Genomic DNA, 115,343 nt, shown 5'->3' with positions numbered 1-115,343 from the left:
TATTTAACAATTTTTAATAAACGAAAACAAATAATTTTTCACTTAAGATAGAAATAAATCAAAATATAAGATCTTTTAACAAAAAAACCAGCGGTACATTGGCAGCTGGTTTTTGTTGTTAATAGTGTGACGATCCCTTATAATTTCACACTGATCTCCTGCACTTCCTCTGCAGAAAGCCCATAAATTTGAGGTGTTTTTACATCCAGAAGGTTCAGGTAGATGTATAGTTCTGCCCTGTGGTGGATTTCATGTTCTATCATGGCGCGAAGCCATTTCCATACGGAAATTTCACTATTGGCAGGAGTAAGACATTTCCTGGTAAGATCTTCGTCTGATAATCCTTCAATGATTTCAAGAGTCTGCCTGTGCATTTCATTGAAAAACTGAACTGTATTTTCATGGCCGTCAGCAGGGTCTTTACCACATCCAGGATAAGCACTTCTCCTTCCTGCAATGGTCTCTCCATACATATACCGTTCAATGGCAGCAATGTGCCTTATCTGATCACCAATAGTAAATTTCCCTGGTTTGTAGGAAAAATCAATATGCTCAGGAGGAACAACTTCAATAATACGGTTTGTTCTTTCTCTTATTTTCCTGTAATACTCAAGGAATGACTGCACAGTTTTTATTTCCATATCTTTTGCTTTTTCCGTACAGTGAATATAAGAAATCTAATGATATTGAGGTTAAGGTTTTGTTGTAAATCATTCATAAGATTAAAAAAATCCCCAATAAGTGAGTCCAAAATTTGGAAGCTCAATAAATAACCAATATTTTAGTTAAAAAATAACCATGATGAAAAGAGGAATTTGCCTGTGTATTATTCTATTAAGCTTTAAAAATCTTACTGCCCAGTCTGCAAAAATTGATACTGAAAAACTTCTTGAGTATTATGAAACACAACGTTATGCTGATGCAGCTAATTATCTTCAGAGCATATATCCCGGAGATACACAGGATATAAAAGCCCTTTCACAAATTGCTTACTGTAATATGATGGCTGGAAAACTGCCTGATGCAGAGAAAAGTTATCTGAAAATCAACACTATTCAACCCAACAACCTGCCTACTCTATTCAGTTTAGCAAGTATTAACTCCAGACGTGGAAATGTTTCTAATGCCAAAACCTTTCTTCAACAGATCATTCAGCTTGACAGTCTTAATTTCAGTGCTTATAAACAACTTGCTGCTTATGCAGAAACACCGGAATCCAGACTTAATTATCTTAAAAAAGCCAATACACTGAATGCTACCGATCCTGATGTGGCTTATGATCTTTCGATAACTTATAACGGTCTCAAACAATATCAACCCGCTTATGATGTATTGAAAACAGCGATCGCGGCTGATACTGAAAACTTTACTTTACAACAAGCTCTATTGCCGGTTGCCAATCAGCTCACCAAATATCCGGAAGTGATTGAAACTGGTGAAAAACTTCTGAAAAACCATGCTGATGTCAATGTAATGAACGATGTGGGGCAGGCTTATTTTTATGTAAAGGATTATCAAAAATGCATTATGCTTTACAAAATGCTGGAAGACATGGGAGTACAAAATGAAGGCACATTATATTTTATGGCACTGAGCTATCGTGAACTGAAAGATTATAACAACGCTGCCCTCTATGCTCAAAAGACTATTGATGAAGCTATTTCAGATCACACCAACCTTTATTATGCTGCACTGGCAGGCATTTATGAAGCTCAAAATCAGTATAACGAGGCGGTGACCGCTTACAAAAGAGGATTGACTTTTGGGACCAGCAATATTATTTATTACCGTTTGGGACTTCTTTATGATCTCAATCTGAAGCAGCCTAAGAATGCAGTAACCTACTATCAGCTGTATCTTAAAAACAATCCTGATCAGAACAAAGAAAAAGAACAGATTGCCTATGCAAAAGGAAGAATTCCTGTTTTAAAATAAGTTCAAAAAGAGATAAAAGTATTTTGTGATTATAGTCACAAGGGAATGGTCAGTGAACCTTTAATTTTGTATTCAACAATAAAAACAATCTATATGAGTAATACCATTCAAAACGTTGCAGAACAGTTTATCCACTATTTAAATGAAGAAAATTTTGACAAGGCGGAAAGCTGTCTCGATCCTGATTTTAAATTTATAGGGGTAATGGGAAAGAGAGAAGGCGCATCTGTGTACATCAAGGATATGAAGCAGATGAAGTTTAAGTATGAAATTCTTAAGACTTTTACTTCCAGTGAAGATGTTTGTTTCTGGTACAATATTGATATGGGAGAAAAAACAATAGAATCTTCGGGATGGTATCACATAAAGGATGGAAAGATCCGTAGTTTAAAAGTTCTGTTTGATCCGAGACCTTTATTAAAAGAGTCTTAAATCCATCCTGCTTTTTTCCTCCAGATGGTATATTCAGCGTCTTTGCTATCAATTTCCGGAATGTCTTCGGCATCCGGAATTTTATTGATATCTGATTCGGAAAGAGCCCGCAGATTTACCTTTTCGCGTTCTGTATTTAGGTTTTCTTTATTTTCTACGGGATAAATTACTCCTTCAGGGGTCAACTGTGTCCCATACTTTTGAGGTTTACTCTGAAAAACCTGAATCCGGTCGTATAAATAGGCTTTATGCAAAGGGTTAATATCATTGGAATGTTCTTCCATCATAGCATAACATGTTTTCATAAATTCAGGTTCCCCGATGGCATGCTGGATAATCAGCCAGCTTGCATCATTAGCTTTCCCGCCGACTTTTGAGATTGTGGGATAGCCTATTTCTGCTATAATTTCCCGCAGCCGTTTGGCATTGGCTCTATGAATATTTTTCATTTCAGGATGATAACCTCCGGATAATTCTCCAGCCAGCAATAGTTTTTCTCTGACGGACAGATCCTGGTCAGCCATTTCGATCAGTTCTTTTTCAAAAGGAAAATGGTTCATAATTGATGAGTGATAATTGATGAGTGATGAAATTCCTTATATGAGCCTATCAAGGATAAAACGGGCTCTGTTTTCTACTGAAATTTTCGGGACTTCTATGATATTGTAACCATATTCCTGATAAATTTCGTTCATACATTCAAAGGTAAGCATAGATTTCTCAAAGGTTTGTTTTCTTTCAGGGTCATTTTCGTAAATATCTTTCCATGGCGGCAGAATGAAAACATTGTTATGATAAATCATTTCTCTTGCTTTAACCTCCATAGATTCCGGAACAGGAATATTTTCAAGTTTCATATAACCAAGTGTATCCAGTATTCCACGGTCAAAGAAAACAGGTTCTGCAGAAGTTGTCTGACTTATTCTCAGGTAGGTTTTTACAGATTCTTCGAACATCATCTCTGCAAAAAGTTCTTTGTTAAGCCATGGAAGCCCTTCACCACCGGAATCCATCTGTTCTTTAATGATTCTTCTTCCTTCTTCAGATACAGTTATCAGTTCATGACGGCTTAATTCATCCAGCAACGTTGTTTTTCCTGCTCCCGGGCCTCCTGTAATGATATATAATGTTGATATATTCTGTTTCATGGATTTGAATTATAATATAAATAAAGCTCCATAGCACAACAGAAATTTGATACTGTGGAGTTTATCTATTATTTTTAATGATACTTTTATAAGTGTTTATACGATCTTCTTCCCGGTACATATTACACAGGATCAGAAGATCATCTGTATGGTACTTTTGGGAAATCTCATCTAATCTCTGATCTACAGATTGCGGGGTTTCTATAATAATTCTGTTTAATGTAGTAAAGAATTCTTCTTCCTCCTTTGTTCCCAAAATTTTCTGTTCTACTGCTTCCGGAGAAAAAACCGCATTGGGACTTGCCAATTGTCTGGATTGCAAAAACTGATAGGCCATTCCATAAGCATTGCGTCTGGCATCTTCAATTTTGTCCGCTACTGATACTGCCACAGCAACCTGTAATGAAGGCCGGGGAAAATATTGTGTGCTATCAAATTCTTTGAGGTAAGTATCTGTATTTTCCTTTCCATTTTCACTATTCATAAAAGCGGCGAACGAATATCCGACTCCGTGTCTGGCTGCTTCTCTGGCAGAAGTCATTCCTGAACCCAGCCACATAATTTCCGGAATATGCTGTACATGAGTCGGCTGTGCTATAAGTCCATCATATATCCCTTCTTTATCTTTTATGAATTGAATAATCTCTTCCAGTTTGGTTTCCATATTGGATAAAATAACTGGTTTATGATTGTTCAGTGCCATGACAGCATCTTTTAATCCTCCGGGAGCTTTTCCCAGACCGAGAATAAAACGCTCAGGATATAAGGTTGACAACATTTTGGTCCATTCTGCAATCTTATAGGCAGAATAGTTTCTCATCATGATTCCTGCAGTTCCTATTTTGATCCGGTTTGTTTTACTGAGAACAATAGCAGCTAAAAGCTCAGGGCTGGAACTGGCATACGCTTCTACACCATGATGTTCGGAATACATGATACTGTGAAACCCTGTTTCTTCAGCCATTAAAGCAAGATTAAGACTGTTTTTCAATGCAGATGCCGCACTGCCGCCCATGGTGGCGGGTGACTGATCTAATATCCCTAATTTCAGCTTCATGCTATAGAATCAATTTTATGGTGAAGGTATGAAAAAAGCGTTATGTAATAGGAAATATAACCTTATTATTCTTTGGGAGGGAAAACAATTCCTTCACCTTTCATGAAGTCATAGCCCAATGTCATAATGATTTCAATAACCGGGATCGATTTCTTTCCTTTTTCTGTAAGACTATACTCCACTTTCGGTGGAACTACAGGGAAAACTTCTCTGTGAATCATCTCTTTGGCTTCCAGTTCACGCAACTGGCTCGTCAACATCTTATCTGTAATATGAGGAATATCCTTTTTAAGCTCACTAAAGCGAAGAGGTTTCTCCTGTAACCTCCACAAAATAGGCATTTTCCAGGTTCCTCCAATATGACTTAACGCAAATTCAATAGGAGTATAATACAGTCTTTTATCATGGAAAAATTCAGGCATAATAACGTTTTTTAGATTATCACTTTCAAAAAGGTAAGTATAGAACTATAAGGTAAGTATATAGTTTTCTGATAGTCTATTCTGCAAATTTGCAAAAAAATAATGAATATGAACAGAAATCTTTATGTACTGGCGCTAGGTGTTTTCGGAATTACAACCACAGAATTCGGAGTGATTGGCGTATTGCCGGAAATTGCTTCTACATTCCGGATCTCCATTGAAAAAGCAGGATGGTTACTCAGTATATTTGCAATGATTGTAGCTGTCTTTGGTCCTTTCATGCTTCTCTTATTATCTTCATTCAAAAGAAAAAATCTATTGGTATTTTCCTTGCTTATTTTTGTTGCCACCAATATTCTGTCAGCCTATATCTCAAATTTCCATTTGCTTCTTATTATCAGAATGCTTCCTGCGTTTTTCCATCCTGTGTACTGGTCTATTGCCTTATCTGTTGCCGGTCAAACCTCAGATCCTAAAGAAAAGTCAAAGGCTGTGAGCATTATTTTTTCAGGGCTTACATTGGCAACTGTTTTAGGAGTTCCGTTGGCAACTTTTATGTCTGACCTTTTCTCTTGGCAGGCTTCTTTTTTACTTACTGCTTTTATTAACGGAGTCGCTCTGTTAGCTGTATGGATCTATTTACCATCGATTCAAAATACAGGAATATCATCAAATAAATTCTCCATGGAAATATTTCGGAATAAACATTTGTGGATCGGAATTTTCCTTGCATTTTTTATCATTACAGCCATGTATTCAACTTATGGTTATATGGCCGAATTTTTAAGGAGTGTTACCCGAATGAACGGCCTACAAATCAGCATCATGCTCCTCCTGTTTGGAACAGTAGGAATTGCAGGAAATAAAATTGCGGGACGATATATGAGCCAATTTCCGTTTCAAACGACTCTGGTGTTTTTAATCTTATTATCAGGCATTCATCTCCTGATTGGATATTATGGAAGTTATTTTAAACCCATGATCTGGATAATAGGATGCTGGGGATTAGTTCATTCCGGAGGATTTCTAATCAGTAATGTGAATGTGACCTCATCTGTTTCCGATTCTTCAGAGTTCATCAACAGTATTTTTACTTCCTGTGGAAACTTTGCCGTTACAGCCGGAACTCTGCTTGGAGGGAGCTGGATTGCCCATTATGGTATTGAAAATATAATATGGTCGAGCATTATAGGCTTTATCCTTGCACTTATTATGCTAATCATTAATGGCAAAAAACAGTAAAACACCTGTAGCACAGACTGTTAAATAATAATAATTTTTCGATTTTATTTTAAATGTAAAATAAAGAATCTCCCCTTACTTGTGCAAGAGGAGATTCTTTATAACTGTAATATTTTAGTGCCGGATGCTATTCGTGCATGATCTTTTGAACTTCATTGAATTCGCTTTCAATGACAGGATCAGGCTTATATGTTGATAATGAAACAATCACGTTAGTCAACAGGGAAAGCGTAAACCCAGGAATGATTTCGTACCAGTCTTTCAGCGGATGTTGTAGATAAACCCAGGCTAAAACTGTGATTCCCCCTACTATCATCCCGGCAAAGCCTCCCTGCCATGTTGCCTTTTTCCATAAAAGCGACAGCAGGATCAGGGGCCCGAATGCAGAACCAAAACCTGCCCATGCATTTCCCACCAGATTGAGAATACTATCCTTTGGATCCAGGGATAAAAGTACCGCAATGACAGCTACCAGTAAAACAGAAAGTCTGCTTGCTATTAATAATTGCTTAGAAGTTGCTTTTTTATTCAGAAAAGCTTTGTAAATATCTTCTGTTAATGAACTAGAAGTCACCAATAACTGAGAGGAAATCGTACTCATTACCGCTGCCAGAATAGCTGTAAGTAAAAATCCTGCAATGAACGGATGGAATAATATACGGGAGAAATAAATGAAAATAGTTTCTGCTTCCGTCTTTGATCCGTCAAACTTCATCATGGTATTCATATCGAACTTTTGCAGATAAGCGATTCCTACCAATCCTATGGCCAGAGCTCCGGCAACAGTAAAGATCATCCATGTAATCCCGATGCGTCTCGCTTTGATCAGATCTTTAGGTTTGTCAATGGCCATAAAACGTACCAGAATATGAGGCTGACCGCAATATCCTAATCCCCATGCCAGTAAAGAAACAATACTTACAGTCGTTGTTCCTCTGAACAGATCCAGATATTTTGGATTTTTTGCTTCAATCAGAGAAAACGTCTCTCCCACACTTCCGATTTGGGAAATCGCTACAATCGGAACAATCACCAATGCTAATACCATGATGGTGCCCTGTACAAAATCAGTAAGACTTACAGCCAGAAAACCACCTAAAAATGTATACAGCACTACCACCAGACTTGTCAGGAGTAAGCCAGCAGTATAATCCATTCCGAAAGCTGATTCGAATAATTTTCCTCCGGACACCATTCCTGCAGAAGTGTACAGGGTAAAAAATACCAGAATGAAAATAGACGACGTGATCTTCAGAAGCTGATTTTTATTTTTGAACCTGTTTTCAAAAAATACAGGTAACGTAATGGCATTCTGTGCCACTTCTGTATAAATTCTGAGCCTTGGGGCTACAATAATATAATTGAGATAAGCACCAATGGTTAATCCTATGGCAATCCAGGAGCTTGAAATTCCGGAAAGATACATTGCTCCCGGAACCCCCATCAAAAGCCATCCGCTCATATCGGCTGCTCCTGCAGACAATGCTGTTACGGCAGCTCCCATTTTCCGGCCGCCAATTAAAAATTCTTCTGAATTACTTGTTGATTTTCTATAAGAATATATGCCTATACCTATCATTAATAACAGGTACAACCCCACAGAAATCCCTTCATATACTTGCATATCATTATTTTTACGAAGCCGAATATAATGATTTTCTAATGAATGGAATTACGCAAAGCAAACTAAGCTTTTACTATTGCAGCTTTTTTCGAACTCTGCCAAACAACAAGTGATAATATAAAACCGAGCCCCATAAACAGAACAGGAATATATTTACCCCAAACTTTCTGTAATACTGAAAGATCCAATAACAATCAAAAAGCAAACTATTGAAACTGTATATAAAAGCTGGTTATCAATCGTTTGTAATCAAACTATTTTTCCCTCGTTTTAAATTTTATAACCAAGTTTTCATCTTTCAGAGGGTACCCTTCTTTAGACCTGAAACTTTTATTGGTAAGTATAAATTCATACTCTTTGCCGGGCTTTACATCTACTCCCAAGACCAACGTTTTATCATTATTTTCCATTCCTTTCACTTTGGTCATCGGCATATATTCTTTTCCTTTATCAGAAAGATTGAAAGAATAGTAGCCGGGAACCATTTCCTGTGAAAAAGTAATTCTGAGCTCTTTGGTATCGGCATTTACATCTACAGAACCATTGACTGGTTCTATTTTCACTACATACGGTAATTGATTTTGATATTCTTTAACAAGCATACTGGCTTTTTCTTTGAAAAACTTTGATTTGTCCAAAAAGTCTTCCACTGCTTTATTATCACTATAGTTCAGTTCAATAATATCTTTTATAGCCTGTTTTTTATCTTTGGCATTCTGGTAATACATTTTACTGATCACATAGCCTACATAATATCCTAAATCCGCACCCTGTCCTTTTTGTCTTCCATTATAAAACCATTCAGCAAGATTACCGGTAAACATTTCTTTTTTAAACCTGGCTTTAATTTCAGCTTCATGAACCATTCCGTAAGAAATATATTTTCTTTGCGGAGATTCATTCATCACAAGTCCGGCAATCAGATCGCATGATCCTTCCTTTATGGCCTGATTTAAAACCCTGTTTTGATACCCGGTCTGCTGGGTATGGATATACTCGTGAATATTCAGGGAAACGATATTATCCAGAGACTGATTGGCAAACATACCCTTCAACCATTCATCTTTAAATTCTGAAACATCTGTAGACCCAATTCCGGTGGCAAGTTCTGCTCCTACCAATACCATATTTCCGCTCACAGTTCCTCCGGCGTTAAGCCCACCGATGGTAAAATACATTTCAGCGTCTTTAAGTTCAGGATACAATTGCTTCAGCCTGACAACACCAGCTTCCAGCTCTTTGGTCTTGGTTTTTATCGTTAAGGTATTTGGCCTTACTGAATTCCAGAATTTAGGGTATTTTTCTATGACTTTTACATATACACTATCGTTATAATCTCTGGCATTCATAAAAGCTTTTAAGCCTTTTGTTGCTTTATCACTATATAGTCTTTTGATGAGATTCAGCTTTCCGGAATAATCACTTGTTTTTTGAATGCTGTCATATGCCACCCAAAAGTTATCAATATCTGAAGTGAAAATTCTGGTTGATTTCTGTGAAAAAGCAGTGGCAAATACAAGTGAAAAAATAAGAGTAGTAAAACGTTTCATGGTCATTTTTAATACGGCAATTATACATACAATTATTGTATTTCACAACTATCTTTTACCGTATAAACACTATAAATTTTAAAAGAACAGCAGGTAACATCATATTATAATAACTCCAAAAAAAAAAAAAAAAAGCAAAGCAAAAACAGCTCCTTTATTATTTATTTATATTAATTCCAAATAATTTTAATTCTTTCCATTTTATTGTCACAAATATTTAATACTTTAGCTTAATAATTTGAACAAATGGGAATAATCCTTAAACCAATTGATATTGTAGATGACATTTCACAGGAAGATTTCCGTGAAAAATATCTAAAGCCATGTAAGCCAGTGGTAATCAGAAATATGGCAAGAAAGTGGCCCGCCTATCAAAAATGGACGATGGATTACATGAAGGAAGTAGTAGGCGACGTTGAAGTTCCCCTTTATGACAGTTCCAAAGCAGATCCTGCCGCTCCTATCAATACACCGACTACGAAAATGCCTTTTCGTGATTATGTGGACCTTATTCAGAGAGAGCCTACAGATCTGAGAATTTTCTTCTTTGACCCTATAAAATTTGCGCCCAAACTGTTGGACGACTATGTTCCGCCAAAGAATCTTATGGGTGGATTTTTAGATAAATATCCAAGTATGTTTTTCGGAGGTAAAGGTTCTGTGACTTTCCTTCATTATGATATCGACATGCCGCATATTTTCCATACTCACTTCAATGGAAGAAAACATGTCCTTCTGTTTGAATACAAATGGAAAACACGTCTGTATAAGCTTCCTTATGCTACCTATGCACTGGAAGATTATGATATTGCCAATCCTGATTTTGAAAAATTTCCGGCTTTGGATGGTATTGAAGGAATTGAGTGTTTCCTGGAACATGGAGATACATTATTTATGCCTACAGGTTGGTGGCACTGGATGAAATATCTGGACGGATCTTTCTCTATTTCACTGCGTGCATGGGATAAAAGCTGGGCTGTAAAAGCACATTCCCTATGGAATCTTGCTGTGCAGCGTAATTTTGATAATTTCATGAAAGGCCGATACAAAAAAAGGTATATGGACTGGAAAGAAAGAAAAGCAGTAGAAAAAGCCCATATCGCTTTGAAAAAAGGGCTGCCAAAATAAAAACCTTTTAGATAAAAAAGTGGATGATTCGCTCAGAATCATCCACTTTTTTTATTCACTTTTGAGATGTATTGCAAAAAATAATTAAATTGCAAACGTTCCCTAAATACAAAAATACACATACATGTTTGAAAAATTAATCGATAGCTTTGAAAAGCTGTGCCTGCAGATTATTATTGAAATTTTACTGGTTCCTGTAACGATCTTCAAATTGTTTCAGGATCCGCGACGCTGTTATGATCTGTCTGTTCATGAAATGGAGAAAGAAGAGGCTGAACGTTTTCACGACTACCTATCTCCTATCAAACTATCTGTATATACCTCCGTGATTGTCTCTGTAATTTTAATGGATTATGGTGGTGAGCATAATATTATTTCAAAGATCAAAGGGCTCAGTATGGTAGAAAAAGCGCTCTTTATATTTTTGATGAATAATATTACTGCGGTAGTATTCACCGTTGCGATATTATGGTACAAAAAAGAAAAAGTGAATACCGTCACCTTCCGGACCTTATTATTTTCTTTTATTTATACAACCGTATACACCTCTACTCCTTTTTTTATATTAATCAGCTCGGCTATGTTTCTTGGAGAAACTTTGAATGTAGATGCTTATATAGAAAGCCTGGGAAAGATAAGCAACTATGGTACAAGAGAATACCTGTTCTTTCTGGTCTTTCTGGTTTTTATTATCATTGGAATTATCGGAATTTTCAAGCTTTTCAAAGCGTTGCATTATATTCTGAAGAATAACTTCACTTATCATCCTTATATCGTATGGTTTTTTACCTTACTTTTCTTTGTTATTCAGCTATATTATACAAAAGGATTTATTTAAAAACCAACACCTACCAGTCTGTTCATATTTTATTTACATTTGTAAAAATTTTACATTATGCCCAAACCTCGCGAAAGAATAATAAGCACTGCAATGGTTCTCTTCCATCGGCAAGGTTACAACAATACGGGCATCAATCAAATCATTGATGAAGCTAATGTATCTAAAGCAAGCTTTTACCAGCATTTTAAGTCTAAAGATGATCTTTGCATAGAATTTCTTAATAAAAGATATGATTACTGGGTGTCTGAACTTGAAAAATTCACAGCAGAAGCAGAAACACTACAAGAAAAGTTCCGGAAATCCTTCGATTTCCTGATCGACATGAATGAAAGAGAAGATTTCAGAGGATGCAGTTTTTTGAATATTCTGTCGGAAATTCCTGCAGATAAGGAAGAAATTCATAAAGTAATCCGTGATCATAAAATAAAGTTGAGAGAATCCTTCAATGAAGATATTCAAAACGATATGATTTCAGCCCATATCTATCTTCTTTTTGAAAGTTCAATACTGACCAGCCAGCTTTACAGATCCAATGAACTGATTGAAAAATCTAAAGTGATCGTACAGGATATACTGAACGCCTCCCATTAATCCTTCAGATATGCACATTCCTGATCTTCATTCTTTTTTGAAAACAGACCTTCATTTATCAACTGAAATTACTTATCCTGCTAAAACTATCCTGCTTGAGGAAGGAAAGATTTCAGATAAGATGTTCCTTGTAAAAAAAGGAGCCTTAAGAATATTCTTCTATCAGGACGGAAAAGAACTTACCCTGGAGTTTATAACAGAAAATCAGGCAGTTTCATCTTTTGACAGCTTCCTGAATGGCAATCCCAGCGATTTTGTTATTGAAACTCTGGAATCAACTACCGTTTATGAATTACAGGCTGAAACTTTTCACAGGCTCATGGAAAATGAGGAATTCCAGCATATTTTCCTGCCACTTTTTTACAAACGTTTCAGTGAAATTAATAAACGGCTGATTTCTTTTATCAGAGATTCACCTCAGGAAAGGTATTAGCAGCTTCTCAAAAACAGACCTGAACTTCTTCTGCGCTTTCCGCAGCATTATATTGCCTCTTATCTTGGGATTACCAGTGTTTCGTTAAGCAGAATACGCAGCCGAAGGTAATTTCTTTACAATTGTTATCGTCCGGTCAATAAGCTGGCGAGTAATTTTGCTTCAAAATAATAAAGTTATGAAGCATTTTATCCGGCAGGTATTCAACGATATACTGGAAAATACGGCATTTGACGAATTATTAATTGAGAAATATTTTTCAAAAGAATACATTCAGATTGTAGATCATTCTCAGCTTACTTATGATGAATTTGTTCTTCACATCAGAAAACTGAAAGAAAAAGTGGCTGAACAAAAGCTTGACATCATCAGTTACGCTGAAAATGGTAATATCATATTTACCCACCACATAGTAAAATCCACCCTAAAAGATGGAAGTAAGGTGGTACATAAAGTATTGGCAGAATTTACCATCCAGAATCATCAGATTATACGATGTAATGAATTGACTTTGCTTCTAGAGGGGAATACTGTTGAAAAGAATTTAGGATCTGAAAGGTAGACAATCACTGCGTATTTCCTTTCAACAAACAGTTTCTATATTAACAATTCTTAAGAAAACCTTAATTTTCTCTTCAACTCCTTTGCCAAACAGACGTTTAATTTTGCTGTTATTTTTATCTAAAATATTAAAAGTGAACAAAATTTTTACGTCTGTTTTATTTTGTGCCTCTATTTTTTTCTATGCACAAACCGGTTCTTTGTCCGGAAATATCAATGATGATTCAAAAATAGCCCTGCCTGGAGCCAAGATCTCTTTAAGCCCGGGAAATATATATACCACTTCGGATGAGCACGGAAACTTTGTATTTCTGAATGTTCCTCCGGGAAGCTATACCATGAAAATTGACTACCTCGGTTATGGTGTGCATGAGTATACTGTAACGGTAGAACCTGAAAAAAATACCCGTCAGAATATTATTTTCGACAAGAAAGAGACATCCATTGCAGCCATTGTAGTTTCGGGAGCGACTCTGAAAAATCAGGCAAGAGCCTTGAATAAACAAAGAAATAACGCCAATATTACCAATGTGATTTCTTCTGATCAGATCGGACGTTTTCCGGATGCCAATATCGGAGATGCTTTGAAACGTGTTCCGGGAATTACGATACAAAATGACCAAGGTGAAGCCAGAAACCTTATCATCAGAGGGCTTGCTCCCAATCTGAACTCCGTTACGCTGAATGGCGACCGGATTCCGTCTGCTGAAGGAGATAACCGTAATGTACAGATGGACCTGATCCCTTCCGATATGATTTCTACTATAGAAGTTAATAAAACCCTCACTCCGGATATGGACGCCGATGCCATCGGAGGTTCCGTAAACCTTATTACCAGGGCTTCCCCGAACGGACAGAGGATTTCCGCAACCGTTGCCGGAGGATACAATCCCATCCGTGAAAAAGGAAATTACACTGCCGGATTTGTGTACGGAAACCGTTTTCTGGATAAAAAATTAGGCGCGGTATTCAGTTTTTCCTATAACAACAACAATTTTGGTTCGGACAATATAGAACCCGTATGGAGCCAGGCCAATGATCTTGCCCAAACGGTTTATGTAAGCAAAATGGGAGTTCGCTATTATAATGAACACCGTATCAGACATAGTTTTGATCTCAACATGGATTATGAGTTCAATTCCAAAAATAAGATCTATGCTTCTGCGATGTACAACTTCAGGAATGATAAGGAAACCAGATTTGCTTTAGGATATAAAATAAAACCTGTTTATAATGCTGATGAAACTGAGATTACGGACTGGAAAGGAAGTATCACAAGACAAAATAAAGGAGGTGATGCCGATAATGACAATACCCGTCTGGAAAAACAAAAAGTTCAGAACTATGCTTTACGAGGAGAACATTTATTAGGTTCTAAAGTTGACCTCGACTGGGCTGTCAATTACGCCATCGCAAGTGAAGATAAGCCTCATCAGCGTTATATAGAGTTTGAAAACAGCAAAATGAACTTCGCTCCTGACCTTAGCAATCCTGAAAAACCAATGTTCAATCTTCTCGCAGCAGACAATCTGGGAAGCTATAAACTGAGTGATCTTTCGGATGCCAATAACTTTACTCAGGAAAAAGAATTAGGCGCAAAAGTAAATGTACGTTTTCCGTTTTCCGTGATTGATGGTCAGAAAGGAAGACTTCGTACCGGTTTCCGGATGCGTTTGAAGAAAAAGGAAAGAGAGAATGATTTCTACGCTTTTACACCTGTTAACAATATGGGAAGTCTTTTATCGGTGCCAACCATACACCTTAATGGTGAAAACTTCCAGCCGGGAAATTATGTTCCGGGAACATTTGTTGATCCTTCTTTCCTTGGCGGATTGGATTTATTCAATCCAACTTTATTTAACGGTAAGCTGAAACCTGAAAAGTATCTTTCCAGCAATTACAATGCAAAAGAGCAGATCTATGCAGGTTATATCCGCTGGGATCAGGATTTTAATGATAAACTATCGATGATCGTTGGAGCCCGTATTGAAACAACCCAGATTGATTACACCGGAAATTATGTCATGAATGAGAAGGATTTGGTAGGGCAAATCAATAATACCAATACATATACCAATGTCCTTCCGAATATTTCCTTCAAATATGTTCCGGTGCAAGATCTTGTACTTCGTGCAGCATTTACTACCGCTCTTGCCCGCCCTAACTATTATTCTTTAGTTCCTTATCTGAATGTTATTTCAGAAGATGAAATTGTTGCAGCAGGAAATCCGAATCTGAAGGCAACCTATGCCTACAATTTTGATTTCATGGCAGAGAAATATTTCAAGTCTGTAGGGATTCTTTCCGGAGGTGTTTTCTATAAAAATCTTAACGATTTCATTTATACGTATTCCAAAAGAAATTATACCGCGAACGACTTTGCCAATGATTTTGCGGGACAAACCAACCCAATTCCGGCCGGAGAAAGCAACTGGAAATTTACCCAGCAGCGTAATGGTGACAATGTAGATATTTATGGGTTTGAAGTTGCTTTGCAAAGACAGCTTGATTTCATTCCCGGAGCTTTCTGGAAAGGACTTGGAGTGTATGTCAACTATACTTATACTAAATCCAAAGCAAAAGGAATTACCAATGAAGAAGGCATTGAAAGAACAGATGTAGGGTTTCCGGGAGCTGCTCCTCATATGTTCAACGGATCTCTTTCATGGGAAAACAAACGTTTTTCAGCAAGAGTTTCCATGAACTATGCTTCTCATTATATTGATGAGCTTGGTGGCAAGGCATTTGATGACCGTTATTACGACAAACAGTTTTTCCTTGATGCTAATGCTTCCTACAAGATTACGACTCAGCTCAGAGTTTTTGCAGAAGCCAATAATCTGACGAACCAGCCGTTAAGATACTACCAGGGAATCCCAAGCAGAACCGCACAGGCTGAATATTACAGACCAAGGTTTACAATGGGAGTGAAATTTGATTTTTAAAATAAACATGAAAAACCTACATTATATACTGGCTCTTTCAGTTCTTCCTTTTGTGGTCAGCTGTACAGGACAGAAAGAAGTTATAGAAAAATTAAAACCTACCGTTATTACAGAAACAGTGGTTCATGATACAGATGATCCTGCCATATGGATCAATTCTCAGGATCCTTCAAAAAGTATTATCATCGGAACAGATAAAGATACGGATGGAGGTTTGTACGCCTTTGATCTTAACGGAAAAATCATCCATAAAGTATTAGGATTGAAGCGCCCCAACAATGTTGATCTTGAATATGGTTTTATTTTAAATGGAAAGAAAACAGACATCGCTGCCGTAACGGAAAGGGAAACGAACAAAGTAAAATTATATTCGCTTCCTGAACTGAAAGAAGTGGGAGAAATCTCAGTATTTGAAGGAGAAACAGAACGTGGTCCGATGGGAGTTTCCATGTATAAAAATCCGCAGACAGAAGAAATATTTGTCATTGTAGGAAGAAAATCTGGTCCTGCTGACGGCTACCTATGGCAATATAAGCTTACGGAGAAAAATGGCTCTATCACCGGAGAAGTTGTCCGTAAATTCGGAAAATACAGTGGCCTGAAAGAGATTGAAAGCATTGCTGTAGATGACGAAATGGGCTATATCTACTATTCTGATGAGCAGTTTGGAGTTCATAAATACTATGCTGATCCGGAAAAAGGTAATGAGGAATTAGCTGTTTTCGGAAAAGGTGATTTTAAATCTGATGTGGAAGGAATTTCCATCTATCCTACTGATAAAGGGAAAGGTTATATTCTGGTTTCGAATCAGCAGAATGATACCTTCAATGTCTACTTAAGAGAAGACCAATCAAAGGGGAGAATTGCAGAAATTCCGGTTTCTACATTAGAAAGTGATGGTTCTGAAGTGACCCATGTTAACTTGGGTCCAAAATTCCCGAAAGGCGTTTTTGTTGCGATGAGCAATGGCAGAGTATTTCATTATTATGACTGGAGAGTGATTGAAAAAGCCATTAAATCTGCGGTAAAGGCTGGAAAATAAAAGAATCTTGAACCATTAAGGCTGATAAGGTTTTAGGAGCATTAAGTTGAACTATACTGTCATTGCGAACCATAGGTGAAGCAATCTCATGGTTAAGTTCAACTTAATGCTTTTCTTTTGTTTTTATTGGATATGTTTTCTCAAAAACTCTGCAGTGAATGATTTTTTATTTTTCAAAATATCCACCGGAGTTCCTTCAAACAATACTTCACCTCCAAATTTCCCTGCGCCCGGTCCCATATCAATAATCCAGTCTGCCTGTGAAATAATATCAAGATTGTGTTCGATAACAATCAGCGTATTATTCTGATCTGCAAGTCCATTAAAAAACGTAAGCAGTTTTTGGGTATCACTTGGATGCAGTCCTGTGCTCGGTTCATCAAGAATAATGATCTGATTGGTATTTTTCAGTTCTCTTGTCAGCTTAAGGCGTTGTCTTTCACCTCCGGAAAAGCTGTCCAGTCTTTGCCCTAATGTCAGATAATCAAGACCTAATTGTATCAGGAGGTCAAAATTTCTGAGCACCAATTCTTCCTTAAAAAAATCAGAGGCCTCAGAAACCGTCATGCTCATGACTTCTGCAATTGTTTTTCCGCTGTAGGTATATTGCAGTACATCAGGATCAAATCCTGAACCTCCGCAAACCTCGCATGGCTGCTCAATATCATCCATAAAAGCCAGGTCAATCTTTTCTATTCCCAAACCTTTACAGTTTTTGCAGGCTCCGTCACTGTTTCTGCTGAAGAGTTTATCTGAAACATGGTTAGATTGTGCAAAAAGCTTACGTACAATATCTGATATTCCGAGATAAGTAAGCAAATTGGAGCGGGCACTTGCAGCAAACAAAGATTGATCAATAATAGTTACATCCGGATAGAGTTCCGGGAGAATACGATTTATCAGGGTACTTTTGCCGGATCCTGCAACACCGGTTACGACTGTAATTACTCCTGTCGGAATATTTACCGTCACATTTTTAAGATTATATCTGTTGGCATTTTTAATTTCCAGATAGCCATCAGGTTTTCTGAATTCTTGTTTGATGGAAGGTTTTGTTGCGAAATAAGAACCTGTTTTACCTGCCGATTTTTTTAAATCTTTAAACGCCCCGTCATAGATCACTTCTCCTCCGTTTCTTCCTGAACCGGGGCCAATATCAATTACCCTGTCCGCCATTTTGATCAGATCCGGATCATGCTCAACGATTAAAACAGAGTTTCCTTTGTCTCTGATCTGCTGAATAATAGTGATGATATTCTGCAGATCCTTCGGATGAAGTCCAATACTGGGTTCATCAAAAATATACAACAGATCTACCAGGCTGTTTCCCAAACTCCTCACCATTTTTATACGCTGAGATTCTCCTCCGGAAAGCGTGTTGGTACTTCTGTCAAGAGTCAGATACTGCAATCCTATCGTAATGATATTCTGCAGCTTTGCGGAAAGCTCTTTGATGAGGACTTCATATGCTTTTGAATCCAGTGAGGTAATAAACTCAAGCAGTTCATCCACTGAAAGGGCCATACAATCTGCAATACTTTTACCTTCGATTTTACAGGACAGTATTTTTTCGTTCAGACGTTTTCCCTGGCAAGACGGGCAGGTTTTGGTAATCACAATATTCTTCAGAGCGTCTTTTCTTGTGATGTTTTCTTTTGAATCTTTTTTCAGAAATGCTTTTTCAATCCTTGGAACAATTCCTTCATATTTTACCGTTTTTCCCCATTCTTTATCAGGATGTTTCGGTTTGTGTTCCTGTGCATACAACAGGGTTTCCCATTCTTTATCGGTGAAATCCTTCAACTTTTTATCATTATCGAAATAACCGGACAAAGTATATCTTGTTAAACGCCATCCTCCAGGCTGAAATGTAGGGAAGCGAATGGCTCCTTCATGTAAGGATTTTTCACGATCAATCAAGGTATTCACATTCAAAGTTTGTACAAATCCTAATCCCTCACATTCAGGACACATTCCCTGAGGGTGATTAAATGAAAATACATTGGAATATCCTACAAACGGCTCTCCCATTCTCGAAAACAACAGTCTCAGAGAAGCAGACACGTCCGCTGCCGTTCCCACTGTAGATCTGGCATTTCCACCCAACCGTTTTTGATTGATAATGATTGGAACATTAAGGTTTTCAATTTTATCTACATCCGGAAGGCCATAATGCTGCAGGCGGTTTCTGATAAAACTGTTCTGGGTTTCATTAATCTGTCTTTGTGCTTCTGCTCCAATGGTTTCAAAAACCAAAGATGATTTTCCGGATCCCGATACTCCCGTAAAAACCACGATCCTGTACTTTGGAATTTTTATGGAAATATTTTTGAGATTATTCTGACGAGCGTTCGTAATTTCTATATTTTCCATGATAAAAATGCTTAACTTTGTTAATATTTAACTAAGTTAAGCATTTTTGTAATGGAACTCATTGAAAAAGAATTTTTTAACACATTTACTGATTTCCAATGTCTTATTCTGGCTCACATGAACCGGGGTGACATTAACGGAGTAACTGCTGCTCATTATAATATTATTGAATTTATTATGAGGAAAGGAACAGCAACAGGAAGGGAAATATCACTGGCTTTCAACATTAGCCAGGCAGCCATTTCAAAACAGCTGAAATTTCTGATCGGTCAAGATTTGATTGTCCGGGAACAAGAGAAAGTGGACCACAGGAAATTCAATCTTTCAGTAACGGATAAAGGAAGGTTTATTGTAGATAATTCTGAAACTTTCCGTAAGGCTATCACTCATCAGACGGCTTCCATACTTACCTCTGAAGAATTAAAAAACTTTAATTATCTGCTGGGTAAAGTTTTGAATAATATAAAACTGTAGTACCCATAGTTACTTATACGTCCTGAATAACCTGTCCCAGATTGAAGTATAAAATCCAAAGTTTTTACTTTCATCCAAATGGTGCTGGTTATGAAACCTGGTTGTTCCCACAAAAAAGCGGTCAAAAGAGGATGGAAAAAACTCTCTGTTCAAGTGTCCTATCGTTCCCCAGATAAGATTAAGCAAAAGATATATTGAAATCGAAATCACAGAAAAATCATGGCCTACAAGTAAAACCAGCATCATCAGTCCGAACCCTATGGTTTCCAAAGGATGCAGAACAAAAAGACTTAAAAAGTTGGTACTGATATGTTCATGGTGTTTTCCGTGTAGAACTTTATAGACCAAAGGTAAATGTGCTGCAAAATGAAATAAATACATCAGAAAATCCATTAAGAGGAGTAAAACAGCTACTTCCGCTATTATTCCAATTACTGATTCTGTCTGCCCCGGCACAATCCATCCTTTTTTCCATAAAAAAGCCCCCAAAAGCATAACAAAACTGTTACATCCTATGGTAAGCAGACTAAGATAAAAGTCAGATCGGGTAACAGGATGATTCTTCTCCTGCAGCTGACTTTTACGACAAGTCTTCTCGATAAAAATATACAACCCTATCGAAAACAGATATAGGAAAATATTAACGATCAGACTGAATATCAACCATTGCGGCCAAGAAAACTGCCAAAATACCTGTAAATAACCGGAAAGTTCTGCCTGAGTAAAATTCATAAGTCTTTCATCCTTCTGCTTGATGTCATAAAGGTATGAATTTCACCGTAAAACCAACCGATAAAGTACATTCCGGGCTTTATTTCTGTCTTGCCTTTCTTCTGAGCTCCCTCAGTCTTGATGTGAGCTTTTTTCTCAAATCGTTATGATAGGCCCGGTAGTTTTTGATGCTGTTTTCCAGATTTTTCTTATTAAGCAGATACTCTTCGTACAGATGTCCCAGTTCTGAAATCTGGGTCATCACCTCCGAAGGCTGGCTTTCAGGATCTTCCGCAGCTTCTATCAGCAGACGGTAATATTCAATTCGGCTGGTCAGGTTCATGTGAAGTTTTGGTTCTATTCCCTGCATGATTTTATCATTTTAGTTATTTTGTGAATGGGTAAAGGATAAAGATATTTTTTATATTATTTTTTGTTTTTTGAATCCAGCTTATTTCTCCATCATAACCGGAGGCACATCACTCTGAAATAAAATTTTGATATTTCCATTCTTTTCGTGGTCTGCTGATTTGAAATAACCTCCGTTAAGTGCAGAAGAAATAAGGGTTTCATTGGGATCTCCCAAAGGTAATAATGGCAGTCCGGTAAATTCATTGACATTGCTCTGCGGGGAAATTCCACTACTGTATTCTCCGGCTCCGCTGGCATTAAAGACTTTATAAATCACCGGATGAATCTGCCAGGAAATTTTTCTGGGTTTACGTTTGTCTTCCACAACAAATCCTGCCATATCTTTCCCCAGCGTAGTATCTCCTATTTGAATCACCTGCATATAAGGTTTCAGGTTATTCACCACAATTTCAGCCGCAGATGCTGTACTGTTCGATGTGAGGATAAAAACTTTCTGCAATCCCAAAGCATTCGCACGCAAAGTTGTAAAGTCCAAAGCTTTGGGATCGTAAGCAATCTGTTGGGCAAATGTTCTTTTTACTTCCCCTCCGTTTTTATTTCCTTTAAAAATGATGAACGGTGAACCGGATGATAATCCTGAAGGAATCAGGGAGCAAAGAGCTGCTGCAGATGACACCGAACCTCCATAATTGTATCGAAGATCCAGAATTAATTCCTTTACTCCGGCGGCCTTCAATTCCCCAAACTTTTGATATAGCGTTTGAGTCATTCCGTCAGGGAAATCATAGATGTACATATAACCTACTTTTTTACCATTTTTTTCAAAAACTTTGGATAAAACAGGCTGTTCAAAAGAGAAACCATAGTAAACGGTGATGTTTTTTTCATCCTTAACGCTTCCGTTTTGCCATTTTCCAACGGTAAGCTCTACAACCGTCTGGTCTTTAATGGATGAAGCCATTGCTTCGGCATTCGCGGCTGTCATTACTTTTCCATTGACTTTGGTAATGATCATTCCTCTCTCCAGTCCTGCATTGAAAGCCGGGGAGTTTTGCAGCACCAGCTTCACTACAGTAACCACTTCATTATTAGCAAGCTGAACAATGGTATAGTCAAAACCGTACATATTCCTTATAGAACGTGGATACGAAGAGGAATCTTCCGTATTCACCATAAAAGAAAACCGATCTTTGGGAGACAGCAGACTTTTGAAAAAATCTTTTACAGGAAGCTGATAATCCGGTTTTGCAGGCATCTCATCTGCCCAGTAATAATACCGTTTCATACTGTCCTGAACCCATAGATTCACAAATTCTGTACTTCCCTCCGGAAAAACGGGTGCACTTTCGTCATTATTATTGGTACACGAAATGAGAAAAACTGCGATGGCAATATATTGAAGTTTTAAAAAGTTTTTCATATATAATTACAGATATTCTGCTACGTCAATATCTCCTTTTACCACCCATTCTCCATTTTCCATTTTTTCCTGAAGTACAATCATATTGGCGCCCGTGTGTTGTTTTAATTTCACCTGAATCATTTTAGATCCCGCATAAGGCTCTGTAGTTCCCGGTTTGTATAATTCAAGATATATGGGAGCTGTCGAGCTGAAGAAGCTATAAATTTTCACTGCGGTAAAGTTGTCTTTTCCTATATTATCAAACTCGGCAAGTACTACTCCGTTTTCTCTTTTCAAAATGCCTTTCACTTCTTTGAGAGAGCTTCCGGAAAATTCTCCCAGATTGGGAAAAATAAATTCAAAACCTACTTTCCCGAGGTTCACCTGAGGTTTTACCGCATAGGTCTGCAGATAAATTCCGGGAAGATTAAAAAAGTAGAGGTTTTTATAATCATTTATATTGTCATATGTAATATTGTATTTTGCAATTTCAGCGCCTGTTTCATTATTGTAGACAGACAATTTATTAGTTTCTCCCTGATCCAGAACAAACTGAAGCTGGGTTTCAATTTTATTGGTATAGGACGTTTTTCCTTCAATGGATACAGGCTGTCCGTTCAACCTCAGCTGAAGGACATCAGGTTTGGAAAATCCTTTGATATTAACGTCTCCGGGTTTCTGCACTTTATCATACAGCTCCATGGTATTATTGTCTGTACATGAAAACAGTACAGTGAATAACAGTAGTAATGCGAAGATTTTGTTCATCTTTCTTCAATTATTTCTTGTAAAACTTAAAAATATTGTCCGGCCCATGCCATGGGCCGGGCAATATAATTATAAAAAAACTAGTTGGATATATTCTGGATAACCTTTTTGCGAAGGCTACCCATTCTTTTATATTAAAATTTCATGGTGTTTCTAAAAATCAGATTCTAAGGGGGCGGAATGATTATTTTTTAATAAACTTCAGCCTTTCCGTAATCTTTCCATCCGTAATTTCTGCGATATACGCTCCGGATGTAAGCCCTGCTGTGTTGATCGCTTTAGCATATGGAGTGGTTAAGACTTTTTGTCCTGCTGCATTGTAAATATTGACTACAGTTGTATTTTCTTTCAATGCTGGGTTAAGATGCAGCTGTAAAGATTCTCTTACCGGATTTTCTGCTATTTGTGTTACAATTTTGTTTCCTTTTACATCCTTAGTTCCCAAAAATGAAGTAGCATAAATTCCTATTTCATCAATATTGATGTTCTGGACATTGTTTCCGCTTGTTTTTCTGTTTGACCACATTCCGATATAGATCTTTTTTCCCGCAAAAGCAGAAAGATCTACAAGAGATTCTACAAACTGGGTAAGATCTGCCGGAAAAGGATTGGCTGAGTCACCTACCTGTATTTTATACATACTCTGAACATCATTTCCGTTTGCATCTACAGTCATCGCCTGGAAGTCCGATAATGTAGGAACCTCTTTCTGCGGTGTGCTTACATAGATAAAAAGTTCTCTGGCAACAATTGTATGAGTAGATCTCTGTCTCCCGATATAGGCGGCCAGTGTAATGGTTCCTGCAGTATTGGTAAGGTCAATCTGAGGAGAAATAATCCAGTCATTTTCTGCGGTAAATCCGTTAGCATTTCCAGTTGGAACCAAATTGATAGAATGGCGGAGAACACCTGCAGTTCCATAGGCCAAGGTAGTTCCGTTGTGATAAATGTTTTCTCCCTGTACCCATCCGTTTCCATTGCTATTGAGGTCATGAAAGGTCCATCCCTGAAGGTCAGCAGGAGTATCAAAAGAATTTCCCCATACCAGAGACTGTGCTGCAGCCAGGTGGGATAAAAACAGAGCAGATGATAAAATTATTTTTTTCATAATGCTGATGATTAAAATTTTTGAAGTAAAAGCAAGGAATCAGCATGTGCTGTTCCCTGCTTTTTAAAGTTTTTATTATTCTACAATGGAGAAATTGTATTTTGTCCAAAGTCCCTGGAAGTTTCCACAGTTTCTTGGAGATACATTCCAACCACCTTCGTTGAAGAAAGGCTGGCTCATACCCCATAGAGTTGCAGGAGTACCAGTCGCCAGGTTAGCTGCAGGGATTCCTGCTGTACCTGTACCTGTAACTGAAGTAGTAAATCCGTGAACCTGGATGGTGCTGTATGCTGAAGCTGAAGAAAGCTCAGAACCTGTACCTTCTACTTTGATACCCACAGGATAACCTGTAACGACAGCGTTATTTAATGTTAATCTTCCGTGTCTTCTGATGTGGATACCGTTTTCATATAAAGCACCTTTAGTAGAGTTCTTAGAACCAACGATAGTAAGGTTGTTGATCACCGGATGAGTCAACAATGTTGTAGAAGAACCTTCTGCGTTGTTATCAAGCTCGATACCGTTAGAATCCGGGCTTGATCCGCTAAGACTGTGTGTAGAGTTGTAATCTGCCAAAGCTAATGCACAAGTGATTGTTCCTGTATATCCGTTATCGAAGTCGAAGTTATCATCATCAGCTGCAAAAGAAACAAGGTTTGAAGCGTTTACAGTACCACCGAAGAATTCGAAAGAGTCATCTTTCCCGAAAGAAACCTGAATATGATCCAAAGTAGTTCCGTTTCCAACCCCTCCTAAAGTAAGACCGTTGATTTCGTTTCCTGAGTTTGGCGCTAAAAGATCATATCCTGCAAATTCGATACGAACATATTTTAATGTTCCTCCGTTATGGGAAGCATTGGTACCTCCATAATAGAAATCAGGACCGGATAATCCTTCAATTGTTTTTGTGAAAGGCGTGTTGGTAGGAGCATCTCCTAAGATAATAACCCCTCCGAAGTCACCAGGAGCAGCAGTTGTATCTTCGTTTCCATCTAACAATTTGTAGCTTGTAAAAATGATTGGCTGAGCTTCTGTACCTGCTGCATTGATTTTTCCTGTTTTAGAAATTACCAAAACTCCTGTAGCTGTATTGTTTGTGTTTGGCTTAGCTTTAATAAATGTACCCGGCTGGATTGTTAATGTAGCCCCATTTTTTACCGTTACAATTCCATTTAGTTCAACTACTCCACTCCATGTAGTATTTGAAGTAATATCACCACTTACACTGGTTACCGGAAGCGCAGAAGCTGTAAGGTACTCAGCAGAAGTAGATTTCATTTCGAATGGAGAAGATGAATCTGCCAGTTGATCATTTTGACAAGCTGTAAGAGATAATGCTGCCACTGCAATTAGAGTTAGTCTTTTCATTGTTATAATTTTTAATAAATCCGGTCGTGTTATTTTTATACCAGATCAGTTTTTTAATATTCAGGAATATCTTCCTCTCTATTCCTTCGATTTGTTTTTTGGTGTTCATCCCATCGCTGCAGGAGGAGCTGCATTGCGGGCGTTCCCATGAAAATCGTTAATGCCTGGGAAAAGCTGTTAACGTCCGGTTTTTTCAGAACTGTACTGCTGTGCGCATCATCAGTATTATTTCAGTTTTTGATCAGGTTCCCGAAACCTGTACGCTGCTATAATTAAGATATCTTTTTAATCTAAGTGCCTATTTTCTTACTCATAGATTTCGTCTCCTTATTCTAAAATGGAGAAATTATACTTAGTCCAAAGTCCTTGAAAATTGCCACAATTCCTTGGTGAGATATTCCATCCTCCTTCGTTAAAATATGGCTGATTCATTCCCCAAACGGAAGCAGAAAGTCCAGTAGATAAGTTCAACATAGGAATTCCCGCTGTTCCGGCACCTATTACAGAAGTTATAAATCCGTGGACCTGAATGGTATTATAGTTAGACCCCGAAGAAAGCACTGAGCCTGTACCTTCTACCTTAATTCCTATAGGGTATCCGGTAACAACAGCATTATTTAATGTTAGCCTTCCATTTCTTCTAACATAAATTCCATTTCCATACTTTTCTCCCATTGTAGATTTCCATACTCCAATTATTGTAAGATTGTTAATTACAGGATGTGTTACTAATGCTGTGGATGTTCCATCAATATTATTATCGAGTTCAATACCATGAGAGTCATTGACTGTCCCACTGAGACTATGAGTAGAATTATAATCTGCTAAAGCCAGTGCACAGGTGATAGTTCCTGTATACCCGTTATTAAAATCAAAATTATCATCATCGGGTGCAAAAGAAATAAGGTTGGATGCATTTACATTTCCTCCATAAAATTCAAAGGAATCATCTTTACCATAAGATACCTGAATATGGTCGATAGTTGTACCACTCCCCACTCCGGCTAATGTAAGACCGTTTATTTCATGAATGGTATTTGGATAGATCTCTGCTCCTCCAAATTCAATGCGAACATACTTCAATATTCCCGCGTTATGATTTTGGTTAGTCCCACCATAATAATAATCTGGTCCGAAAAGTCCCTCAATGGTTGTTGTAGAAGGCGTGTTTGTTAAAGCATCACCCAATATAATCAATCCGCCAAAGTCACCAGCAGCTCCAATAGTATCTTCACTTCCATCTAATAATTTATAGCTTGTAAAAATAATAGGTTGGTTTTCTGTTCCTACGGCATTAATTTTTCCTGTTTTATTAATGATCAGCATTCCTGATGGCTCTGCTATTCCTTTGGGTTTTGCCTTAATATAAGTTCCGGGAAGGATTGTCAGTGTTGCTCCATCTTTTACCGTTACTATACCATCAATTTCAATAACTCCACTCCAGGTTGTATTCGTGGTAATGTTACCACTTACAGTAACTACTGGAAGTGCAGAAGCAGTAAGATATTCTGAGGAAGTTGCCTTCAGTTCGAACGAAGATTGCTTATCTTCAAGCCTCTCCTGCTGACAAGCTGTAAGGAAGGATAATATTATAATTGGAATTAACTTTTTCATTGTACCGTCTTAATTATTATGTTATATTTTTCTATTTTTATTAAACCATGTATGTCTTAAGTTTTGTTTTTAAAACATATAATTCACACTTAGGCTGAACATTCTTCCGCTGTAGGCCCGAAACATAATCTTATCAATGTTCTTATCATATCTGTCTGTTGCACCAGGTAAAAGTCCCCACGCTTCCCGCTCAGTTCCAATGGCACTCCCCAATCCTAGAGGGATCACATAGGAATTATAATTATTATAGTATTCCTTTACCCTGTTGAATAAGTTTCTGGCATTTAATTTTAATTCAAGGTTTTTATTCCGAAGAAATTTATAGGAGATCTGTGCGTCTGCCACAGCATAAGGGCGCTGTATTTCTTCTCCTTTGTAAGCATACCCAACAGTGATATACTGATCTCCTTTAGCATTGTATAAAAAACTCAGTCCCAAACGATCACCATCATACGTCAATCCAAGATTGTAAGCATAAGGAGTCTGTCCGTAAAGCGGGCGTTTCACTTCATAGGTTTCATCATTATCACCTGTTTTGTACAGATCTTTAAAAGCCACTACTTTGGTATGGTTATACGTAAAATTTCCGCTTATGAAAAGCTTTTCCAGAAAGGTTCCGTCTGCAATAAATCCTAAATTCTTTCTTACTTCAGCTTCCACTCCCAATAATTTTGCATTTTTCGAATTACCATTATAGAGATATAAATTTCCTTCGCTGGAAATATGTCCCTCACGTTCTATGGGTCTGTCTATATTTTTATAATACAGTCCTGCAGAAAATATTTCTCCCAACCCGGGAAACCATTCAAATTTGAAATCATAATTATTAATGACAGAGGATGTCATTTCTGTATTATAAATTAAACCATTAGCTATCGGATCGAAATATGGAAGTCCTGTTCTTTCATTGAACTGAGGACGGATCACAGATCTGTTGTAAGCAAGCCTTAGATTAATTTTATTGGTAGGACTGTAGGTAAAGTTCGCTGAGGGCATCCATTGCCACGGTTTATCTTCAACGGCTGCTCTTTCCACATTCTTTGTATCATTTGGATCTAATTGTTGTGAGATAAGATCATATTTAAAGTACTCTGCACGAAGGCCCCAGACTAACCTTAATTTCTTCCAACGGTTATCAAACATGACAAAAACCGCATGTTGATTAACCTCTCCTTCATACTTGTCATTTTTATACAATGCTTTGGTTTCCCAGCCAATACCACCCGGAACATAATGGGAGCCATTGAACCAATCCGCAAGGGTACCATACATCGTCAGGTAATTTTTTTCGCTATTCGGAACATCCCGGTTCTCATCGACCCTTAAGAAGAATTTCTGCTGTTGGTTGGTGTTATTCTTTAATGTTCCTGCATATCCTGTCATCACCGTATTTTTAAAATTTCCTGTATCCAGATCCCATTTTACTGAAGCTCCGTAATTGTAATCGGTTTCTTTGTTGGCGATATATCCTCTGTAGAAATTTCCGCCGGTATTATAAATTTTATGATAGGTCAGAATTTCACTTCCAATAAAATCATAGAGGGTCAGATATTGGGTATAATCTTTCGTATCAGACGTTATGCCGGTTCTTGCTGCAAACCAGCTGACTTCAGTGTTTCCTATTTTGTGATTCCCTTCCAGTTTATTCTGCAAAAGGGTCTGAAAAATGGGATAGTTGGTATTATCAGTATAAGGTCTGTCTAAGTTTTTGATCTGAGCCGGATCATTATTGGGGATGACACCGTTGTAAAAATAATTATAGGCTAATTCTGCATTGGATGCCATGGCACTACCAGTGGTATATTCATTCCAACCTGTAACTCTTGTTAATGTATTATCAAAAATATGAGTGTATGAATTACGGAATGAAATTCTGTTTTTTCCCAGCTGAAGTCCAAAATTGAGCATCCCTGCCAACGTAGAGTTATAATTATAGGAAGCCCCTTTGTTTTTGAAATTATAAAATGGTATTGGAGCAACTCCCTTTGTTTCCCAATCGGCAACATAAGGTCCGGTGGTATCCAGCCAGTTTCCTCTTCCCGTATGGTCAATATCCAGTTTATTCTGTTCATTTCTGATGACAAATGCTCCGGCAAATCCCCATTTATTATTGTTTTTAAGAGCATATGTTCTTCCTAATGCCAGCTGTATATTAGATCCCATATCACCTCTGGTTTTATAGGTGCTGAAATTGTCATTGGTAAACTGCCTGGACTGTTCAAAAAACCTTGGATCTGTCCAGTTCATCGGCTCCAGTCCTTTGGGAAAATCTCTTGTACCGTCATCATACCCGAAATAGTCGTACTTTCCTCGCTTGCGGGTCAGAAATTCTTTGAAAGCCGACTGGTCATTATACGAAGTTCCTAACGTAACGGTTGTAAAGTTTTCATTGGGAATATCCTTGGTTCTCACTTCTACGTAACCTCCTGCAAAGCTGGCATTCATATCAGGAGTGGCAGATTTGCTTACCACCACACTTTCTACCATTGCCGTAGGAATAATGTCAAATGAAAAGTTCTGATTATACGCTTCCGTGCTTGGCAGGTTGATTCCGTCCATGGCCGCGGTGTTCCAACGTTCTCCCATGGATCTTACCACTACATATTTATTATCAATGGTGGTAATTCCTGTTACCCTTTTCAAAGTTCCTCCTACATCGCTATCCGGCGTTTTGGAAATCTGTTCCGCTGAAATACCATCACTCATCTGGGCTGCTTTCTTCTGCTGGGCAAGAAGTCCCGCCTGAGTATCTGCTTTACGAGATGCAGTAATTACTACTTCTTTGATGTCTGTAATTTTATCTGAGGCCTTGTTTAAAGCAAATGAAACAGCATTCGTTTCTTTGTTCGTAACAGACAGTTTTTCAACTCTCAGCGTATTATATTTAGGTGCTTTTATCGTCAGATTATAAGTTCCCGAGGGAAGATCTATGGTAAAGTCACCGTTATTATCAGTGACCACTGTTTTCTGAGCTACAGTGACTTCTGCTCCGGTAATGGGATTTCCTACTTCATCCACTATTTTACCGGAAATTCGTCCGTTTCCCAATGCGGAAATATTTGAACTTTCATATTTTATCGAAATAAGATCACCATGCAGTCGGTAAATAATAGGAAGTCCGTTGGTAATATCCTTCAGACAGTTGTTGACAGAAGTATTTTCACATTTCACTCCTTTTACCTTCAGCTCTTTAATGTCTACCTTGGAATATGCCAGTCTCATTCCCGTTTTTCCGGCAAATTCTTCCAAAACTTCAATCAACGGTCTGTTGGCAGGTACAGAAAATGTTACTTTCTGCACCAGCTCCTGAGCTTCTGCGGCTACAGTAAAAAATAAGGCTGCTATGGTAATCCCACATTTCAAACTTTTCATACTTAATAGTGTTCTCTTGATTATGATTATTTATTTTTTATAATGATTTATTTCTTAAGGATATAGGTATTTTCTTTTTTCTGTACTTCCAGTCCCAGGATGAAAGCCAGTGATTCAATATTTTCTCCGACCGTTCCTCCCGTAAAATCAGCAGTAATTTTTTTATCTTCAGCTTCCTTAGGATATTGAACCTTTGTATGATAATTGCTTTCCAGGACTACTACTACTTCTTTTAAAGGAACATCGTTAAAACTCAGAGACAATATTGCAGCAATTCTGTCTGCTGAATTTTTTACAGGTTTCAGTGAAATAACTGCCGTAGTATGAGCAATTCCGAAGTTGGTCCACTTCTGATTAGGCTTAAGGAAAGAAACAGGAACCCCGGGAGTGGATACAGCCACCTTTCCTTCATAAAGATCAACCGCTTTTCTCTTCCCGGACTGTGAGATTTTAAATACCGTTCCTAATACTTTGGTACTGAAACCATCAGCACGAACGATGAATGGATGTGTTTTAGATTTTGCCACAGAGAAGATTGCATCTCCTTTTAAATCCACGACTCTGGTGGACGCAGGAAAAGATTTCTCTACAGTCATTACAGCGCCTTGTAAAAGAGTAACCACAGATCCGTCTTCAAGACGAACAATACGATTTCCGGATTTTGCAATATATACGTCAGGCTTAATGAACATGGTGTAGGTAAATATTCCGCCCAATGATAAAAGCAGAATAATAACTGCAGCCATTTTATAGAGATGTGTTGTAAAGCTTTTTACAGATGAAATAGAAATACTATCTGTTTGAGGAAAATAATACTCCAGTCCGGATAATACTCTTTCTTTGGATTCTTTCATATGAATAGCATCCAGATTTTTTTCTGTCTGAGTTCTCCATAGTCTTAAAAGTTTATTTTCTTTTTCAGAGATTGAGTCTTCCGAAACTTCCCGTTCCCAAAGTTTGAAAACAAAGGCTTCAATATTTTTATATGGTAAAAGTTTTTTCATAAGGTCTTTCATGTATTCACAGATACTTCTATCTATAAGACAGAGAAAATGAAAAACTTCCCCAGGGTATTCTTAACGTTATATTCACATTACAACCAAATTGTTAATAATTTTCATCCTTTTTCACATTTACTCAACATTAACGTCATATTTGAGTCCTGTTTTTCAGAAATATTTAATCTTATCACACCCAAAGTTCACAAAAAGTTAATTTTCCTTTAGGTAATTTTGTATCACAATATGAGCCCAACAGACTATATATTATTAAAGAAAATAAAATCAGGCGACCGTCCTGCATTTATGCTGCTGTATGACCGATACTGGGATAGTCTATATCGCTTTGTTTTTGTACGGACACGGGATAAAGAAGTCTCTGAAGAAATTCTTCAGAATCTATGGATGAAGATTCTTGAAAATACAGATGTGATACAAACCGATGAAACAGAAAGTGCCAAAGGCTACCTTCTCCGTCATCTTCATTACCGGATTATTGATTTTTATAACAGCTACAAAAAAGCTCCTCCTACTCTGAGTATTGACGAGTTTGATATTCCGAATGAAATTGAAATGGCAGATTCAGATTATTTTGAAATTCTTGAGGAAAATGAAATTTCTGCTTTGTTATCCATGATTGATGAGGTGGTTTCTCAGCTTCCCTCAACAGAGCAACAGGTCTACGATATGAGAATCAGGAAAAATATGTCGGTCAATGAAACAGCAGAAGCACTGGGAATCAGCAACAAGACCGTGAGCAATAAGCTAAGCAAAGCTTTGGGAGAAATCCGTGAACAACTGAATCCGGAGTATAAGTCTTCTAAAAAGCTGGTTTCTATTTTGTTATTGATGGAGGTGTTGACGAAGTATTGATTTTGGGGTTCGGGATGCGAGATGCGAGGATATGTCAATAGTCAATTTGCTGTGCAGTCAATAGTCAATTTTTATAACACCTGTTAAAATTCACAGCGAAGCGGATTGACTATTCACTATTCACCAAATACCGGCAGAAAAATGGTATTAAAATCCATGATTTTAAAATCGGCAAGATTTGAATCTAAATTTTCGTCATTATTGGTGAAAATGATAGTCTGCATTCCTGCTTCTTTTGCTGCCTTAAGCCCTGACTGACTATCTTCAATAGCAATACAGTGTTCCGGAGAAACTCCCAAATTTTTTGCAGAAGTAAGATATACGGCAGGATGAGGTTTTCCCTGATTTTCAAACTCTGATGAGTGAATGGTATCAAACAGGTCATGAATCTGAAGCTTTTCAAGCACCGCATGTGCTACACGTAAAGGAGCATTGGTAGCCAGCCCTATTTTGTAGTCCTTGTTCTTAAGATTTTTAATAAACTTCTCTACACCAGACATGGTACAGTTTTCGGTCTGTATCATTTCGATTACTCTTGTAACCACTTTATTTTCCAGATCAGAGGCATCAAAATTTTCCCAGGGAAATCTTTTATACCAGAATTCGGTAACTTCCTGAGTGGTCATATACTTTGTTTGTGCCGCAAGATCATCCGTAACCTGCACTCCATAAGATGAAAATACATCCAGTTCTGCCTGGGTCCAGAATTTTTCTGAGTCTACCAGAACACCATCCATGTCAAATATTACTGCTTTTACAACCATTTTTTTAATGATAAATGATAAGTTATTGGCTGATTTTATACACGCAGCGCTGTCCACCGGAAATAATGTGATCTACTCTTTCCACTTTATACTCCTTCCCTATCAAAGATTGGAAATTGGATAATTCTGCCCGACAGAAGCCCTGACATTCGGTTGCAGCCGCACATATCGGACAATGGTTTTCAATCAGAAAATAGTCTGTGCCTTCTTTTTTCCATTCTGCCATATAGCCTTCATCACTACGGACTTTTGCAAGAGATTCAAGACGCTGCTCCAGAGATTTTGTCTTGGAAAGTACTTTTTCATACCGTTTATGGGTGTTTTTTTCCCGGTCACTGATCAATAATTCCAAAGCATTTTCCCCTAAAAGATTTTTCACTGATTTCAAAATCTGAACGGTAACATCTGCGTGCGTATCCGGGAATTGAGACAGTCCTTTCTCTGTAAGCGTATAATAAGTAGAAGGACGGCCAACTCCTTCACTCTTCACCGAAGACCGGATCAATCCTTCCTGAGCAAGGTTGAGCAAGTGTTTTCTTGCGCCTTCTTTAGTGATTGACAATTCTTCAGCAATAAGAAGGGAGGTAGCTTCACCCCTCATCTTTAAAAACATCAGAATACGATCTGCTGCCGGCTTCTTCATTTGACAATATTTAGGTTGTTTTATTTTTCAACAACAAATATAGTCATTTTCTATAATTTCAAAAAACAAAGCTAAAATAAAGATTTACAATACCTTATTGATTCAAATCACAAAAGCAATAAAACAACCTAAAAGTTGTTTTATTAAAATATATTTCTACCTTTGTGGCACAATAATCAAAAAAATAAATACGATGAACCCATTTACATTACCACAATTGCCTTATGCTTATGATGCTCTGGCTCCTTTTATAGATAAAGAGACAATGACGATTCACCATCAGAAACATCATCAGGCTTATGTAGATAATCTGAATGCAGCACTGGCACAAACCAACGAAACGAATCCTGATCTGGATTCCTTATTGCAAAGAATCAGCGAATACAGCCCTGCTGTAAGAAATAATGGTGGCGGCCACTATAACCATTCTTTATTCTGGGAAATTCTTTCCCCTCAACCTAAGCTTATTCCTCAAGGGATGCTTCATGATGATATTACAGCCACTTTCGGAAGTCTTGACAATCTAAAAGCAGAAATGAAAAAAACAGGTTTGTCGCAGTTCGGTTCGGGATGGGTATGGTTATTTGTAAAATTCAACGGATCACTGGCCATCAGCTCTACTCCTAATCAGGATAATCCGATGATGGATATTCTTCCCACAAACAGAGGTTTTCCGATTCTGGGAATAGATGTCTGGGAGCATGCCTATTACTTGAATTATCAGAATAAACGTGCAGATTACCTTGATGCTTTCTGGTCTGTACTAGATTGGTCTGCTGTAGAAAGAAAATATGAAGAAGCTTTATCAAAAGTGAGATAAGTAACACTAAAAGTAAACTAACTATGACTGAGGAAAATTTTATCAATAAAGCAAAGGCTTCAGGCATTATTGCCCTTGACCTTTCAGAATACAAACCCACTACGGAAATTGTAGAACTGGATATCAAAGATCATCTTTTCATGGGAATGATTGTCAAGGAGAAAGAATTTAAGGAATCAATTGCTGTGGTGGATTTTTCTATATACAACGAAAAAGCAGTAGGAATTATCTGTTCTACGGATGCCATTATTCCTCCCTGGGCTTATATGCTGATTATGGAAAAATTATTTCCTTATGCTTCTTATGTAGATTTAAATAACGCAGAAACAATACTGCTCGATCTCTGGAAACGACGTCTCATTTATGCTGATCTTAAACGGTATAAAAATCAGAAAGTGGTGGTCCGGGCAAGTACCAGTCATGATCCTGCTTTGTATTTATTAGCAGCAGGATTATTAAAACCTCTGGTAAAAACATTGATGTACGGCGAGATAGGGTTACCTAAAGTAATTTTTAAACAATAAAAAAATGAAAGCTATCATATTCAACGGATCACTGGAAAGAAGAACTTTATCTACTTCCGGACTGATTTCAGATTATTTTTCAGAACGTCTGAAAATGCTGGGAATTCACACGAATATTTTTACCCTTGCTGATTCTGGAATCCCTTTATTCGATGTTACTCTCAACAAAACTCCTTTGGCTGTAGAACGTATGACTCAGATGTTCACTGATGCTGATTTGCATATCTGGCTGGCTCCTCTTTACCACGGAAGTATTCCTGGAGTGATGAAAAACTGTCTGGACTGGCTTGAAGTAACTGCCAACAGATACGAACCTTATCTTACGGATAAAACTGTGGGGCTGGTATGCTGGGCAGATGGTCTGCAGGCCATGCAGGGAATCAATGCCATGGATTCTATTGCCAAATCATTGCGTGCATGGCCATTGCCATTTAGCGTTCCCATTGTCAGGTCATCATTATTTACGGATGAGCAATCCACTCAAATTTCGGATCTGTATTCCGATAAGTTTGACAAACTTATCAGCATTGCAGCTTCTAAAAAAATTGCCATTATTGACTAAGTACCGGCAGAAATTGCTGCATATTAATGATTTAAATAAAAAATAGCACACTTTATGCTGCTTATTTTCAAAGAACAGTGTTAAACTGCTGTCATTTAAGTTTAGCAGGGATTTCAGAATCGTTCAACGTTGACGGAATCCCTTTTTTAAACCCTTTAAATTCAAACAATATGGCTATAAAAATAACAGATGCCTGTATCAACTGTGGAGCCTGTGAACCTGAATGCCCCAACTCAGCCATTTACGAAGGTGCTATCGACTGGCGCTGGAAAGACAAAACCAAGCTTTCAGGATATATTACATTCCCCGACGGCACAAAAGATGATGCTGACGCTTACCATCCTGCTGTCTCAGATGAAGTGTACTATATCGTATCCGGAAAATGTACGGAATGTAAAGGCTTTCACGAAGAGCCTCAATGTAAGGCTGTATGCCCTGTAGACTGCTGTGTGGATGATCCTGATCACAGGGAAACGGAAGAAGTACTATTGGACAGACAAAAATTCATGCACAGTGCTTAATCAGCTTCTATCTTTTATATTTAATTTCAATAAAGGCGGGTTTTTAACCCGCCTTCTTTATCATTTTTTTATCTGGTATTAGCACAAAGTTATTTTGCTTTAATCTCGGTATAAATTTTTTGAGTAAAAGGAGTTTCTACCTCTGTTTCAGTACCATATTTCAATACAGCACCTGCAAACAATTCCAGTTCGTTATCCTTCTTTCCTGAATTGATATCAAGCTGTAAGGAAGTTGGAGTTTCAAAAGGAAATGTAGAAGCTTTCTTAAAAGTAGCTTCAACAATATCTTCCTGAAGATTTATTCCTTTCTTAGCAGCAATCTGTTGTATTTCTTTCATAATTCCGGTGGCTTCATTCTTTTGCTGCTCATCGGTACATACCGCTCCCATGGACGAGTTATGTTTAGCTGTTACCAATCCAAAGCTTGCTATAAATATGAATTTTGTCCAGATATCTTTTAATGAATTATCTTTAAAATCAAAGTCAATTTTACTTTCACTCAATAGCTCTGTAATCCATTCTATAGGTGCAGAAAAATGCTCAGGATCTCTTCCCACAATGATTTTACCTGCATTACCTTTATGTTCTACAGTTCCTCTTTCCTTAATATGAGAAGCTACATATACACAAGTTGGTAGAACAGTATGATCAGGAATAATGGTGCGTATTCTGTCATAGATATCTCCTCCGTTCATCATCGGAAGAAGGACAGTATCTTTATGAATGACTGGCAGTAATTGTTTACAGACATTTTCAAGATCATACTCTTTTACACAAATCAGTACCAGATCAGGATTTTTGATCTCACTGATGTTCTGCACGATATCATTAGGATAAGTCTGTGAATTGGAATGCTCCGGAGACAGCAATGTCAATCCGTTTTCTTTTACTTTATCATAAGTTTCTCCGCGGGCAACAAACGAAACGGTATATTTTCCTGTAGTTTCATTAATCTGATTGATTTTAAAACCAAAATAACCGCCTACACCACCCAATCCTACTACTACAATATGTTTTTTGTTCATGAAATTATTTTTAAGCAAAGATCAGCGATGACATTTAAAATATCACTTGACAAATGAAAAGAAATTACAGTTTATGAATATCTCTTCTGATCCTGCTCAGTGAGCTGTCTTTAATTCCAAGGTAAGAAGCAATCACTTTCAAAGGAACATGTTGAAAAATATCAGGATCTTTCTTCATCAGGTTAAAATATCTTGTGGAAGCCTTCTGACTCGCCATTTCGATCAGCCTGTCATGAATATTATAATAATTAAGAACAAAAAGAAGCCTGCTGAACTCTCTGAACTCGGGAATATTATGGAAATTGTGCTGTACATTTTCCAATCCTGTTTCCCAGAAAACGCAATCGGTTACGGTCTGGTATATTTCTTTGGCAGGCTGCTGTCTGAAAAAGGACAGAAAATCATTTACAAAACAGGGAGCCGTATAAATATTTGTTGTGATTTCCTCATTATCTTCATTCAATATAAATGAACGGACATATCCTTTTTCCAGAAAATAGGTTTTGGTACTGATTGCATTTTTATCCAGTAAAACAGTATTCGCTTTTAAATTAAAATGGTTGAATTTTTCTGTAATTTTTTCCACCACCTCAGCTTGGATACTGAATAAGGAATGAAAGTAGGTATTAAGTGATGATTTGTCCATTAGGTATTGTCCTAAATCTATTTTAAGGTCTAAAAATAGCAATAATTTGTGGAAGTTTGGTTAATCAGAAATTGTAAAACCACTCGTCAAAAATTCTCTGAATTTTCGCCTCCCCTCCGGAGAAGGGGAATTTTTCACATCATAAGAAATGATATCTATAAAATACAAAACCCTTTAAACATTGGGCTTAAAGGGTTTTTATTTTTGTAGAAAAGTTATTCTTCTGAGAGAACTTCATCATAAGTAACAGGATCTGTAACTTCCTGATATTGTTCCCATTCTGCTTCAAGCTGTTTATTCGTTTTCATATCTTCTTCAAGCTTCAAAGTTTCACGGTACTGTTTTGCTTCTGCTGCAAGTGTCCATTTGCAAGCAATTCCAATAGAATCAATATAGTTTCTAACATCATGAATATTCAACTTAAAAAACTCTTTTCTAGGATTAATTTTATTAAGCTGACTTTTCAAAAATTTCTTGTGAAGCTGTTTTTCCAATGCGGGAGCATCTTCAGCATATATCATGGCATGAACATCGAACTCAAAAGGGACACTTGCATCCCCAAGCTCACGAACACGGTCTAAAGGATCCAAACGTCTTGTCATACCAATTTTATAAACATCTTCTCCAAATGAACCGATATTTGAAATAATATATACATTTCCGGTTCTGGTCTGCTGTGCCATTGAGATTGCTCTTTGATTTTTCTCTTCAGCCTGGGTAAGCTTTTGCTGTAATTCTTCAAGCTGCTGCTGAAAAAGTATTTTTTGCTCCTCATTAGCTCTAGCTACCTGAGATTCAGCTTTCTCAATCAGCCTTTTTAAAGTCTGTTCTTCTTTTTCTGCCTCTTTGATTGCTTTTTCATAATCTTTACGTGCTCTTTCTTCTTCTCGAATCTGCTCACGAATTTGTCTTTGCTCTTCCTGTTCCTGCCATTTTAACTCCTGGGCAACTACAGCCCAACGTAATTCTTCAACTCTCGCACTATGGTATATTTCGGATATTCTCGCATTTCTAAAAGCCTGTCCATTAAAATTAACTAATTGGAATGCATCATCCATCTTTTGTTTCAGAATACCAAAATTATCTTTCTTTACAGACGCCAAAATAGAATCTACTTTGCCGTTATAGGCATCAATAACAAAATCAATAGCTGTATTTCTTCTTGATTCATCCATATAATCACAGATACCAGCTTGTCTGCTTATAATCATAAGTTTATTATTTTGTCTGAGTTTTTTAAGATTATCACCCGCTTCTTTGTGGCCAAAATCTTCTGCCAATTCATCCAATAAAGTATATGTTGGTATCAGATATTCATTACCATAACCTTGAATCACATTTTTCATTGCTTTTATTCTATCAGCAATCTGATCTGCTTCTTTTAAACTTCGATAGGCATCTCCACCTATTGATTCTGCCTTTAATTCTGCATTTTCCACAATACGCTTAGCTTCATTCACAGCATTTTCATACAGTAATTCTATTTCTCTGGTTTTCTTTTCAGTGATTTCCTTTACATTTCTACGAATTTCCCGTGCCTGGCTCTGTGCTTCTGAAAACTCCTGCCCAGCTTTTTCTTTCAATCTAAGACTATCTCTTTCAGCTTTTTTAAGAAGATAATCACATTCAACCTTTACATCAATAATATCTTGATATTTTCGTAATGCATCATTATGTTGTAATAATTCTGCTATCTTTTTGCTCAGAGTAACCTTATCAAGGTGAAGTTTAGAAATTTCTACTTTCAATAGACTATTTTCTTGGTTCAGATTTGTAATTTGAGTATTTTTTTGAAGGAGTTCTTTTTTTAATTTTCCTGAAGTACTGAAGGCATATATTATCAGTACAAATAAAATAATGATCAATAAAATTTCCATGGTCGACATCTTTTTTCCGGCAATATTAAATAAAAAGAATGGCTACAACTTACGGAAAACCATAATTTAAAGGGTTTTATATTTTAAATGTTCGAATTTGATTCCCTAGGACTTTTAATCAGAAAGATTCATTAATAATTATCACGATGAATTTCACATGACTTGGTGATCTATAGCAAATTTTGTAATTTTCTTCATTAAAAATAAGTATTAAACGGACCAACATTATGGATATTGATTTCACTTATAACTTTATCGAACCTGATAAGGAGATTGCAGATTTCGTTGAAAATCTGGGTACTTTTCAGAACCTTTCGGATGAAGCAAAAGAGGTGGTGATCATTCCTGATGGAAGAATTGATTTATTTTTTTCAGAGTCCGTTTCAGAGCCTTTTCATATTACCCTTCTCGGGCTGGAAACTTATCCTGAGCAAAGATATATCGCTCCTCATACCCTTGCTTTTGTTATCAGCTTTAAACCTATAGCAGTTGAATATATTTTACATACCTCTATTGCCGATTTATTAAACCTAGGAAAGGAACTCTCTCCTGATTTCTGGAATTTTAAAGCTGACGATATAAAGGATTTTAATCATTGCTGTACAAAAGCCACTCAAAAAATAAAAGAACTTCTTCCTCAGAAAATAGATGAGAGAAAACGCCGACTTTTTGAATTGGTGTATACTTCAAAAGGGGAAATGAGCGTACAGGAACTTTCCGAAAAAACAGGCTGGAGCAGCAGACAGATCAATCGTTATTTTACCAAACAGCTTGGCTTGTCATTAAAAGCCTACACTACTATTTTACGTTTCAGAACATCATTGGAACATATTGCCCAGGGAAGACTTTTCCCGGAACTCAATTATACCGATCAGAATCATTTCATCAAAGAAGTGAAGAAATTTTCAGGAGTTGTTCCTAAAGAATTATTCAAAAATAAAAACGACCGATTTGTACTATTATCGGTATTGAAAGGAAAATAAATTTGCATTGTAAAATTTAAATCAACAATGCTTATAGACAATAAATCAATAGCAATCGTTGGTGGCGGTCCTGCAGGACTTACACTGGCAAGACTTTTACAACTGAAAGGTGCAAATGTAAAAGTATACGAAAGAGATTTTAATAAAAATGCCCGTGTACAGGGTTCTCCTCTTGATATGCATGAAGATTCTGGGCTGGCTGCCATACGCAAAGCAGAACTTCTTGAAGAGTTTAAAAAGGCTTTCCGTCCGGGTGCAGACAGAACTCTGATCATGAATGAAAAGGCCGAAATATTTTTTAACGATCATGAAACAAAGCCTGAAGAAGATTTCGGCCATGAAAATTTTCGTCCTGAAATAGATCGCGGTCCATTAAGAAATATGCTGCTGGAATCTCTAGATCCTGAAACCGTTGTCTGGGACAGTCATTTTCTCTCTATGGAGCGTAAGGGTGAAGGCTGGCTGCTGCATTTTAAAAATGGAAATTCTGTGTATGCTGATCTTGTCGTTGCTTCAGATGGTGCCAATTCTAAAATCCGCCCTTATCTCACTGATAGTAAACCTATTTATTCCGGAATCATTATGCTGGAAGGAAATGTTTCAAAAGAAAATGCTCCTCAGATTAATGCTTTGATCAAAGGGGGAAAAATAATGGCATTTGGAAATTCTCAAAATATCTTAATGGGTCAAAAAGGCAATGGAGATCTCGGATTTTATGCAAGCTTTAAAGCAGATGAGCATTGGCCTGCCACTTGCGGTCTTGATTTTTCTGATACTGCACAGATGCTAAAATGGTTCAAAACAGAATACCCGGAATGGAGCCCAATCTGGGAGGAACTTTTTAAAAATGCAAAAACTCCTTTTATTCCACGTTTGATCTACTCTATGCCTTTAGATCAAACGTGGGAAACTCTTCCCAACCTCACACTGATTGGGGATGCAGCCCACGTAATGCCTCCATTTGCTGGAGAAGGTGCTAATATGGCTATGCTGGACGCCCTTGAACTGAGTGAATATTTAACAGATGAGAATTGTAAAACCTTACAGGAAGCCATTTCCGTCTACGAACATCATATGCGTAAGAGAGCTGCTACGGCTACGCAGGAATCCCTTGAAAATGGAGAACGAATGCACTCTGAAACCTCATTAGCCACTATGCTTGATTTTTTTAATAGCCATTTGGATTAATGATCATCAAAAGGCTGCCTTCAGTTGAAGACAGCCTTTTTTCCCTCTAGAAATAATTCTTTTTCTCTCCGCCTTTAGATCCTGATACGGAGATTCATTTGTGTTGTTTATTTTTTGATTAATTTGTTATTGTAAGTGTTTTTCTCATCTTTTATGGTGATCACATACATTCCTTTTACAAGAGAAGCTACATTGATTTTTCCATCAATCTTACCTTCCTGAACAAGTCTTCCATCCGCACTGTAAATTTTGTAGTCACCTTTACCTTTAAGGTTTTTCACTTCTACAAATGTATCTGCAGGATTAGGATAAATAGATACCTCTGATGATTTTGTATCTACCGTTTCTCTCACAGCAAGGGTACTCGCAGTAATTTTCACAGGAAGATCCATAATACCTCCCGCCTGGCTTGCCAGCTCACCACATACGCTATTCAAAGCACTCGTTGAAAATTTACCAACCACTCTCATTCTTAACACCTTATCTCCAGAATAAGAGGTAGCAGGAACCGTGAAGTTAAAACTTGGCAGCCCTATATTACCTGCATTTGTTGTTGCTGAAGTCTGTCCTACCCTTTCTGTAGCTTCAAATACTCCGTTTCTGTTGTAATCAATCCAGGCAGATAGATTTACCGGTATTCCGTTTTGCAACAGATTCCCTATTCTAGGCGTAAGCGTATAGGTACTACCTTGTGTCAAATTAACTACCTTAGTAAGATCTTCGCTTAAATCTTTATAGGATCTTGCTGTAAGATCACTATAATCAAGATTTGCAACAGTAACTTTTAAGATGGATCCTACATAAGGTGAACCTGAATTTAAAAGGCAGTAATCAACTCCGGTCTTTAATCCTTTTGTTTTGAATGTATAATTATTAGAGAAAGTCCCGGAAACAGAATTAACTACAGCCGCTACCTGCACTTCATAAGTGGTTTCATCTTCTAAATTATTCAGAACTACAGAATTTACCTGGCTTACAGCATTAGACCAGTTTGCCGTTCCTGCTTTTCTGTAATTAACAGAGTAAGTAGCTCCCGGAACACTATTCCAGGATACCCTTGCCGTTGTTTTAAAAATCTCCGTATCTATAGTGGAAATACCTGTAGGTGCGGACGTAGAAGATGTAGGTGCAGCCCCCACAGTAATAGCAGGAGACACGGCATAAAAGATATTTCCTACAGCTGAAACTCTTAGTTTTATAGCTCCATTTATATTTCCTGGCATTTGTGCGCTATAACTTCCGGTGTTTGGTGTTGCAGCAACCAGATTTGTCCAGGTTGTTCCATTATCTGTAGTGTAATCAATTTTTACACTCGCTGTATTATAAGGTGCAGCATTTGTATTGGCAACATCCCAATAGATTGTATTTACTGCATCATTATACAATACTGAAGATGCAGTAAGCCCATTGAATTTGAACGGTCCGTCATTCCCTACAGTCACTGTAGTTGTTGAACTTGAAACCATAGGACGCTGAGCGTTTTGATCTCTTACTGTTACAGCATAATTCAATGTTCGGGGGATATAAGATACCGTTTCCCATGCTTGCTTGTCTGTTAGAATTCCATTCATAACACTCGCTAACTTTGGAAAATATCTTCTTCCGTTTGCCGTACCAGGAACTGATCTTGATAAAGCTCCTTTTGGATTGTATCCCCATCCGCTATCCCCTGAAATTGTAGAAAATTCATCTGTACTGTCATTCTGTTCCCAGGTATAGTTTACAGGATCATTTTCTGCATCAATGGCTAAAGCTTCAAGATAATAAGCGGTTCCTTTAGGAATACTATAAGCCACCAAAGGATTAATAGCTGGCGCTGTATTATTGTTTATATTTTGAGAGGCTCCACAATTAAGTTTATTTTCTAAATTAGTTAATACCTGATCGATGGATTTATAATGGAAGTATCCATCAGCGTTAGCCTGCACATTATCATAGGTAATTCCGGCATAGCCCATAATAGTAGTACCTCCTCCAGGCTCTACATTGGCTCCCTGATTGGCATCTGTGACAGAAGTATTTGAAAATGTGTGATTAGCTCCCAATTGATGTCCCATTTCATGAGCTGCAGTAAAGTCAAAAACTTCACCTACAGGAACAGGTCCCTGGGTATAAGCTGAACCTTTTTTTATTTCAGTATTAGTGGCCGGATCTACACAGACAATTCCGATTCCCCCTGCATTTCCGCTTCTTTCTGCATTTTGATTAAGAACATGCCCAATATCATAGTTGGTATTTCCTACTACAGAAGTAAGGGTCTGTTGCAACTGTAAATTTAAATTATTAGAATAAGGATCTGTAGCCGGATCAAGATAGATGATATCCGGAAGATTCTGAACGGTCAGATGAGCTCCGAAATCTCGTTCAAAAACTCCGTTTATGCGGGTCATCGTATTATTCATGGCAGCCAGCACTACTCCTTTCTTTACGTCGTCGGTTGCATTGGCCGGAGTTCCTGCTGCAGTTAATTGATATTGGCTGTATTCTCCTGTAACGGACAATGCCATTCTAAAATCTCTGTATTTTGTATTGGTAGGTCTGCTGGCGATTCCAACTCCGGAAAGCATTTTTTTACCATTCTCTACCAGCTTATTAATATCCTTAAAATCACGTTCTCCGGTATCACATTTAAAGCCATGCTCTCCTTCATTCTTTGTTTTATAGAATACTCCATACGTCTGTTTATCAGCACTTATTGGCTCTATAAACTGGAATATACCATTTTTAATGATCATAGACTGCATATCATTAGGAGATGTACTGAATCTTAAATACTTAGATGGATCATCCACACCTACTCCCGTATAAGATCCCAGTTGATATTTATCGGCCAGGGATTTATCAAGTACAGGATTGCTATAGACAGCAAACTTTTCAATCTTTCCGTCCACAGTTGGTAGAGAAATAATAACCGGCGTTGCACCCTTCCCGGTTTCTTCAGCATTTCTTAGCATTTCGCGAAGAGATTTCAGATCCACTCTATAAGAATGTTGTACTTCTACTCCTTCTCTTATCTGTGAAGTTTTCTGAGAGACAGATTCCCATCTCTGAGCATTGAAAACCGTAAAACAAGATGCTAATGCACAAACGAATAAAATTCTTTTTTTCATAGATTTATTTAAAATTACTTTGGTTGTATGATTATAGGTAACTCATTTTTTATCAAAAGATCATTTTGGAGTCTGATCAGTCCACTTAAGTATTATCATAAGTTCAACAAAATGAAATCCATGATGCAAAATTCACAACAAATCACTCCACAAAACTTGCATATTCCAAATAAAAAACAAAAATAAATGATACTACACATATACAACAGCAATTACAAATATTTAATTATCAACCACTTAGATTTAACACCTAATTTTGTCTTAAATAGTTGTGTTTTTATACGTACATATTATTAAAAATTTCCATCTAAGGACGGATGAAAAAACAATACTGAATATCAGATGAAAAAAAGATGAATTAAAACAAGAATAATCAAAAGACGCGGTGCAAAAAAGGAACACATTCGAAGAACACCGGCTCTTTTTTAAAAATAAGTTAGCAAATCGACTACAAATCACAATCATTTAAATACCAACAATTTAAGCAATCGAATACACCATGTAGTACCCATGTAGTATAGTCTTTTTTCTTGTTTCCATTAAAAATTTTCATATTTGACCATTGAGACCACTTAAAAAACCGGGTGGTGAAAAGAGAATATTTCGAGTACTGTCTGACCTGATAAATCAGACAGTTTTTTTTTGGTTTATTTTAAGGTATCAAAGAAATGATAAATATCTGTTTCTCCCGGAATATTTAATTTTTTTCTGATCCTGTATTTTTTCTGCTGAATACTCCTGTGCTGAACCATGGTATAGTTTGCTATTTCTTTAGAAGTAAAATGAAGTTTAAGCATTGCACAAAAAATCAATTCAGAATTTTCAAGATTGGGGTTAATTGTTAAAAGCTGAACTATAAATTCGGGGTAACTTTCTTTAAAACGATCCAGAAATTCAGGGTCATTTTTTTTACCCAGTTCTATAACTTTTTCCTGTTTATTGTCACTCATTCTTATTTTCAGATTCTCAGCTTCTATGGCAAGAACTTTTTTCCGTTTCCTCAACGCAATAATAATTCTCCAGGCATATAATCCCAGCAGACAAAGACCAATAAACGACAGAGAAACAATCCAATAGATTTTACTTTTATGATGATTAGCATCCTGCTGAGTTACTGCAATAAAAGATTCCATATCCTGATTGATAGTAGCCAGTAAAGATGTATTTGTTCTGTAAAAAGCATCTGTATAAGCTTTCAAATAAAGATAAGCCTTTTCTTTATCTCCGGTACGTTCATATAAAACTCTGAGATCATTATAAATATACTTAGCATAATAAGCATAAATACGTTTCGTTTTTTCATTGATTTTCAAAGCTTTATTAAGAGCTATTTCCGCTTTATCATACTGTTTATAATTAAGAAAATACTCTCCCATAATGGTATTGGCATAGAGGGCTATTCCGTCTTCTTTACCATTGATATTAGCTTTGTTGTAAGCCATCGTTATATATTTATATGCAGAATCTTTGTCTTTATGCATATACACATAATCACTTATCGCACAATCTGCAAGGCCGGTATCATCTATTTTTTTTGCTTTATGGAAGTATTCCAGTGCTTTTTCGTATTCTTTTTTTTGCATGAGATAAATAGCCTGCCTCAAATAAATACTGAAAAGAATATCATTTTTAAGTTCATAATTCTCACTTTTCTTTATAAAACTCATTGCTTCATTATTATATTGAAAAGCTTTATCAAGCCTTCGAAGCTCTACATTGAAACGGCCATAAACATTATAAAACCTGGCTTTGTGTAAGTTATCCTCAGAATCATCCAGAATCTCTTTGGCATTATCAAAGAGAATTTGTGATTTCTGAAAATTTTCCAGGGAAATATTGAGTTCTGCAAGATTGATATAGCAGAGCGCCTTCCCATCTGCATAATTCATTTCATCGGCCTTTTTGTAATATCTTTTATTAAGATTAATCAATGAATCATATGCTCCGGCAATTCTGAACTTTTCATTCTGTTTTAGCAAGGCAACGTCAAATTTCTTTTCAGCCTCTTTCTTTGAATGAGAATGGCACGAAACTAAAACAAACAGTAAAACAGAAAGAAAAATACGCATCATAGGTTTCTCTAATTAAGCTAAAATTCCTGTATAAATAATGATCTTTTTAGAATAACAATCCTGTTTAATTTTAAAATTCTCAATGGTTATTTCTGATAAGATCAATAATAAAATCTTTTCATAAAACAGAATCCTGCTGCTTTTATTGTGATATATTTCTTTATTCTGCTAAGTTTTCAAAAAAGTCATAAATATCTGTTTCTCCGGGAATATTCAGTCTTTTTCTGATCCTGTATTTCTTCTGTTGAACAGATTTATGCTGTACAAAAGTATAGTCTGCAATCTCTTTGGATGAAAAGCGTAATTTCAGCATTGCACAGAAAGCCAGCTCAGAATTTTCAAGATCGGGATTGATCTCCAGAAGTGACTTAATAAATTCAGGATAGAATTCTTTAAATTTCAACAAGAAAGAAGAATCATTCCTTTTAGCAAGCTCAATCACTTCCTGTCGCTGCTTGGTCTGGACATGGTTTTTCAACGTATCAGTTTGCTCTTTTAAAGTATTTTTCTTCTTTTGTAACCTGTTAATTATTTTCCGGACATATACCCCTGAAACGGTAAGTACGGTGATAGACAATGCAATAAATAACGGAAGATCATTTTTATGCCAGTCTGATTCCTGTTTCATTTCTGAAATAAAATCTTCGGTAGCTTTATTCATAACGACAAATCGTTCTGAATCAAACCTTCCTTCCTCTTCCATATATTTCTTCAGATAAAAATAGGCCTTACCGCCATCATTTTTTTTCTTATATAATTCTGCAAGTGCTTTGTAGACTTCTTTGATATGGGAAGAATAGGTTCGTCTTGTCTTAATGTTGATCTCCAGGGCTTTTTTAAGGGCTTTTTCAGCTTGTTCACTATTATCAATTTCATTATAATAATATCCCATTGTATAATAAACCCAAAGAGATTCCACATCCGTTGTTTTCTGGCTGATCATTTTTTCATCTGCTCTGGCAATGTATATACCCGCAGAATCAGGTTTATGGGTAAATAAATAATATTGTGCCACCATACAATTGGTATAGGCTGAATTTTCCAACATATTTGCTTTTCTAAAACATTTTAAGGAGGTTCCAAACCATCCTTTCCATGCATAGTAAATTCCTTTGTTTACATAAAGTCTGGGCAGAAGTTTCTGGGTAAGTTTCGTTTTTTTTGCCTGTTTTAAGTAATAAAATGCTTTGTTATTACATTCTATAGCCCTATCGTTGAGTTTAAGGTGAGAATAATACAGACTGTAATCATCATAGAAGACTGCTTTATGGTAAGTATTTTCAGAATTGAACAGGCCTTTTTCTGCTTTATTGAAAAAGTACCGGGCTTTTTCATAATTCCCTGCAGAAACATTTACCCCTGCCATATTCAGATAGCAGAGTCCTTTTCCTCCTGTGTACCTCATTTTGGCGGCTTTTCTCAGATATTCTTTATTAAGCCTGACAAAAGCTTCATATTGACCGGACAACTGAAGTTCTGAACTTTCAGTCAACAGAGATATATCAAAGTTTTCTCTCACTTTATTTTGAGGTTCACTATGACATGAAAATATAACCCAAAATATTCCCATGCAGATTGGAAAGGCTATTATTTTCTTTATACCTTCTGAGTTTGTCTTTATATTTTTAAAAATGATTAAATCAATTTTTCTCATCACCACCACTTTTCCCTATATATCTACATATCTACCTATTCACTTATTTACAAATAAGTTGATAATTTCCTACCGTTATTTCAATATTATTCCCCAATTAGTGTTATAAATATACATAATTTATCATGTTCCTTATGAAATAAACGAGTTATTTCGCAAAAATGTAACATTCAAATAAAGTAATGTAATATTCCCCCTTAAACAAGCACTTTTTAAAATTGACAGACTGCATTTATATGCTTTTCTGATCAAAAAGTATATGTTTTGTTTATAATAAGACTATCTGAAATGAAAATTGTTACAGATAGATGAGATCGTTTTAAAATTTTAATAAATTATTTAAAACTCTGTTGCTAAAAAATTATCTCCATCTTTGTATACTGATGTAAATAAAAACCTGATCAGCATGAATATTATTAGCTATCGAAAACTTCTTCCCGAAGAAAGCAAAACATACCGCGTAATCCGTCTGGAAAGTCTGGAAAAGTTCCCGGAATCATTTGGAGCCAACTATCATGAAGCCCTGAAAATTGAAAAGTTCCAAATAGAAAGTGATATTGAAGAACAAACTTTTGGAAGATTTGTTTTGGGTGCCTACGCAAATGATCTGCTTATAGGCATATGTACTTTTGTTAAAAGTGACAAAAACTCTGGTACAATTTACCAAATGTATGTAAAGAAGGAGTTTCAAGGAAAGAATATAGGTCAGGGATTGATTGAAGCTGTTATTCATGAAGCAGGCAGACAATTTAATGACATTGAAATTCTTTTAGAAGTTGCCCCTGGAAATGATAAGGCTTATAATTTATACAGAAAGACAGGATTTTTGGAGGTAGAAAAAACTTCTGCCCAAAATAGCGGCCATTGTATCATGATGAAATATATACCTAAAAAAATTGAATAACATCAGAATCCTGATCCAGAAACCAAGTTCTGCATAGTTAAATATTATAATGGAATTAGGGTATTTACTAAATTTAAGAAAGAAAAGGGATACAGCTCTAAGCAGTACAATGTATCATTATTTTTTAAGTTAAATTAAAGCATGAAAACGGAAAACTTTGAAACAATATGTGATGATGGTGTAAAGCTTAAAGGTATACTTCTTATTCCGGATCATCCTAAAGCAGTAATTCAATTTAACTGTGGTACGGGAACAAAAAAAGAATTCTATTTGTCTTTTCTCACCTATCTTGCTGAAAATGATTTTCTGTGCTGTCTTTGGGATTACAGAGGAAGCGGAGATTCTTATTCCGGAAATCTGAAAACCTGTGAATTTACCTTTTCAGATTATGGAATAAAAGATATGCCCGCCATCAAAGTTTTTTTAAATAAAAAGTTTCCCGATCTTCCGTTTATGATTATAGGGCACAGTGCCGGAGGCCAGCAAATCGGATTTATGAAAAATCTGGATAATGTAAAGGGAATGATCAATTTTGCCGTATCTGCAGGTTATTATATGAATATGCCGTTTTCATACAGAATGAAGGCTTATTTTTATTTTTATATTTTTACTCCCATAAGTGTTCTGATGACAGGATATGTAAAAGCCAAAACCTTTGGAATAATGGAAAACCTGCCCAAAAATGTTGTATATGAGTGGCGAAACTGGCTTGAAAAAAAAGATTACTTTTTCGATGCTCAATTTTATGGTACTACTCTTCCTATAGGACATTTCAAGAATTATACATTCCCCATTCATCTATTCTGGACCACTGATGATACGATATCCAGCCAGAAAAACACTGAAACATATTGGCAGCACATTGACAGTAAAGAAGATATCACTTTCACAAAACTGGTTCCTTCTGAATTAGGATTAAAAAAAATTGACCACTTTGGTTTTTTCAAAAAAAATATGAAAGACAGGCTTTGGATACATGTCGTAGATAAATTAAATCATTTTATTTAACCATGTAATTCCGAATGTATTCATCTTAACTTATATTAATATCACAAAATTAAAATCTCAGTATAAAGAAAAACGGACAAACCATTATAAAATAGTTTGTCCGTTTATTGTGACCCGGCTGGGATTCGAACCCAGGACCCATACATTAAAAGTGTATTGCTCTACCAGCTGAGCTACCGAGTCGGCCATTTACTTTTTCAAGCAAATCCCTATGTTTAAGGGACTGCAAAGATAGAAACTTTTCTTTATTTACAATACTTTCCCGGACATTTTATGCCTTTGATTCCGCTAACTTTTACAATATCAGAGACAAAAATTTTAATGCTTCTGACACAGATATACATTTTAAATTCCAAATCTTGTAAAACGCATGAAAAATAGACTTAAATTAACATTTGTTTATTTTGATAGAATAAAGTTACGATGAGCAACTGCTCAGATATGTAGGCAAATTACTCTAAAACGGAGACTTTTACAGTTTGTGATTTTCTTAAACAAAAAAAGCTTCAACGCATGTTGAAGCTTTATCAAGTGACCCGGCTGGGATTCGAACCCAGGACCCATACATTAAAAGTGTATTGCTCTACCAGCTGAGCTACCGAGTCGGCCACTTACTTTTTTAAGTAAATCCCTTTATTTAAGGGACTGCAAAGATAGAAACTTTTTCTTTATTTACAATACTTCCCGGACATTTTATGCCTGTGATTCCGCTAACTTTTACAATATCAGACTTAAAAATTTCACACGTCTTAGGAGGTTCTTAATGTAAATTTCAAAAATGCACCCAAAAGGCTTCCGATGAAATTGAAAACTGCAGTGAATCCCTTTGCTACTCGCGGACGATCAGTAAATCAATTTTATTTTCTTAAAATTTGAAACAACCTTACTATCAATAATTTGTTTTTTTCAAATAAATTCACTATATTGATGTATGAAAAAAAATGAACGTCAGGACAATATAACACACGCTGGCAAAATTAACGAACGAACAAAAGCATTGGAAGTCCTTGAAAAAGCAAAAAAAGTACAAGGAAAAATTACATTTCTCCGTCAGGGAGTCGGGAAAAACTTTAAGCCCAAAAATGAAGAGTAAAGCTATTACTGAACTTCGATTGCAAAGTGCGAGTACAATCAACTGGTCCATTAATTTAAATAACCGGCCATTTTAAAACATTATAGCGAACACTATAAATAAAAAACCTGCAAATTATTTTTTGCAGGTTTTTTTGTGTTTTTCTGATGCTTTGATTTTTGCATCTTTAAGATTGTGACCCGGCTGGGATTCGAACCCAGGACCCATACATTAAAAGTGTATTGCTCTACCAGCTGAGCTACCGAGTCGGCCACTTACTTTTTCAAGTAAATCCCTTTATTTAAGGGACTGCAAAGATAGAAAAACACTGCTTAAATCCAAATTATTTAAAACTTTTTTTATCATAAATTTCACATTAAAAAAGTCAAACACTTGTTTATAAATTAATTACGCTGTTACTTTTTTAATTCAAATTCTCAGCAAAAATAGGAGCTGGCGGATAATATTGTTTTTTGAGTAAAAAATTTATTTTGGTAAATCAAAAAACAACACTATCTTAGCAACTAAGATAATTAGAAAATAATTTAATTAATGACTAAAAATAATATACAAAATTTTCGTGAAGCCAGCAGAGCATACTCTGACGCCTCAATCTTTATGCATGAAGCCATTGCGAGGAAAGCCGGGCTTTCCAGCACTGATCATAAATATCTGGGACTTATTCTGCAGTACGAATCCATAACAGCAGGTGAAATATCTAAGCTGACAGGTCTTACAACCGGAGCTGTTACCGGATTGATAGACCGTCTGGAGAAAAAGAATCTTCTTAAAAGAGAGTTCACCAAAGAAGACCGCAGAAAAGTAATAATCATACCAAATACAGAAAACAGCATGAAATTACTCGGTCCTATTTTTGAAGAGCTGCAGCAAAAAACCATGAAACTCGTTTCCACTTTTTCTAAAAAGGAAATAGAAACTATTGAACGTTATTTCAGGGAAGCTACCGTTCTTATGAAAGAAACAACAGATCATTTAAATAACCCATAAATCAATACAAAATCATGGAAAGTTTAACAGCAACTTATATAACCCGCGCAGAAATCTGGCTGTGCATCACAACGTTACTTTATTTTCTTATGAACGGGGCACAGATTTTCGAAACTCTCCTATTTGTACCTAAATGGGCTTCTTCCCCACCCGATACATTGAAGCTGCTTCAGGATGAAAATGGAGTAAGCCTGAAGTTTTTTTGGATCATCCTTCACTCTTTGCATGAAATAACCTTTATCCTTGCAATTGCTTTTTGCTGGAAAATAGATCCGGTAAGGAACTGGCTTTTGATTTTACTCATTATCCACGTAGCAGTAAGAGTCTGGACATTAGCTTTTTTTGCTCCGAACATTATACAGTTTCAGAACTTAGCATCTGCCACTTCTGTTTCACAGGAAATCATAACCAGAATTTCACTTTGGAAAACCCTTAATTATATTCGGGTAGCTGTTTATATCGCGGTGTCAATTGGTTTCATTCCTCTTTGTATTAAAGTACTCAGTTTTCGTCAGTAATGACAGGACATCAATCTAAAATATAAATTTCGCCGATCTCTGATCGGCGAAATTTGCAAATCAACAGGTTCTCGTTTAAGCTAAATTTCCAGATTTTGCATTCTGATATTCAAAAATTTCTATAATTGTGTTCATTGTTTTCTGTCCGAGGTGTTTTCCAACCAGATAAAGAGCGGCATCTATTCCGGCTGTGATTCCCGCAGTAGTTATCAGATTGCCCTGATCAATATATCGTACATTCCGGATTACCTTAGTATCCGGATTATGCTGTTCAAGGGCATCCAACAGCATATGATGGGTAGTAACATGATAATCAGCAAGCATTTCCGTCCCTGATAGCAGCATACTTCCGGTACATACCGTAAATATAACTGTTCCTGCATGATAATGATTTTCAATCCATTTCAGGACAGTTTCCCGAAAATCCCTGTCCTGAATATATTTCATAATGTATTCAGGATTTGCTCCCGGAACGACAATCATATCCGGTTTAGGACAGGTATGGATATCATAAGTAGGAATAACAGCCATCGTATTAGCTTCCATATACACCGACTCTTTTGTTTTCCCGACGGTAAAGCAATTGTAGCTGCCGGGTTCCAGAACATTCGCTTTAACAAAAACATCTAAAGGGCCATTTAAATCAAGTGCTTCCACCTGATCATAGATTAAAAATGCTACATTCATTGTCTTGCCGTTTGGTACGTGATTCATAATTTTATTATTTAAGATTATTATTTTCAGATCATAGCACAGGTCTTCCCTGCTGACAATTGATGATTGTCAGTTTTATGTAAAATCAACAAGAAAAAGCTATTATTCTGTAGTATTGAATGCCTTCCTGTACTGTGCCGGAGAGAGGGAAATGTTTTTAAGAAATAAGCGGCTGAGAGAAACAGCATTACTCAATCCGCATTTATCAGCTATCATATCGATGCTCATATCAGTATATTCCAGCATATTTTTAGCCTGATCCAGCCTCATTTTTTCGAGAAATCTGCCGGGAGTCATTCCTGACTCTTTTACAAATACCCTGGAAAAGTTACGGACACTCATGTTCAGAAATTCTGCCATATACTCCACCGTAATAGTTTCTCCAAGCTTATCTTTCAATAAATCACGGATTTGTTTTGTAAAAGGAGACATTATTTCATATTCCGGCAATGCATTTCCGAACTGAGACTGTGCTCCGGATCTTTTTAAATACAGGACGAGATGACGGGCAACTTCGGCAGCCAAAGGTTTTCCAAAGTCTTCTTCCAATAGAGCCAATGCAAGATCCATCCCTGAAGAAACACCTCCGGAAGTATAAATTGGCCTGTCACGGATAAAAAAAGGATTAATATTGACATCCAATTTTGGATAAGATTTCTGTAAAGTATCTGCGAACTTCCAATGGGTAGTTACCTGTTTGCCATCCAGCAGACCAGCTTTGGCAAGGATGAACGCCCCTACACAGACAGATCCCATTCGTCTCACGTGAGGAGCTATATTTTGAAGGTAATGATAAATGTCCGGATTGACCTCATCCAGCACGCTCAATGTGGTACCTGCCACCAGTAAAGTGTCTACGGAAAAATCAATATCATAAATAGTATGGCTGCATGATAAAGGCATTCCTGAACCTGAATATATTACTTTTTCTGAAGTTCCGGATACCAGATACACATGATAGCCGGAATCCTGTTTATCATTTAAAAAACGGTTTGCTGATGTAAAAACATCCCATGGTCCGGCAATATCAAGCAGCTGTACCTCTGGCAATGCTAAAAGCACTATATTTTTCATTGCTGTTTTTCGCCCTTCTTTCTTCATATCTCGTTCTGTATGAGTACAAATGTAGAGAGAAAGGATTTTGTCTGCAATGACAAAAAACATACAATTCCGGCCAGAAGTAATCATTATCCTTTATCAAAATAAAAGAGACTGCCTTATCAGACAGTCTCAGCACTCTACTATAAAATTAGCTGACAAGCTATACTTTTTCGATGATTAACATTAAAATTCTCTTTACGCAGGAGATAATCTGCGTGATTTTAAATAAAGAGCAGTGCGGTTAAGATATGGGAAAAGGAAAATCAATAACAGTGAGGCGGCAAGAAGCCATACCATCATTTCATAATAATCCATCGCAAAACGGACATGATCCTGAACATTCATTCTGCCAATCAACAGCTTATTGGCAGCTTTAACAGCCTTATCTTCCGGCATTCCGCGAGCAATAAGCTTAGCAGTCTGATGATGGAGAAAGCTTTTAACTTCCGGATCGACAGCACTTAAATGATCCTGAAAAGCATTATAATGACGACTTTTTTCAAAGAGTTCAAAAAAATTGATCAGGGCAATACTGATACAAAAACCCAGATATCGTATGGCTAATGCTATGGCAGCAGCGGAAGGTCCAATAACAGCAGGAACGGAAGAAATAATATAAATAATCGTCGGAACCATAATCAACCCCACACCTAATCCCTGAAGAAATAAGGGAACATAATAATTGAACTCATCAGCCTGAACATCAAAAGAATAATACATTAATCCATGAAAGATCAATAGCATTAAAAAGCCCGGTCCCCAGATATACCGTATATTTTTTTTCTGCAAAACCATACAGCAGGCAATAATGACCCCAATAATCAACCCTGTAAGATTGAAAATATTAATATAGGAAATATGAAATGGGTCCAGATGCAGCTCCGATGCAAAATAGGTATTGACAATTCCTGAAGCAAAACGGCATATATACATCACAAAAAGAATCAGCAGACCTACTTTAAAATTCCGGTATCTGAAAACACGCAGATCAATATAAGGCCTTTTAATAGCCTGCTGGCGAAATACTGATATTCCACCTAGGACAATAATTCCAATGACGCTTCCCAAAATCCTGTTATCCTCCAGCCAATAATATTCCTGCCCGAAAATGGTTATATATCCTATGAGCACCAGCATCGTACTGAACAGTCCGAAACTCTGCCAGTCGAGTTTATAGAGATGAAATCTTGCATGGGTTCTGTAGTTGCTCATTGCCAGGGTGAGGAAAATAAGTCCCGGAAGATAGGAGAAGATGGCAGTTTTATAGACGATATTAAAATTATACGAATCTATGAGGTCGGCGGTAATCAGGTTGTTAAACGGCAAAGCACAAATTAAGATCCCGAAAAACACTGAAAAGCTGATTTCCCGCCCTCTTTCACTGCTCAGCCGGGTGAAAATAAGGGTGAGAGAAAGGTTTACATTCCCTGCAAACAACATTCCCTGCATAAAACGAACCGGAAACAAAATGTAGACTTCACGGGTGAAATAGCATATCAGACAAGCCAGAATCTGCAATGTGGTAAACAGAAGAAAATATTCTTTTGCGGCCAGAAAACTGAAAAATCGTCTTTCCAGGCTGTAAAAACCTACATACCCTGCATAAAATAAGGCTATTGAAAACTGGATATCTGCCGGTTCACATCCATAATATCCTGCTGCTGCATTCACATTAGACAGTGGCAGAAAAAAGATAATGATTCCAGGAAGTGTCATTGAAAAAAGAATAATCTTCACCAACCATTCCGGTGCCCATTTTTTGAAATAGGGCATTTGTCTTTTAGCCATTGGAATGCTTTTTATTGGCATAAACATTCACATTCATTCCCACTTTCAGAACATCAATCTGGCTTCTTTGTCCATCCACTCTGATTCTTACGGGAATACGCTGTACAATTTTTACATAATTCCCGGTGGAATTATCCGGTGGAAGCAATGAAAAACTCGAACCTGTTGCAGGAGAAAGGGAAATAATCGTTCCCTGGAATTCTTTGTCCGGATAAGAATCCGCCACAATTTTCACATGATCGCCGATATGCATGTCTTTGATCTGCGTTTCTTTATAATTGGCTACCACCCATTTATCAGTTTCATTATTGACAATAAAAGCCAGCGTTTCTCCGGCATCAATCATCTGCCCCACCTCAACGGTTCTACGCCCCATCCTTCCGTCATAAGCAGCAGTAACAGCCGTATAGCTTACGTCTAGTTTGTGACGGTCCAGCAATGCTTCCAGTCTTGCAATTTCTGCCAGAACAACGGCTTTTTCTGCCCTTATATCATTAATCTTGGATACAGAAGCTGCATAATTATCCTGCGAAGATTTATAATCACTTTCATTGACATCCAGGGTTGCTTTCACATCTTCAAGGCGCTGTTTGGTAGCAGATTCTTCATCATACAGTTTTTTATATCTGTTATAATCAAGCTGCTGCTTCCAGACCTTTGCTTTACTGGCATCTACCTGAGCCATCGCTGCTGCAGCTTCCTTTTCTGTAGTTCCTGTTGTACTTTCCAATACTCTCAGTTGGGCACGCGCTTTCTGAATGGCTGCCTGAGTCTGTTTTTCCTGTAGAATATATTCACGGTTATCAATGATTAAAAGAGTATCTCCTTTTTTAACTTCCTGATTTTCCTCAAATTTTACGGCAACAATGAATCCACCGGCTCTTGAAATAATCGGGTTGACATATTCCTGAACCTGTGCATCATTGGTCTGCTCATAGGCATAATAATTTTTTAAGGTAAAACCGCCCCAGACAGCAAGTGCGGCAACGATAACAACTGAAATCCATCCTGTGATCTTCGTGATCATTCTATCGGTGGGAGTATATTTTTTTTTCATTGTTTTATAAAACGCCTGTAATGTTTTGTAGTAAATAATAATTGTTCTGTGCCATAATTTTAGCCGCTTCCAGTTCAAATTTTGTCTGAAGCAGCTGTATATCTGCATCCAGCAGTTCTGTGATAAGAGAAGTCTGGCTGAAGTAAGTATTTTTGATAATACGTGCATTTTCCTTTGCCTGAGCGACATTGGCTTCTGCCACTTTTATCTGTTCCAAAGCTTCCTGGTACCTTAAATAAGCTTCTTTCACCTGCTGTCTTACTTTATCCTCCGTATCCCTGTGCACTTCCTCTTCTTTTTCAAATTCAAGCTGGGCTGCCTTTACTTTGTGGGTATTGTGGTAAAGGGAAGAGATGGAAAATGAAGCTTTAATTCCCACAATCCCCAATGAATACCAATACGGATTGTACGGATAGAGAAAAATCTGTGGATTGGCATAATAAAATTCGCCATACATCCCTATTTTAGGTCTTACATTCGCTTTTACCTGTTTCAGTTTGATAATACTCAGCGCTGTCTGCTGTTCAGAAACATGGTAATCAAAAGAATGATCCAATGCCTGTTTCAGATATTCATCATACGTTGTATTCTCATTCCATTGATTAAACGGCGCTTCAGGAATAACAACCTGTTCATCCGGAATTCCAAGAATAATATTCAGTTTCTGCATGGCGATGAGGATATCATTTTCTATGGTCACCAGTGCCATTTTTCGTTTTGAAAGTTCAAGTTCAATTCTTAAAACATCACTTTTTAAAACCACTCCGTTTTTATAAAGAGTCTGTATTTCCTTCAGTTGTGTTTTCTGATCATCAATATCCTGCTTGATAAGATCTCTGAAGATTAAGGTTTTCTGTAATTCCAGATAAAGCGATGCTGTTTTGTAGTGAATATCTGAAACGGACTGTTCTTTCCGGATATCCTTAATTTTCTGAAGCGTTTGATTTTCCTTAATCTTAAGATTCAGTTTGTTTCCGTTATAAATGTTCAGATAAAAATCTGCTCCGGCTCTGTAAAGCGTATGGATAACTTCATGCTGGGTAGGTTTTGAAAAGATTCCGTTCTCATAGATAGGAATGTTGGACGCTTTTTCAGCAGAGCCTTTGACTTCTATTTCCGGAAGGCGCTCTCTTTTAGCGTCTTTTACTTCGGCTTCGGCAATGTCTACATTAATGGTATTGATTCTGATATGGCGGCTGTTTTCCTCCGCTTTCTGCCATGCTTCCTTCAGGGAGAGTCGTATGGTATCCTTTGCTGGACTGCCGGTCTGCGCTGATACGATGGAGAAAACTCCAAACATCAGCAATCCGGCGACATAAATTTTCATTTGAATTTTTGAATTATTGCACTGCAAATTTATTGGCAATCCGGATATTTTATTTATCTAAAATAGTCAACTTTTACATGATTCCGGCCAAATGATTATATTTGTATTTTCTTTGGTATTTTAAACTTTTTAATGGGATTAATTGCTGCACTTCCGGACATAGATAAAGACGACAAAAGTGTATTTGTCATGCATGAAAAATCAGAAAAACTGATTCCTTTTCACAAACATACGAAAGGACAGCTGAGCTATGTGGAAGGGGGTATCGCCTATATTACGATTGACAACAGGACCTATGTGGTTCCGGCAAGGCATTTCTTCTGGATTCCGCAGGGAATGGAGCATATTTTAGAGATCGGACATACGGCAACGGTTTTGCGGTCTCTTTACTTCTATGCCTATGATGATATTTCAGATCCTTTCTACAGCAGACTGGGCATTTATCCGGCATCAGAACTGCTGATTCAGATGATCAAATATTCTGAAATATGGGATGAAAAGCATGTAACTGCAAAAGATGAAAACTTTGAATTTCTGGTAGCATTAAAAAAGATCCTTCCTAAAACCCATCAACAGCCCTTGCCTATTATTCTTCCCGCCACCCATAATAAACAAATGATGCGGATTGTATCTTATCTGGAATGGAATATCGGGGAAAAATTGACTCTGGCTAATGTAAGCAGTAAATTTGGTTTGAGTGAACGCTCTTTGTCCCGCCTGTTCAAAGCGGATATGGACATTTCTTTTCTGCAGTACCTGAAAACATTAAGAATTATTAAAGCAATTGAGTTACTTCTAAATACCGATAAGCCTATCAATGAAATAGCGGATGACGTTGGATACAGCTCTATCAGTGCCTTTAGTGATACTTTTCATGAGTTTACCCAATCCAGACCTTCTGATTTAAGGAAGAGCAATAAAGCTATTCAGAATTTTACAGATTAAATTGGACCCTGAATTAAATAAAAGCCTTTAAACATTATGCTTAAAGGCTTTATCACTGATTATTACTGTGTCACTTTCATCATCGCATTGGTTACCTCAATTTCTTTTTTCCTGGAATAGGTGGAATCAAAGGGCTCCATAACATTGAATAAATACTGATAAAAGGGAACGATCTGGCGTATATTTTCAGCTTCTTTCCCTGCTCTTTCTTTGTCCATCTGCTGAAGCCCTTTTATGAAGATATTGAATTTTTTGTCGATAGGCTCCATTGCTTTTAAAAGATACGCATGTGCTTTTTCATTTTGCCCAAGCTTTTTGTAGCCTTCAGTAACAGCAGAAACCACCAATGCATATTCCATCGGCTTGGACCTCATCTGTCTTTTGGCTGCGGCTTTAAATGAAGGAGTAAGACTTTGATAATAATCGTATTCTTCAAATATTCCTTTTTTTAGATTTTCTGCCAGCTGAAGCCCCTTCTGCTCCTGCCCTGCAACAATATATCCGGTAACCATGGCGCTCAGTGAACGTGGATCGTTGTATTTTTCAGCAGGAATTTCTTTTGCAGCAAGTTCCAGTAACTCGAGTGCTTTCGCTTTCTGCCCGCTTGCCACAAGTGCAGATACAGCTCTGCTCACCGACATTCTGTAGCCTAAAATATTCGATGTGGCTGTTTCATCATAATAAATACTCAGATCTTTAAAATTTCCCCATCTGAAATTTTTCACCACCTGATAAAGAGATTGGGCATCTACCCTTCCTTTGTCGCCATCAGGCCCCTGAGGCGTATGAATGGGAACCAATCTGTAGCTGAAACCGTCAAACTGCAGATATTCATCCAGATAAAAAATATTTTCACTGTCGTACATCCCGCCTGAAGAGAAACTGATCGGACGTTTCCAATCGAAATTAGCTAACATATCCAGCATCATCAGATTGCTTTTATAAAGGGTATTCGCTTCATAATTGATCATGATCTGATCTACAGCATCCGGAAGATCGGACTGATTAATAATTCCTGCTTTTACAGCATTTTCTTTGTTGACGGGAAGGATAAATTTACTGACAGGAATAATATTGTATTTTTCATATTGTTTTTCGCCGAAGTACATTTTCAGCAGTTCATCTTTTTTAGACGATTGTAATTTCAGGAATTTCATAGCATCCTTAAGGGTCATTGAATCCTGAGTCAGATATTTTCTGAATTCCTGGAAAGCCGTTTCCGGCGCTCCCTGTTCTTTCAGCATCTGGAAAAGTCCTTCCCAATCTTCTTTTTTCATCAGATACACCTGATCATTGACACCGTCTCTATATTCTTCATGCGTTAATTCACCTGGAATTCCCATGGCATTGTAGGTTCTTCTCTTCACCTGATCAATATTCCATGGAGTGGCCAAAAGGGTAAAGTTGACTGTTTTCACATCATCCCTGAATCTTTCTGTTTCCTGAATAGCCCACACCGGAAAGGTATCATTATCACCATAAATAAAAATGATATCATCTTTAGGCAATGACCGTAAAAATGAATAGGCATAATCGCGAGCTGCAGTTTTTTTGCTTCTGTCATGGGAAGTATAATTCTGGAATCCCATCATCAAAGGAACCCCTAATAAAATAGTTCCCAGAATAATATTGACAGCATTGGATTTAATCTTAGACTGAATCAGCCAAAGTATGGCTCCTGCTCCCAGACCAATCCAGACGGCAAAGACATAGAATGAACCTACCATGGCATAGTCTCTTTCCCGCACTTCAAACGGTTTTACTCCGGTATAGAAAACAATTCCCACACTGGTCAGAATAAACAGTGAAAGCATCGCATAAAATCTTCCAAAATCTCTGTTGAGCTGGAAAAAGAAGCCAATCAATCCTAAAACTAGCGGCAAAAAGAAAAACTTTACAGTACTTTCATTTTTAAATTTGGCAGGCATATGATCCTGATCTCCCCATAAAGCATTATCAATAAAAGAAAATCCTGATATCCAATTTCCATTGGTATTTTCCATGTGCCCCTGAAGATCATTTTGTCTTCCTGCAAAGTTCCACATCAGATATCTTACAAAGTAATATCCGTTCTGAAATGATATAAAATAATCCATATTCTGAGTGAAAGACGGACGTTGCACCTTGATAACATCATAAGGCTTCACTTTCAGATAATCTTCGACCGTAATAGAATCTCCTTCATATTTTGCTCTTAATTCTTCAAAAATCCTTTTCGCTTCCGGATTATCTGCAACGTCTTCATTCTCATAATTAAAAGTAAAATCAGGAGCTCCATATAAAGAAATATAGTTTGCCATCACTTCATTATCCTGATTGAACATTCTTGGCATGAAGCTTATATGGGATTTGTTAAACACATAGTTGAAACTCTCCCCCGTTTTTCTGTAGGTCCCGGTTTTTTCATCTTTTTCGTAAATATCTCCGGTAATGTCTCTTTTGTAGCTTCCATCTTCATCTTTTTCCATTCCGTTTTTATCAAGAAAGGCGGTGTAATTCTGTCCGTAAATGGTAGGCCAGTCACCGTATTGCACTCTGTTATAATAATCTCTCATTCCGATGGCCGTATCCGGATCATTAAGATTCATAGGAGGATTGGCATTGGCTCTTATCGGAATTACCAGCCAGCATGAAAACCCGATGATCATATAGACCAGAGATAAAACAACAGTCTGATAGATCTTTCTTTTTGTTTTCTTCGCATATTTAATCAGAAGATAACTGATGATGATCATGAGAACAAACGCCACCATGGTCCCCGAATGAAAAGGAAGTCCCAGCCCGTTCACGAAGAAGATTTCAAGATTTCCAAACATCGTCATGATCAAAGGAAAAATCATCTTGAATACGAAGGCAAGAATTCCAAGTGTAACCAAATTGGCCACTATAAAACTCTTCCACGAAAAAGTATAATTTCTGGCATAATACACCAGGCATATGGCGGGAATGGCCAGCATACACATCATATGCACTCCTACAGAAAGCCCTATAATGAAGAAAATAAGAATGATCCATCTCTCGCTGTCTACGGCTTTATATTCATTTTCCCATTTGGTAATGAGCCAGACCATCAAAGCAATAAACATGGAAGCCATTGCATACACTTCTCCTTCCACTGCTGAAAACCAGAATGTATCTGAAAACGTAAAGCATAAAGCACCAATCACTCCTGCAAACAGAATTGATATTTCCTCATGTTTTGTCATTTCTTCAACATCTTTATGTAAAAGCCGTCTTAAAAAATGGGTAATTGTCCAGAACAGAAAGAGGATCGTAAATGCACTGAATAAAGCCGACATAGCATTGATTACAATAGAATAATGTTCTGCATTCCCTAATGCAAAAATACTGGCTACCGCTCCCATAATCTGGAATAAAGCCGCTCCCGGCGCATGGGTTACCTCCAGTTTCACAGCTGAAGAGATATATTCTCCACAATCCCAAAAACTAAGGGAATGTTCTATCGTTGAAAGATAAGTAATAAGCGCAATAGCGAAAAGAAACCATCCCAGTACGGTGTTCCATTTTTTAAAAGACCAGTTTTTCATATCATATTTTCCAATATTGATATGACAACTCAAGAAAAAGGTTTATTACATTTACCTTATTTATTTGGAATAATTTATTAGTTTCTTAAATGGTAAAAGTTTAATAGGTATTATTCAATCCTCCATCCAAAGGAATACTTGTTCCGGTAAGATAATTTGAATATTCCGAAGCCAGAAAAGCCACGAGATGTCCATACTCCTCAGGTTGTCCGAATCTTTTCATCGGAATCTTATTTTCCCTCGCCTTTTTTATTTCTTCTTCAGAATTGCCGCTTTGCTGCGCTTCATGAGCAACGAGTTTCTGAATTCTTTCAGTATCGAAGTATCCTGTTAAGACATTATTTACCGTGATATTATGCTGTGCAATTTCTTTGGAAAGCGTTTTGGCCCACGCAATCACTGCAGAACGGATAGAATTGGACAAGGCCAGATTTCCAATCGGTTCTTTTACTGAAAGAGATGAAACATTAATGATACGCCCTTTCTTCTGTTGGATCATATGAGGTAAAGCCAGCAATGTTGTTTCACAAACAGTTTTAAAAAGAAGATCAAATGCTTTCTGATAATCCTCTGTATTTTTATCCACTGCCAACCCCGGTTCCGGACCATTGGTATTATTCACCAGAATATCTATCGAATGATCATTAAAAAATCCTTCTATAATTTTCTTATAACTTTCAAAATCTGAAAAATCTGCTACCAGGTATCCATGTTTCTGATCAGGATTGATGACTGGCAGTGCAGCAACGAAATCTTTAAGTTTTGCTTTATTGCGGGCCATAACAGTAACATTGGCTCCACATTTTGCCAGTTCTACAGCAATTCCTGCTCCTATTCCCTGGGTTGCTCCTCCCACTAAAGCGTTTTTTGAAAAAAGTTGAATATTCATCTTTGCAATGAGTATTGATTATCTGTATAAATATAAGCAATCTTTATTTTTAATGATCATTTAATGTACAGCAGGCGCTATTTTATACAACAGTAAACACCAGGGTAAGCTGGTGTTTCAGTATTTGTGTTATTAGAATTTTTGCTAAAAGAATAATGCCTGATATGGGAACTTTAAAGAAATTAATCTCCGATACGGAAAACAAGTAATTGGGTAGAGGTTGCAGCCAGACTCATTCCTGCTCCTCCACAGTTACCGGATTGGCCTCTTCCAAGAGTTATCGTCCATGTTCTGTTGGCTGGAACAGTGGTAGCATAGGTTATGGTACCTCCGTGATTAGAAAGGGCTCCTTCTGAGTGTGAAGCCGTACTGTGAATTCGAGTAGAACCTGTGTTAAGAGGGAAATCTATAAAATATGAGCTGATAGTACATCCTGTTGCATTATGAGTTGCTTCATACACAAAAGTCATCTGATAAGTTCCTGCAGGAAATGTAATAGTACTTGTTCCTGCGTTATAGCTCATACCGGGAATGGTATTTTTAACCACAGACATAGGGACCACCTGTGATCCGCCTGCACCTTGTGCCTGCAAGAAATTGGTCTGTGCAGTTTCCAGCCTGAAAACTGCAGGATTTGGAATAGATAAAGCGCCTAATGTACCGATACTTTTAACAACACCAGTCGCATCCACTACCAACAGAGGATCTGTAGTGGTATTTCCTGCAGAAAGCCCCTGTACTCGCAACGGATCGGTTCCATTGATATGAAGCTTATTCGTTGGAAACGTAGTCCCGATTCCCATGTTTCCAGCGGCAGTAACAGCTACATCATTGGCCTGTTGTGCCGCCGAAGGTGTTCCTGTAGCAGGATTATCTTTGGCTGCATCAATATTGAAAACACCCTGTGGATTGGAAGTCTGAATACCTACCTGCGCACTTATAAAAATATAATTTCCTGTTAGAAGAAATAAAGAATAGATAAGTTTACGTTTCATAATAAATAATTTTTGATCAACATTAAAATGATTTTAAAAACAAAAAGCTAAAATTATTGTGATAAAATTAAAGATTCAACCTAAATAATCACTTATATTAAAACAAATATAATAAATTTCACACAAAAGAGAACTAGGCTTATAAAAATAATTGTTAATTTTTCAATAAACTCAATTTCAATTATCAGCATTCCATTCACAGATTATATAATAAGCATAGTTATTTAGAAACTTTTATTTATATTCATAAGATTGTTATTCTTATATAAACCCTCTACTTTTTGAAAAAATCAGATTTATCAATCTTTCAGATAATATTTTTAAACAATACAAAAAACCTTCTAATATATAAGAAGGTTTCTTTTAATTTTAAACGATAATCTATTTGAGCACGGTTGCTTCCAGTTCCACTTTTAAAGTTTCAAACAAACCTTTCACTTCAAGCATTGTTACGGCCTGCTGAATTTTATGTCTGCCAATCCATTCCTGAAGAATAGGAAAATGAGGCCAGAGTTCTTCCGTAGAAGTAGTATAAATATTTAATCTTACAATACCGCTGCATTTATACCCTGCTGTAGTAATCACTTCTTCCAGGTTGGCAATAGCCTGTTCCAGCTGCGATTTCATACCCTTATTACTGGATGTTCCATCGGGGTCAATAGCTGCCTGTCCCGAGCAATATAAAGTACTTTGCACATTTTTTACCTCTACCGCCTGTGAATAGCTTCTTTCATTCTGCCATTTCCAAGGATTAACCGTTCTTTTTTCCATTGTCTTGAATTTGTTATTTGTTACTGTACAAAATTGCAGAACAAATACAGCAAATTCCTGTGATACGGATCACGATTATAGTGTGAGTTTGATCACAGCGTTACAGAGGCAGACGGCTTAAAGTTTCTCTGGACACCCCTAAATAAGCAGCCAAAAGAGATTTGGGAACACGCTGAACAAGAGAAGGATATTTTTTCAAAAGCTGCTCATAGCGTTCTTTTATTCCTGTTGTCATCATGGAAATGGTACGCTGTTGAGCCGTAATAAATCCCATATATGCTTTTTCAAGGAAGAAATGCTCCAGCTTTGGAAGTTGAGCGCAAAGTTTTCTGTAATCGTCCAGCTTAATACACAGTACTTCCGTATCTTCAATACATTCCAGAGACATTGTTGCTGCCGTTTGCTGATAATAAGCGGGAAAATCTGTTTCCCACCAGTCTTCCATGGCAAATCCAACAATATGTTCTTTTCCGGTTTCGTCAGAATAAACCAGCTTCAGCAAGCCTTTCAGGACAAAATAATTATAGGGAACCGTTTCCCCTTCCTGTACCAGAAACTGATGTTTCCTATATTTTTTATAAGTAAAGCAGGATGATATGAATTCAAATTCATCATCATTAAGAGGAATTATTTTTTCAATATGGGTTCTTAGCTGATGCAGCATATTCTATTTCTTATGGTAAAAGTATTGTTTTTTCACTTAGACATTTACATTCATTGCTGATAAAATAAGCGTTACAATGTAAACGGATACATATCACTTAATGTGGGATGAATAGTATTCAGGGCTTTATAAAACTCTTGCCGAACCGGCTCAGTGATATGGTCATATTGATCAAAACAGTCATCCAGCTGATGGATAATGAATGTCATTTGCAGCCATTCTTCAAAATTAATATGCATCGGCTTCAGCTTCCCTTCATCATCATAATCATAGAAAAAAACCTTCTGATCCCTGTCCAGAAACCATCGGTCACCTTGTCCGTTGCCAGCAAAACACCAGTACTCCGGCAAGTTAAATTCTTTATTTTCATTGACTGCATCCACTGAATTGTACAGAATGGTTTCAGAAGATATTTCTGATGTTTTTATTTGAGTAACCAGCGTTTTATAGTTTTCAGAGAAAGGAAAATCTATAACCTTTGGAAAGTTCTGCACGGCGCTTTTTTCTTTAAGGATTTCATTTTCTATTGCTGTAAGAGTTGGCAGGATAAAAGGAATCATCATTATTAAAAATTATGGATTTTCTTTCAAAAGCTCATCAATCTGTTTATAAAATGAATCTTTACTGTAGTCTGCCAATCCTTTATGATGCAGGCGGATTTCTCCTTTTTTATCCAGTACAACAGTGGTTGGTAAAGGTCCGCTATACAATACATCAGGGATATTTCCGGCCGGCGTAAGAAAAGGAACCGTAAAGCCTTTTTCTTTTAAATAAGATTTTCCAGGAGCAGGAGTATCATCCAGATTTACTGTAAGAAATACCATATCCGGATTGTTTTTGTACTGATCATACAGTTTCTGAACAGACGGAAACTCAGCACGGCACGGAGGACACCAGGAGGCCCAGAAATTAATGAAGACTACTTTATTCTGTAACGCAGAAGGATCGATAACCTTTCCATCTTCATTTTTCAGCATCAGCCCGGCATAGGAAACTTTGGCTGCATTATTCAGGGTTTCTTTTGGTTCTGATATCCTGGAATTGAGAATTCCTGTGGAAGCCACCTGTCTCATCAGCCATGCCTTTGCATCTTTATTCACCAAAATGATAATAAACAATACTGTAAGTACTGCTGTAGAGCCATTTTTTCTTAACCAGATCTTCATATTTTCCATATTCTCCCGCTTAATTCCCAGCCAATATAGGATTAATATTTTGATCAAAAGACAGGAAGGGCTTTTTTTAAAATAAAAATCCCTTACATCTCAGGATTCTAACAAACACTACACTGAAAATTTCACGTTAACAGTAATAAAATTCGTTCAACAAGCGTTAATAATTTGTTTTTCAACAAAATCAACAGAAAAACAACAATAAATCAATATACAATGCATAATAGTATTATTTATGTAACCATCTTATTTTATCGTTGCTATTAAATTTTTACAAAACCCAATTTCCAATGGATTTATTTCATAATTAAATTGTTACGTGTAACAAATCCCCTATTCATCTAACTAATCATACATCAATTAAACATTAATTCCTATACAAGAGATCTACTACTTTAAAATAAACTAATGCAAACATCCTTTTTAAAAATCACTGCAGCCACCGCTGCGCTCTGTTTCAGTACCCTGGCAATAGCCCAGCAAACGTATTCCGTAAGTGGAACCGTGAAAGACAAAAAAAACGGTGAATTGCTCATCGGAGTTTCTGTAAAAGTAAGTGAAGATCCTACCATCAATGTTGTAGCCAATGAGTATGGATTTTACTCACTTTCCTTACCTGAAGGAAATTATACCCTGATTATTTCCTACCCTGGATATCAGGATTTTGAACAGCAAATCAAAGTAGATCAGAATATAAAAGTTGATCTTCCCCTCCTTCCTGCAGAAACTGCAGCAAAAGCAATTGATGAAGTGGTGATAACCGGCATTAAAAAGGATAAAAACCTGACTTCGGCTCAAATGGGAGCAGAAACATTAAGCATTAAAAATATCGAAAAACTTCCTGTTCTGTTTGGAGAAAAGGATGTAATGAAAACCATACAGCTTTTACCCGGCATTAAAAGCAACGGTGAAGGAAGCAGTGGATTCAGTGTACGTGGTGGTGCTACCGACCAGAACCTGATTTTACTGGATGAAGCTCCGGTTTATAATGCCTCTCACCTTCTTGGATTTTTCAGTACATTCAACAGTGATGCTCTGAAAGATGCCAGCATCATTAAAGGAAACAGCCCCGCACAATACGGAGGCCGCCTTTCTTCTGTATTAGATGTTAAAATGAAAGACGGAAACAACAAAGATTATAACATCAATGGAGGAATCGGACTTATCAGCAGCAGATTGAGTGTGGAAGGTCCCATTCAAAAAGAAAAGTCTTCATTCATTGTTTCAGGGAGAAGAACGTATGCGGATTTGTTTCTTAAAACCAATAAAGATTATAAAGACAACAAATTATATTTTTATGATCTGAATCTTAAAGCGAATTATCAGATCAATGAAAACAACCGTATTTACCTGTCCGGATATTTTGGAAGAGATGTTCTGGGATTGGGAGATACTTTCAATACCGACTGGGGAAATACTACGGCAACTTTGAGATGGAACAGCATTATCAGCAGTAAACTATTCTCCAATACGTCATTCATCTACAGTAATTATGATTATAAAATCAGTCTGAAAAATGATGATACTGTATTTGATTTAAATTCAAAAATCCGTGACTGGAATCTTAAGCAGGACTTTACCTGGTTTGCAGGAAACAAACATTCTGTACGTTTTGGTCTGCAGTCTATTTATCATACCCTTACTCCGAGCAGTGCTTCCGGCACTACAGTGAGCAGCTTTGCAAGAAATCCGAGATATTCATGGGAGAATGCCGTTTATATTAATGATGATTATAAAGCAACGGAAAAGCTAACGATTAATTATGGAGCAAGGCTCTCCATGTTCAGCATATTGGGAGGTGATACATTCAATACTTATGAGAATGGTGTGCTCACCGACAGTAAATTCTTAGAAAAAGGAAAATTCGGAAAAACCTATGTGAATATTGAGCCACGTATTAGCGCCAACTACCGCATCAATGAATTTAGTAGTGTAAAAGGAGGTTATTCCAGAAATACCCAGAATCTTCACCTCTTAAGCAACAGCAACAGTGGAAACCCTACCGACCAGTGGATAGGAAGCAGTTACACGGTAAAACCGGAAATTGCAGATCAGATCAGCCTTGGTTACAGCAGAAATTTCAACAACAATAATTATGAACTGAACGCTGAAATCTACTATAAAGACATGAAAAACCAAATCGACTTCAAAAATGGAGCTCAAATTGGTTTTGACACTGGAGCGGATGTAGAAAGTGAACTGCTATTCGGAAAAGGAAGAGCTTACGGTCTCGAACTTATTGCCAAAAAGAAAAGCGGAAAACTGACAGGATGGATTTCCTATACCCTTTCCAAAACAGAAAGAAAGATTAACGGAATCAATAATAACGAATGGTACAATGCCAGAATGGATAAAACCCATGACCTTTCTATCGTTGCGACCTATCAGCTTAATCCAAAGTGGAGTTTTTCGGGACTTTTCGTATATAGCACAGGAAATGCGGTTACCTTCCCTACCGGAAAATATGAACTCAACGGACAAACCATATTCCAGTATAGTAACAGAAATGCAGACAGAATGCCGGCCTATCACAGAATGGATCTGAGTGCGACTTATGAACCAAGTTCCAATAAACGATTCCGTGGTTCATGGACATTCGGTATTTACAACCTATATGGTAGAGAAAATGCCTACACCATCAACTTTGAAGACAATCCTGACCGTCCCGGAACAACCCGTGCGATGCAGACTTCTTTATTCCGTTGGGTACCCAACATCACTTATAATTTCAAATTCTAAATCATGAAAAACACATTATATATCATAGTATCTCTTCTTGCATTAACTTCTTGTGAAAAAGAGATCGACCTGGACCTGAATGATCAAAGCGGAAACATTGTCATTGAAGGAAATGTAACCAATCAATCAGGACCTTACACAGTGAAAATCACCAAGTCAGTAAGCTTTTCATCACCTAATCAATATCCGGCTGTTACTGGCGCTCAGGTTATTTTAAGTGATAATACAGGTCAAACAGAAACCCTTCATTATGTAGGAAACGGAGTCTATCAAACGACTACTTTTGCCGGAGAACCTGGTAGAACCTATACTTTGAAAGTAGAGTCCGAAGGAAAGCAGTATAGCGCTCAGAGCAAAATGCCTGAAGTGGTCAATTTCGATGGATTACAGCAGAGTTCTTTCAAATTTGGAGATAAAACCACGTATACCCTCTTACCATTATTTACAGATCCATTACCATTAGGAAACCGCTATCTTTTTAGCTTTACCATCAATGATCTTACTAAAAAGTACATGAATACTTTTTCAGATAATGTGAATAACGGATTACCCAATCAACAGCCTCTGATTCTTCCTAATGACGATAATAAAGGCAGAGATCATGAAGTGGTAGTAGGAGATAAAATTCATGTAGAGATGCAATCTATAGATAACAACGTATTTACGTATTACAGTGCTTTACTTCAGATTTCAGGCGGCAATGGCGGAACTGCAACTCCAACCAATCCTCCAAGTAATATCAGTAATGGAGCATTGGGATATTTTTCAGCCCATACTACAGATACACAAACTTTTGTTATCGAGCAGATGACCACTCCATAAATTTAAAAAAGGATATTCCAATGATGGGAATATCCTTTTTTATTCTCTGTTCTATCTTAATCTCCTTTTTAAAGCATAATATCTATACAGAAGCTTATCATACCGGATCACACAAAACAGAAATCCTGCTGTAACCATCAATGTTTTGAGACCGATCATGCTATACCCAAAACCGCCAATAATGCATCCTGAAAAAAAGAAGGCGATAATCACCAGTTTAAGAGTGATGTTCTTTGTAAGCTGTTTCTTTTCATTTTCCCGTTCTTTAAAGAAAAGTTTTGAAAGTTCTATTCCCAGATCAGTAAATAATCCCGTAAGATGAGTTGTTCTCACCACAGACTGGGATACTCTTGTTACTAATGAATTCTGAACTCCCATTGCAAAAAGCAAAAGACCGGCAATGGTATAAGGAGATATTGATAGTTTCAGTAGCCTATCATCTGATAGTCCCACAAAACCTAATATCAGAATTTCAGTAATCAAAGGAATAAGATGCGGGCGAAACATGCTACGTCCGGAAGAAAATTCAACCATAAAGCTTGAGCAGAATGCTCCTCCCAGAAAGCACATAATAAAGACAAGATAAGTAAGAGCTTCACTATAATGACTGAGTAGAATTTCTTCGGAAAAGAAGGCAAAGTGCCCCGTTATGTTAGTGGTAAGTATTTTAACAGATAATACTCCCACAATATTCACTATTCCGGCAACAAAAGAAAGTGCTGATGCCAGCTTAAGATTATGAAAATAGGTTCTGTTTCTCCCTCTGTGCCTGAACATTTTAAATTTCTATAAGGGTTGTATATTGTGTTTTTTTAAAATTTTACTCAAAAAACAGCTGGATAAAATAAATAAGCAAAAAAAATAAATTAGAAATGTCAGCATAAAGCCGTGAAAAACATATCCGCTTAACTATTTATCCAGTGTTCTTTATAGAATTACGGAATCCTCTTTAACGTAAAATTCTACTTTTTCCGTAACAAATAACAGATCAGTCTATGACATGAAAATGCCTTTAAAACCTCTCTGAAATGTTCTGTTTCTTATTTCAGTACCAATTTTATTACTTTTGTAAAAGTAATTCGTTCAGAAAAAAAACCATGTGATATAGATGGGTTTAAAATGTGATTTAAGTTAAAAACTGAGCGTAAATTCAACAGCCGTATAAAAAATTATGATCTCAAAATTTATTTTCAATAATCAGTATCTTTTTGATGAACTCCCCGAGTATGACAAAAATCTGCTTACAGGAGCAATGAAAACCAAAAACTACCGTAAAAATGAGCCCATATTTACGGACGGGACAAAACCTAACGGCGTTTACTACCTGAATGAGGGTAAAATAAAGAAATACAAGGTTGATAATGACGGAAGGGAACAGATTATTTACATTTACAGTTCCGGAGAATTTTTCGGCTATTCTGCGATCCTGAGCAACGAATCTTATGGAGATACGACCTCAACACTGGAGAATTCAGTTATTTCTTTTATTTCGAAAGACAGCTTTCTGGATATTCTAAGCCAATCATCAGTACTTTCAAGGTTGTTACTGAAATCTTTGAGTCATGAATTCAGTGTGATGGCCAACCTTATTGCTGTTTTATCTCATCGTACCGTAAGAGAAAGAGCCGCTCTTAGCCTGCTGATTCTTCATGATAAATATAAATCAAGTGATGCTCCTGATGAAGAAGTATTTATTACGCTTTCTCGTGTGGATCTTGCCAATATGGTAGGAACGGCCAGAGAAACTTTAGCGCGTATCATCAATGATTTCAAACAGGAAAAACTCATCAGATCCGAAGGACGGAAAATACAGATTATCAACGTTAAACAGTTAATTCATATTGCTAATTTTTATTAGTAAAATTATTCAAATTAAAAATCGTTTATTTCTACTGACAGTCTGTTGTCATAAACACCTGTTACCTTTGCTTATAATTAGTTTAAACAAATAAGTATCCTTATGAAACTTACCTCATTGAGAATGATCAGCAAAGACATTAAAGCAACAGTAGCATTTTATGAACAGATCTTGGGTATAACTGCCACATGGTATACGGAAGATTTTGCAGAACTTTCTACCGATTCTATTACGATCGCTGTCGGAAGTACACGAACAATGAAAATGTTCTCGGAAGGTCTTACCGATTTTGCAGGAACAAAATCAACCATCATTGAGTTTTTGGTTAAAAATGTTGACGAAGAATATGAAAGAATCAAAAGTATAGCTTCCGAAATTATTCAAGAGCCCACAACAATGCCCTGGGGAAACAGATCTCTCCTGTTCTGTGATCCGGATGGCAATATGATTAACTTTTTTACTCCAGTGAGTGAAGAGGCTGTGAAGAAATTCAGTTAATTTTTTATCCATCAACACAAAACTCGCTGAGGACTTCAGCGAGTTTTTCATAAATATATTGATATTATTTTAATTTATTCTCCAAGGAATTCAATGGCTTTTCCAACAAAGGCATCATGATATTGATAGAAAGAAGCGTGTCCTGAATCCGGGAAAATTACCAGTTCTGCATGGTCTAAATGCTGAGCCATATTTTTCGCATTCTGAACAGATACCGGAAGGTCGTTTTCACCATGAACAATCAGTACCGGATTTTTGATTTTTTGTATTTCTGTAAGGGCATCAGGATTAGGTTGAGCCCAACTCAATACAGCGGTAAACTGCGAGTTTGAAGTGGCATCACTTAAAGAAAGATCCCTATCCGTAGTACGAAGCTGAACCCTTGCGAAAGATGCTTTTCCTTCTGCAATACTTTGAGCAGATTCTGTAAAACCGAATTTCAGAAATGAAGCTTCCGGGCTTAATCCGGCTGTTCCTGCAATAATATTGGGAAGATTAGATAACCCGATTGCTCCCTGTGGGCCTGTACCTGTTAAAATCACTTTATTGATCAGTGAAGGGTTAGTCAGTACTATTCTCTGTGCAATAAATCCACCCATTGAAAATCCCATGATATTCACTTTGGTATAATGTAGAGCTTTAATAAAATCTACAGCATCATCAGCCATCGCCTGAACCGTATTGGGCGTTGTTCCTTTTGAAGAAGCAACACCTTTATTGTCAAAGATAATTACCTTATACTTCTTGGCCAGTCCATCAGTCACTGCAGGATCCCAGTCATCCATTGAACCTCCCAATCCCGGAAGAAGAACCAGAGGAACTCCGTCTTCTTTTCCTAAAACACGGTAGGCAATGGCATTTCCTTTAACAGTTATGAATTGGGTTTTGGCAGTTTGGTGGCTGTTATTTTGTATCTCCTGTGTCGTGGGAGGCTCATTTTCTTCAGTGCAGGATACGGTCACTACCGTAAAAAGAGTTAAACATAATAAGCTTACGGCTGAGATTTTTCTGATTGTTTTCATTGTCGTTTATTTTTGTATGATTATGGTGCAAACATAAAACACAAAAACAGGAAGAACACTTATAAGCTTTATCAACAGGACATTTTAGCCGCCCAATTAGACATTTTACAAGGTGAAAATAAAAAGTAAAAACTCAAAACAATGTTTAAAGTTCCTGAGCTGATCTCAATGCATCAAGGGCATCCATTGCTTTTTCAGCGTCTTTTACTGCTACAAAAATATGATCATGAAAATAAGCTGCCACTACGTTACAACTAATATTCTCCTTTCTCAAAGCATTGGCAAAAGCTGCAGTAAGTCCTACCGCTTCCAGAGAAGAGTGAATATTCAAGGTAATCCAGGAAGAAATATAACTGTAGTCTAAAGACCATTCATCTGCAATATTTTTTTCTAAAACAATAGTGACCGCTTCAGTTTCCCGAAAGAAAAACAGAATTCTATCGATATCCTGTATTCCACCTAAAGTTTCAACAGTACAAAATACATATTCTCCTCTATTCAATACGGGTTCCATATTCTGAATCAGTACCGCTAAGTCTTTTTCTCCTGACATCTTTTTTTGATGCAAAACTAAAGCATCGATGGCAGCATTTGTTTATCATTTGATAAAAAACGCAAAAAGGAGGCTGTATGCCTCCTTTTTGTGTTTGTAATGTAACCTATCACTGAACCTCACTATATGTGTTTGTGTTTTTTTTGATCATTTGGCTTTTTTAAGAAGTCCGGTTAAGGTTATTCATACACTTCTAATTTCATCAGTGTTTATTAATTTTTCATCATTTGTGTTTCTATAACTACAGTTTTATTATTTGTATAGTTATAATCATTTGTTGTTTTTGTGTTTGAAACTTCAGAAGTTAAAAAGCATTTCTCAGTTGCTTTTTCATTACTTAAATTTCATAGTACAAAGGAACAACATTCTCAAATAAAATTCCCTATAAACCCCATCGATACATATCGATCGACTTATAGATATTTATCGATGAAATATAATATCCTGACTCATTGAAGTGGTGATTATCCTGAAACACTATAGTTTATGATGGGTTTTGACAAGCTCTACCAGCTCAACTATATTTTCGATCTTTAGTTTTTCAAAAATATTCTTTTTGATTGTGCTTACTGTATTTTGTTTGATATTCAGACTGTTTGAAATTTCCAGGTTTCCATACCCTTCAGCATAAAGTTCTGCAATCTCCATTTCTCTTTTGGTTAAAATGTTGAGGGGACTTATCAGATCCGGGTTGTAAACAAACTGTACCAATAGATTTCGTAAAAGAGCAGAGAAATATTCACCCTTCTCGATAAAGGCCGTGATCGCTTCCCTTACCTCTTCCTCTTCACTCAGTTTACTCAGATAACCATCAGCACCGGCTTTGATGAATTTAAGACCATGCAACTCTTCTTCAAGTCCTGTAAAAATCAAAATTTTAATATCAGGATTTACACTTTTCATCTGAGGTAAAATATGAAGACTGTTTCCGTCCGGGAAATGGGCATCAATGATAGCCATCTCTATTCCTTTTGATTCTATGAGCTCCAAGACCTGATGTAGGGATGAAGTCTGATACACTTTAGCGTCAGGAACAATATCACTGATCACAATTTCCATTCCCTGACGTACAATACTGTGGTCGTCTGCCAGAAGGAATATAATCTCTTTATTTTGAATTGGTGTTTCCATTATTATTACTATTTAAATTGATCCTGAATGTCACTTTAGTTCCTTTATGCAATTTGCTTTCCACAGATATATCGCCATCGAAAAGTTCTACAATTTCTTTTACCAGATTAAGCCCAAGTCCCGCTCCCAGATTATCCACTTCATCAGAAACCATTCCCTGATAATAAGGATCAAAAATTTTACCGAGATCAGCTTCTGATATTCCTACTCCGGTATCTGCTACTGTTGTGATCAGGGTAATTTTATTGTCTCCAAGGGATTCTGTAGCCAATACAAGATCAATCTGTCCGTTTTCTGTAAACTTGTTGGCATTTCCCAGAATATTCATAAAAATCTGATTGATTCTGATATTATCCGAATACACTACTAGATTTTCAGGGATTCTGTCTGTGACCGCAAACCTGTTGTTTCTCGTTTCCAGATAAGGAGTAATGACCTTTACAATAGAACTGATCTCATCTTTAAGGTTAAAAACAGATTTTATAAGTTCTTTTTCTGCATTTTCATTTTTAGTGTATTCCAGAATCTGGTTAGATTGCAGAAGCAAAGTGCTGTTGGTAAACTTGATGGATTTAAGATAATCCTTTATCGTCTCATCTTCAGTAGATCTGTGAATTTTATCTATGAAAATATTGATGATTTTCAAAGGAGATCTCAAGTCATGACTTAACATTCCCAAAATCCTGTTTTTGAAATTAAGGTTCTTTTTAATTTCCTTATTGGCTGCATCCAGTTTTTGTTCATAAACAAAAGCCATTCTTGTAAAATACATGATCAGAATAGAAACAATAAACATCAGAATCATCAGTCCCAATACGAGATAAGTCCTTATCTTGTTATTATTCGAACTCTGCTCGTTGTATTCTCTTTCCAGTTCAGATTTAAAATCTTTGATAGCATTTTCGTATACTTCTATTAAGTTATTACTGTACACCAACAGTTTACTGAAATTGCTGTAAAACTGTAAGTTATTTTTCTGACTAATGGCTGCAAGGAGCTGAACCTTTTTTACTTCAGCTGCATAATGCTTGTCTATAGATTTTATCGTATTGTCCATTTTGGATTTTACCTGAGAAAGATCTATAGTTTTATTATTGGTCATCGTAATCACCGTACTCTCCTTCTGAACATCTACTTTCCCTGTTACCGCATCTTTTAAACGCCCGAAAAAGCCTTTCTTTTTAACCGTATCCGCATACGTACGGGTTTGAATCTTGAAATCTTCAAAATCATTTTTATACTTGGCAGGCTCATACTGCTTATCCTCAATTTTTGCCGGTGGATTCAGAGAAGTCTGGTACACTGAATCTATCAATGTCTTCAATTTTGCAGTCTTTAAGGTATCCTTGCTACGAAGCGCCAGATTTTTTTTCAGTCTCGGACTTGTATTTTCATATTCACCAATTTTATCAAAATTAGTCTTAAGCTTTCTCAATGACTGGAAATAGAGCTGCAGATCATTATTATCCTGAGTCGCCATATATTTTTGAAGATGATCCTGTGCATCCATGAAATCTTTCCTGGAATTATCAGTCAATCCTCCCAATGCACGGCTTTCCTCAAGCTGATCTTTAATAAACTTCAGCTTCTTCCCATTGACAAATTCATTGTAGAAAAATGTGGCAATAATGACCTGTATCAGTAAAATACAAAGGATCAAAGAGTAATGAACAAGTTTTCTCAATTTAAAATTTAAGAATTTATTTTTCATATTTGTTTATCAGTTAAATTAATTTCCTGATGACATAAGTCCATTAGATATTAGCCTTTAACAATATAGCATTATTTTCAATAATTTCATAATATGCATACATCATTCAATTGGCAAAGTTAAAGTAATTTTTGTCTTCTTATAATAATGAATATTTGATTAAACTCACAGAATTTATTTTTTTTTACTATTAAAATGCTTTGTAAACATTCAGTTTTATGTATGTAAATCTATTTTTTTAGATCAATTGCAAAAAGTTGAGGCTCAGTAAAATATTATTTTTCTGTTCATTTTATTACAAATAGTAAACAATAAGTCAAAAAAATGAGCATATAACTCATAGACCACTTATTCCATATCCACCTTGTAATTATTGAAACAGCCTTCTGGATATGGATTTCCTGGCATTCCGTATTTCTACTCAATACCACATTTGGTAATTAACACTCTAAGAAGATATATGCTCTTCTTTGTTACTTTGAAAGGCTTATTAACCGTGACACTATTCAATGGAAAACCAGAATATTCACATGTACCGGAAGATTGGTCTCAACACTTAAACTATCGTAGTAAATAAGATTCAGAGAGTATTAAAAATTAGTAATGAGGGTTCATTCCTTCATATGGATGTCTTTACTTTTCTGTATTTCTTCTTACGATTATAAAACATAAAACAAAATAACCTATGATTACAGAAAACTACGACGTAATCGTCATTGGCGGAGGAGCAATAGGACTGGCTACAGCTTATCATCTCGGTCAGCGTCAGGCTAAGACTTTAGTACTGGAACAATATACTTTTGTGAATCAATTAGGCAGCTCTGCAGGAGTATCACGCCAGTTCCGGATTCCTTATCCGGATGAATATATGGTACAAATGGCTTTAGAGGCACAGCCTTATTGGGATGAATTGCAGAAAAAGACAGACGCCCAATTGCTGGATAAAGTTGGAACACTTTGGTTTGGAGACCCTGAAGTACACTCCACTGAAGGAAATATTGCGGAGGCAGAAAAAGCATTACAGGCTTTAGGAGTTCCTTATACGACTTTAACATCAAAGGAAATTGAAGAGCAGTATCATTTCAAAAATTTACCGGATAATTATACAGGCCTGTTCCAACCTGATGGTGCCAGCATCAATTTTAAAGCAACTATTGAAACACTTTTAGCTCTTTGTCAGAAGGAAGAAACCGTAGAACTCAGAGAAGATTCTCCGGTGCTTGAAATTAAACAAAACGGTGATCTTTTTGAGCTTACTACACCCAACGGAATTTATATCGCTAAAAAACTGGCCATCATTCCCGGACCTTATATCAACAGTGTGATCAATCTGCTTGATTTTAAAATAGAAGCCACTTACTGGAATATGTCTTCTGCTTATTTTAAAAAGACCGACCCTACGATACAATATCCAACATGGTTTGTATTTCAGAATGCAAGCGGAGAAAACGGCAATCAATTCTACGGCTTTCCTTCCGTGGAATGGGATCATCCCGAATACATTCGTGTAGCACCGGATTTTGTAATCAAACCTTTGGAAGAACCGAGTGACAGAACACTAATTCCCAACCCTCAGGAACTGGCTTATACTTCAGAATGGATTAAGAATCATATGAGCGGACTCAGCATCGTTCCGGAATATACTTCAACATGCCTTATCGCTTTGAGTACAATTCCTAATAAAGAACTACTGATTGATTTTGCTCCGTCTTATGTTCCCAACCATAAAAACATTGTGGTGTACGCTACCGGATGGGCAGCCAAATTCACTCCTTTCTTAGGAAAAATCATGTCGGATCTTGCCTTGGATGGACATACAGATTTCGATATTACCCCCTTCCGATTAGGATATAAATATTTCTTAGCCCTTTAAAAATTATAAAACCATGAATCAAGAAAACGTCAACAAAAATACACCGCTGTATCCAGGAATGCAGCGCGATCTGAAAGTAGAAGTAGCCATTATCGGTGCCGGAACTTCCGGATTATATACAGCCTTTCGCTTGGTAGCAGACCAAAAATACAAAGGTCATGAAGTCCAGATCTTCGATATGAGTGACAAATTAGGAGGAAGACTGGAATCTGTCATGATGCCGGGAATGAATTTCTGGGGTGAACTCGGAGGAATGCGTTATCTGACTTCTCAGGAAATTGTAACAACTCTGATTGAAGGTTACCCATTGAAAGAAACAGATCTGAGCAAAAGAACCCCTGTTCTGAAAGATAAAATGACTCCTATTCCTTTCCATATGGGAGACCCTGACAAACTGTTGATGTACATCAGAAAAGAGCGTTTCAAACAGAATGCATGGACAGAAGAACAGAAACAAGGCAATAAACTGATTACACGCTACTATCTGAATGAAAATGATGAAGGTTTCAGCTCTGATCAGTTATTCAACAAAATTATATATAATGTTTTAATGGCAGACCCATGGGTAGCTGCAACCTATAAAGATCTGATTACTGCTGATCCTAATGGTTATGATTACACTTTCAAACTGACCAGCCGAGACTGGGATGCTATAAAACCAAGAATGGTTTACAATTTCCCGGGTTCTCCTTATGACAAACGCCTGGTAAACGATATTGGTTTCTGGAACTTAATCAAAGACCAGGTTTCTCAGGAAGGATATGAGTTCTTAGCAAATGCCGGAGGATATTATTCCAATACCATCAACTGGAATTCTGCAGAAGCGTTTCCGTATATGGTAGGAGATTTCTCTGCTGATACTACCTACAAAACCATTGAGGAAGGCTATGACAGTATTGCCTATGCAGTAGCCAACACTTATATGGAATATGAAGGAGCACGCATCTGGTCTGAAAACAAGCTGATTACTTTCACCAAAGATCATCATTTGACCGCTACCCATAAATACGAATTAACTTTCCTGAATATACAAAGCAACGAAACATGGAAAGTGTATGCCAATTCAATCGTATTGGGTATGCCAAGAAAATCACTTGAACTTCTGGATCAGAATAACTTCTTTTTTGATGCCAACAGACACCAGAAACTGAACGAAAATATCCGTTCCATCATCATGGAGCCCGCATTTAAAATCCTTATGGGTTTTGAAGGTCCGTGGTGGAGAGATCTGGGGATTGATTCCGGGCATTCTATTACAGACTTACCTATGAGACAATGTTATTATTTCGGTACCGATACTGAAACTAAAAACTCAATGCTATTGGGAAGCTATGGTGATATGGAAACAGAAACATTCTGGAAAGCACTTTCTGATGACAAAGTGCTGTTTAAAGTAAGAGCTGCAAGATCTGCCTCATTGGAAGAATTGCATAAGCTTGACGATGTCCAGGCTACAGAATTCATGGTGAATGAATTGATAAATCAGCTGAAAGAATTACACGGAGTAGATATTCCTCAACCGTATGTAACCTATTTCAGAGACTGGACAGATGATCCTTACGGTGCAGGATATCATGCATGGAAAGCAGGTTTCTCCGTAAAAGATGTGATGCCTTATATGAGAAAACCGTTGATGGATGAACAGATTCATATTATCGGGGAAGCGTATTCTGATCAGCAAGGCTGGGTGGAAGGTGCTTTCTGTGAAGCAGAAAAAATGCTTCAGACTCATTTTAAATTAGACTGGCCCTACTGGTTAGATCCTGAATATTATTTAGGATGGTAACCATGTATTAATAGTAAGATGATGTGTAATAAGCTCCGGAATAATTCGGAGCTTTATTATTTCCATTTTGACAGTAACTCACAACCGCAGTTAATTTTAGATTCTTTTTAAGCTCTAACAAACAACAAGCTGTTATATTCTTATTCCATATCACCATCATTAGTATTTTCTATTTTTCTACGGAAATCTTGCGATGATATTTTCATAACTTTTCAGTTTGAAACGAAATAAAGAATACTTCAGACAATTCATTACATTTTCTGAAATATTCAAAAGCAAATAACTGCAAAACCTCTTTATCATCTTATGACAGATAAAAATTTTAATCCAGGAAAAGGATTTATATTCAGTAAACATGTGCCGGAGGAATTATCACATTTTGACCGCATCTTTGATGTTTTCAAAGATTTGCTTACCCACACCTCCGGAGATATTGAAGAAGCTTTCGAGTGGCTGGACATGCTTGATCAGGAATATGATATTTTCAGTGATGAATACACCCTTCAGGATTTTGAAGAAGATCTGAAAAAACGAGGCTACATTAGGGAAGAAGATCCTGAAGAAAGCAACACAGGAAGTGGAAAAGGTAAAAATATATTAACTCCGAAACTTGAAGCCGCTCTTCGTGAATATGCATTGGATCAGATTTTTGGAAAACTGAAGAAAAACGGAGCCGGAAATCACAGGACCAACAAAACAGGAATCGGGGATGAAAGAGATGGCGAAAACCGTTCCTTCCAATACGGAGATGATCTTGCCGCCGTGAATATGACGGAAAGTTTAAAAAATGCACAGATCAACAACGGAATCTCAGACCTTCGCCTGACAGAAGAAGACCTCATCGTAGAGGAAACAAAACACAAGGCACAAATGAGTACCGTCCTGATGATCGACATCAGCCACTCTATGATTTTATATGGTGAGGACCGAATTACACCAGCCAAAAAAGTAGCTATGGCACTCGTGGAATTGATCAAGCGTAAATATCCGAAAGATTCCATTGATATTATTGTTTTTGGTAACGAAGCCTGGCCCATTAAGATCAAAGACCTTCCCTATCTGAAGGTAGGCCCTTATCATACCAATACCGTAGCCGGACTTGAGCTGGCCATGGATATTCTGCGCAGAAAAAGAAATACCAACAAACAGATTTTTATGATCACCGATGGGAAACCTAGTTGTATTCAGCTTCCTAGTGGTGAATTTTATATGAACAGCTTTGGTCTGGATGAAAAAATTGTAAACCAATGTTTCAACAGAGCAGCGCAGGCAAGAAAACTGAAAATTCCTATCACCACCTTCATGATTGCTCAGGATCCTTATCTGCGTCAGTTTGTGGAGGAATTCACAGCTCAAAACAAAGGAAAAGCATTCCTCACAGGGCTATCAGGCTTAGGACAGATGATTTTTGAAGATTACGAGAAAAACAGAATAAGAAGAATATAAAGATCAGATTTAAATGATTTAAAATAAAAACCTGATCTGATAAATAGTATTACAAGACAATGAAAAACGATATTACATTCAAAGAATTAAAAAAAACCGGCTATACTCATAAAACAATTAATGAGGAAATCCAAGCCAATTTAATTGCAAGAATTAAAGCTAAAGAACCCGTATTTAAAGGACTTTGGGGGTATGAAGACACGGTAGTTCCGCAATTGAAAAAAGCAATACTCGCCGGCCACCACATCAATTTATTGGGACTACGCGGCCAGGCAAAAACCAGAATTGCAAGAAGCATGGTTGATCTGCTTGATGAATATATGCCTATCGTAAAGGGATCAGAAATTAATGACAGTCCTTTTCATCCCATTTCAAAGTTTGCCAAAGATCTGCTTGCTGAATTAGGAGATGAAACTCCAATTTCGTGGGTACACCGTTCTCATCGTTTCTACGAAAAACTGGCTACTCCCGATGTGAATGTTGCAGATTTAATTGGTGATATAGACCCTATTAAAGCAGCTACCTTGAAACTACCCTATTCCGATGAACGTGTTTTACATTACGGAATGATTCCACGTGCCAACCGCTCTATTTTTGTTTTAAATGAATTGCCGGATCTGCAGGCCAGAATCCAGGTTTCCCTGTTTAATATTTTACAGGAAGGAGATATTCAGATCCGTGGATTCCAGCTGAGAATGCCGCTTGATATTCAGTTTGTTTTCACAGCCAATCCGGAAGACTATACCAACAGAGGAAGTATTGTAACCCCGCTGAAAGACAGGATCGGGTCTCAGATTTTCACCCATTATCCAAAAACTATCGCTCTTGCAAGACAAATTACAGAACAGGAAGCACTGATTTCTGCTGAAGATAAAGCACAGATCCAGATTCCTGATCTGGCGAAAGATCTCCTGGAAGAAGTTGCTTTTGCAGCCCGTATCAGCGAATATGTGGATGCGAAAAGTGGTGTCAGTGCCCGTCTTACCATCAGTGCTATGGAAAATTTAATGGCAGCAGCCAAATTACGTTTAATTGAATCCGGAGCAGAGAGAACTACTGTACGTCTGCTTGACTTCATGTCGATCATTCCATCAATCACAGGGAAAATCGAACTGGTCTATGAAGGTGAACAGGAAGGTGCTGATTACGTAGCCAAAATCTTAATTGATAAAGCCGTAATGACCCAATTTGAAAGCCTGTTCCCACGTATTTCAAAACTGGAAAAAGAAGGGATCAAAACACCGTACACTGACCTGATCAGGTGGTTCAACAAAAATCATTTAGAACTTAATTACAATGATACGGATGAAGAATTCTATGCTAAACTTGATAAGATAGAACCTCTGACAACTGTAGTGGAAGAAAATGCTTCCGAATTGAGCAAAGAAGATCAGAACTTCTGCAAAGAACTGGTGCTTTGGGCATTAACGATCAGCAATAAAATTGACAAATCTGAAAATCAGAATGCATTCACTTTCGATTCTCCCGGGATTGGCCAATTCTTACGTAACTAAAAATCAGTAAAATACTATAAAAGTAAAACCTTCAGTTCAGCTGAAGGTTTTTTATTTGTTTCTGAAAGACTTTATACCAGATTGTCATTTTTAAGCACAGCAGAACCGAAAGGATTGTCAACCAACCATAGCCACTCTCCTTCTTCATTTCTTTTCATGATACAGGAAGTATTGCCTGTCATATGAATAGAATGCCCATCAGGAGCAGTTCCCGTTATTTCCCACTGATCCTACCACATCGCCAGATCATTTACAACAGTGATATGCGGAGTTTCACCCTGAATATCCAGTTTTAAGCGACAAATCTCATTCATTGCCCTTTCTATCTGCTCAGGTCCTCTCCATTCTCTTCCATCGCGGTCTATGTAGACTGCTTCAGGATGAAAACAGCTTAATGCTCCTTTTACATCTCCATTTCTGATGCAATACCGAAAATAGGCTACAGCACCAATTTCTGTTTTTCTGTTAAACTCCTGCATTACTTCACATTTCTGGAGTCCATTTCCCTTTTCAAGCCTTTCTTTCCTTTATTCCAGCTGTTGGCCACAAAAAAAGCAAGAAGTATCGGTAAGAAAGTAGTGAAACTGATCCCTTTGGTTATGGTACTATAAATAGAAATTCCAGCCAATACTCCCAGGATGATAGCATTCACAACATTTCTGGCTTCGATAGTTCTTTTTTTCTCTATCAGCTCCTGATCGGTTAATTCTGACAAATCTTTTTCCATATTGAATGTATTTTTTGGTTTTTTGTTTTAAAGCGGTAAAATTCATTTTTTTTAAAAGCTATTTTTGCCGAAAGCTAAAATACGATATTGTCAAGATATTTTTTTTATTTCTTTTATTTGTAATTTATTTCATACCACCAGTTTCGGACAATTTCAATGCTTATGGAAGACAACCTGAATTGTATTTACAGAGTTATCAATTTCATGGAAAAGAATTATGATCAGCCTGTTTCTGTAAAGGAACTGGAAGACATTTCTCATTATTCTTACCGGAATATCCAGCGCATTTTCAAGTACAGCTGTGGGGAAACAATAGGTGCGTTCCAACAGAGGCTGAAAGTAGAAAATGCCTATAAACGGATTCTTTATACTCAGGAAAATCTCACCTCCATTGCCATTGAAGTGGGTTTTGCCAATATCGCTTCCTTTTCAAAAGCCTTTAAACAACATTTTGGGATTTCTCCTAAAGCTGCAAAACAAAGTAAGGAACAACTTCTTTGTGGAGATGCCATCATCCCTGTTATCTCAGAAGTCTTACTGGAACCCGAAATTGTATATCTGAAGCCTGTGCAGGTATATTATCAGAGCATGAACACCTATTATAACAATGAAGAGATTGAAGTGCTGTGGGAAAAGTTCAAGGAAAATGATTTCCCTGACTCCGGGATAGAATATTTTGGAGTTATAGCCGATGAACCATTAATAAAAACAGAAATCAACTGCCGCTATGATGCATGCTCATCCGTTCAGTCCGGAAATAAAAAGCTACCTTCAAAAATGATATTCGGAGGTAAATATGCCCGCTTTACCCATCATGGAAGCTACGAAACAATAGACGACACGTATACGAAGATCTATTCACGCTGGATTTTCAATTCAGGTCTTGAGTTTTCACACACTCCTATCATTGAAAAGTATGAAAATCATGCTGAAAACGAAGATGATCAGGAAAAACAACTGACCTATATTTTATTACCTTTGAAGTAAGTTGTCAATTTGGGACAACTTTAAGAAAAACAATCGATCTAATTTTGCCCTGTTAAAAATAGATCAGTTATGCAAAAAAAGAAAATCATGTTCCCATTATTACCTCTTCTTCTATTATCCTGCTCATCAGCAGACTTAACAGAATTACCGGGTATGGTAAATCCGGAAACCATTGTTTACAAAATGCCTGAAGAATCAGCTCCCCATGAAGGAACCTGGCTTCAGTGGCCACATCAGTATCAATATGGAACTACCTACCGAAACCGTCTGGACGCCACCTGGGTAGCCATGACCAAAGAACTTGTACAAAGTGAAAAAGTTCACATTATTGCTTATGACGGTGCAGAAAAGAATCGTATTATAGGCCTGCTCAACAATGCTGGAGTTTCTCTTACCAATATCAACTTCAAAATTTATCCAACGGATGATTTCTGGGTAAGGGATAACGGTCCTATTTATGTAAAAGATCAGAACGGACAGTTATTCATTCAGGACTGGGGATTTAACGGCTGGGGAAACAAAGCCGATTACAGCAAATGTAACGTAATACCTTCAAAAATAGCAGCCGATACCAATATACCAAAAATCAATCTTAATTCAGTCATGATCAATGAAGGAGGAAGTGTGGAAATTGACGGAAACGGAGTGTTGATGGCTTGTAAAAGTTCTATTCTGAATAATAACAGAAATCCGGGAATGACGCAACAACAGGCAGAAGCCATATTTACTAAAAACCTCGGAGTAACCAAATTTATCTGGCTGAATGGAAAAGCCGGTCTGGATATCACAGACATGCACATCGATGGGTTTGCCCGATTTGCTAATTCATCTACCATTATCACAATGAATCCGGACGATCTTAACTACTGGCAGGTTCCCAATGGAGATATTGATAAACTGTATGATGCAACCACAAAAACCGGAGCTGCCTATCAGTTTGTAAAAGTACCTTTAACAAGAAATGATGTGATCACTACTTACGGGAAAAATGTGGGCCGCGCCTCATACATCAATTATTATATTGCCAATAACCGTGTATTGGTTCCTAATTATAATGACCCGAATGATGCAGTTGCCAACAACATCATCCAACAGCTCTATCCTGGTAAACAGGTAGTTGGAATCGATTGCCGTAATTTATTCGCCAATGGAGGAATGGTGCATTGTGTCACCCAGCAACAACCTCAATAAAATAATCGTAAGAATAAAGCCTGCTCATTTCAGCAGGCTTTACTGATAAACGGCTTCAGTCGTCAAAAAATAGCGTAAATTTGCTCTGTCCATCCCGAAAAAGATGGTTTTCTATTATACGTATTATGAAAAAAACAGCACTTTCTTTATTGGTTCTTCTGAATATTGTTTGCCAGGCACAAAATTTTGATGTAATTCCCTTAGGAATATATGGTGGTGAGCAGGAAGACAATTTATCAGCCTATCTGGTAGGCGCTCCAAAAGACAATGCATTTCTCTGCCTGGATGCCGGTACCGTAAATGCCGGAATACGAAAAGCGATTGAACTGAAAAGTCTTGAAGGATCAGCAGAAACGGTTTTAAAAGATCAGATCAAAGGGTATTTTGTATCCCACGGTCATCTCGATCATTTGTCAGGGCTTATCATCAATTCTCCGGCTGATTCCAAGAAAGATATTTTCGCCATAGCTCCTGTGATTCAGATTTTACAGAATCATTACTTTATTACAGATACCTGGATCAATTTTGCAGATCAGGGACAAAAACCAATCCTTGGAAAATACCATTATAATGAACTCAAGGAAGGAACTGAGATTCCAGCGCCTAAAACACCTTTTTTTATAACAGGCTATGAACTGAGCCACGTAAATCCATATAAAAGCAGTGCCGCATTGGTAAGAAGAGAAAATCATTATCTGCTTTATCTTGGAGATACCGGTGCAGACCGTATAGAAAAATCTGACCGTCTGGATCAACTTTGGAATAGGACAGCTCCACTTGTTAAAAAAAGACAGCTCAACACGATATTAATTGAAGTTTCTTTCCCCAACAGTCAGCCAGAACATCTGCTGTTCGGGCACCTTACTCCGAATCTGCTGATTGAGGAATTGAGCAAACTCAAAGAAAAGACAGGACAAAGCAGCCTTGAAGGCCTTAATATAGTAGTTACGCATAGAAAACCGACAGGTGATAATCCAGAACTTATCAAAAAAGAGCTACTGAAAAACAATCCTCTAAAGGTAAATTATATCTTCCCGGAACAAGGTAAAAAGATTAGTTTACCGTAACAACAAATCAAAAGATGAAGCGGAAACAAGCTTCATCTTTTTTGATTTACAACTGTATCATTCATAACAAAACAATTTTAATATACTGAAATTCAATAATTTAATTTTATTTATCTGAAATTAATAAGTTTTTTCATGGTTATATTAATTTATCATCGTAATATTGCAATATAAAATTACAACAATGGGAGTTACTAAAACAGAAATTTATACTGACGAGCAAAATAAGCTGGCTTCTCTGCTTAAAGTTTTGGGACATCCGGCAAGAATCGCTATTTTACAGTATATCATTAATCAAAAAGCATGTATCTGTAATGATCTTGTTGAAGAACTTGGATTGGCTCAGGCTACCATTTCCCAACATTTAAAAGAGCTGAAGAATATTGGAATTATCAAAGGTTCCATTGAAGGAAAATCTGTATGCTACTGCATTAATGAAAGCAACTGGAAACAGTTTCAAAATGAATTCAACCTGTTTTTTAATCAGGATGTTAGTATAAAACAATGCTGTTAAGGCATTTTTTTGAACAAAAACATCGTAATATTGCAATATAACACTAGAAAATTATAACACTAAATTTTAATCTACTATGAGACTATCAGAAATTAAAGAAATTCTTTCTACCCTGGAAAATGTAGAATTTCAATTGGAAAACGGACATTTTGTTCCTGAACATTTCCATGTAACGGAAGTCGGACAGATTATTAAAAACTTCATCGATTGCGGCGGCGTAATCAGAAATGAAAAAGTGGTCAACTTCCAGCTCTGGGATGCCGATGATTATGAGCATCGTTTAAAACCTGGAAAACTGCTTCATATCATTCAGCTTTCTGAAGAAAGACTCGGGATAGAAGATAGCGAAATTGAAGTTGAATATCAGGGAGAAACCATTGGAAAATATGACCTTGAATTTAACGGGAAAAACTTCATCCTGAAAAACAAAACAACAGCCTGCCTTGCTCAGGAAGCCTGCGGAATTCCTTCCGAAAAACAAAAGAAAAACCTGTCTGAACTATCTGTAAACCCAACATCAGCCTGTACTCCGGGATCAGGATGCTGCTAATTAATTTTATTAAAATCTTATGTATAAGGAATTATTAAACACGATTCAATCTCTGAAATGGGAAAATACAGATAGCGATAGAAAAGAGGTTCTTGAACCATTGATCAGCTTTATCCAGCAAAAAGTGGATGATAAACAGGAAATCAACCTGAATTTTATCTGCACTCACAATTCAAGACGAAGCCATCTGGCACAGATATGGGCACAGGCAGCGGCTTCTTTCTTTACAATTCCGGAAGTCCGTTGCTATTCCGGAGGAACAGAAACAACGGCATTGTTTCCTAAGATCGCAGAAGTTTTAGCAGAACAAGGTTTTTCAGTTTTCAGCATTGCCGATACTACCAATCCTGTATATGCTGTAAAATATGATGATAACAGCCTTCCGATCATTGGCTTTTCTAAAAAATATGATAGTCCGTTCAATCCTGTATCCGGTTTTGCAGCGATTATGACCTGCTCGCAGGCAGATGGCGGATGTCCTTTTATTCCCGGTGCGGAAAAGAGAATTCCGATCACGTTTGAAGATCCTAAGGTTTCAGATCACACCCCGGAACAAACAGCTGTATATGCTGAAAGAAGCTTACAAATTGCAGCAGAAATGTTTTATGTTTTTTCTAAAATAAAAAGATAATCATGCAGCCCAGATTAAAATTTCTTGACCGTTATCTTACCTTATGGATCTTTATGGCTATGGGGATAGGGATTGCTTTGGGACATTTTTTCCCTGCTATTCCTGGTTTCATCAATTCTCAGTCTGTAGGAACTACCAATATTCCTCTGGCCATCGGACTCATTTTGATGATGTATCCGCCATTGGCCAAGGTTGACTATACTCTTCTGCCATTGGTTTTTAAAGATAAAAAAGTAATCAGCATTTCTTTATTGCTAAACTGGATTATTGGCCCGGTTTTGATGTTTGGTCTTGCGATCATTTTTTTAAGGCATGAACCGGATTATATGTCAGGCTTAATACTCATTGGGCTGGCCAGATGTATCGCTATGGTTATTGTCTGGAATGATCTTGCCAAAGGCAACAGAGAATATTCAGCATTATTGGTGGCTTTAAACAGCATCTTTCAGGTGTTCACTTACAGTTTTCTGGTTTGGCTGTTTATCAATGTACTTCCTACTCAACTTGGTCTGGCAAGTTTTAATGTGAATGTTTCTATGAAAGACATTACAGAAAGTGTGCTCATCTACCTGGGAATTCCTTTTCTGGCAGGTTTTCTCACCCGATACTTTCTGATTCAATCAAAAGGTGCAGACTGGTACAACAGGAAATTTGTTCCTAAAATATCTCCTGTAACATTGTATGCTTTATTATTTACCATCGTACTGATGTTTAGCTTAAAAGGGTCTAAAATACTGGAGTTACCAATGGATGTCATTAAGGTAGCAATCCCATTGGTGATCTATTTTGTCCTGATGTTTTTTGTAAGTTTTATCATCAATAAAACATTAAAAATCCCTTATGATAAAAATGCATCTATAGCCTTTACCGCCACCGGAAATAATTTTGAACTGGCTATTGCTGTGGCCATCTCGGTCTTTGGCATTCATTCGCCGCAGGCATTTGTAGGGGTGATTGGTCCATTGGTAGAGGTTCCTGTGTTAATACTCTTGGTAAAAGCCAGTTTATTCTTGAAAAAGAAATGGTATCATTAATTTCATTACAAAATAAGAAGCATCACCTAAATAGTGATGTTTTTTTATGGATATCAGTTCTTAATCAATTTATAATTTCCATTGTTTTCATCTTTAGCTATGGTATAGCCGTCTGTCAGTTCGAGAATCCACCCATCTCCTGATACTTTTTTATTTTCAGTTTTCACTGGATTTGATATTGAAATTTTATCCCAGTTGGGGCTCATCAATGCTCCGGTTTCAACCGTAAGAATACCCCACAAATCAGTAATCCGGATATTGGGATATACTGTCCCTAGATCTTCTACAGGCATAATATTTCTCGGATCAAAGGAAACATTCATTTTTTCAAATTTGATTTCAAAGTGAGGCTGCTGAATAAATTTCAGTTTGTATTCGGCAATACGCTTTTTTGTTTGTTCTTCTCTATCGGTTTCCTGCTTTATAATTGATGTACCAGTATAATTGTCAGATAGCTTTTCAACTGCTTTTTGCAGGTCAGTCTGAATCCGTATATCGAATGCTTTAATGAAATAACCGGTCAGGTCTGTTTTTGAATCAATTTTTTTGTTCCAGTCCGGATCTTTATGATACAGCAGATACCCATAAACAGGTGTGGTGTAATAAGCAAATGAACGTACAAATGTGGGATTTTTCATAAAACCTTCTATGCCATTTAAAAAATATGATCTTGTCTGATCTTTATTTCTGCCACTCACAATGAGCCCTGTAAACTCAGCAATTCCCTCATTCAGTTCCAGCAGGTTTTCTGTAGTTTCTGAACCTTTGTAAAGTGTATTCCTGTATTTCCTAAAGATCAATGCATTGGTGAGATGCCGCTTTATTTCTTTTTCTGAATTTGAGCGGACTGCCTGCTTTAGCGCTTCCAATTCGAGACGAAGGTAAATTCTGCCCTCTTTCTGATCCAGATGGTTATTTTCTGCATTGTTAAGACTAAACCCCAATGAAGGCTGAATGCGGTGAAAAGACTCATGAGCCAAAAGATTAATCCTGTTTTCTTTATTTTGAGAAAGCGGGAGCATGATCATTGCCCATCTTTTTCCGCCCCAATTGATAGCGGTATTTGCAATGTTGACTGTGGCAGGTAAAACTCCAGAATAGAGAGTACCATTACGTTTCAGTATTCCCTCCGAATCCGGATCGCTGGCAAAAAACTCTCTGGTTTTCGAATCGATTAAAATCATAGGACCATATAAATCTTTGTTCCAAAGTCCGATATTCTTTTTCGAAGCTGTCTTCAGCTCATCGAAATAAACAGAAATTGTATCAGGGGGGATAGATTGTTTTTGTGCTTTTGCACCTAATACAAACAAGAGAAAGAATGCTGTAAGAACAGTCTGCTTCATGGTTAAATTCTTTGTGGTTAATGTTTTTCTGTGAAATACATCGCTGCACCTTAGAGTTATATATCCTTAGTGCAAATTATATACTTTAAAAAGCTAATATAATGAATTACAGTAATGAAGAACAATGACAACCATCAAAAATAATCTCCCATAAGCGAACCTTTCGGGACAGTGAATGAGCAATTATCCGATCCCTATGCCAATCACATGGCAGAAAGTAGACTTATTATACTGGCCTTTTGATGTATCCTATACCGGGAAAATTAGTGGGAATACGAAGGAGTTAATAATTATTCCTGACGCTGTACATAGATCTTTACGACAAAACAGACATTGTTCCTTTCGATAAGCTGGATGTTTTTTTAAGAAACCTGAAATAAGATTATTTGTAAAACCAGATTCATTAATACAAAAGCCTGCTATCTGCAGGCTTTTGCGACGTATGGGAAAATAAAAAATTTGGGAATTTCAAACCTTAAATCCCGGAATATTTTAATAAAAGCCGAGGGAATGCTTTATTAAAATAGTTTTCCAAAAGGATAGGTATTTTCTTTTTACTGTGTGTGTGTGTTCTTAGAATCGGAAATGCAATAACTTTAAGTCCAAAATATTGTACCTGTTTATTACAATCCCAGTTTCTTTTTGATGGCTTCCATTTCTGTTTCCATTTTTTTGATCTTAGTTTTCTGCTCTTCTATTTCAGCCTGCTGATCCTGAATAGCTTTTGTAAGGGCAGGAACAAGTGAAGCATAGTCAACAGCCCAGGCCTCTCTGGTATCATCTTTTGGTTTAAAGACGGCTTCAGGAATTAGTTTATAAAGATCCTGTGCCAGAAATCCTATTTTATGCTGAGTCTTCTGTGCCGGATTCACAGCCGGTTTACCTTCTTTAATCTGATTATTGGCAGACAGCTCGTATTGTTTCGGCTGCAATGCCATAATGGTACTAAGACCATATCCTATTTCTTTAACCTGAGTTTTTAAACGCATATCCGAAGTATTGACAAAACCACCTGCAGCACTCACCAACCCGTTACCGTCAATCGTCACTTTTGTGCTTCCGTTATAACTATATTTGAACCCTTCCGCCCCAAGATAAATCTGGGTTACAGATCCATTCAGTGTGTTGTATCCGCTTAAATCAAGGTGTCCTTTGGTGGCCGCCACTTTATTTCCTCCAATACCGCTAACTTCGGGTCTGTTCATATTGATATCTCCATTACCATCAATATCAAGCATACTGTTAGCGCTGTTACCATAATAGTATCTAAGACCTGTAGTACCAACCGTTACCTGGGCAAATGCAGGATTATTGCTGTTTCCCTTTAAGGTAAGAAGACCATTGAAAGCATTCACAGAATTACCGGCAGCCCCAAAAGCTGTAATATCACCGTTTCCATTGAAGTTAAGCTTTCTGTCCCCATTAAAAAGATAATCGCCTCCATTGGCCTGGCTGAGTTTCAACTGGGCAACATTATTATTTCCCGCGATCGTCAGCGCTCCTCCTATATTGTTTATGACTCCTGCATTAGCTCCACCTTCTATTGTTTTCGTGGAAGAGTTCAGGAACATATCCATAGAACTTCCCACATCATTAGTGAGTCTTAGAAGAGCGGAAGCATTAGTCCCGGAATTCGTGTTGCTGATGGATGTAAGTCCTGCACCATCTACATTGCTCCTGAAATACAAGGCTTTATCTAAATAATCAATCGCTGTATTCTGTAAAAGTGTACCGCCAAGCCTCACATCCTGCCCTATGGCTGTAAGCCCGTTGCTTGCCGTTACATTTGCACTTCCTGAAATATCCCATGTAGAAGCAGCTCCCGTAAGACCTGTACTGATCAGCTGAAGGCTCTGGTTAGGACCTATTGCCATACTTGCATTACCATTAATTGTTTCTGAAGCTGAAGGATTTATTGTAATGGTAAAAGCGGTATTATTTCTGATCGTATACATACGGCCTTTGAAATTACCTGCACCGGATATTGCTGTCGGTAAGGTAAAAACAGCATTGCCCGTTCCGTTATACGAGATATGAAAATCCGCAGAAGACAGTGTATACGCTGCGGCAGTAACAGTGCTGTATTTTGCAGCTAATGATCCGTTCACGTCCAGTGTTGAACCTGGTTGAGCTGTATTGATTCCGACACTTTGAGCAGACACAATACCGTAAGAGAGCAAAGCCACTGCTACTGATAATGTAGTAAAGTTTTTAAACATTATTATTTGATTATGAGTTATTAATGAAGTGAAGAAATCTTAGGAAAACAATTGCAGATTCAGAGTCTTTTCAAAAGATTGAAGACTTCAGCCATGGGTATTCCCGAAAGACTTGAATGAAGAAAATTATGATTATATTTTTTCATTGTTTCCCGTTTTTATTTAGTACAAAACTAAATTTTCCGAAAGCTTTTCCTGAAAAACACCTGTAAGAAAATTGCCACCCGGATGTGGAAAAATTATTACAAAACAGGACCATAAAAACTCATTATTTATTTGTATAAAAATAGAATCTGAAATAATTTTTTCAGGAATATCGGAGAACTTCCTGATGAAAATGGATTATCTTTATAGTTTACAAAATTTTTACAACCTATGAAGTTAGAATTATATCAGATAGATGCTTTTACAGAATCTGTTTTCCATGGAAATCCGGCATGTGTTGTTCCATTAAAAACCTGGTTACCCGATGAAATCCTTTTAAAAATAGCCCGTGAAAATGCAGTAGCAGAAACCGCTTTCTTTATTGACAATGGAGATCGTGTTCATCTGAGATGGTTTACCCCTGAAATAGAGATGGATTTATGTGGACATGCTACCCTAGCTACCGCTCATTGTCTTGTTTCCATCCTCAATTATCAGCATGATAGAATCATTTTTGAAACAAAAAGTGGTGACCTGACAGTAGATGTAAAAGATGGAGTTTATTATATGGATTTTCCTTCCAGAATGCCCGAAGCCTCTACTCTTCCGGAAATCATATCCAGATCACTTAATATACAGCCTAAGGAAGTTTTCAAAGCAAGAGATTATGTTCTGGTATACGATTCTGAAGAAGATGTAAAAAATATCAACATTGAAAGATCCGTTTTTGACCTTATCAACCTGGACCCGGGCGGTGTTATCGTGACATCAGCAGGCACTGACAGTGATTTTGTATCAAGATACTTTACCCCGCAGTCTTCTATTCTTGAAGATCCTGTTACAGGCTCTGCACACTGTTCACTGATTCCCTTCTGGTCATCAAGATTAGGGAAGGATAAGCTTTTTGCCCGCCAGATCTCTGAAAGAGGCGGCCAGCTCTATTGTGAAAATAAAAATGAAAGAGTAATTGTGGCAGGGAAAGCCCAAACGTATTCTGCAGGGCATTTTTGGATAGAATAGATTTTCTGGCAGTCACAGGATATGCTACAATTAAAGACCGTGAATCATTCGATTCAAAGATTTAAGTTAATCTGCCCTTTTAAAAATTATAAAAAAATTGGCTACTTTTTAGTAGCCAATTTTTTTATAATTTTTCTATGATATTTCAATCATTCTTGGAGGTTTCTGCTTCGCATCTTCTTTTTTCGGGATGGTTAACATTAAAAGGCCATTTTCATATTTTGCATTAATATTATCCTGATCCACCACATCTTTTGGAAGCTCAAAACTTCTCTGGAAGGATTGGTAACTGAACTCTCTTCGTGTGAAATTGTCATCTTTTGACTCTTTACGATCTTCCTTCGTTGATGAAATGGTAAGCAGGTTACCATCCAGCCTGATCTGAAAATCATTTTTATTCATACCTGGTGCTGCGACCTGAACTTCGTAAGCATCTCCATTCTCCTTTATATTTACCGATGGTACGGTTGTACTGGTAGATGAGTAATTGTTATTGCCCCAGTTAAAAAGTTCACGACCAAAAAAATCGTCAAAGACATTTGAAAAGCCCAGGTTGCTGTTTCCGTTTCTTCTTATTAGATTATTCATTGTAATCATTTTAATTAAGTTTAACAATCATTAAAAACACGTCAGCTGGCCAGCTGTACATCAAAAATTACAAAAAAAATACCATTTGATTAAGTGTGAAATTTTTTCCGGTTTTCTGTCATTTTTTCAGCACCACTGACACAAAATCATGGTACTGAGAACATTCGCCATCCGTATGTTTTTTTATTCTTTATTCTAAATACAATTTTTTTTACGAAACCTGAAAAATGTACCGCAACTTATCCATATTGTGGACAATAAAAGGGATAAGCAGGTAATACCCAGCCCGGCTTTATAGAGATCGTACTCTACCATACCGGTTTTGTAAGCAATCGAAATAGCCAGTATTCCAAATTCACCTGTTTGAGAAAGTAAAGCACCTCCATAAAAACTATCCTGCCATTTAAAATTCAGCATTCTGAAAAAGAGAGCCGACATAATACTGTTGCTTATCAGTACAATTAAAGTTCCTATCGTGATAAGCTTATAATTGGATAACAGATAATTGATGTCCAGCCGTAAACCAATGGATACAAAAAACAGTGCCACAAAGAAAACCTTAAATGGAAGAAGAGAATGTTCCAGCCATCGAAATGCCTGAATTTTTCCGACTAAGACCCCCGCAATAAAACTTCCCAGTGCCGCACTCATTCCGACCGTTTCTGCTATAAGACCAAAGCCAAGACAGATCAATAAGCCGGAAAATACCTGCAGCTCATGGTCATTTTCAAGGAATGTACTTGACAATTTGATTTCCTTCAGATGTCTGATTTTCCGGAATATCAAAAAAATACCAAGACATATGGCAATGGGAAGCATCATATTCCATATACTGAAATCTTTGCTATTCCAGAATTTCAACACAGTGAGCACCGGAGCCAGAAGAAGATCCTGTAATAACAAAATATTGAGGATAATAATTCCAAAGGCAGTATGCAGGGTTCCATGCTTCTTCAGAAACTCAACTACAACTGCAGTACTATTGAACATAAACAGAATGGCGATGAGGAGCACACTTTCAAGATTCAGATGGAGTAACTCACCCACAAAATACGCAAATATAAAACTTAAGAGTATTTTCATCCCCTGAGCCAATAAGGGCTTAATGATAAGGCTCTTTTTATTGGGAATATTAATTTCCACTCCGATAAAAAACATCAGCAGTAATATTCCTATTTCGCCAATCGTTTCTATTTCTTCCGGTTTGTTAAATAGCTTTAGTACATAAGGACCTAATAACACCCCGGCAATAATATAAGCAATAAGATAAGGCTGATTAAATTTTTTCAACACAAACATCAGTCCTAAGATAGTCATACACAAAATACATACAGTCCAAAGCATATTGATAACGTTTTAGATTGAGATAATTTCGTTTTTTAATATGAGTTATGATCTGTTGTCTTATTATTGAATGTGACGTTGGATTTCTTCAGCTTTCCTATTGCAAGGCTATTGTACCCAATATCACCCTTCTGATAAACCATTAATCCAACTCTACTGTTTTTAATTTGGAAAAAATAAAGACGGACGCCATCTTTATTGTATATTGCTTCTTTAGAAAAAAAGCTACCATATTCTACATTGAACTCCAGTAAAAAATTTTCATTGATTATCATAACAAATTCATAATAATAAACTCTAACTTATTACATGTTCTGGTTATTAGTTATTTTCAAACCTGAATACAAAATCCAGACCAAGCTACCCGGAGATATAGCTGACTGGAAATCTAGCAATAATTTTTAATTTCTGAATCCTTTCTTGAGATCATTGCTTTTGATAGTCGTCATACAATCCTAAATTTCAAGGATAAAGAATTTTCCAAAAAATTCGAAAATTACTTTGGAAAAGATGTAATTAAACTGCATAAACTTAAATAATACTTCTAATAATAGTCGATTTCTAAAATATAAAATAAACTAAAGTGTGATGCATTGTATTTTTATATATCAAAGGTATTTTATCTTCATTTTATTTGTAATTTAACAATCTTAGCTAAGTATCACATATAGAATAACTTGGTACAAACCTGAGATATATCCATGTTGTAACAAGTAAAAAGATAATTAAAGAATTGCAATAAAATAATACCATGATAAAATCTTTCAATATCAAATTGTTATTAGTCCTTCTTTCCATTGTTTTTGCATTTGATTTAGTATTTATTGCTATGGATCATAGTTCCTGGCGGTTTCTTACCAAGCCACTGTTGTTACCTGTTATTATCTTGTTTTATTTTACTTATTCTAAGCAAAACGTATATCGGATCAACCAATGGTTTTTATCTGGATTAATTTTAAGTTTTTTGGGTGATGTGTTTTTGTTATTTGGATGGGGATTTATGCCCGGTTTGGGAAGCTTTTTGTTGGCTCATATTTGTTACATAGCTTATTTTTTTAAGATTAAAAAGAAAAATGCATGGAGTTGGCTTCCCTTTGTTTTGCTTTATTTAGGCTCATTTATTTACTACATATTTCCTTATTTAAACGAAATGAAGATAACCGTGGTGATTTACGGAATTACCATTGCTACGATGCTGTATTTTAGCATCAGAACTTATTCTTCATTATTAATCCTGGGAGCTGTTTTGTTTGTAATATCAGATTCCGTATTGGCCATTAATATATTCGTACAGCGCAGTATTGGGAAAGAACTTGTTGTGATGATTACTTATGTTTTAGCCCAATTGATGTTGGTGCTGGGAGTGGTTGGTCTTGAAAAAAAGAACAGAATTATCCGATAAAATCAAGACTTATGAAAAGAAAAGATAACCGGTTTTTTCATAGTATTGCCCTATTCTGTCCATTGGATTTTACTGATCCTGTTACCTATTTTATCCCTGTGTTTATCTTGTTGATAGTAGGGGAAATATTTTTGTATCAGATTCCTCAAAAAGTATTCACCAAAAGACTCATCAAAGATAATGTATCGAGTATCGGATTGGGGATAGGGGCAGTAATGTTAGACTTTGGGATGAAAGCTATATCATTATCCTACTTTTTTTGGATTTACAATCATTTTAGGCTTACTGATATTTTCGGGATCAAAGATTTCAATAAATTCTTCACTTTACAATGGCATGCAGATCACTGGTGGCTTTGGTTACTGGTTATGATTGTTCAGGATTTTGGCTTTTACTGGCATCATCGGTTGAGTCATAAAATCAGATTGTTCTGGACAGGTCATGTCAATCATCATTCGGCTACTCATTTGAGTCTTGCTATTGCATTGCGTCAGGGATGGTTTGAAATTATATATCGGGACATTTGGTATATCCCTTTTATCATTATTGGTTTTCATCCTATTATGATGGCTATGATGCATCAGTTTAACCTGATTTTTCAATTTTGGCCGCATACCAATGCTATTGGAAAATTAGGGTGGTTCGATAAGGTATTCAATTCTCCTTCCAATCATCGTGTGCATCATTCCCGAAAAATTGAGGATTTAGATAATAACTATGGAGGCATTTTGATGATTTGGGATCATCTTTTCGGCACGTACAAAGCGGAAGAAAAGAAAACGACGGATTATGGAATCTATCATAATATTCATACTTATAATGTTTTTCATATCGTTTTTGATGAGTTTGGAAATATGATAAAGGATGTCCGGAATGCACCTTCATGGAAAGCGAAACTGGGGTATATATTCAATGCTCCGGGCTGGCATCATCATGATAGAGATGAACGGATTTCTACTTTGAAGCGGGAATTAGAAGAAAAAATGAATTGATGGTTGTCTTACATGAAAAGTGTAAATTACTGATAAAAACTCGTTATTAATTCAGAAACAGACATCAACCTTCTACGACTTGTTAGACAAAGTAATTCCCTCAACAATTAAGTTCCAGACACTTTTTTAGCAGCTTTTAAATGCTTAAAATATACTTGAATTTATGTACAATGCTTTCCTGGTTAAAAAAAGTGTTAAGAAAATAAATTTTCATTACTCTAATTCAATAGGGTTATAACCTTTTTTCTCTGTTTCACTTATTTTTTGTCTGCTTTGCCCCTCTGAAAATACAGTTCCCATTTTTTCTAATTCATATTTAATATTGTCTCTGTAATTTGTTGTTGCTTGAATTAACTCTTTTTTTGTGACTAACTTAGCATTTTGATAATGTCTTTTATTTATTGTTATTATTCTTCCCTTCAACTTAGCACTTGATACCGATTTTACAAGTTCAAAATCATAATCCCCTGTCTTATCTGTTATTTTAACAATTAAGCCTGGAAGACCACTAAATTTGTATGGTCCATAAGGAAAAGGAATTTCCATTGAATACCAAGCTGTCCAATCTCTTCCTTTATAATGAACCTCTGCTTTTTTACAATGAAAAGAATTAATTACTTTGGTTTCATCAATCAATTTCCAGTCACGAATTACAGGGGTATTATAAGATAGAAGAGCAGTTCCAACTGACTCATAAAATTCAGAATTATCAGTTGTTTGGATAATTAAAAACTTAAATTTTGATGAAGGCAACCCTCTCATATCAATATTAAAATTACTCCTATTTTTATTATACTGCTCCATGAAAAGAGAGTCAAATTTCAACCTGTTTTCACTAATAAAAAAAGCACGTTTATCACTTATTTGCATGGTAAAAAGTTCTTTGTAAACGTTATCTTGATTTAGAGTATTAGGTTTATATTGAAGTAAATAGGTAAATTCTCCTCTTAATGAATCACCAGTAGCTGTTTGAGAAAACAAAAAAGAGAAAAAAAATAAAAATAAAATTGTTAAGGTTTGTTTCTTTGTGAAATTCATTGCTGTTTTTTGTGAAAATAATAACCGTTCAAACAAGGTTTATTATTTGAACGATTATTTTGATTAATAGTCAACACTTCTTTCCTATTGAGCTCAAAGAAATGACTAACTTGTGACTGATAAATTATAGTTGACAATAATTATCCTGAATTTTTTCTGCCCACTCTATCCATTGATCAGCACTCCAATCCTGACAAGTATAAGCAGATGTACAGCTTGCCTGAAATGTTCCACATTGCATTTGAAGTTTTTTCTTAGATTTTTTAGTGCTTTTAGCAACCCTAACTTCTTTTGTTTTAGAATTTACTTTCTCCACGTTTCCTTTTGCACTTACAAAACCTGCTATACCAATCATAGCAATAAATAATAGTTTTTTCATGATTGTGATAATTTTTAAAATTACAAATCAAATATATGGATTTAAGTCAATGAAAATAGAAATATTTTATTATGTTAAACACCTGTTAATAAAGTATTTATGCCAACTTGAGCATCGTGAATTATTTCATTTAAAATTGAAATATTTATACATAAATTCAGTTTTAGAATTTATTTTTAGAAGATCCAATTTAGATAAATCAAATAGCAAAGAAAGAACTTTGGTTTTATCAAGAATGTGAAAACCCTTTTTAAAAGTTGTACCAGCTTTTTGAATGTAGTTTAACTACCAATATGAATAAGAAGTCCCTCCTTTGCCGATCGGAAATCAAGCCATTTAGGATATAAAAAAAGGAGACGTTTAAAAATAAACGTCTCCCTAAGCGGAGAGTGAGGGATTGCCACCTACCCTTCTATCAATCTACAAACCAACTAGTTACGAATTGTAAATCGAAAGATGCCACATATGGGCCACCCGCTCATCTATCTTGTTAATTCTCTTAAAATCTTAATTACAATAAACTAAGTTCTTTACGCAAATATAAGCATTTTTAGGTCAAAACCCTTAATTCTTAGCTATTTGTATTTTCACGTAAATCCCTCTCACTGGGGATGGTAGGCTTTAGTCGAGGACTTGATTCCACTATTATCCTTCTTTGAAAGCATTAAATAAGATAAATCTACTAGAGGACTCGCGAAGTGATTCAGGGCCATTTCCTGGAAATTTGGCAGCCGGGTCAAAGGTCTATTGGGTCCTTCCATCCGTAAGGTCAATCATATCAAGCGCACAATTTCTCTAGAAACATTCAACTTCGCAAGCCAGTATTTACGTAATAAGAAAATGGCAAAATTGATGAAATTTTTCAAACATGGCTAAGGCTTTTTCCTTTTCATTCATTGCTGCGTAAACGTAGATCATTTTGTAAAACGAACCATGGCCGCCGTTATTAATCAGAAAAGATTCCATCTGGTCTTTTGTATTCGGATTTTCCAGACAACATGCCACCCCCAGCTCGAAGTATTTTGAATTGGAAATTCCCCAGAAACCGGATGTTAGGAATTGTTGTTTATCCGTCAAAGCCATAAAAAGATCAATATTCCCGTCGATGGATACCATTTTTTCGATCCACCTTCGCCATATCTCTTTATCTTTAATTTCGATTTTATTATGATAATTACCGTACATTGAACATAAGTCCTGAAGACCATTATGATCCACGACCTTATCTATGAGCGCCGAAAATTCACCTTGGCTGATGTCCTTATCGCTTCCATAGCTATCTGTTTTGGTAACTAATATATTTTTCTTTCCATAGAGTGTACAGTAAAAATCATATAACTCATAGTAATTGTCCAATACCCCGTCCTGATAATCAAACTTACCCTTTACCATATCAACAATATTATATGCTTTATCAAAGGAGAGCTTTTTGACCTGATCATCATAAAAATCACTGCTAAGGACTTCCATTTCGACGTTAAATAAGGACTGTTCATACTTATTACGGAATCTCCAACTATTTAGGATGTCACCCACTTTATGATAAGGAACTGCGTTGTTTTTAATGTCCTGTATCAAAAGGGCTATGATCGACAGGTTCTCGACGTGTTTCTCTAGATTCTTTTCTTTAAACTTTTCCAGAAATTTGTAAGAAAGTTTTAGATCATACGGGGCCATAGCTTCCAGAAAATTTAAAATTCCATAGCGCGTATGATCCCGGTCCGTAATTTCATATAACCGTAAGTTCATTATATATACCGATGCGGCATACTTCTTGAGTTCTTTCTTTGTTAACCAGTTTCTCGACAGGATCTTGGCAAAAGACTCATTAAAAAATTCTGATATATAAATATCTTTCCTCCAGCCATGACGGAGTTTGCTATTGATTAACGCTTCTTTTATGTAGCTTAAGGATTTTTCCGTATTGAACTGCGAATACATTCCACTCAGTGCAAAGCATCGGTCAATATATTCCGAATAGTCCTGCTTCCAATTTTTTAAGGAATTTTCATACGGCAAAAGTTCCGTTTCTGTGACAATGCTGGCAAAGTACTCCGCATCTATTTTGTTTAGCCGGCTAAAAAAGGCCAGCTCGTCAAAATCAAAAGTAAGTCTGGCGGTCAGTTGCAAATATTCAGTTCTGTTTCCTTGAGAGAAATAAAAAATATAAGCCCACAGCTCCGAAAGCAGTGTTTTTACCCTTGACCTACTGTGGTAAAAATGTTTAAACCTGTCTCTATAAGCGACCAGATTTTTGGAAAAGGATGTGGGTTGCTCTAAAGCATTACAATAGAAATCATACAGCACGGAATATTTAACAACATCTTCCGATGCGGGGAAATCTCCAGATGAATCCACTTCCTGGATAAACCTTCCGTCGCCTGCTATAAAATAACTAAGAGCAAACGGATGGATAAGCCTCTTAAAACTAAATTCCCGCACATGACCGTGACTTGGCCGAAGAAGGGTAAATATTTCATTCACTTGTTTGTCTGTCACTGTCGTTTTTAGTAGTTTCCTAAAGAAAAATACCGATAGATTGTCAAGGGTGGGCCTTCTCCTGTATCTGGCAAGCTGCTCTGAAATAGCCTCCTGCAACGTTTTGTTCTTAAAAAATAACGGCAAAAACTCTACGCTCGACAACAGGTCCAGTAAAAAGCACAGTTCAACACCCGTTAGCTCCTTGACCAATGTGGTCATTTGCTGTTTAAAATGCTTTAAGCCTACTTTAAAATAAGATTTTATCACATATTCCATGGGGGACTGATTATCCAGCAGTGAATTGGAGTCTGTATCAAAGTCCTTATAGGATTTGCGATATTTTTTTAAGAAGAATGAAACATACGTTTTCGATCCTTTCCCCTGAATGGAGAATTTGTAGTACAGTTGGCCCTCAAGATCTTTCATTTCAGTGGTGGTTTCAAACCTGCCGAATTCTCCATTGCACTTCTCAATTACACTTAATGCCGCCTCGATTTTTCCGTGTTCAAAGAACCTGAGCGCATTTTCATAGGTTCCGTATATGTAGCTCTTCGTATTCAGTATATCATCATTAAGCAAAAACTCCAAAGTTCTGGGCTTCTGACAGGCTAACGCATCAATAAACTGTGATGAATCACTGATATACCACTGATCTCCGTTTTTTTGGTAATATTTGATACTTGCCAGCAGAGCCAGGGCAGGAAAGTTATTTGTTTTTTTATATTCTTTCTGAAGATATTTCATGAATATATCATCAAAGAAATCCGGACTAAGGACAACGCCGGTCTTGCGGATGATACCCATATCCCTTTCAAACGTTTTCTTTAATCTCCTCGCATAAAAATACTCCTGGTATCTCCGGTGCTGATAGATATACGTATCATTGTTTTCATCCGCTGTATTTTTATCGAAAAACGTATTTAAAATGTAGCTGGCAATCGCGTTGATGTCCTTGAAATCCAGTTGCGGGAACTCCCTGCTTAAAAATTTGCCGATGGAGGAATGTTTAAATCTATACTGGTATTTTTTAGAAAAACGGTAGGATAATTTTTCGTTGATCCTTATGATTTCCTTTTCCTTCGGAACCAGCAGGTTAAGGGCGTCGAGGTCTTTACGGTGCTGTACTGCTTTGAGCAGACCACTTATTTTCAATTCCAACAGATCAATGATCGTTGTATTTTCTGTAATATCATCAATGGTATCCCACAGCAGTTTTACCAGAAAAATATCCGTGATTCCTTCAATGAGCTGACGGTTCTCTTCTTTGAGCCGGTGCAGTTTATCGGTTTTTTGCTGGTCATCTTTCTGTTGGAAATAGCGTTCGATGTCCTCAAGTGTCAGGTCACTAATATCATAACTGTCAAATGAATCAAAGTATTCATTGATTGTAAGCTTGTTAAGGCTTCCCCTTCGGCAGGAGATCATAATTTTATCCGTACTGTCCGCTTCCGCAAGCCTCTTTACAAAGCGCAGGGCGAGATCCGCATGTAACCTGCTCAATTCGTCCAATCCATCGAGGATATAAATAAAACGGATACTTTGATTCCGAACCCGGTAATCTTTCTGACGTTGTCTGATCAAGTCTTCCAGGCTATCGGAATAACAATCCTTGAGGTTAACCAGCATGGGCAAAACACGATTTTTATCAAATATCATTTTTCCCTCGAACAATTTGGCATACTCACAAAACAAGTATTTTATCAAAATACTCTTTCCCGAACCGGCATTTCCAGTCAGTACTGAGAGCTTTGCACTAAGCTTTATTTCAGTCAGCTCTCTTCCTGGAAGCCTGACAATCGGCAGTATGAGAAACCCTGACGATTGTATAAAGTTGGAGTCTGCTATTGAAATATTGCTTTTAATAAAATTCCGCTCATCGCCAAACCCGAAGTAAAGCTGAGAAATATCCAGATTATGAGGTTGATTCAGAGCAATCTGAAACTTGCTCTGCGTAAACCAGTTGATCCTGATATTTCTTTTCCTGGCAATCGATACAATTTCTTTTGCGCCTTCTGACGTTAATTTCGCGTTTGAGTTTAGAAAAATTGTGATCTCATCCAGTTCATTTCCAAATAATTTCAGTGCTTTTTCAATGGATTTCTTGATTTGGCTGTAGTCCGTCTGGTGTTCAAAAAATTTAGACTGAAAGCCGACGATTTTGCTTGTTGATGCTGATTTCTTGGGATACGTTTCGAGTCCTGCCTGATTAAAATCGGCTCTGATACCATCTGAAAATTTATGCTTTCTGCAAAAAATCTGATAACATAATTCTTCAAACGCTTTCGTGTAATTTTCATTTTTAACTCTAAATGAATTCCAGTCTATCTTATTCATCAATAGTATTTTTATAGGGATCAGAAAACAAATACAATGGCTATCTGCTGTTATTCGCAAATTAATTATTTTTGACGAGAATTCGTGCACTGACAGGATTAAATCCGCATTGAGGTGTGCAACGAACCCAAAGCGTAATCAGGGACATCATATTGAAGGCATTCAGTACACTTCTTACCATTTTATGGATGGAATAACCTGAACATTTCTTTACCGATGAAAGTGCCTGAGGGCTGGCCGCACTTTCCGTTTTAGATCCTCGATGCGCTGCAGATTTCTCCTCCAACCGCTCATCTAGTATTTGATACATTTCTGTTCTTGCAGCAAAGCACATTGCCCCCCTGCATATTCCGTTATTTAAATTACATTTAGTTCAAATTAAGTAGCTTGCTGCTGAATGATGATTAATTTTAATTAACAATATAGATTAAATGGAAAAGTCAAATTGAATTCTGCTATTCTAACTTCGTACTACCGAAAAAAAAAAGATAGATCTAACTGTCTATACATCATAATTTTTAAAAACCTTCTCGATATCATCTTCGACTAATCTGTACACCCAGTTTCTTAAAACACAGAATTTATCGACCTCAGGAGTTCTGAACTCATAAAAAGTCTGTCTATGGTTCAAAAGATTATCATTATAAATAAAATTACCAAATGAAAATACCCTGAGAACAGATATGTCGGCCTCTTTATGAGCCGATTTTGATCTAAAAACTTCCTCTGCAGGAATTTTACTGATATGAACACCTACCCGACCCTGTTTTGAAGGTTTATAGCCAAAAAATCCACGACCGCGAAGGCCATCTTTATCACAATAAATGAAGTATTCGTGCGGACAATTGTTATAAAATTGGAACTCTTTTTTATAAGCTGGAAAATTTTCTTCCACAAAACTTTTATAACACGATTCAACATGATTGAAAAAGGATTCGGTATATAATTTAGCCTGTGACTGACTAAATTGATAAACTCTCAACTGATTATAATTTCTTCCCTTAGCGCTTTTTTCAAACTCCTGTGCTTCAAAGACAGACTTGTCCGGCAAAGGCAGATGATGATTTTCTATTATTGAGTATCCCCTTTCTAATAAAATATCTACAATTTTACCCAGTTCTTCAAATGGTGGGAAATCTCCTACTGTATGTAAATCTGGTGCGATAAAGTTTTCTCGTAAGGCCTTTTCCACAGCTATGTCCAAATCTTCTGCGAAGAGTCCTTCCCTATTTCTAAAATGATAGAAAACTTTAAAGAGATAAATTTTATCTTTAAGTTCAGTGAGGTTAATAGGATATATCTGTTCAAACCGTGGAATATAGTAATCGTCTATTTTATAATCATAATTTAGTTTTTTATGATAATAGTATATTATTAATGATACCTGTTCTAAGAGCAATATATCTGAACTATAGCCAGGTAATCGGCCTTTTTTCAGCAGTTCCTTCAATTGTTTAAGTATATTTTGCTTTAATATCTTTTGCTGGTCAGCTACTAAGAATTCCTGATTGCTTCCATGTACACAATTTACTCCCAAATTTAGAAGGTAATCATAGTTATCTTCTGTAAAAGAATCTTTAAGATCTTCCAGTCTAATTTTATCCGAAGACTCCTTTTGCATTTGGTATAGCGCATAGCCATTCTCATGTAATTCATCGTTAGAAAGGATTATCCCTATTTCTCCATTTGTCTTTGGGTCAAACAGAGCTTTTGTATTCTTAAAATGTTTATCTAAATATTTATTGTACTTTTTTACATACTTGATCGCTTTGTCTTTTTTAAATTTCGATAATGTTCTTCTATGGGAAAAAGATGCATTTTCCATATAGAAAGCGAGAGCGCTCTGACCGATATAATTCTGATAAAATTTTTCGAGTAGTCCGTAGAACTCATCATCGCTTAATTTATTCAATTTATAACTATGAAAACAAATAACATAATCGCGAATTTTTGAAAAGTAAAATGATATGTTGAATGAATCTTCCTTGTTTGATCTAATAAGGATATTTCTGGCGAATAAATCCTCGGACAGACCCTCGTTCACACCAAGCTTAAGACCTGTCAGAACATTGTTTATATCGATTCCGTTGTCATCCCGCGATTCACGTGAAGTGTATTTACTGTTCAGCAATACTTTTCCTATTTTTGAAAGTATTCTCAGCGCAGGTTGTATACCGATTTCTGTTTTTTCCAGTGATTCCTGCAAATAAGTTCGTATCAATTTTATATCGTTAATTTTTTCAGGAACTTCCTTACCTTTATAAACTTGACTAAAGATTTTTAAAAAGAATCCATTTTTCAATTCTTCCAACAAACTCTTTGAGATAGGGCCTTTAAACCCAAAAATACTTTCATACTTGGGGATGACGTTTATCAGATCCAATTCCGTAAAGTCCTGCAATAAAAACCCTGTTTTATGTAGTGGATGGTTGGTAATCTCAGGATATTTCTCCAGTTCTTCATGTAGGTGAGATTTTGTTCCATTTATCTTTAAAATACTATCCCAAATAGTTAATTTACAGCTAATACAAATTTTAACATTGTCAAAATTTCTACAGGATAGTGCTATTTCACTTAATTCGTATGAGATATTTTGATTTGTACTTTCATCAATTGCATCAATAAAAATTAGAACTGTTTTATTGATGCTTCTACCTAACTCGTTAAGCTTCTTAAGTACCAGCATGCTGTCGCTCTTTCCCGAAAAAACAACATTTAAATCTTGGGCAATGTGCTCAAGGGGGGATTTGTGTAACAATGCGGCATTATAGAAAAACACAAATTTGTCTTCCAGACTTTGTAGAGCGAGTGAGCACACAGAATTTGTTTTTCCAACTCCAGCCGCACCCACAATCGCATAAATCTTAGCGTCGGAATTCAGGAAATTATTAAAATGTGCAAAAAGGTCTTCCCTTTCACAATAAAGTTCACTTATGAATTTAGCAGAGGGCGAATCTTTCGATCCCATAATAGGGCCCATCCTATCTTGCACCTGACCTTTACAAAACAATCTTAAATTTTCGGAAGAAAAGGAGATAAACTTAGCTAAAGCCTCATATCTTATTCGAAGATCTTCGTCCATTGATAAAGAATAGCCATTTTTAAAGAATTCAGAATATTCTGATATATTTTTACCAGTCAGCTCTTCTTTTGACACTGAATCGAAAATCTTTGTATCCTTTCCACTAGTAATTATTGTAAAAGGAGCAATATTTCCTTCCAAGGCCCTGGCATATGATATTCCCTGCTCTATATCATTTTGATCAATTAAAATTGAATCGTTCTTCAACTCTACAATAAATAGGTTTTGCCCATTTCTTTTACAGAGGATATCAGAACGTCCGTTAATCGGACGAACCGTTTTGCCTAACCTAATTTTAAAATTACGTTCTAAAGAAATTTCAGATTCGTCAAATCCTAAATCTTTCAAAAAAGGCAATAATAACTTCCCACGGATTTCTTCTTCGTTCATTGAAAAATATTAATTATACGGTTTCAGTATATCATTTATCAGCTAAACTCAAATATACAAAATCCTTTAGTGCAAACAGGAACAGCAGGTACTTTAAAACTTCATAAAAGTTGTCTGAGAAGTAGGTACGAAACAAAAGCTGACCTGCGTCATGAATTAAATATTTATTTAGTCAGTTCGTCAGATTTAGTTTATCCTAGTATACAATTATTCATCCATATTTACAGAAAAAAATTGGATTTTAAATTCATCTATGGAGCGCAATATTTTTGATTTGAATCTTCCGGAAATTCTAGGAATAAGCAGGTGGAAATAATATCAAAGTATCATTTCAGGTCTTTATTGTTGTCCAAAGATTCGTATAAAGGAAGAAGCTATGGACCAGACACTATTAAAACTGAAAACAGAGATCATTGATCAAAGCTATAATAATGTCGAATCATGGAAAAGCATTTCAAAAACTCGATTTCTTCCAATGCAATTCCCTTAAATTAAATTTCTTTTTTATTATATTTACCGAGCATCTCCAATCAAAGAGTGCTTTTTAGTTATTATGGAGAGTATTATACCAATTATTGACAGCAATGTCAACTTCACTCCACTTGTTTTCTATCGTGATTTTCTAAAAAAATTGGCAAATTATTATAGGGAACATCCTTCTGAAGAGATTGCCTTCAGATTATTTGGAAATGGGGATGACGAAATTTATAGTTCGAACTACAGGATTGACCCTATAACTATTCCATTATTATTAAGCATCTTAGAGCAGTTAAGTAAATTTCATAAAAGTCCCCTAAGATTATTCTTAAATAATAACCATGCAACAAGTTCAGCATTGGAATTTCTTTATAGAGCAAACTTTTTTAAAACTGCTGGAGACAAGGACTACTACCATCAATATGGAAATAGTATAATTTCCTATAATGAAGAGTATCTAGGCGCCTTCAAGGGGAAGGAAATAAGAAAAGATCACTTAGTTAGGTCTTATAAAAAAGATGATTATTCAACTATTGACTTTCAGCTCTTCAATGATATTCTTCTACGGGACCAAATAAACTCAATGACCTCCTATTACGTACAGGAACACTTTCGAGAATTATTATTTGATAACCCTAATACCATTGAGTATCATAATACATATATCGACATCTTGTCCGAGCTCATCACCAATGGAGTCATTCATTCTGGATCAACCACTTACGCCATGATGTTTGTTGACAGGTATCGAACCAAATTTTCGATTTCTGATAATGGGATTGGATTAAAAAAATCGCTGGATTCAAAAGTTTTCTTTCCATTTTATTACAGCAAGAATGAATTTAGAAATTTGTTAGAGAAAATAGAAACTAAGTTTTCACCTGCTTTTATTGAAAATTTGATCGACATATTTGAGGCTTTGTTTTACTCTTCTCTTAAAGAAAGAGAAGGAATTTTTGATCTGATGCTAAATGTGGTTTTAAATTCGCAGGGTTCCTTTAGGCTTCATACCGATAATTGCCAGATTATAGTAACAAATAGAATCTTTAAATATCTTTCATCACTTCAAAAAATTAGGACATCAATTTTATATACCCATAAACTCAATGAAAATACGGATTTGGATAAATCGTTATATCAAAAGAGTATAATAGAGTCTAAAAATCAGATCAAGAAACTTTTTGCAAAAATGCTCACAGTAACAATCGATTATTACTCTGAGGAAACACAATTTTCCTCTATTAGATTTTTCAACGTAAAATTCAAGGGGGTTCATATCGAAGTAGAAATTCCTAATCGTTAAATTATGATCATATCCAAAATGAACGCAGGGGATTTCATGTACTATAATCTCCATAGTGAAGAGGTAATCACATCGAATTTTTTAGAAGATATTAATCTGGGCATTTTTTGTGATAGACTCCAGTCAATAACAATGGAGCGAGTCAATAAAGACATTATGGAATCCGCTCCAAAAAGCAGCAACATAGCTTTCGATTTTCGCAAAATTGAAGCCATCCAGCCTAACTTGGATACATATTTCAATGACCTCAGGAAAGATTATAATATCGTATTTTTAAATATTACAAAAGAAATTGCAAAAGCGCTGTGCCATGGTTTTTTCAATCATCCGGACAACCTGGCCAAGGATATTATCTTTTTCGATAAAATAACGCTGGATCCCCGCATAAAAGAAGGATTTCATAGATTTTATTTCTATGAAAATGAAAATAATTTTTACCCGGAAAAGTTCAGAATTGAGGACATTTTTAAAGAGCATTTTAAAAATGAACTAAAACCATTTTCAGAGGAGCATGGAAAACAGCATACATCTTCCTTTGTTTACCTAACATCATACATCAACGTTAAAAGTTTCATGTCTGAAAAAAAAGGATTGTTGATGTACGCCATCTACCTTCTTGCTTCTAAGGTTTTGAAAGAATGGAGAAAAAAAGGCCCAATTCCATTTTATTCAAAGGAAAATAATGAGAAACAGGACACTCCTATCCTAGTCTGTCAAAGTTTAAACAGTGCATATATCGTATCCATTCTTTCAAACTTGCTTAAACTGGATGTTTTAATTCTTGATAAAATTGGGCCGATTAATAAACTGTATAGTTCGCTTGGCAAAAACATCATTGATAAAAAAAATTATATTGTTGTTTCAGACATGGTTTGCTTGGGAACGGAAATAAAAATTGTGAAAAATATCATCCAGTTCCTTGGAGGGTCATATTTGGGAAATATATCTCTAATCAAAACTGAGACCCTTAAAAAATGTCACATCGATAAAAAAGATGCAACTTTAGCAATTTTTTCCATTGACAAGACAAATTACAAAGACTTAAACTACGAAATTAAAACTGATTTGACTGACGAGGTTGAAGATGAATTAATCGATACAAAAAATAATGTTTCATCCAACGAAGTTAATACTATACAAGAAGATGAAATTAAAACGGATTTAAGAGATGAATGATCTAATTTTACATATTTCAGATTTGCATGTTTCTGATCAAAGTGGTGATCTTGGCCCTGCTAACAGTAATTCCCACTTAACCTTAGAACGAGCAAATAACACAGCCTATATCAAACTATTTACAGATAAGGTTAAAGAATTAGAGTATAACAAACTGTATCTTTTGGTCACTGGCGATATTTCTAATATTGGCGAATCCGCGGAATTTGAGGAAGCATCTCATTTGCTGGATCTATTAATGGCAGAACTGCGGCTTCCTAAGGAGCAGATACTGTTAATCCCAGGTGATCACGACGTTCATAGAGACACCATTAAAGATGCAATAAGAAAAAAAATTGCCAGAGAAGACCATCAAATTTTAAAATTTAAAAACTTCAATGAGTTTTACCATAAAATAAAAGGTGAAGACTTCGATTATAAGAAAAGCATCTTTGATCATCTAATAATAGGTGACATTCTGCTACTTGCAGTTAACTCAAATTTTAACGTTGATCAGAATGGAGGTCATGGTTTCCTGCCGACTGTTGAATTTGAAAAAGAATTAGAGAAGTTTAGAGAGGAATATAAAAATCATGAACTCATACTTTGTCTACACCATAATTTAGAAGGGGAACACGAGGATAAACAATTTGGACAATGGCAGGAGACCAACCGAAGACTATTATCGACTATTCTTGAAAGGAACAGGGTAAAATGTGTTCTTAATGGAAATGAACATACTGCAAACTCGAAAACCCTTGCAGATAGCGAAGGTGTTATCTTAAGTGATTCTGGGCCATTTTCCTCAAAAGGTAATCCTCGAGCAACTTTTAAAGTATATGAAATAGAAACCTCAGGTGGTAATCTTATTCTTCAGAATAAAGTCTATGAACTTCGCACAATAAGCAGCACCAGAGAAGGAGCATTTGGTGCATGGGCAAAATACAGTTATGAAGATATCAAGAAAGTTGAGTTAGAAAATTTTGTATTAAGAAAGGTCCCAGAAAGGCAAGAAAACGATCAAATTGATTTTTTGCCAGAAAACACTGATCAACAGGAAATTATATCAGCGGAACCATTTCCACTACTCCCAACTGATACAGATGGTGATCGTGAAGCAGAGCCCTCTGTAACACACGAAGAAGAGAGAAAAACTGAAATTCGAATTTACGAAAATAAGGTCTTACAGAAAAACCTTTACGAAATTGTAAAAGAAAAAAAGCTTTTCCACCAAGGTCATTTTCACTGGAGTGAAACCTCACGTGCACATAACTGGATAGATATTGGACGGTTACTAGAAAATTTCGAAGATTTATATTTTGCACAGAATACTATAATTGATGTTCTCGAGAAAATGGAGCTTGTCGAGCAAGCGGACCTAATCATAGGACTAGGATATGAAGGAAATATGATTGCAAGCAAGGCTTCATTAAAATATCCACAAAAATATACATACTTACCATATTCATATAGGTGGCTCGATCACAACAAGTTTGAAAATAAGCTTAATCTTAAAAATGAGGACAAGAAATATAAAACAGTTATTCTTATAACTGATGTAGTTAACGACGGTAGAACAATCAGAAAACTCGTAGGAAAAGAAGACCGCGAAAAGACTTTTTTTGATAACGTTGAAAAAATAATTGTTGTTTCATTATTCTATACAGGTGATCAAAAACTGAATCATGATATCTTGAATTATGACCGGTTACCTAAAGAATATCAAAAAAATGATGAAGTG

General features: G+C 36.6%; 98 protein-coding genes and 3 tRNA genes (1 of these 101 cut by a window edge). 45 read left to right on the top strand and 56 right to left on the bottom strand.

Annotation, left to right across the window (positions count from 1 at the left end):
* Positions 1-137: 137 nt before the first annotated feature.
* Complete coding sequence (locus DEU39_RS02370) at positions 138-641, bottom strand: DinB family protein (protein WP_120230803.1); 504 nt, start codon at positions 639-641, stop codon at positions 138-140.
* Between the two features lie 157 nt (positions 642-798).
* On the opposite strand from DEU39_RS02370, the gene DEU39_RS02365 reads away from it, so the two are divergent.
* Positions 799-1,935: a tetratricopeptide repeat protein gene (locus DEU39_RS02365; RefSeq protein ID WP_120230802.1), complete on the top strand. Its 1,137-nt coding sequence runs from the start codon at positions 799-801 to the stop codon at positions 1,933-1,935.
* Between the two features lie 93 nt (positions 1,936-2,028).
* A complete protein-coding gene (locus DEU39_RS02360; RefSeq protein ID WP_120232180.1) occupies positions 2,029-2,367 on the top strand; it encodes a nuclear transport factor 2 family protein in 339 nt (112 codons plus the stop codon).
* Here DEU39_RS02360 and DEU39_RS02355 read toward each other — a convergent pair.
* From DEU39_RS02355 to DEU39_RS02340, 4 genes are all read right to left on the bottom strand, one after another.
* Positions 2,364-2,927 carry a DUF6624 domain-containing protein gene (locus DEU39_RS02355; protein ID WP_120230801.1) on the bottom strand — a complete coding sequence of 188 codons (564 nt, stop codon included), beginning with the start codon at positions 2,925-2,927 and terminating at the stop codon, positions 2,364-2,366. The genes DEU39_RS02360 and DEU39_RS02355 overlap by 4 nt on opposite strands.
* A 36-nt stretch (positions 2,928-2,963) precedes the next feature.
* Entirely contained in the window at positions 2,964-3,515 is a 552-nt protein-coding gene (locus DEU39_RS02350; RefSeq protein ID WP_120230800.1) for an AAA family ATPase, read from the bottom strand.
* Between the two features lie 61 nt (positions 3,516-3,576).
* Entirely contained in the window at positions 3,577-4,572 is a 996-nt protein-coding gene (locus DEU39_RS02345; protein ID WP_120230799.1) for an MsnO8 family LLM class oxidoreductase, read from the bottom strand.
* Between the two features lie 65 nt (positions 4,573-4,637).
* Complete coding sequence (locus DEU39_RS02340) at positions 4,638-4,994, bottom strand: winged helix-turn-helix transcriptional regulator (RefSeq protein WP_062670417.1); 357 nt, start codon at positions 4,992-4,994, stop codon at positions 4,638-4,640.
* Positions 4,995-5,102: 108 nt separating this feature from the next.
* On the opposite strand from DEU39_RS02340, the gene DEU39_RS02335 reads away from it, so the two are divergent.
* Positions 5,103-6,236, top strand: a complete 1,134-nt coding sequence (locus tag DEU39_RS02335; RefSeq protein ID WP_228436607.1) for an MFS transporter — start codon at positions 5,103-5,105, stop codon at positions 6,234-6,236.
* Between the two features lie 127 nt (positions 6,237-6,363).
* Here DEU39_RS02335 and putP read toward each other — a convergent pair whose 3' ends face one another.
* A complete protein-coding gene (gene putP / locus DEU39_RS02330; protein WP_120230797.1) occupies positions 6,364-7,860 on the bottom strand; it encodes a sodium/proline symporter PutP in 1,497 nt (498 codons plus the stop codon).
* A 254-nt stretch (positions 7,861-8,114) separates the two neighbouring features.
* Positions 8,115-9,410 (bottom strand): Ig-like domain-containing protein, encoded by a 1,296-nt coding sequence (locus tag DEU39_RS02325; RefSeq protein WP_147367549.1) that lies wholly within the window; start codon positions 9,408-9,410, stop codon positions 8,115-8,117.
* A 246-nt stretch (positions 9,411-9,656) separates the two neighbouring features.
* On the opposite strand from DEU39_RS02325, the gene DEU39_RS02320 reads away from it, so the two are divergent.
* From DEU39_RS02320 to DEU39_RS02290, 7 genes are all read left to right on the top strand, one after another.
* Complete coding sequence (locus DEU39_RS02320) at positions 9,657-10,538, top strand: cupin-like domain-containing protein (protein ID WP_062670425.1); 882 nt, start codon at positions 9,657-9,659, stop codon at positions 10,536-10,538.
* A 124-nt stretch (positions 10,539-10,662) separates the two neighbouring features.
* On the top strand, positions 10,663-11,376 hold the full coding sequence (locus DEU39_RS02315) for a hypothetical protein (protein WP_120230795.1): 714 nt from the start codon (positions 10,663-10,665) through the stop codon (positions 11,374-11,376).
* A 57-nt stretch (positions 11,377-11,433) separates the two neighbouring features.
* The gene (locus tag DEU39_RS02310; RefSeq protein ID WP_062670429.1) at positions 11,434-11,970 is read left to right on the top strand and encodes a TetR/AcrR family transcriptional regulator; all 537 of its coding nucleotides are present in this window, start codon (positions 11,434-11,436) and stop codon (positions 11,968-11,970) included.
* Between the two features lie 10 nt (positions 11,971-11,980).
* Positions 11,981-12,403, top strand: a complete 423-nt coding sequence (locus DEU39_RS02305; protein ID WP_120230794.1) for a Crp/Fnr family transcriptional regulator — start codon at positions 11,981-11,983, stop codon at positions 12,401-12,403.
* A gap of 178 nt (positions 12,404-12,581) precedes the next feature.
* A complete protein-coding gene (locus tag DEU39_RS02300; RefSeq protein ID WP_120230793.1) occupies positions 12,582-12,965 on the top strand; it encodes a hypothetical protein in 384 nt (127 codons plus the stop codon).
* A gap of 133 nt (positions 12,966-13,098) precedes the next feature.
* On the top strand, positions 13,099-15,909 hold the full coding sequence (locus DEU39_RS02295; protein ID WP_120230792.1) for a TonB-dependent receptor: 2,811 nt from the start codon (positions 13,099-13,101) through the stop codon (positions 15,907-15,909).
* Between the two features lie 7 nt (positions 15,910-15,916).
* Positions 15,917-16,951, top strand: a complete 1,035-nt coding sequence (locus DEU39_RS02290; protein WP_120230791.1) for a phytase — start codon at positions 15,917-15,919, stop codon at positions 16,949-16,951.
* A gap of 123 nt (positions 16,952-17,074) precedes the next feature.
* On the opposite strand, the gene DEU39_RS02285 is transcribed toward DEU39_RS02290, so the two are convergent.
* The gene (locus DEU39_RS02285; RefSeq protein WP_120230790.1) at positions 17,075-19,324 is read right to left on the bottom strand and encodes an ATP-binding cassette domain-containing protein; all 2,250 of its coding nucleotides are present in this window, start codon (positions 19,322-19,324) and stop codon (positions 17,075-17,077) included.
* 51 nt (positions 19,325-19,375) lie between these two features.
* Between DEU39_RS02285 and DEU39_RS02280 the strand changes: the two genes are divergently transcribed.
* Entirely contained in the window at positions 19,376-19,798 is a 423-nt protein-coding gene (locus DEU39_RS02280) for a MarR family winged helix-turn-helix transcriptional regulator (protein ID WP_120230789.1), read from the top strand.
* Positions 19,799-19,807: 9 nt separating this feature from the next.
* On the opposite strand, the gene DEU39_RS02275 is transcribed toward DEU39_RS02280, so the two are convergent.
* From DEU39_RS02275 to DEU39_RS02235, 9 genes are all read right to left on the bottom strand, one after another.
* A complete protein-coding gene (locus DEU39_RS02275) occupies positions 19,808-20,530 on the bottom strand; it encodes a sterol desaturase family protein (protein ID WP_082798693.1) in 723 nt (240 codons plus the stop codon).
* A 79-nt stretch (positions 20,531-20,609) separates the two neighbouring features.
* Entirely contained in the window at positions 20,610-20,879 is a 270-nt protein-coding gene (locus DEU39_RS02270) for a hypothetical protein (RefSeq protein WP_120230788.1), read from the bottom strand.
* 81 nt (positions 20,880-20,960) lie between these two features.
* Positions 20,961-22,301: a S41 family peptidase gene (locus DEU39_RS02265; RefSeq protein WP_120230787.1), complete on the bottom strand. Its 1,341-nt coding sequence runs from the start codon at positions 22,299-22,301 to the stop codon at positions 20,961-20,963.
* Positions 22,302-22,307: 6 nt separating this feature from the next.
* Complete coding sequence (locus tag DEU39_RS02260) at positions 22,308-23,051, bottom strand: hypothetical protein (protein ID WP_228436605.1); 744 nt, start codon at positions 23,049-23,051, stop codon at positions 22,308-22,310.
* Positions 23,052-23,235: 184 nt separating this feature from the next.
* The gene (locus DEU39_RS02255) at positions 23,236-24,159 is read right to left on the bottom strand and encodes a T9SS-dependent choice-of-anchor J family protein (RefSeq protein ID WP_120230785.1); all 924 of its coding nucleotides are present in this window, start codon (positions 24,157-24,159) and stop codon (positions 23,236-23,238) included.
* A gap of 75 nt (positions 24,160-24,234) precedes the next feature.
* Positions 24,235-25,527 (bottom strand): hypothetical protein, encoded by a 1,293-nt coding sequence (locus tag DEU39_RS02250; RefSeq protein WP_120230784.1) that lies wholly within the window; start codon positions 25,525-25,527, stop codon positions 24,235-24,237.
* Between the two features lie 327 nt (positions 25,528-25,854).
* Entirely contained in the window at positions 25,855-27,141 is a 1,287-nt protein-coding gene (locus DEU39_RS02245; RefSeq protein ID WP_120230783.1) for a hypothetical protein, read from the bottom strand.
* Positions 27,142-27,210: 69 nt separating this feature from the next.
* Positions 27,211-30,513: a TonB-dependent receptor gene (locus tag DEU39_RS02240; protein WP_120230782.1), complete on the bottom strand. Its 3,303-nt coding sequence runs from the start codon at positions 30,511-30,513 to the stop codon at positions 27,211-27,213.
* Positions 30,514-30,560: 47 nt separating this feature from the next.
* Positions 30,561-31,517, bottom strand: a complete 957-nt coding sequence (locus DEU39_RS02235; protein WP_228436603.1) for a FecR family protein — start codon at positions 31,515-31,517, stop codon at positions 30,561-30,563.
* A 240-nt stretch (positions 31,518-31,757) separates the two neighbouring features.
* On the opposite strand from DEU39_RS02235, the gene DEU39_RS02230 reads away from it, so the two are divergent.
* The gene (locus tag DEU39_RS02230) at positions 31,758-32,384 is read left to right on the top strand and encodes an RNA polymerase sigma factor (RefSeq protein ID WP_062670452.1); all 627 of its coding nucleotides are present in this window, start codon (positions 31,758-31,760) and stop codon (positions 32,382-32,384) included.
* Positions 32,385-32,500: 116 nt separating this feature from the next.
* Here the strand turns inward: DEU39_RS02230 and hxpB are convergent, their stop codons facing one another.
* Both hxpB and DEU39_RS02220 read right to left on the bottom strand, forming a co-directional pair.
* Positions 32,501-33,148 (bottom strand): hexitol phosphatase HxpB, encoded by a 648-nt coding sequence (gene hxpB, locus DEU39_RS02225; RefSeq protein ID WP_062670453.1) that lies wholly within the window; start codon positions 33,146-33,148, stop codon positions 32,501-32,503.
* Positions 33,149-33,170: 22 nt separating this feature from the next.
* Complete coding sequence (locus DEU39_RS02220; protein WP_120230780.1) at positions 33,171-33,791, bottom strand: helix-turn-helix transcriptional regulator; 621 nt, start codon at positions 33,789-33,791, stop codon at positions 33,171-33,173.
* 193 nt (positions 33,792-33,984) lie between these two features.
* Here DEU39_RS02220 and DEU39_RS02215 point away from each other — a divergent pair, with 193 nt between their 5' ends.
* The 4 genes from DEU39_RS02215 (at position 33,985) to DEU39_RS02200 (ending at position 36,218) form a co-directional block, all read left to right on the top strand.
* On the top strand, positions 33,985-34,611 hold the full coding sequence (locus DEU39_RS02215) for a superoxide dismutase (protein ID WP_062670457.1): 627 nt from the start codon (positions 33,985-33,987) through the stop codon (positions 34,609-34,611).
* Positions 34,612-34,634: 23 nt separating this feature from the next.
* Entirely contained in the window at positions 34,635-35,135 is a 501-nt protein-coding gene (locus DEU39_RS02210; protein ID WP_062670458.1) for a DUF2480 family protein, read from the top strand.
* A 4-nt stretch (positions 35,136-35,139) separates the two neighbouring features.
* Complete coding sequence (locus tag DEU39_RS02205) at positions 35,140-35,697, top strand: NADPH-dependent FMN reductase (RefSeq protein ID WP_120230779.1); 558 nt, start codon at positions 35,140-35,142, stop codon at positions 35,695-35,697.
* 170 nt (positions 35,698-35,867) lie between these two features.
* Positions 35,868-36,218 carry a 4Fe-4S dicluster domain-containing protein gene (locus tag DEU39_RS02200; RefSeq protein WP_120232179.1) on the top strand — a complete coding sequence of 117 codons (351 nt, stop codon included), beginning with the start codon at positions 35,868-35,870 and terminating at the stop codon, positions 36,216-36,218.
* 89 nt (positions 36,219-36,307) lie between these two features.
* On the opposite strand, the gene DEU39_RS02195 is transcribed toward DEU39_RS02200, so the two are convergent.
* The 3 genes from DEU39_RS02195 to DEU39_RS02185 form a co-directional block, all read right to left on the bottom strand.
* Positions 36,308-37,243, bottom strand: coding sequence for a ketopantoate reductase family protein (locus DEU39_RS02195; protein ID WP_120230778.1), 936 nt, complete (start codon positions 37,241-37,243; stop codon positions 36,308-36,310).
* A 64-nt stretch (positions 37,244-37,307) separates the two neighbouring features.
* The gene (locus tag DEU39_RS02190) at positions 37,308-37,889 is read right to left on the bottom strand and encodes a Crp/Fnr family transcriptional regulator (protein ID WP_120230777.1); all 582 of its coding nucleotides are present in this window, start codon (positions 37,887-37,889) and stop codon (positions 37,308-37,310) included.
* Between the two features lie 215 nt (positions 37,890-38,104).
* The gene (locus DEU39_RS02185) at positions 38,105-39,766 is read right to left on the bottom strand and encodes a GIY-YIG nuclease family protein (protein ID WP_183037366.1); all 1,662 of its coding nucleotides are present in this window, start codon (positions 39,764-39,766) and stop codon (positions 38,105-38,107) included.
* Between the two features lie 227 nt (positions 39,767-39,993).
* Here DEU39_RS02185 and DEU39_RS02180 point away from each other — a divergent pair, with 227 nt between their 5' ends.
* A complete protein-coding gene (locus DEU39_RS02180; RefSeq protein WP_120230775.1) occupies positions 39,994-40,749 on the top strand; it encodes a helix-turn-helix domain-containing protein in 756 nt (251 codons plus the stop codon).
* Positions 40,750-40,776: 27 nt separating this feature from the next.
* A complete protein-coding gene (locus DEU39_RS02175; RefSeq protein ID WP_120230774.1) occupies positions 40,777-41,937 on the top strand; it encodes an FAD-dependent oxidoreductase in 1,161 nt (386 codons plus the stop codon).
* A gap of 107 nt (positions 41,938-42,044) precedes the next feature.
* Here DEU39_RS02175 and DEU39_RS02170 read toward each other — a convergent pair whose 3' ends face one another.
* The 3 genes from DEU39_RS02170 to DEU39_RS02160 form a co-directional block, all read right to left on the bottom strand.
* Positions 42,045-45,047, bottom strand: a complete 3,003-nt coding sequence (locus DEU39_RS02170) for a reprolysin-like metallopeptidase (protein ID WP_120230773.1) — start codon at positions 45,045-45,047, stop codon at positions 42,045-42,047.
* Positions 45,048-45,694: 647 nt separating this feature from the next.
* On the bottom strand, positions 45,695-47,119 hold the full coding sequence (locus tag DEU39_RS02165; protein ID WP_147367548.1) for a tetratricopeptide repeat protein: 1,425 nt from the start codon (positions 47,117-47,119) through the stop codon (positions 45,695-45,697).
* 160 nt (positions 47,120-47,279) lie between these two features.
* A complete protein-coding gene (locus DEU39_RS02160) occupies positions 47,280-48,638 on the bottom strand; it encodes a tetratricopeptide repeat protein (RefSeq protein ID WP_120230771.1) in 1,359 nt (452 codons plus the stop codon).
* Positions 48,639-49,179: 541 nt separating this feature from the next.
* On the opposite strand from DEU39_RS02160, the gene DEU39_RS02155 reads away from it, so the two are divergent.
* Together DEU39_RS02155 and DEU39_RS02150 are read left to right on the top strand one after the other, a co-directional pair.
* Positions 49,180-49,677, top strand: coding sequence for a GNAT family N-acetyltransferase (locus DEU39_RS02155; RefSeq protein WP_120230770.1), 498 nt, complete (start codon positions 49,180-49,182; stop codon positions 49,675-49,677).
* 141 nt (positions 49,678-49,818) lie between these two features.
* On the top strand, positions 49,819-50,685 hold the full coding sequence (locus DEU39_RS02150; RefSeq protein ID WP_120230769.1) for a serine aminopeptidase domain-containing protein: 867 nt from the start codon (positions 49,819-49,821) through the stop codon (positions 50,683-50,685).
* A gap of 110 nt (positions 50,686-50,795) precedes the next feature.
* Here the strand turns inward: DEU39_RS02150 and DEU39_RS02145 are convergent.
* Positions 50,796-50,868: transfer RNA gene (locus DEU39_RS02145), tRNA-Lys, on the bottom strand.
* Between the two features lie 349 nt (positions 50,869-51,217).
* Positions 51,218-51,290, bottom strand: a tRNA-Lys gene (locus DEU39_RS02140).
* 326 nt (positions 51,291-51,616) lie between these two features.
* Between DEU39_RS02140 and DEU39_RS24270 the strand changes: the two genes are divergently transcribed.
* Entirely contained in the window at positions 51,617-51,778 is a 162-nt protein-coding gene (locus tag DEU39_RS24270; protein WP_183037365.1) for a hypothetical protein, read from the top strand.
* Positions 51,779-51,953: 175 nt separating this feature from the next.
* Here DEU39_RS24270 and DEU39_RS02135 read toward each other — a convergent pair.
* Positions 51,954-52,026 (bottom strand) — tRNA-Lys (locus tag DEU39_RS02135).
* Between the two features lie 283 nt (positions 52,027-52,309).
* On the opposite strand from DEU39_RS02135, the gene DEU39_RS02130 reads away from it, so the two are divergent.
* On the top strand, positions 52,310-52,765 hold the full coding sequence (locus tag DEU39_RS02130) for a MarR family winged helix-turn-helix transcriptional regulator (protein WP_062670477.1): 456 nt from the start codon (positions 52,310-52,312) through the stop codon (positions 52,763-52,765).
* Between the two features lie 14 nt (positions 52,766-52,779).
* Positions 52,780-53,283 carry a transposase gene (locus DEU39_RS02125; protein ID WP_120230768.1) on the top strand — a complete coding sequence of 168 codons (504 nt, stop codon included), beginning with the start codon at positions 52,780-52,782 and terminating at the stop codon, positions 53,281-53,283.
* A 75-nt stretch (positions 53,284-53,358) separates the two neighbouring features.
* Here DEU39_RS02125 and DEU39_RS02120 read toward each other — a convergent pair whose 3' ends face one another.
* The 5 genes from DEU39_RS02120 to DEU39_RS02100 form a co-directional block, all read right to left on the bottom strand.
* Entirely contained in the window at positions 53,359-53,997 is a 639-nt protein-coding gene (locus DEU39_RS02120) for a DJ-1/PfpI family protein (RefSeq protein ID WP_120230767.1), read from the bottom strand.
* A gap of 102 nt (positions 53,998-54,099) precedes the next feature.
* Positions 54,100-55,098, bottom strand: a complete 999-nt coding sequence (locus DEU39_RS02115) for a GlxA family transcriptional regulator (RefSeq protein ID WP_183037364.1) — start codon at positions 55,096-55,098, stop codon at positions 54,100-54,102.
* Between the two features lie 195 nt (positions 55,099-55,293).
* Complete coding sequence (locus tag DEU39_RS02110; RefSeq protein ID WP_120230765.1) at positions 55,294-56,886, bottom strand: beta-carotene 15,15'-monooxygenase; 1,593 nt, start codon at positions 56,884-56,886, stop codon at positions 55,294-55,296.
* Positions 56,879-57,943 carry an HlyD family secretion protein gene (locus DEU39_RS02105; protein WP_062670488.1) on the bottom strand — a complete coding sequence of 355 codons (1,065 nt, stop codon included), beginning with the start codon at positions 57,941-57,943 and terminating at the stop codon, positions 56,879-56,881. Before DEU39_RS02105 ends, DEU39_RS02110 begins: the two co-directional genes overlap by 8 nt.
* Positions 57,944-57,947: 4 nt before the next feature.
* Positions 57,948-59,270 carry a TolC family protein gene (locus DEU39_RS02100; RefSeq protein ID WP_120230764.1) on the bottom strand — a complete coding sequence of 441 codons (1,323 nt, stop codon included), beginning with the start codon at positions 59,268-59,270 and terminating at the stop codon, positions 57,948-57,950.
* Between the two features lie 132 nt (positions 59,271-59,402).
* Between DEU39_RS02100 and DEU39_RS02095 the strand changes: the two genes are divergently transcribed.
* Positions 59,403-60,215, top strand: coding sequence for an AraC family transcriptional regulator (locus DEU39_RS02095; protein ID WP_120230763.1), 813 nt, complete (start codon positions 59,403-59,405; stop codon positions 60,213-60,215).
* A 62-nt stretch (positions 60,216-60,277) separates the two neighbouring features.
* Here DEU39_RS02095 and DEU39_RS02090 read toward each other — a convergent pair whose 3' ends face one another.
* The 7 genes from DEU39_RS02090 to DEU39_RS02060 form a co-directional block, all read right to left on the bottom strand.
* Complete coding sequence (locus DEU39_RS02090; RefSeq protein WP_120230762.1) at positions 60,278-63,763, bottom strand: DUF2723 domain-containing protein; 3,486 nt, start codon at positions 63,761-63,763, stop codon at positions 60,278-60,280.
* Positions 63,764-63,863: 100 nt separating this feature from the next.
* On the bottom strand, positions 63,864-64,652 hold the full coding sequence (locus DEU39_RS02085) for an SDR family oxidoreductase (protein WP_120230761.1): 789 nt from the start codon (positions 64,650-64,652) through the stop codon (positions 63,864-63,866).
* A 182-nt stretch (positions 64,653-64,834) separates the two neighbouring features.
* The gene (locus DEU39_RS02080) at positions 64,835-65,647 is read right to left on the bottom strand and encodes a hypothetical protein (RefSeq protein WP_120230760.1); all 813 of its coding nucleotides are present in this window, start codon (positions 65,645-65,647) and stop codon (positions 64,835-64,837) included.
* Between the two features lie 381 nt (positions 65,648-66,028).
* Positions 66,029-66,418 (bottom strand): RidA family protein, encoded by a 390-nt coding sequence (locus DEU39_RS02075; protein ID WP_120230759.1) that lies wholly within the window; start codon positions 66,416-66,418, stop codon positions 66,029-66,031.
* 100 nt (positions 66,419-66,518) lie between these two features.
* On the bottom strand, positions 66,519-67,082 hold the full coding sequence (locus DEU39_RS02070) for a Crp/Fnr family transcriptional regulator (RefSeq protein ID WP_120230758.1): 564 nt from the start codon (positions 67,080-67,082) through the stop codon (positions 66,519-66,521).
* 71 nt (positions 67,083-67,153) lie between these two features.
* On the bottom strand, positions 67,154-67,645 hold the full coding sequence (locus DEU39_RS02065; protein WP_120230757.1) for a hypothetical protein: 492 nt from the start codon (positions 67,643-67,645) through the stop codon (positions 67,154-67,156).
* 9 nt (positions 67,646-67,654) lie between these two features.
* On the bottom strand, positions 67,655-68,248 hold the full coding sequence (locus DEU39_RS02060) for a TlpA family protein disulfide reductase (protein WP_228436601.1): 594 nt from the start codon (positions 68,246-68,248) through the stop codon (positions 67,655-67,657).
* Between the two features lie 414 nt (positions 68,249-68,662).
* On the opposite strand from DEU39_RS02060, the gene DEU39_RS02055 reads away from it, so the two are divergent.
* On the top strand, positions 68,663-70,993 hold the full coding sequence (locus DEU39_RS02055; RefSeq protein WP_062670509.1) for a TonB-dependent receptor: 2,331 nt from the start codon (positions 68,663-68,665) through the stop codon (positions 70,991-70,993).
* A 3-nt stretch (positions 70,994-70,996) separates the two neighbouring features.
* Positions 70,997-71,815: a DUF4249 domain-containing protein gene (locus tag DEU39_RS02050; RefSeq protein WP_062670511.1), complete on the top strand. Its 819-nt coding sequence runs from the start codon at positions 70,997-70,999 to the stop codon at positions 71,813-71,815.
* 51 nt (positions 71,816-71,866) lie between these two features.
* Here DEU39_RS02050 and DEU39_RS02045 read toward each other — a convergent pair whose 3' ends face one another.
* Complete coding sequence (locus DEU39_RS02045) at positions 71,867-72,592, bottom strand: YoaK family protein (protein ID WP_120230755.1); 726 nt, start codon at positions 72,590-72,592, stop codon at positions 71,867-71,869.
* A 394-nt stretch (positions 72,593-72,986) separates the two neighbouring features.
* Between DEU39_RS02045 and DEU39_RS02040 the strand changes: the two genes are divergently transcribed.
* Together DEU39_RS02040 and DEU39_RS02035 are read left to right on the top strand one after the other, a co-directional pair.
* Positions 72,987-73,673, top strand: a complete 687-nt coding sequence (locus DEU39_RS02040) for a Crp/Fnr family transcriptional regulator (protein WP_062670516.1) — start codon at positions 72,987-72,989, stop codon at positions 73,671-73,673.
* Between the two features lie 102 nt (positions 73,674-73,775).
* A complete protein-coding gene (locus DEU39_RS02035; RefSeq protein ID WP_120230754.1) occupies positions 73,776-74,171 on the top strand; it encodes a VOC family protein in 396 nt (131 codons plus the stop codon).
* Between the two features lie 74 nt (positions 74,172-74,245).
* Here the strand turns inward: DEU39_RS02035 and DEU39_RS02030 are convergent, their stop codons facing one another.
* The 4 genes from DEU39_RS02030 to DEU39_RS02015 all read right to left on the bottom strand — a co-directional run bounded on the left by DEU39_RS02030 (position 74,246) and on the right by DEU39_RS02015 (position 78,588).
* On the bottom strand, positions 74,246-75,193 hold the full coding sequence (locus tag DEU39_RS02030) for an alpha/beta fold hydrolase (protein ID WP_120230753.1): 948 nt from the start codon (positions 75,191-75,193) through the stop codon (positions 74,246-74,248).
* 145 nt (positions 75,194-75,338) lie between these two features.
* Complete coding sequence (locus tag DEU39_RS02025) at positions 75,339-75,746, bottom strand: ACT domain-containing protein (RefSeq protein WP_062670523.1); 408 nt, start codon at positions 75,744-75,746, stop codon at positions 75,339-75,341.
* Positions 75,747-76,223: 477 nt separating this feature from the next.
* A complete protein-coding gene (locus DEU39_RS02020) occupies positions 76,224-76,877 on the bottom strand; it encodes a response regulator transcription factor (protein ID WP_120230752.1) in 654 nt (217 codons plus the stop codon).
* Positions 76,855-78,588: a sensor histidine kinase gene (locus tag DEU39_RS02015; RefSeq protein WP_120230751.1), complete on the bottom strand. Its 1,734-nt coding sequence runs from the start codon at positions 78,586-78,588 to the stop codon at positions 76,855-76,857. Before DEU39_RS02015 ends, DEU39_RS02020 begins: the two co-directional genes overlap by 23 nt.
* 685 nt (positions 78,589-79,273) lie before the next feature.
* Here DEU39_RS02015 and DEU39_RS02010 point away from each other — a divergent pair.
* The 4 genes from DEU39_RS02010 to DEU39_RS01995 all read left to right on the top strand — a co-directional run bounded on the left by DEU39_RS02010 (position 79,274) and on the right by DEU39_RS01995 (position 85,207).
* Positions 79,274-80,461 carry an FAD-dependent oxidoreductase gene (locus DEU39_RS02010; RefSeq protein WP_062670528.1) on the top strand — a complete coding sequence of 396 codons (1,188 nt, stop codon included), beginning with the start codon at positions 79,274-79,276 and terminating at the stop codon, positions 80,459-80,461.
* A gap of 13 nt (positions 80,462-80,474) precedes the next feature.
* On the top strand, positions 80,475-82,247 hold the full coding sequence (locus tag DEU39_RS02005; protein WP_120230750.1) for a flavin monoamine oxidase family protein: 1,773 nt from the start codon (positions 80,475-80,477) through the stop codon (positions 82,245-82,247).
* A gap of 306 nt (positions 82,248-82,553) precedes the next feature.
* The gene (locus DEU39_RS02000; protein ID WP_120230749.1) at positions 82,554-83,693 is read left to right on the top strand and encodes a vWA domain-containing protein; all 1,140 of its coding nucleotides are present in this window, start codon (positions 82,554-82,556) and stop codon (positions 83,691-83,693) included.
* A 59-nt stretch (positions 83,694-83,752) separates the two neighbouring features.
* The gene (locus DEU39_RS01995; RefSeq protein WP_120230748.1) at positions 83,753-85,207 is read left to right on the top strand and encodes a sigma 54-interacting transcriptional regulator; all 1,455 of its coding nucleotides are present in this window, start codon (positions 83,753-83,755) and stop codon (positions 85,205-85,207) included.
* A 230-nt stretch (positions 85,208-85,437) separates the two neighbouring features.
* Here the strand turns inward: DEU39_RS01995 and DEU39_RS01990 are convergent, their stop codons facing one another.
* Positions 85,438-85,686, bottom strand: a complete 249-nt coding sequence (locus tag DEU39_RS01990; RefSeq protein WP_120230747.1) for a YybH family protein — start codon at positions 85,684-85,686, stop codon at positions 85,438-85,440.
* Positions 85,686-85,934, bottom strand: a complete 249-nt coding sequence (locus tag DEU39_RS01985) for a hypothetical protein (protein WP_062670538.1) — start codon at positions 85,932-85,934, stop codon at positions 85,686-85,688. Before DEU39_RS01985 ends, DEU39_RS01990 begins: the two co-directional genes overlap by 1 nt.
* A 162-nt stretch (positions 85,935-86,096) precedes the next feature.
* Here DEU39_RS01985 and DEU39_RS01980 point away from each other — a divergent pair, with 162 nt between their 5' ends.
* From DEU39_RS01980 to arsB, 7 genes are all read left to right on the top strand, one after another.
* Positions 86,097-86,921, top strand: coding sequence for a GyrI-like domain-containing protein (locus tag DEU39_RS01980; protein ID WP_120232178.1), 825 nt, complete (start codon positions 86,097-86,099; stop codon positions 86,919-86,921).
* A gap of 69 nt (positions 86,922-86,990) precedes the next feature.
* Entirely contained in the window at positions 86,991-88,112 is a 1,122-nt protein-coding gene (locus DEU39_RS01975) for an agmatine/peptidylarginine deiminase (protein ID WP_062670542.1), read from the top strand.
* Positions 88,113-88,237: 125 nt separating this feature from the next.
* Entirely contained in the window at positions 88,238-89,179 is a 942-nt protein-coding gene (locus tag DEU39_RS01970) for a 3',5'-cyclic-nucleotide phosphodiesterase (RefSeq protein WP_120230746.1), read from the top strand.
* A gap of 184 nt (positions 89,180-89,363) precedes the next feature.
* Entirely contained in the window at positions 89,364-89,693 is a 330-nt protein-coding gene (locus tag DEU39_RS01965) for an ArsR/SmtB family transcription factor (RefSeq protein WP_062670547.1), read from the top strand.
* Between the two features lie 76 nt (positions 89,694-89,769).
* Positions 89,770-90,243, top strand: a complete 474-nt coding sequence (locus tag DEU39_RS01960; RefSeq protein WP_120230745.1) for a DUF6428 family protein — start codon at positions 89,770-89,772, stop codon at positions 90,241-90,243.
* A 19-nt stretch (positions 90,244-90,262) separates the two neighbouring features.
* Entirely contained in the window at positions 90,263-90,874 is a 612-nt protein-coding gene (locus DEU39_RS01955; RefSeq protein ID WP_062670551.1) for a low molecular weight phosphatase family protein, read from the top strand.
* 2 nt (positions 90,875-90,876) lie between these two features.
* Positions 90,877-91,908, top strand: coding sequence for an ACR3 family arsenite efflux transporter (gene arsB / locus DEU39_RS01950; protein ID WP_120230744.1), 1,032 nt, complete (start codon positions 90,877-90,879; stop codon positions 91,906-91,908).
* A 53-nt stretch (positions 91,909-91,961) separates the two neighbouring features.
* Here arsB and DEU39_RS01945 read toward each other — a convergent pair whose 3' ends face one another.
* Both DEU39_RS01945 and DEU39_RS01940 read right to left on the bottom strand, forming a co-directional pair.
* On the bottom strand, positions 91,962-93,254 hold the full coding sequence (locus DEU39_RS01945; protein ID WP_120230743.1) for a hypothetical protein: 1,293 nt from the start codon (positions 93,252-93,254) through the stop codon (positions 91,962-91,964).
* Between the two features lie 623 nt (positions 93,255-93,877).
* Positions 93,878-95,473 (bottom strand): tail fiber domain-containing protein, encoded by a 1,596-nt coding sequence (locus tag DEU39_RS01940; RefSeq protein WP_120230742.1) that lies wholly within the window; start codon positions 95,471-95,473, stop codon positions 93,878-93,880.
* A 375-nt stretch (positions 95,474-95,848) separates the two neighbouring features.
* Here DEU39_RS01940 and DEU39_RS01935 point away from each other — a divergent pair, with 375 nt between their 5' ends.
* The gene (locus DEU39_RS01935) at positions 95,849-96,637 is read left to right on the top strand and encodes a PhzF family phenazine biosynthesis protein (RefSeq protein ID WP_120230741.1); all 789 of its coding nucleotides are present in this window, start codon (positions 95,849-95,851) and stop codon (positions 96,635-96,637) included.
* Between the two features lie 135 nt (positions 96,638-96,772).
* On the opposite strand, the gene DEU39_RS01930 is transcribed toward DEU39_RS01935, so the two are convergent.
* Positions 96,773-97,225 (bottom strand): Hsp20/alpha crystallin family protein, encoded by a 453-nt coding sequence (locus tag DEU39_RS01930; RefSeq protein WP_062671580.1) that lies wholly within the window; start codon positions 97,223-97,225, stop codon positions 96,773-96,775.
* A gap of 195 nt (positions 97,226-97,420) precedes the next feature.
* Positions 97,421-98,569, bottom strand: coding sequence for a cation:proton antiporter (locus DEU39_RS01925; protein WP_228436599.1), 1,149 nt, complete (start codon positions 98,567-98,569; stop codon positions 97,421-97,423).
* 751 nt (positions 98,570-99,320) lie between these two features.
* Between DEU39_RS01925 and DEU39_RS01915 the strand changes: the two genes are divergently transcribed.
* Both DEU39_RS01915 and DEU39_RS01910 read left to right on the top strand, forming a co-directional pair.
* Entirely contained in the window at positions 99,321-99,971 is a 651-nt protein-coding gene (locus DEU39_RS01915) for a lysoplasmalogenase (RefSeq protein ID WP_120230738.1), read from the top strand.
* An 11-nt stretch (positions 99,972-99,982) separates the two neighbouring features.
* Positions 99,983-100,963, top strand: coding sequence for a sterol desaturase family protein (locus DEU39_RS01910; protein ID WP_120230737.1), 981 nt, complete (start codon positions 99,983-99,985; stop codon positions 100,961-100,963).
* A gap of 213 nt (positions 100,964-101,176) precedes the next feature.
* Here the strand turns inward: DEU39_RS01910 and DEU39_RS01905 are convergent, their stop codons facing one another.
* From DEU39_RS01905 to DEU39_RS01885, 5 genes are all read right to left on the bottom strand, one after another.
* Positions 101,177-102,001: a GLPGLI family protein gene (locus tag DEU39_RS01905; RefSeq protein WP_120230736.1), complete on the bottom strand. Its 825-nt coding sequence runs from the start codon at positions 101,999-102,001 to the stop codon at positions 101,177-101,179.
* 124 nt (positions 102,002-102,125) lie between these two features.
* Complete coding sequence (locus tag DEU39_RS01900; protein ID WP_062670571.1) at positions 102,126-102,380, bottom strand: hypothetical protein; 255 nt, start codon at positions 102,378-102,380, stop codon at positions 102,126-102,128.
* 825 nt (positions 102,381-103,205) lie between these two features.
* Positions 103,206-107,195 carry an NACHT domain-containing protein gene (locus DEU39_RS01895; protein ID WP_120230735.1) on the bottom strand — a complete coding sequence of 1,330 codons (3,990 nt, stop codon included), beginning with the start codon at positions 107,193-107,195 and terminating at the stop codon, positions 103,206-103,208.
* A 61-nt stretch (positions 107,196-107,256) separates the two neighbouring features.
* Complete coding sequence (locus DEU39_RS01890; RefSeq protein ID WP_147367547.1) at positions 107,257-107,505, bottom strand: hypothetical protein; 249 nt, start codon at positions 107,503-107,505, stop codon at positions 107,257-107,259.
* A gap of 192 nt (positions 107,506-107,697) precedes the next feature.
* The gene (locus DEU39_RS01885) at positions 107,698-110,667 is read right to left on the bottom strand and encodes a type I restriction enzyme HsdR N-terminal domain-containing protein (protein ID WP_120230733.1); all 2,970 of its coding nucleotides are present in this window, start codon (positions 110,665-110,667) and stop codon (positions 107,698-107,700) included.
* Positions 110,668-111,298: 631 nt separating this feature from the next.
* Between DEU39_RS01885 and DEU39_RS01880 the strand changes: the two genes are divergently transcribed.
* The 3 genes in view from DEU39_RS01880 to DEU39_RS01870 are tightly spaced (at most 3 nt apart) and all read left to right on the top strand, a layout consistent with a single transcriptional unit that may run on beyond the window.
* Positions 111,299-112,447 (top strand): ATP-binding protein, encoded by a 1,149-nt coding sequence (locus DEU39_RS01880; protein WP_147367546.1) that lies wholly within the window; start codon positions 111,299-111,301, stop codon positions 112,445-112,447.
* A gap of 3 nt (positions 112,448-112,450) precedes the next feature.
* A complete protein-coding gene (locus tag DEU39_RS01875; protein WP_147367545.1) occupies positions 112,451-113,623 on the top strand; it encodes a hypothetical protein in 1,173 nt (390 codons plus the stop codon).
* Positions 113,616-115,343, top strand: the 5' portion of a protein-coding gene (locus DEU39_RS01870; protein WP_120230730.1) for a metallophosphoesterase family protein. The gene runs 135 nt beyond the window's last position; only the first 1,728 of its 1,863 coding nucleotides appear in the window; the start codon lies at positions 113,616-113,618; its stop codon lies off the right edge, out of view. The genes DEU39_RS01875 and DEU39_RS01870 overlap by 8 nt, the downstream gene beginning before the upstream one ends.

This window comes from Chryseobacterium sp. AG363, assembly GCF_003610675.1.
Taxonomy (GTDB): domain Bacteria; phylum Bacteroidota; class Bacteroidia; order Flavobacteriales; family Weeksellaceae; genus Chryseobacterium; species Chryseobacterium cucumeris.
Note: the sequence above shows the minus strand (reverse complement) of the source record. Positions and strands in the feature narration are given on the sequence as shown.

Excerpts from the sequence above, each read along its gene's own strand:
- DEU39_RS02370 (WP_120230803.1), bottom strand. The coding sequence starts at position 641 with ATGGAAATAAAAACTGTGCAGTCATTCCTTGAGTATTACAGGAAAATA.
- DEU39_RS02365 (WP_120230802.1), top strand. The coding sequence starts at position 799 with ATGATGAAAAGAGGAATTTGCCTGTGTATTATTCTATTAAGCTTTAAA.
- DEU39_RS02360 (WP_120232180.1), top strand. The coding sequence starts at position 2,029 with ATGAGTAATACCATTCAAAACGTTGCAGAACAGTTTATCCACTATTTA.
- DEU39_RS02355 (WP_120230801.1), bottom strand. The coding sequence starts at position 2,927 with ATGAACCATTTTCCTTTTGAAAAAGAACTGATCGAAATGGCTGACCAG.
- DEU39_RS02350 (WP_120230800.1), bottom strand. The coding sequence starts at position 3,515 with ATGAAACAGAATATATCAACATTATATATCATTACAGGAGGCCCGGGA.
- DEU39_RS02345 (WP_120230799.1), bottom strand. The coding sequence starts at position 4,572 with ATGAAGCTGAAATTAGGGATATTAGATCAGTCACCCGCCACCATGGGC.
- DEU39_RS02340 (WP_062670417.1), bottom strand. The coding sequence starts at position 4,994 with ATGCCTGAATTTTTCCATGATAAAAGACTGTATTATACTCCTATTGAA.
- DEU39_RS02335 (WP_228436607.1), top strand. The coding sequence starts at position 5,103 with ATGAACAGAAATCTTTATGTACTGGCGCTAGGTGTTTTCGGAATTACA.
- putP (WP_120230797.1), bottom strand. The coding sequence starts at position 7,860 with ATGCAAGTATATGAAGGGATTTCTGTGGGGTTGTACCTGTTATTAATG.
- DEU39_RS02325 (WP_147367549.1), bottom strand. The coding sequence starts at position 9,410 with ATGAAACGTTTTACTACTCTTATTTTTTCACTTGTATTTGCCACTGCT.
- DEU39_RS02320 (WP_062670425.1), top strand. The coding sequence starts at position 9,657 with ATGGGAATAATCCTTAAACCAATTGATATTGTAGATGACATTTCACAG.
- DEU39_RS02315 (WP_120230795.1), top strand. The coding sequence starts at position 10,663 with ATGTTTGAAAAATTAATCGATAGCTTTGAAAAGCTGTGCCTGCAGATT.
- DEU39_RS02310 (WP_062670429.1), top strand. The coding sequence starts at position 11,434 with ATGCCCAAACCTCGCGAAAGAATAATAAGCACTGCAATGGTTCTCTTC.
- DEU39_RS02305 (WP_120230794.1), top strand. The coding sequence starts at position 11,981 with ATGCACATTCCTGATCTTCATTCTTTTTTGAAAACAGACCTTCATTTA.
- DEU39_RS02300 (WP_120230793.1), top strand. The coding sequence starts at position 12,582 with ATGAAGCATTTTATCCGGCAGGTATTCAACGATATACTGGAAAATACG.
- DEU39_RS02290 (WP_120230791.1), top strand. The coding sequence starts at position 15,917 with ATGAAAAACCTACATTATATACTGGCTCTTTCAGTTCTTCCTTTTGTG.
- DEU39_RS02285 (WP_120230790.1), bottom strand. The coding sequence starts at position 19,324 with ATGGAAAATATAGAAATTACGAACGCTCGTCAGAATAATCTCAAAAAT.
- DEU39_RS02280 (WP_120230789.1), top strand. The coding sequence starts at position 19,376 with ATGGAACTCATTGAAAAAGAATTTTTTAACACATTTACTGATTTCCAA.
- DEU39_RS02275 (WP_082798693.1), bottom strand. The coding sequence starts at position 20,530 with ATGAATTTTACTCAGGCAGAACTTTCCGGTTATTTACAGGTATTTTGG.
- DEU39_RS02270 (WP_120230788.1), bottom strand. The coding sequence starts at position 20,879 with ATGCAGGGAATAGAACCAAAACTTCACATGAACCTGACCAGCCGAATT.
- DEU39_RS02265 (WP_120230787.1), bottom strand. The coding sequence starts at position 22,301 with ATGAAAAACTTTTTAAAACTTCAATATATTGCCATCGCAGTTTTTCTC.
- DEU39_RS02260 (WP_228436605.1), bottom strand. The coding sequence starts at position 23,051 with ATGAACAAAATCTTCGCATTACTACTGTTATTCACTGTACTGTTTTCA.
- DEU39_RS02255 (WP_120230785.1), bottom strand. The coding sequence starts at position 24,159 with ATGAAAAAAATAATTTTATCATCTGCTCTGTTTTTATCCCACCTGGCT.
- DEU39_RS02250 (WP_120230784.1), bottom strand. The coding sequence starts at position 25,527 with ATGAAAAGACTAACTCTAATTGCAGTGGCAGCATTATCTCTTACAGCT.
- DEU39_RS02245 (WP_120230783.1), bottom strand. The coding sequence starts at position 27,141 with ATGAAAAAGTTAATTCCAATTATAATATTATCCTTCCTTACAGCTTGT.
- DEU39_RS02240 (WP_120230782.1), bottom strand. The coding sequence starts at position 30,513 with ATGAAAAGTTTGAAATGTGGGATTACCATAGCAGCCTTATTTTTTACT.
- DEU39_RS02235 (WP_228436603.1), bottom strand. The coding sequence starts at position 31,517 with ATGAAAAAACTTTTACCATATAAAAATATTGAAGCCTTTGTTTTCAAA.
- DEU39_RS02230 (WP_062670452.1), top strand. The coding sequence starts at position 31,758 with ATGAGCCCAACAGACTATATATTATTAAAGAAAATAAAATCAGGCGAC.
- hxpB (WP_062670453.1), bottom strand. The coding sequence starts at position 33,148 with ATGGTTGTAAAAGCAGTAATATTTGACATGGATGGTGTTCTGGTAGAC.
- DEU39_RS02220 (WP_120230780.1), bottom strand. The coding sequence starts at position 33,791 with ATGAAGAAGCCGGCAGCAGATCGTATTCTGATGTTTTTAAAGATGAGG.
- DEU39_RS02215 (WP_062670457.1), top strand. The coding sequence starts at position 33,985 with ATGAACCCATTTACATTACCACAATTGCCTTATGCTTATGATGCTCTG.
- DEU39_RS02210 (WP_062670458.1), top strand. The coding sequence starts at position 34,635 with ATGACTGAGGAAAATTTTATCAATAAAGCAAAGGCTTCAGGCATTATT.
- DEU39_RS02205 (WP_120230779.1), top strand. The coding sequence starts at position 35,140 with ATGAAAGCTATCATATTCAACGGATCACTGGAAAGAAGAACTTTATCT.
- DEU39_RS02200 (WP_120232179.1), top strand. The coding sequence starts at position 35,868 with ATGGCTATAAAAATAACAGATGCCTGTATCAACTGTGGAGCCTGTGAA.
- DEU39_RS02195 (WP_120230778.1), bottom strand. The coding sequence starts at position 37,243 with ATGAACAAAAAACATATTGTAGTAGTAGGATTGGGTGGTGTAGGCGGT.
- DEU39_RS02190 (WP_120230777.1), bottom strand. The coding sequence starts at position 37,889 with ATGGACAAATCATCACTTAATACCTACTTTCATTCCTTATTCAGTATC.
- DEU39_RS02185 (WP_183037366.1), bottom strand. The coding sequence starts at position 39,766 with ATGGAAATTTTATTGATCATTATTTTATTTGTACTGATAATATATGCC.
- DEU39_RS02180 (WP_120230775.1), top strand. The coding sequence starts at position 39,994 with ATGGATATTGATTTCACTTATAACTTTATCGAACCTGATAAGGAGATT.
- DEU39_RS02175 (WP_120230774.1), top strand. The coding sequence starts at position 40,777 with ATGCTTATAGACAATAAATCAATAGCAATCGTTGGTGGCGGTCCTGCA.
- DEU39_RS02170 (WP_120230773.1), bottom strand. The coding sequence starts at position 45,047 with ATGAAAAAAAGAATTTTATTCGTTTGTGCATTAGCATCTTGTTTTACG.
- DEU39_RS02165 (WP_147367548.1), bottom strand. The coding sequence starts at position 47,119 with ATGATGCGTATTTTTCTTTCTGTTTTACTGTTTGTTTTAGTTTCGTGC.
- DEU39_RS02155 (WP_120230770.1), top strand. The coding sequence starts at position 49,180 with ATGAATATTATTAGCTATCGAAAACTTCTTCCCGAAGAAAGCAAAACA.
- DEU39_RS02150 (WP_120230769.1), top strand. The coding sequence starts at position 49,819 with ATGAAAACGGAAAACTTTGAAACAATATGTGATGATGGTGTAAAGCTT.
- DEU39_RS24270 (WP_183037365.1), top strand. The coding sequence starts at position 51,617 with ATGAAAAAAAATGAACGTCAGGACAATATAACACACGCTGGCAAAATT.
- DEU39_RS02130 (WP_062670477.1), top strand. The coding sequence starts at position 52,310 with ATGACTAAAAATAATATACAAAATTTTCGTGAAGCCAGCAGAGCATAC.
- DEU39_RS02125 (WP_120230768.1), top strand. The coding sequence starts at position 52,780 with ATGGAAAGTTTAACAGCAACTTATATAACCCGCGCAGAAATCTGGCTG.
- DEU39_RS02120 (WP_120230767.1), bottom strand. The coding sequence starts at position 53,997 with ATGAATCACGTACCAAACGGCAAGACAATGAATGTAGCATTTTTAATC.
- DEU39_RS02115 (WP_183037364.1), bottom strand. The coding sequence starts at position 55,098 with ATGAAGAAAGAAGGGCGAAAAACAGCAATGAAAAATATAGTGCTTTTA.
- DEU39_RS02110 (WP_120230765.1), bottom strand. The coding sequence starts at position 56,886 with ATGGCTAAAAGACAAATGCCCTATTTCAAAAAATGGGCACCGGAATGG.
- DEU39_RS02105 (WP_062670488.1), bottom strand. The coding sequence starts at position 57,943 with ATGAAAAAAAAATATACTCCCACCGATAGAATGATCACGAAGATCACA.
- DEU39_RS02100 (WP_120230764.1), bottom strand. The coding sequence starts at position 59,270 with ATGAAAATTTATGTCGCCGGATTGCTGATGTTTGGAGTTTTCTCCATC.
- DEU39_RS02095 (WP_120230763.1), top strand. The coding sequence starts at position 59,403 with ATGGGATTAATTGCTGCACTTCCGGACATAGATAAAGACGACAAAAGT.
- DEU39_RS02090 (WP_120230762.1), bottom strand. The coding sequence starts at position 63,763 with ATGAAAAACTGGTCTTTTAAAAAATGGAACACCGTACTGGGATGGTTT.
- DEU39_RS02085 (WP_120230761.1), bottom strand. The coding sequence starts at position 64,652 with ATGAATATTCAACTTTTTTCAAAAAACGCTTTAGTGGGAGGAGCAACC.
- DEU39_RS02080 (WP_120230760.1), bottom strand. The coding sequence starts at position 65,647 with ATGAAACGTAAACTTATCTATTCTTTATTTCTTCTAACAGGAAATTAT.
- DEU39_RS02075 (WP_120230759.1), bottom strand. The coding sequence starts at position 66,418 with ATGGAAAAAAGAACGGTTAATCCTTGGAAATGGCAGAATGAAAGAAGC.
- DEU39_RS02070 (WP_120230758.1), bottom strand. The coding sequence starts at position 67,082 with ATGCTGCATCAGCTAAGAACCCATATTGAAAAAATAATTCCTCTTAAT.
- DEU39_RS02065 (WP_120230757.1), bottom strand. The coding sequence starts at position 67,645 with ATGATGATTCCTTTTATCCTGCCAACTCTTACAGCAATAGAAAATGAA.
- DEU39_RS02060 (WP_228436601.1), bottom strand. The coding sequence starts at position 68,248 with ATGAAGATCTGGTTAAGAAAAAATGGCTCTACAGCAGTACTTACAGTA.
- DEU39_RS02055 (WP_062670509.1), top strand. The coding sequence starts at position 68,663 with ATGCAAACATCCTTTTTAAAAATCACTGCAGCCACCGCTGCGCTCTGT.
- DEU39_RS02050 (WP_062670511.1), top strand. The coding sequence starts at position 70,997 with ATGAAAAACACATTATATATCATAGTATCTCTTCTTGCATTAACTTCT.
- DEU39_RS02045 (WP_120230755.1), bottom strand. The coding sequence starts at position 72,592 with ATGTTCAGGCACAGAGGGAGAAACAGAACCTATTTTCATAATCTTAAG.
- DEU39_RS02040 (WP_062670516.1), top strand. The coding sequence starts at position 72,987 with ATGATCTCAAAATTTATTTTCAATAATCAGTATCTTTTTGATGAACTC.
- DEU39_RS02035 (WP_120230754.1), top strand. The coding sequence starts at position 73,776 with ATGAAACTTACCTCATTGAGAATGATCAGCAAAGACATTAAAGCAACA.
- DEU39_RS02030 (WP_120230753.1), bottom strand. The coding sequence starts at position 75,193 with ATGAAAACAATCAGAAAAATCTCAGCCGTAAGCTTATTATGTTTAACT.
- DEU39_RS02025 (WP_062670523.1), bottom strand. The coding sequence starts at position 75,746 with ATGTCAGGAGAAAAAGACTTAGCGGTACTGATTCAGAATATGGAACCC.
- DEU39_RS02020 (WP_120230752.1), bottom strand. The coding sequence starts at position 76,877 with ATGGAAACACCAATTCAAAATAAAGAGATTATATTCCTTCTGGCAGAC.
- DEU39_RS02015 (WP_120230751.1), bottom strand. The coding sequence starts at position 78,588 with ATGAAAAATAAATTCTTAAATTTTAAATTGAGAAAACTTGTTCATTAC.
- DEU39_RS02010 (WP_062670528.1), top strand. The coding sequence starts at position 79,274 with ATGATTACAGAAAACTACGACGTAATCGTCATTGGCGGAGGAGCAATA.
- DEU39_RS02005 (WP_120230750.1), top strand. The coding sequence starts at position 80,475 with ATGAATCAAGAAAACGTCAACAAAAATACACCGCTGTATCCAGGAATG.
- DEU39_RS02000 (WP_120230749.1), top strand. The coding sequence starts at position 82,554 with ATGACAGATAAAAATTTTAATCCAGGAAAAGGATTTATATTCAGTAAA.
- DEU39_RS01995 (WP_120230748.1), top strand. The coding sequence starts at position 83,753 with ATGAAAAACGATATTACATTCAAAGAATTAAAAAAAACCGGCTATACT.
- DEU39_RS01990 (WP_120230747.1), bottom strand. The coding sequence starts at position 85,686 with ATGCAGGAGTTTAACAGAAAAACAGAAATTGGTGCTGTAGCCTATTTT.
- DEU39_RS01985 (WP_062670538.1), bottom strand. The coding sequence starts at position 85,934 with ATGGAAAAAGATTTGTCAGAATTAACCGATCAGGAGCTGATAGAGAAA.
- DEU39_RS01980 (WP_120232178.1), top strand. The coding sequence starts at position 86,097 with ATGGAAGACAACCTGAATTGTATTTACAGAGTTATCAATTTCATGGAA.
- DEU39_RS01975 (WP_062670542.1), top strand. The coding sequence starts at position 86,991 with ATGCAAAAAAAGAAAATCATGTTCCCATTATTACCTCTTCTTCTATTA.
- DEU39_RS01970 (WP_120230746.1), top strand. The coding sequence starts at position 88,238 with ATGAAAAAAACAGCACTTTCTTTATTGGTTCTTCTGAATATTGTTTGC.
- DEU39_RS01965 (WP_062670547.1), top strand. The coding sequence starts at position 89,364 with ATGGGAGTTACTAAAACAGAAATTTATACTGACGAGCAAAATAAGCTG.
- DEU39_RS01960 (WP_120230745.1), top strand. The coding sequence starts at position 89,770 with ATGAGACTATCAGAAATTAAAGAAATTCTTTCTACCCTGGAAAATGTA.
- DEU39_RS01955 (WP_062670551.1), top strand. The coding sequence starts at position 90,263 with ATGTATAAGGAATTATTAAACACGATTCAATCTCTGAAATGGGAAAAT.
- arsB (WP_120230744.1), top strand. The coding sequence starts at position 90,877 with ATGCAGCCCAGATTAAAATTTCTTGACCGTTATCTTACCTTATGGATC.
- DEU39_RS01945 (WP_120230743.1), bottom strand. The coding sequence starts at position 93,254 with ATGAAGCAGACTGTTCTTACAGCATTCTTTCTCTTGTTTGTATTAGGT.
- DEU39_RS01940 (WP_120230742.1), bottom strand. The coding sequence starts at position 95,473 with ATGTTTAAAAACTTTACTACATTATCAGTAGCAGTGGCTTTGCTCTCT.
- DEU39_RS01935 (WP_120230741.1), top strand. The coding sequence starts at position 95,849 with ATGAAGTTAGAATTATATCAGATAGATGCTTTTACAGAATCTGTTTTC.
- DEU39_RS01930 (WP_062671580.1), bottom strand. The coding sequence starts at position 97,225 with ATGAATAATCTAATAAGAAGAAACGGAAACAGCAACCTGGGCTTTTCA.
- DEU39_RS01925 (WP_228436599.1), bottom strand. The coding sequence starts at position 98,569 with ATGCTTTGGACTGTATGTATTTTGTGTATGACTATCTTAGGACTGATG.
- DEU39_RS01915 (WP_120230738.1), top strand. The coding sequence starts at position 99,321 with ATGATAAAATCTTTCAATATCAAATTGTTATTAGTCCTTCTTTCCATT.
- DEU39_RS01910 (WP_120230737.1), top strand. The coding sequence starts at position 99,983 with ATGAAAAGAAAAGATAACCGGTTTTTTCATAGTATTGCCCTATTCTGT.
- DEU39_RS01905 (WP_120230736.1), bottom strand. The coding sequence starts at position 102,001 with ATGAATTTCACAAAGAAACAAACCTTAACAATTTTATTTTTATTTTTT.
- DEU39_RS01900 (WP_062670571.1), bottom strand. The coding sequence starts at position 102,380 with ATGAAAAAACTATTATTTATTGCTATGATTGGTATAGCAGGTTTTGTA.
- DEU39_RS01895 (WP_120230735.1), bottom strand. The coding sequence starts at position 107,195 with ATGAATAAGATAGACTGGAATTCATTTAGAGTTAAAAATGAAAATTAC.
- DEU39_RS01890 (WP_147367547.1), bottom strand. The coding sequence starts at position 107,505 with ATGTATCAAATACTAGATGAGCGGTTGGAGGAGAAATCTGCAGCGCAT.
- DEU39_RS01885 (WP_120230733.1), bottom strand. The coding sequence starts at position 110,667 with ATGAACGAAGAAGAAATCCGTGGGAAGTTATTATTGCCTTTTTTGAAA.
- DEU39_RS01875 (WP_147367545.1), top strand. The coding sequence starts at position 112,451 with ATGATCATATCCAAAATGAACGCAGGGGATTTCATGTACTATAATCTC.